102 protein-coding genes, 5 tRNA genes and 3 pseudogenes (1 of these 110 running past the window's edge) are annotated in these 110,834 nt (G+C 72.7%); 52 read left to right on the forward strand and 58 right to left on the reverse strand.

Annotation, left to right across the window (positions count from 1 at the left end; translation table 11 throughout):
* The 4 genes from AB0K65_RS17065 to AB0K65_RS17080 all read right to left on the reverse strand — a co-directional run.
* Positions 1 to 1,261, reverse strand: a 1,261-nt coding sequence (locus AB0K65_RS17065) for an ABC transporter ATP-binding protein (protein ID WP_365717169.1), incomplete at its 3' end; no start/stop codon positions are given.
* Positions 1,261 to 2,994: an ABC transporter ATP-binding protein gene (locus AB0K65_RS17070; RefSeq protein WP_365717171.1), complete on the reverse strand. Its 1,734-nt coding sequence runs from the start codon at positions 2,992 to 2,994 to the stop codon at positions 1,261 to 1,263. The genes AB0K65_RS17065 and AB0K65_RS17070, both read right to left, overlap by 1 nt.
* A gap of 180 nt (positions 2,995 to 3,174) precedes the next feature.
* Positions 3,175 to 4,614 carry an FGGY family carbohydrate kinase gene (locus AB0K65_RS17075; RefSeq protein ID WP_365717173.1) on the reverse strand — a complete coding sequence of 480 codons (1,440 nt, stop codon included), beginning with the start codon at positions 4,612 to 4,614 and terminating at the stop codon, positions 3,175 to 3,177.
* An 83-nt stretch (positions 4,615 to 4,697) separates the two neighbouring features.
* Positions 4,698 to 5,012: a YtxH domain-containing protein gene (locus AB0K65_RS17080; RefSeq protein WP_365717175.1), complete on the reverse strand. Its 315-nt coding sequence runs from the start codon at positions 5,010 to 5,012 to the stop codon at positions 4,698 to 4,700.
* Positions 5,013 to 5,181: 169 nt separating this feature from the next.
* Here AB0K65_RS17080 and AB0K65_RS17085 point away from each other — a divergent pair.
* From AB0K65_RS17085 to AB0K65_RS17095, 3 genes are all read left to right on the forward strand, one after another.
* Positions 5,182 to 5,254: transfer RNA gene (locus tag AB0K65_RS17085), tRNA-Asn, on the forward strand.
* A gap of 5 nt (positions 5,255 to 5,259) precedes the next feature.
* Positions 5,260 to 5,332: transfer RNA gene (locus tag AB0K65_RS17090), tRNA-Asn, on the forward strand.
* Positions 5,333 to 5,499: 167 nt separating this feature from the next.
* A tRNA-Ile gene (locus AB0K65_RS17095) sits at positions 5,500 to 5,573 on the forward strand.
* A 126-nt stretch (positions 5,574 to 5,699) separates the two neighbouring features.
* Here the strand turns inward: AB0K65_RS17095 and AB0K65_RS17100 are convergent.
* Positions 5,700 to 6,116 carry an organic hydroperoxide resistance protein gene (locus AB0K65_RS17100; RefSeq protein WP_365717177.1) on the reverse strand — a complete coding sequence of 139 codons (417 nt, stop codon included), beginning with the start codon at positions 6,114 to 6,116 and terminating at the stop codon, positions 5,700 to 5,702.
* A 99-nt stretch (positions 6,117 to 6,215) separates the two neighbouring features.
* Here AB0K65_RS17100 and AB0K65_RS17105 point away from each other — a divergent pair, with 99 nt between their 5' ends.
* From AB0K65_RS17105 to AB0K65_RS17120, 4 genes are all read left to right on the forward strand, one after another.
* The gene (locus AB0K65_RS17105; RefSeq protein WP_365717179.1) at positions 6,216 to 6,695 is read left to right on the forward strand and encodes a MarR family transcriptional regulator; all 480 of its coding nucleotides are present in this window, start codon (positions 6,216 to 6,218) and stop codon (positions 6,693 to 6,695) included.
* Positions 6,696 to 6,767: 72 nt separating this feature from the next.
* Positions 6,768 to 7,214 carry a GNAT family N-acetyltransferase gene (locus AB0K65_RS17110; RefSeq protein ID WP_365717181.1) on the forward strand — a complete coding sequence of 149 codons (447 nt, stop codon included), beginning with the start codon at positions 6,768 to 6,770 and terminating at the stop codon, positions 7,212 to 7,214.
* Positions 7,211 to 8,461 (forward strand): MFS transporter, encoded by a 1,251-nt coding sequence (locus AB0K65_RS17115; protein WP_365717183.1) that lies wholly within the window; start codon positions 7,211 to 7,213, stop codon positions 8,459 to 8,461. Before AB0K65_RS17110 ends, AB0K65_RS17115 begins: the two co-directional genes overlap by 4 nt.
* Before the next feature lie 126 nt (positions 8,462 to 8,587).
* Positions 8,588 to 12,253 (forward strand): S8 family serine peptidase, encoded by a 3,666-nt coding sequence (locus AB0K65_RS17120; protein WP_365717185.1) that lies wholly within the window; start codon positions 8,588 to 8,590, stop codon positions 12,251 to 12,253.
* Between the two features lie 104 nt (positions 12,254 to 12,357).
* Here AB0K65_RS17120 and AB0K65_RS17125 read toward each other — a convergent pair whose 3' ends face one another.
* The 6 genes from AB0K65_RS17125 to AB0K65_RS17150 form a co-directional block, all read right to left on the reverse strand.
* The gene (locus AB0K65_RS17125; RefSeq protein WP_365717187.1) at positions 12,358 to 13,875 is read right to left on the reverse strand and encodes a carboxyl transferase domain-containing protein; all 1,518 of its coding nucleotides are present in this window, start codon (positions 13,873 to 13,875) and stop codon (positions 12,358 to 12,360) included.
* Positions 13,868 to 15,331 carry an acyl-CoA synthetase gene (locus tag AB0K65_RS17130; RefSeq protein WP_365717189.1) on the reverse strand — a complete coding sequence of 488 codons (1,464 nt, stop codon included), beginning with the start codon at positions 15,329 to 15,331 and terminating at the stop codon, positions 13,868 to 13,870. Before AB0K65_RS17130 ends, AB0K65_RS17125 begins: the two co-directional genes overlap by 8 nt.
* 50 nt (positions 15,332 to 15,381) lie before the next feature.
* The gene (locus tag AB0K65_RS17135; RefSeq protein ID WP_365717191.1) at positions 15,382 to 16,623 is read right to left on the reverse strand and encodes an MFS transporter; all 1,242 of its coding nucleotides are present in this window, start codon (positions 16,621 to 16,623) and stop codon (positions 15,382 to 15,384) included.
* Between the two features lie 75 nt (positions 16,624 to 16,698).
* Entirely contained in the window at positions 16,699 to 18,222 is a 1,524-nt protein-coding gene (locus AB0K65_RS17140; RefSeq protein ID WP_365717193.1) for a GAF domain-containing protein, read from the reverse strand.
* Between the two features lie 45 nt (positions 18,223 to 18,267).
* The gene (locus AB0K65_RS17145) at positions 18,268 to 19,320 is read right to left on the reverse strand and encodes a rod shape-determining protein (protein ID WP_365717195.1); all 1,053 of its coding nucleotides are present in this window, start codon (positions 19,318 to 19,320) and stop codon (positions 18,268 to 18,270) included.
* A 143-nt stretch (positions 19,321 to 19,463) separates the two neighbouring features.
* Positions 19,464 to 20,039 (reverse strand): hypothetical protein, encoded by a 576-nt coding sequence (locus AB0K65_RS17150; protein WP_365717197.1) that lies wholly within the window; start codon positions 20,037 to 20,039, stop codon positions 19,464 to 19,466.
* A gap of 122 nt (positions 20,040 to 20,161) precedes the next feature.
* Between AB0K65_RS17150 and AB0K65_RS17155 the strand changes: the two genes are divergently transcribed.
* A complete protein-coding gene (locus AB0K65_RS17155) occupies positions 20,162 to 20,956 on the forward strand; it encodes a hypothetical protein (protein ID WP_365717199.1) in 795 nt (264 codons plus the stop codon).
* Between the two features lie 101 nt (positions 20,957 to 21,057).
* Here the strand turns inward: AB0K65_RS17155 and AB0K65_RS17160 are convergent, their stop codons facing one another.
* The gene (locus AB0K65_RS17160; protein ID WP_365717201.1) at positions 21,058 to 21,489 is read right to left on the reverse strand and encodes a MarR family transcriptional regulator; all 432 of its coding nucleotides are present in this window, start codon (positions 21,487 to 21,489) and stop codon (positions 21,058 to 21,060) included.
* A 122-nt stretch (positions 21,490 to 21,611) separates the two neighbouring features.
* Between AB0K65_RS17160 and AB0K65_RS17165 the strand changes: the two genes are divergently transcribed.
* Together AB0K65_RS17165 and AB0K65_RS17170 are read left to right on the forward strand one after the other, a co-directional pair.
* Positions 21,612 to 22,631, forward strand: a complete 1,020-nt coding sequence (locus AB0K65_RS17165; RefSeq protein WP_365717204.1) for an NADP-dependent oxidoreductase — start codon at positions 21,612 to 21,614, stop codon at positions 22,629 to 22,631.
* 63 nt (positions 22,632 to 22,694) lie between these two features.
* Positions 22,695 to 23,117 (forward strand): organic hydroperoxide resistance protein, encoded by a 423-nt coding sequence (locus AB0K65_RS17170; protein WP_365717206.1) that lies wholly within the window; start codon positions 22,695 to 22,697, stop codon positions 23,115 to 23,117.
* 132 nt (positions 23,118 to 23,249) lie between these two features.
* On the opposite strand, the gene AB0K65_RS17175 is transcribed toward AB0K65_RS17170, so the two are convergent.
* Positions 23,250 to 25,784 (reverse strand): M14 family zinc carboxypeptidase, encoded by a 2,535-nt coding sequence (locus AB0K65_RS17175; protein WP_365717208.1) that lies wholly within the window; start codon positions 25,782 to 25,784, stop codon positions 23,250 to 23,252.
* Positions 25,785 to 25,885: 101 nt separating this feature from the next.
* Here AB0K65_RS17175 and AB0K65_RS17180 point away from each other — a divergent pair, with 101 nt between their 5' ends.
* Together AB0K65_RS17180 and AB0K65_RS17185 are read left to right on the forward strand one after the other, a co-directional pair.
* Positions 25,886 to 26,725, forward strand: coding sequence for an EI24 domain-containing protein (locus tag AB0K65_RS17180; RefSeq protein WP_365717210.1), 840 nt, complete (start codon positions 25,886 to 25,888; stop codon positions 26,723 to 26,725).
* Positions 26,726 to 26,739: 14 nt separating this feature from the next.
* Complete coding sequence (locus AB0K65_RS17185; protein WP_365717212.1) at positions 26,740 to 27,573, forward strand: pectate lyase; 834 nt, start codon at positions 26,740 to 26,742, stop codon at positions 27,571 to 27,573.
* A gap of 111 nt (positions 27,574 to 27,684) precedes the next feature.
* Here the strand turns inward: AB0K65_RS17185 and AB0K65_RS17190 are convergent, their stop codons facing one another.
* The 3 genes from AB0K65_RS17190 to AB0K65_RS17200 form a co-directional block, all read right to left on the reverse strand.
* Positions 27,685 to 28,401 carry a carbon-nitrogen hydrolase family protein gene (locus AB0K65_RS17190; protein WP_365717214.1) on the reverse strand — a complete coding sequence of 239 codons (717 nt, stop codon included), beginning with the start codon at positions 28,399 to 28,401 and terminating at the stop codon, positions 27,685 to 27,687.
* Positions 28,402 to 28,441: 40 nt separating this feature from the next.
* The gene (locus AB0K65_RS17195) at positions 28,442 to 29,716 is read right to left on the reverse strand and encodes a pyroglutamyl peptidase (protein ID WP_365717216.1); all 1,275 of its coding nucleotides are present in this window, start codon (positions 29,714 to 29,716) and stop codon (positions 28,442 to 28,444) included.
* A 94-nt stretch (positions 29,717 to 29,810) separates the two neighbouring features.
* Positions 29,811 to 30,404, reverse strand: coding sequence for a TetR/AcrR family transcriptional regulator (locus AB0K65_RS17200; RefSeq protein WP_365717218.1), 594 nt, complete (start codon positions 30,402 to 30,404; stop codon positions 29,811 to 29,813).
* A gap of 157 nt (positions 30,405 to 30,561) precedes the next feature.
* Here AB0K65_RS17200 and AB0K65_RS17205 point away from each other — a divergent pair, with 157 nt between their 5' ends.
* Positions 30,562 to 33,003, forward strand: a complete 2,442-nt coding sequence (locus AB0K65_RS17205) for a glycoside hydrolase family 3 C-terminal domain-containing protein (protein WP_365717424.1) — start codon at positions 30,562 to 30,564, stop codon at positions 33,001 to 33,003.
* 58 nt (positions 33,004 to 33,061) lie between these two features.
* Here the strand turns inward: AB0K65_RS17205 and AB0K65_RS17210 are convergent, their stop codons facing one another.
* Positions 33,062 to 33,991 (reverse strand): aldose epimerase family protein, encoded by a 930-nt coding sequence (locus tag AB0K65_RS17210; protein ID WP_365717220.1) that lies wholly within the window; start codon positions 33,989 to 33,991, stop codon positions 33,062 to 33,064.
* 11 nt (positions 33,992 to 34,002) lie between these two features.
* Positions 34,003 to 34,902, reverse strand: a complete 900-nt coding sequence (locus AB0K65_RS17215) for an SGNH/GDSL hydrolase family protein (protein WP_365717222.1) — start codon at positions 34,900 to 34,902, stop codon at positions 34,003 to 34,005.
* 271 nt (positions 34,903 to 35,173) lie between these two features.
* Between AB0K65_RS17215 and AB0K65_RS17220 the strand changes: the two genes are divergently transcribed.
* Positions 35,174 to 35,668, forward strand: coding sequence for a DUF3145 domain-containing protein (locus tag AB0K65_RS17220; protein WP_365717224.1), 495 nt, complete (start codon positions 35,174 to 35,176; stop codon positions 35,666 to 35,668).
* Between the two features lie 113 nt (positions 35,669 to 35,781).
* On the opposite strand, the gene fabF is transcribed toward AB0K65_RS17220, so the two are convergent.
* The 5 genes from fabF to fasR all read right to left on the reverse strand — a co-directional run bounded on the left by fabF (position 35,782) and on the right by fasR (position 40,668).
* Positions 35,782 to 37,044, reverse strand: coding sequence for a beta-ketoacyl-ACP synthase II (gene fabF, locus AB0K65_RS17225; protein WP_365717226.1), 1,263 nt, complete (start codon positions 37,042 to 37,044; stop codon positions 35,782 to 35,784).
* Between the two features lie 79 nt (positions 37,045 to 37,123).
* Positions 37,124 to 37,372 carry an acyl carrier protein gene (locus AB0K65_RS17230; RefSeq protein WP_215067269.1) on the reverse strand — a complete coding sequence of 83 codons (249 nt, stop codon included), beginning with the start codon at positions 37,370 to 37,372 and terminating at the stop codon, positions 37,124 to 37,126.
* A gap of 56 nt (positions 37,373 to 37,428) precedes the next feature.
* On the reverse strand, positions 37,429 to 38,460 hold the full coding sequence (locus tag AB0K65_RS17235) for a ketoacyl-ACP synthase III (RefSeq protein ID WP_365717229.1): 1,032 nt from the start codon (positions 38,458 to 38,460) through the stop codon (positions 37,429 to 37,431).
* A 16-nt stretch (positions 38,461 to 38,476) separates the two neighbouring features.
* A complete protein-coding gene (locus AB0K65_RS17240) occupies positions 38,477 to 39,397 on the reverse strand; it encodes an ACP S-malonyltransferase (RefSeq protein WP_365717231.1) in 921 nt (306 codons plus the stop codon).
* Between the two features lie 89 nt (positions 39,398 to 39,486).
* Positions 39,487 to 40,668: a fatty acid biosynthesis transcriptional regulator FasR gene (fasR, locus tag AB0K65_RS17245; RefSeq protein ID WP_365717233.1), complete on the reverse strand. Its 1,182-nt coding sequence runs from the start codon at positions 40,666 to 40,668 to the stop codon at positions 39,487 to 39,489.
* 186 nt (positions 40,669 to 40,854) lie between these two features.
* Here fasR and AB0K65_RS17250 point away from each other — a divergent pair, with 186 nt between their 5' ends.
* Complete coding sequence (locus AB0K65_RS17250) at positions 40,855 to 41,511, forward strand: pirin family protein (protein WP_365717426.1); 657 nt, start codon at positions 40,855 to 40,857, stop codon at positions 41,509 to 41,511.
* 31 nt (positions 41,512 to 41,542) lie between these two features.
* Here the strand turns inward: AB0K65_RS17250 and AB0K65_RS17255 are convergent, their stop codons facing one another.
* Complete coding sequence (locus AB0K65_RS17255) at positions 41,543 to 42,721, reverse strand: Ig-like domain-containing protein (protein WP_365717235.1); 1,179 nt, start codon at positions 42,719 to 42,721, stop codon at positions 41,543 to 41,545.
* Positions 42,722 to 42,923: 202 nt separating this feature from the next.
* Between AB0K65_RS17255 and AB0K65_RS17260 the strand changes: the two genes are divergently transcribed.
* The 5 genes from AB0K65_RS17260 (at position 42,924) to AB0K65_RS17280 (ending at position 49,020) form a co-directional block, all read left to right on the forward strand.
* Complete coding sequence (locus AB0K65_RS17260; RefSeq protein ID WP_365717428.1) at positions 42,924 to 44,099, forward strand: peptidoglycan bridge formation glycyltransferase FemA/FemB family protein; 1,176 nt, start codon at positions 42,924 to 42,926, stop codon at positions 44,097 to 44,099.
* Complete coding sequence (gene murJ, locus AB0K65_RS17265) at positions 44,096 to 45,805, forward strand: murein biosynthesis integral membrane protein MurJ (protein ID WP_365717238.1); 1,710 nt, start codon at positions 44,096 to 44,098, stop codon at positions 45,803 to 45,805. Before AB0K65_RS17260 ends, murJ begins: the two co-directional genes overlap by 4 nt.
* Before the next feature lie 382 nt (positions 45,806 to 46,187).
* Entirely contained in the window at positions 46,188 to 46,871 is a 684-nt protein-coding gene (locus AB0K65_RS17270; protein WP_365717240.1) for a response regulator transcription factor, read from the forward strand.
* Between the two features lie 134 nt (positions 46,872 to 47,005).
* Positions 47,006 to 48,406 carry a HAMP domain-containing sensor histidine kinase gene (locus tag AB0K65_RS17275; protein WP_365717430.1) on the forward strand — a complete coding sequence of 467 codons (1,401 nt, stop codon included), beginning with the start codon at positions 47,006 to 47,008 and terminating at the stop codon, positions 48,404 to 48,406.
* A complete protein-coding gene (locus tag AB0K65_RS17280) occupies positions 48,403 to 49,020 on the forward strand; it encodes a hypothetical protein (RefSeq protein ID WP_365717242.1) in 618 nt (205 codons plus the stop codon). The genes AB0K65_RS17275 and AB0K65_RS17280 overlap by 4 nt, the downstream gene beginning before the upstream one ends.
* 151 nt (positions 49,021 to 49,171) lie before the next feature.
* Here the strand turns inward: AB0K65_RS17280 and AB0K65_RS17285 are convergent, their stop codons facing one another.
* Positions 49,172 to 49,990: a serine hydrolase domain-containing protein gene (locus AB0K65_RS17285; protein WP_365717244.1), complete on the reverse strand. Its 819-nt coding sequence runs from the start codon at positions 49,988 to 49,990 to the stop codon at positions 49,172 to 49,174.
* 52 nt (positions 49,991 to 50,042) lie between these two features.
* Between AB0K65_RS17285 and AB0K65_RS17290 the strand changes: the two genes are divergently transcribed.
* Together AB0K65_RS17290 and AB0K65_RS17295 are read left to right on the forward strand one after the other, a co-directional pair.
* Positions 50,043 to 50,456, forward strand: coding sequence for a MerR family transcriptional regulator (locus tag AB0K65_RS17290; RefSeq protein WP_365717246.1), 414 nt, complete (start codon positions 50,043 to 50,045; stop codon positions 50,454 to 50,456).
* A gap of 4 nt (positions 50,457 to 50,460) precedes the next feature.
* Complete coding sequence (locus AB0K65_RS17295; protein WP_365717248.1) at positions 50,461 to 51,471, forward strand: aldo/keto reductase; 1,011 nt, start codon at positions 50,461 to 50,463, stop codon at positions 51,469 to 51,471.
* A gap of 173 nt (positions 51,472 to 51,644) precedes the next feature.
* Here the strand turns inward: AB0K65_RS17295 and AB0K65_RS17300 are convergent, their stop codons facing one another.
* From AB0K65_RS17300 to AB0K65_RS17330, 7 genes are all read right to left on the reverse strand, one after another.
* Entirely contained in the window at positions 51,645 to 52,841 is a 1,197-nt protein-coding gene (locus tag AB0K65_RS17300; protein WP_365717250.1) for an acyltransferase, read from the reverse strand.
* Positions 52,838 to 53,818, reverse strand: coding sequence for an alpha/beta hydrolase (locus AB0K65_RS17305; RefSeq protein WP_365717252.1), 981 nt, complete (start codon positions 53,816 to 53,818; stop codon positions 52,838 to 52,840). The genes AB0K65_RS17300 and AB0K65_RS17305 overlap by 4 nt, the downstream gene beginning before the upstream one ends.
* 281 nt (positions 53,819 to 54,099) lie before the next feature.
* Entirely contained in the window at positions 54,100 to 54,789 is a 690-nt protein-coding gene (locus tag AB0K65_RS17310; RefSeq protein WP_365717254.1) for a response regulator transcription factor, read from the reverse strand.
* Positions 54,786 to 56,018: a sensor histidine kinase gene (locus AB0K65_RS17315; protein WP_365717432.1), complete on the reverse strand. Its 1,233-nt coding sequence runs from the start codon at positions 56,016 to 56,018 to the stop codon at positions 54,786 to 54,788. Before AB0K65_RS17315 ends, AB0K65_RS17310 begins: the two co-directional genes overlap by 4 nt.
* Before the next feature lie 457 nt (positions 56,019 to 56,475).
* Positions 56,476 to 57,327 (reverse strand): DUF4429 domain-containing protein, encoded by an 852-nt coding sequence (locus AB0K65_RS17320; RefSeq protein ID WP_365717256.1) that lies wholly within the window; start codon positions 57,325 to 57,327, stop codon positions 56,476 to 56,478.
* A 75-nt stretch (positions 57,328 to 57,402) separates the two neighbouring features.
* On the reverse strand, positions 57,403 to 58,614 hold the full coding sequence (locus tag AB0K65_RS17325; protein ID WP_365717258.1) for an alpha/beta hydrolase: 1,212 nt from the start codon (positions 58,612 to 58,614) through the stop codon (positions 57,403 to 57,405).
* Positions 58,615 to 58,908: 294 nt separating this feature from the next.
* Positions 58,909 to 59,538 carry a TetR family transcriptional regulator gene (locus AB0K65_RS17330; RefSeq protein WP_365717260.1) on the reverse strand — a complete coding sequence of 210 codons (630 nt, stop codon included), beginning with the start codon at positions 59,536 to 59,538 and terminating at the stop codon, positions 58,909 to 58,911.
* 126 nt (positions 59,539 to 59,664) lie between these two features.
* Here AB0K65_RS17330 and AB0K65_RS17335 point away from each other — a divergent pair, with 126 nt between their 5' ends.
* Both AB0K65_RS17335 and AB0K65_RS17340 read left to right on the forward strand, forming a co-directional pair.
* Complete coding sequence (locus AB0K65_RS17335; RefSeq protein WP_365717262.1) at positions 59,665 to 61,287, forward strand: MFS transporter; 1,623 nt, start codon at positions 59,665 to 59,667, stop codon at positions 61,285 to 61,287.
* 193 nt (positions 61,288 to 61,480) lie between these two features.
* Positions 61,481 to 61,942 (forward strand): peptidase inhibitor family I36 protein, encoded by a 462-nt coding sequence (locus tag AB0K65_RS17340; RefSeq protein ID WP_365717264.1) that lies wholly within the window; start codon positions 61,481 to 61,483, stop codon positions 61,940 to 61,942.
* On the opposite strand, the gene AB0K65_RS17345 is transcribed toward AB0K65_RS17340, so the two are convergent.
* Together AB0K65_RS17345 and aceE are read right to left on the reverse strand one after the other, a co-directional pair.
* The gene (locus AB0K65_RS17345; RefSeq protein ID WP_365717266.1) at positions 61,923 to 62,858 is read right to left on the reverse strand and encodes a potassium channel family protein; all 936 of its coding nucleotides are present in this window, start codon (positions 62,856 to 62,858) and stop codon (positions 61,923 to 61,925) included. The genes AB0K65_RS17340 and AB0K65_RS17345 overlap by 20 nt on opposite strands.
* Positions 62,859 to 62,921: 63 nt before the next feature.
* On the reverse strand, positions 62,922 to 65,654 hold the full coding sequence (gene aceE, locus AB0K65_RS17350) for a pyruvate dehydrogenase (acetyl-transferring), homodimeric type (RefSeq protein WP_365717268.1): 2,733 nt from the start codon (positions 65,652 to 65,654) through the stop codon (positions 62,922 to 62,924).
* A gap of 399 nt (positions 65,655 to 66,053) precedes the next feature.
* On the opposite strand from aceE, the gene AB0K65_RS17355 reads away from it, so the two are divergent.
* From AB0K65_RS17355 to AB0K65_RS17380, 6 genes are all read left to right on the forward strand, one after another.
* On the forward strand, positions 66,054 to 66,476 hold the full coding sequence (locus tag AB0K65_RS17355; RefSeq protein WP_137989507.1) for a DUF3052 domain-containing protein: 423 nt from the start codon (positions 66,054 to 66,056) through the stop codon (positions 66,474 to 66,476).
* Between the two features lie 137 nt (positions 66,477 to 66,613).
* Positions 66,614 to 67,072 carry a peroxiredoxin gene (locus AB0K65_RS17360; RefSeq protein ID WP_365717271.1) on the forward strand — a complete coding sequence of 153 codons (459 nt, stop codon included), beginning with the start codon at positions 66,614 to 66,616 and terminating at the stop codon, positions 67,070 to 67,072.
* A 112-nt stretch (positions 67,073 to 67,184) separates the two neighbouring features.
* The gene (locus AB0K65_RS17365; RefSeq protein ID WP_365717273.1) at positions 67,185 to 67,760 is read left to right on the forward strand and encodes a TerD family protein; all 576 of its coding nucleotides are present in this window, start codon (positions 67,185 to 67,187) and stop codon (positions 67,758 to 67,760) included.
* A gap of 183 nt (positions 67,761 to 67,943) precedes the next feature.
* Positions 67,944 to 68,519 carry a TerD family protein gene (locus tag AB0K65_RS17370; protein WP_365717275.1) on the forward strand — a complete coding sequence of 192 codons (576 nt, stop codon included), beginning with the start codon at positions 67,944 to 67,946 and terminating at the stop codon, positions 68,517 to 68,519.
* Positions 68,520 to 68,548: 29 nt separating this feature from the next.
* Complete coding sequence (locus AB0K65_RS17375) at positions 68,549 to 69,694, forward strand: DUF475 domain-containing protein (protein WP_365717278.1); 1,146 nt, start codon at positions 68,549 to 68,551, stop codon at positions 69,692 to 69,694.
* 146 nt (positions 69,695 to 69,840) lie between these two features.
* Positions 69,841 to 70,578: a Tellurium resistance gene (locus tag AB0K65_RS17380; protein ID WP_365717280.1), complete on the forward strand. Its 738-nt coding sequence runs from the start codon at positions 69,841 to 69,843 to the stop codon at positions 70,576 to 70,578.
* A gap of 64 nt (positions 70,579 to 70,642) precedes the next feature.
* Here the strand turns inward: AB0K65_RS17380 and AB0K65_RS17385 are convergent, their stop codons facing one another.
* Entirely contained in the window at positions 70,643 to 71,551 is a 909-nt protein-coding gene (locus tag AB0K65_RS17385; protein ID WP_365717282.1) for a TerD family protein, read from the reverse strand.
* Positions 71,552 to 71,737: 186 nt separating this feature from the next.
* On the opposite strand from AB0K65_RS17385, the gene AB0K65_RS17390 reads away from it, so the two are divergent.
* The 5 genes from AB0K65_RS17390 to AB0K65_RS17410 all read left to right on the forward strand — a co-directional run bounded on the left by AB0K65_RS17390 (position 71,738) and on the right by AB0K65_RS17410 (position 78,554).
* On the forward strand, positions 71,738 to 73,027 hold the full coding sequence (locus tag AB0K65_RS17390; RefSeq protein WP_365717284.1) for an HpcH/HpaI aldolase/citrate lyase family protein: 1,290 nt from the start codon (positions 71,738 to 71,740) through the stop codon (positions 73,025 to 73,027).
* Positions 73,028 to 73,033: 6 nt separating this feature from the next.
* Positions 73,034 to 75,553: a phosphoribosyltransferase gene (locus tag AB0K65_RS17395; RefSeq protein WP_365717286.1), complete on the forward strand. Its 2,520-nt coding sequence runs from the start codon at positions 73,034 to 73,036 to the stop codon at positions 75,551 to 75,553.
* Between the two features lie 14 nt (positions 75,554 to 75,567).
* Positions 75,568 to 76,458: an HAD family hydrolase gene (locus AB0K65_RS17400; protein WP_365717434.1), complete on the forward strand. Its 891-nt coding sequence runs from the start codon at positions 75,568 to 75,570 to the stop codon at positions 76,456 to 76,458.
* Positions 76,459 to 76,758: 300 nt separating this feature from the next.
* Positions 76,759 to 77,907: a histidine kinase gene (locus AB0K65_RS17405; protein WP_365717288.1), complete on the forward strand. Its 1,149-nt coding sequence runs from the start codon at positions 76,759 to 76,761 to the stop codon at positions 77,905 to 77,907.
* The gene (locus tag AB0K65_RS17410) at positions 77,907 to 78,554 is read left to right on the forward strand and encodes a response regulator transcription factor (RefSeq protein WP_365717436.1); all 648 of its coding nucleotides are present in this window, start codon (positions 77,907 to 77,909) and stop codon (positions 78,552 to 78,554) included. Before AB0K65_RS17405 ends, AB0K65_RS17410 begins: the two co-directional genes overlap by 1 nt.
* Before the next feature lie 84 nt (positions 78,555 to 78,638).
* On the opposite strand, the gene AB0K65_RS17415 is transcribed toward AB0K65_RS17410, so the two are convergent.
* The 3 genes from AB0K65_RS17415 to AB0K65_RS17425 form a co-directional block, all read right to left on the reverse strand.
* Positions 78,639 to 78,857, reverse strand: a complete 219-nt coding sequence (locus tag AB0K65_RS17415; protein WP_365717290.1) for a zinc ribbon domain-containing protein — start codon at positions 78,855 to 78,857, stop codon at positions 78,639 to 78,641.
* A 9-nt stretch (positions 78,858 to 78,866) separates the two neighbouring features.
* On the reverse strand, positions 78,867 to 80,198 hold the full coding sequence (locus tag AB0K65_RS17420) for a hypothetical protein (RefSeq protein ID WP_365717437.1): 1,332 nt from the start codon (positions 80,196 to 80,198) through the stop codon (positions 78,867 to 78,869).
* Between the two features lie 131 nt (positions 80,199 to 80,329).
* A complete protein-coding gene (locus tag AB0K65_RS17425; RefSeq protein WP_365717292.1) occupies positions 80,330 to 81,097 on the reverse strand; it encodes a DUF4097 family beta strand repeat-containing protein in 768 nt (255 codons plus the stop codon).
* A 167-nt stretch (positions 81,098 to 81,264) separates the two neighbouring features.
* Between AB0K65_RS17425 and AB0K65_RS17430 the strand changes: the two genes are divergently transcribed.
* Positions 81,265 to 81,339 (forward strand) — tRNA-Val (locus AB0K65_RS17430).
* Positions 81,340 to 82,272: 933 nt separating this feature from the next.
* On the opposite strand, the gene AB0K65_RS17435 is transcribed toward AB0K65_RS17430, so the two are convergent.
* The 3 genes from AB0K65_RS17435 to AB0K65_RS17445 form a co-directional block, all read right to left on the reverse strand.
* On the reverse strand, positions 82,273 to 82,566 hold the full coding sequence (locus tag AB0K65_RS17435; RefSeq protein WP_365717294.1) for a hypothetical protein: 294 nt from the start codon (positions 82,564 to 82,566) through the stop codon (positions 82,273 to 82,275).
* A gap of 145 nt (positions 82,567 to 82,711) precedes the next feature.
* Entirely contained in the window at positions 82,712 to 82,996 is a 285-nt protein-coding gene (locus tag AB0K65_RS17440; protein WP_365717296.1) for a hypothetical protein, read from the reverse strand.
* Between the two features lie 179 nt (positions 82,997 to 83,175).
* Positions 83,176 to 83,529 (reverse strand): hypothetical protein, encoded by a 354-nt coding sequence (locus AB0K65_RS17445; protein WP_365717298.1) that lies wholly within the window; start codon positions 83,527 to 83,529, stop codon positions 83,176 to 83,178.
* A 195-nt stretch (positions 83,530 to 83,724) separates the two neighbouring features.
* Here AB0K65_RS17445 and AB0K65_RS17450 point away from each other — a divergent pair, with 195 nt between their 5' ends.
* Positions 83,725 to 84,270, forward strand: a complete 546-nt coding sequence (locus AB0K65_RS17450) for a flavoprotein (protein ID WP_365717300.1) — start codon at positions 83,725 to 83,727, stop codon at positions 84,268 to 84,270.
* 27 nt (positions 84,271 to 84,297) lie between these two features.
* Here AB0K65_RS17450 and AB0K65_RS17455 read toward each other — a convergent pair whose 3' ends face one another.
* Positions 84,298 to 85,404 carry a hypothetical protein gene (locus tag AB0K65_RS17455; RefSeq protein WP_365717302.1) on the reverse strand — a complete coding sequence of 369 codons (1,107 nt, stop codon included), beginning with the start codon at positions 85,402 to 85,404 and terminating at the stop codon, positions 84,298 to 84,300.
* Between AB0K65_RS17455 and AB0K65_RS17460 the strand changes: the two are divergent.
* Positions 85,403 to 85,735 (forward strand): annotated as a pseudogene (locus AB0K65_RS17460) (hypothetical protein); the annotation flags it as partial. The gene AB0K65_RS17455 and the pseudogene AB0K65_RS17460 sit on opposite strands and share 2 nt — an antisense overlap.
* Positions 85,736 to 85,881: 146 nt before the next feature.
* The gene (locus AB0K65_RS17465; RefSeq protein WP_365717304.1) at positions 85,882 to 86,238 is read left to right on the forward strand and encodes a hypothetical protein; all 357 of its coding nucleotides are present in this window, start codon (positions 85,882 to 85,884) and stop codon (positions 86,236 to 86,238) included.
* Between the two features lie 58 nt (positions 86,239 to 86,296).
* Here the strand turns inward: AB0K65_RS17465 and AB0K65_RS17470 are convergent, their stop codons facing one another.
* On the reverse strand, positions 86,297 to 87,055 hold the full coding sequence (locus AB0K65_RS17470) for a GntR family transcriptional regulator (protein ID WP_365717306.1): 759 nt from the start codon (positions 87,053 to 87,055) through the stop codon (positions 86,297 to 86,299).
* A 202-nt stretch (positions 87,056 to 87,257) separates the two neighbouring features.
* Between AB0K65_RS17470 and AB0K65_RS17475 the strand changes: the two genes are divergently transcribed.
* Positions 87,258 to 87,488 carry a hypothetical protein gene (locus AB0K65_RS17475; protein WP_365717308.1) on the forward strand — a complete coding sequence of 77 codons (231 nt, stop codon included), beginning with the start codon at positions 87,258 to 87,260 and terminating at the stop codon, positions 87,486 to 87,488.
* Between the two features lie 151 nt (positions 87,489 to 87,639).
* Positions 87,640 to 87,849 (forward strand): annotated as a pseudogene (locus AB0K65_RS17480) (DUF2277 domain-containing protein); the annotation flags it as partial.
* A 157-nt stretch (positions 87,850 to 88,006) separates the two neighbouring features.
* Here AB0K65_RS17480 and AB0K65_RS17485 read toward each other — a convergent pair.
* From AB0K65_RS17485 to AB0K65_RS17500, 4 genes are all read right to left on the reverse strand, one after another.
* The gene (locus tag AB0K65_RS17485; protein ID WP_365717439.1) at positions 88,007 to 88,618 is read right to left on the reverse strand and encodes a VTT domain-containing protein; all 612 of its coding nucleotides are present in this window, start codon (positions 88,616 to 88,618) and stop codon (positions 88,007 to 88,009) included.
* Between the two features lie 160 nt (positions 88,619 to 88,778).
* Positions 88,779 to 89,237, reverse strand: a complete 459-nt coding sequence (locus AB0K65_RS17490; protein WP_365717310.1) for a DoxX family protein — start codon at positions 89,235 to 89,237, stop codon at positions 88,779 to 88,781.
* Between the two features lie 137 nt (positions 89,238 to 89,374).
* Positions 89,375 to 91,231, reverse strand: coding sequence for an alkaline phosphatase D family protein (locus tag AB0K65_RS17495; RefSeq protein WP_365717312.1), 1,857 nt, complete (start codon positions 91,229 to 91,231; stop codon positions 89,375 to 89,377).
* A 94-nt stretch (positions 91,232 to 91,325) separates the two neighbouring features.
* On the reverse strand, positions 91,326 to 91,988 hold the full coding sequence (locus tag AB0K65_RS17500; protein WP_365717314.1) for an HNH endonuclease family protein: 663 nt from the start codon (positions 91,986 to 91,988) through the stop codon (positions 91,326 to 91,328).
* A gap of 196 nt (positions 91,989 to 92,184) precedes the next feature.
* Between AB0K65_RS17500 and AB0K65_RS17505 the strand changes: the two genes are divergently transcribed.
* Positions 92,185 to 92,931, forward strand: a complete 747-nt coding sequence (locus AB0K65_RS17505) for an ABC transporter permease (protein ID WP_365717316.1) — start codon at positions 92,185 to 92,187, stop codon at positions 92,929 to 92,931.
* Positions 92,932 to 93,197: 266 nt separating this feature from the next.
* On the opposite strand, the gene AB0K65_RS17510 is transcribed toward AB0K65_RS17505, so the two are convergent.
* Both AB0K65_RS17510 and AB0K65_RS17515 read right to left on the reverse strand, forming a co-directional pair.
* Positions 93,198 to 93,866: an HAD-IA family hydrolase gene (locus AB0K65_RS17510; protein WP_365717318.1), complete on the reverse strand. Its 669-nt coding sequence runs from the start codon at positions 93,864 to 93,866 to the stop codon at positions 93,198 to 93,200.
* A gap of 136 nt (positions 93,867 to 94,002) precedes the next feature.
* Complete coding sequence (locus AB0K65_RS17515) at positions 94,003 to 94,776, reverse strand: peptidoglycan-binding domain-containing protein (protein WP_365717320.1); 774 nt, start codon at positions 94,774 to 94,776, stop codon at positions 94,003 to 94,005.
* Positions 94,777 to 95,292: 516 nt separating this feature from the next.
* Here AB0K65_RS17515 and AB0K65_RS17520 point away from each other — a divergent pair.
* Positions 95,293 to 97,347 (forward strand): MFS transporter, encoded by a 2,055-nt coding sequence (locus AB0K65_RS17520; RefSeq protein WP_365717322.1) that lies wholly within the window; start codon positions 95,293 to 95,295, stop codon positions 97,345 to 97,347.
* A gap of 172 nt (positions 97,348 to 97,519) precedes the next feature.
* On the opposite strand, the gene AB0K65_RS17525 is transcribed toward AB0K65_RS17520, so the two are convergent.
* Both AB0K65_RS17525 and AB0K65_RS17530 read right to left on the reverse strand, forming a co-directional pair.
* A complete protein-coding gene (locus AB0K65_RS17525) occupies positions 97,520 to 98,008 on the reverse strand; it encodes a GNAT family N-acetyltransferase (protein ID WP_365717324.1) in 489 nt (162 codons plus the stop codon).
* Between the two features lie 135 nt (positions 98,009 to 98,143).
* Entirely contained in the window at positions 98,144 to 98,476 is a 333-nt protein-coding gene (locus tag AB0K65_RS17530; RefSeq protein WP_365717326.1) for an antibiotic biosynthesis monooxygenase, read from the reverse strand.
* On the opposite strand from AB0K65_RS17530, the gene AB0K65_RS17535 reads away from it, so the two are divergent.
* The 3 genes from AB0K65_RS17535 (at position 98,477) to AB0K65_RS17545 (ending at position 101,759) form a co-directional block, all read left to right on the forward strand.
* Positions 98,477 to 100,225, forward strand: coding sequence for a recombinase family protein (locus AB0K65_RS17535; RefSeq protein WP_365717328.1), 1,749 nt, complete (start codon positions 98,477 to 98,479; stop codon positions 100,223 to 100,225).
* Between the two features lie 1,010 nt (positions 100,226 to 101,235).
* Positions 101,236 to 101,309 (forward strand) — tRNA-Leu (locus AB0K65_RS17540).
* A 111-nt stretch (positions 101,310 to 101,420) separates the two neighbouring features.
* Positions 101,421 to 101,759: an HNH endonuclease signature motif containing protein gene (locus AB0K65_RS17545; RefSeq protein ID WP_365717330.1), complete on the forward strand. Its 339-nt coding sequence runs from the start codon at positions 101,421 to 101,423 to the stop codon at positions 101,757 to 101,759.
* On the opposite strand, the gene AB0K65_RS17550 is transcribed toward AB0K65_RS17545, so the two are convergent.
* Positions 101,756 to 102,001, reverse strand: coding sequence for an acyl carrier protein (locus AB0K65_RS17550; protein ID WP_365717332.1), 246 nt, complete (start codon positions 101,999 to 102,001; stop codon positions 101,756 to 101,758). The genes AB0K65_RS17545 and AB0K65_RS17550 overlap by 4 nt on opposite strands.
* Positions 102,002 to 102,849: 848 nt before the next feature.
* Between AB0K65_RS17550 and AB0K65_RS17555 the strand changes: the two are divergent.
* Both AB0K65_RS17555 and AB0K65_RS17560 read left to right on the forward strand, forming a co-directional pair.
* Positions 102,850 to 103,122, forward strand: a pseudogene (locus AB0K65_RS17555) (major capsid protein); the annotation flags it as partial.
* A 64-nt stretch (positions 103,123 to 103,186) separates the two neighbouring features.
* The gene (locus AB0K65_RS17560) at positions 103,187 to 103,801 is read left to right on the forward strand and encodes a major capsid protein (RefSeq protein ID WP_365717334.1); all 615 of its coding nucleotides are present in this window, start codon (positions 103,187 to 103,189) and stop codon (positions 103,799 to 103,801) included.
* 83 nt (positions 103,802 to 103,884) lie between these two features.
* On the opposite strand, the gene AB0K65_RS17565 is transcribed toward AB0K65_RS17560, so the two are convergent.
* Genes AB0K65_RS17565 through AB0K65_RS17575 form a run of 3 tightly spaced genes read right to left on the reverse strand, consistent with a single transcriptional unit; the run spans position 103,885 to position 105,489 of the window.
* Positions 103,885 to 104,733: a helix-turn-helix transcriptional regulator gene (locus tag AB0K65_RS17565; RefSeq protein ID WP_365717336.1), complete on the reverse strand. Its 849-nt coding sequence runs from the start codon at positions 104,731 to 104,733 to the stop codon at positions 103,885 to 103,887.
* Between the two features lie 14 nt (positions 104,734 to 104,747).
* The gene (locus AB0K65_RS17570; protein WP_365717338.1) at positions 104,748 to 105,263 is read right to left on the reverse strand and encodes a DUF6879 family protein; all 516 of its coding nucleotides are present in this window, start codon (positions 105,261 to 105,263) and stop codon (positions 104,748 to 104,750) included.
* The gene (locus tag AB0K65_RS17575; RefSeq protein ID WP_365717340.1) at positions 105,235 to 105,489 is read right to left on the reverse strand and encodes a hypothetical protein; all 255 of its coding nucleotides are present in this window, start codon (positions 105,487 to 105,489) and stop codon (positions 105,235 to 105,237) included. Before AB0K65_RS17575 ends, AB0K65_RS17570 begins: the two co-directional genes overlap by 29 nt.
* 186 nt (positions 105,490 to 105,675) lie before the next feature.
* On the opposite strand from AB0K65_RS17575, the gene AB0K65_RS17580 reads away from it, so the two are divergent.
* The 3 genes from AB0K65_RS17580 (at position 105,676) to AB0K65_RS17590 (ending at position 107,352) form a co-directional block, all read left to right on the forward strand.
* Positions 105,676 to 105,867, forward strand: a complete 192-nt coding sequence (locus AB0K65_RS17580; protein WP_365717342.1) for a hypothetical protein — start codon at positions 105,676 to 105,678, stop codon at positions 105,865 to 105,867.
* Positions 105,855 to 106,061, forward strand: coding sequence for a hypothetical protein (locus AB0K65_RS17585; RefSeq protein ID WP_365717344.1), 207 nt, complete (start codon positions 105,855 to 105,857; stop codon positions 106,059 to 106,061). The genes AB0K65_RS17580 and AB0K65_RS17585 overlap by 13 nt, the downstream gene beginning before the upstream one ends.
* A gap of 115 nt (positions 106,062 to 106,176) precedes the next feature.
* A complete protein-coding gene (locus tag AB0K65_RS17590) occupies positions 106,177 to 107,352 on the forward strand; it encodes a serpin family protein (RefSeq protein ID WP_365717346.1) in 1,176 nt (391 codons plus the stop codon).
* A gap of 130 nt (positions 107,353 to 107,482) precedes the next feature.
* On the opposite strand, the gene AB0K65_RS17595 is transcribed toward AB0K65_RS17590, so the two are convergent.
* The 3 genes from AB0K65_RS17595 to AB0K65_RS17605 all read right to left on the reverse strand — a co-directional run bounded on the left by AB0K65_RS17595 (position 107,483) and on the right by AB0K65_RS17605 (position 109,842).
* Entirely contained in the window at positions 107,483 to 108,151 is a 669-nt protein-coding gene (locus AB0K65_RS17595; RefSeq protein ID WP_365717348.1) for an O-methyltransferase, read from the reverse strand.
* Entirely contained in the window at positions 108,148 to 108,333 is a 186-nt protein-coding gene (locus tag AB0K65_RS17600; protein WP_365717350.1) for a hypothetical protein, read from the reverse strand. Before AB0K65_RS17600 ends, AB0K65_RS17595 begins: the two co-directional genes overlap by 4 nt.
* 261 nt (positions 108,334 to 108,594) lie before the next feature.
* Positions 108,595 to 109,842, reverse strand: coding sequence for a cytochrome P450 (locus AB0K65_RS17605; protein WP_365717352.1), 1,248 nt, complete (start codon positions 109,840 to 109,842; stop codon positions 108,595 to 108,597).
* Between the two features lie 253 nt (positions 109,843 to 110,095).
* Here AB0K65_RS17605 and AB0K65_RS17610 point away from each other — a divergent pair, with 253 nt between their 5' ends.
* Positions 110,096 to 110,834, forward strand: the 5' portion of a protein-coding gene (locus AB0K65_RS17610) for a steroid 3-ketoacyl-CoA thiolase (protein WP_365717354.1). It continues 431 nt past the right edge of the window; 739 of the gene's 1,170 nt are visible here — the first part of the coding sequence; the start codon lies at positions 110,096 to 110,098; its stop codon lies off the right edge, out of view.

Below are 110,834 nucleotides of genomic sequence, written 5' to 3' on the forward strand. Positions count from 1 at the left end.
CCACCGTCAGCGACAGGCCCTCGATGAGCGGCTTGTCCGGCTCGTAGCGGAAGGAGACCTCCTCCAGGGCGACCTTGCCCTTGACGCCGGACGGCTGCTCGCCGACCGGGGAGTCCGGCGCCTGCTCCTGCGCGTCGAGGAGCTCGAAGATCCGCTCGGCCGACGCGACACCCGACTGGACCAGGTTCGCCATCGACGCGACCTGCGTCAGCGGCATCGAGAACTGCCGCGAGTACTGGATGAACGCCTGGACGTCACCGATCGACAGCGTGCCCGACGCCACCCGCAGACCGCCGACCACGGCCACCAGCACGTAGTTGATGTTCGAGATGAAGAACATGACCGGCTGCATGACGCCGCTGTTGAACTGGGCCTTGAAGCCCGCTTCGTACAGCGCCTCGTTCTGCTCGCGGAAACCGGCGGCCGACTCGTCCTGCCGCCCGAAGACCTTCACCAGCGCGTGACCGGTGTACATCTCCTCCACATGGGCGTTGAGCTTGCCCGTGGACTTCCACTGCTGGACGAAGTGCGGCTGCGAGCGCTTGCCGATCCTGGTCGCGACGACCACCGACACCGGGACCGTCACCAGCGCCACCAGGGCGAGCAAGGGAGAGATCCAGAACATCATCACGAGCACGCCGACGATGGTCAGCAGCGAGTTGATCAGCTGTCCCATCGACTGCTGGAGCGTCTGGGAGATGTTGTCGATGTCGTTGGTCGCGCGGCTGAGGACCTCGCCCCGCTTGGCCTTGTCGAAGTACGACAGCGGCAGCCGCGACAGCTTCGCCTGCACGTCCTCCCGCATCCGGTACACCGTCCGGTTGATCACCTTGATCGACATGCGGGTGGAGACCAGCATCAGCAGCCCGGCCGCGACGTAGATCCCCAGCGCCCACAGCAGCACGGCGCCGACCGCCGAGAAGTCGATTCCCTGCCCGGGGGTGAAGTCGACCCCGGACAGCATGTCGGCCATCCCGTCGTCCCCCCTGGCCCGCAGTGCCTCGATCGCCTGCGCCTTGGTGGTGCCGTCGGGCGTCTGCCGCCCGACCACGCCCGCGAAGATCAGGTCGGTGGCCTTGCCGAGGATCAACGGCCCGACCACCGAGCCCGCCACGCTCAGCACGCCGGCGACGAGCATCAGCCACAGGGCGCCCCGCTCGGGCGCCAGGGACCTCAGGAGCCGCTTGCCCGACCCCTTGAAGTCCATGGACCGCTGGTCGGGGCCGCCGCCCGCCATCATCCGTCCGCCAGGACCGGCCATCAGGCTGCCTCCGCCTCGGTCAGCTGGGAGAGCACGATCTCCCGGTACGTCTCATTGCCGGCCATCAGTTCGTGATGGCGTCCGGTGCCCACGACCCGTCCCTCGTCGAGCACCACGATCCGGTCGGCGTCCCGGATGGTCGACACCCGCTGGGCGACGATCACGACGGTCGATTCCGCCGTCTCCTCGGCCAGCGCCGCCCGCAGCCGGGCGTCCGTCTCGTAGTCCAGCGCCGAGAAGGAGTCGTCGAAGAGATAGATCTCCGGCCGCTGCACCAGCGTCCGCGCGATCGCCAGCCGCTGCCGCTGGCCACCGGACACGTTGGTGCCGCCCTGCGCGATCGGCGCGTCCAGGCCGGCGTCCAGCGTCCTCACGAACTCCGCCGCCTGGGCGACCTCCAGGGCGTGCCACAGCTCCTCGTCGGTCGCGTCGGGGTTTCCGTACCGCAGGTTGGTCGCCACCGTCCCGGAGAAGAGGTACGGCTTCTGCGGCACGAGGCCGACCGTCCGGGACATGAGGCCGGTGTCGAGCGTGCGGACGTCCACCCCGTCGACGAGGACCTCGCCGCCGGTTACGTCGAACAGCCGCGGGACCAGGCCCAGCAGGGTCGACTTGCCGCTGCCGGTCGAGCCGATGATCGCGGTCGTCTCGCCCGGACGGGCGACCAGCTCGACCTCCCTGAGGACCGACTCCTCGGCCCCCGGATAGCGGAAGTCCGCGCTCCGGACCTCCAGGTGACCCCTGCGGCGCAGTTCGCGCACCGGTTCGACGGGCGGGACGACGCTGCTCTCGGTGGCGAGCACCTCCTCGATGCGCTCGGCGCACACCTCGGCCCGCGGCACCATCATGAACATGAAGGTGGCCATCATCACGGCCATCACGATCTGCATCAGATAGGCGAGGAACGCGGTCAGCGCGCCGATCCGCATGTCTCCGCCGTCGATGCGCTGCGCGCCGAACCAGACCACCGCGACGCTGGAGACGTTCACGACCGTCATCACGGTCGGGAACATCAGGGCCATCAGACGGCCGGTGGCCATCGACACGTCGGTCAGCTCGGTGTTCGACCCCTCGAACCGCTCGCGCTCGTAGTCGTCCTTGACGAACGCGCGGATCACCCGGTTGCCGGTGATCTGCTCGCGCAGCACCCGGTTCACCGTGTCGAGCCGCACCTGCATCGTCCGGAACAGCGGCCGCATGCGCCTCACGATGAGCGACACCGCGATCCCGAGGACCGGCACGACCGCGAGCAGCACCGCCGACAGCGGCACGTCCTGCCCCAGCGCCATGACGATGCCGCCGACGCACATGATGGGCGCGGAGACCATCAGGGTGAATCCCATCAGGACGAGCATCTGGACCTGCTGGACGTCATTGGTGGTGCGGGTGATCAGCGACGGCGCGCCGAACTGTCCGACCTCGCGGGCCGAGAAGGACTGCACGCGGTCGAAGACCGCCGCGCGCACGTCGCGGCCGAGGGCGGAGGCGGTCCGTGCTCCGTGGTACACCGCTCCGATGTTGCAGACGACCTGCAGGACGGAGACCGCGATCATCAGGGCGCCGAAGCGCAGGATGTAGCCGGTGTCCCCGTCGACGACACCGTTGTCGATGATGTCGGCGTTGAGGGTCGGCAGGTAGAGGGAGGCGCAGGTCTGCAGCAGCTGCAGGAGCACCAGCAGGGCGATGGGCTTCTTGTACGGTCCGAGGTGGGTTCGGAGGAGTCTTATGAGCACGGATTCACTATCGCCCGAGCCCGCTCGACGTTACGACTCGTTTTGACGCGTGTTCCGGGCCGGCGCGCGTTCTCGAACCGGCACGTGCCGCGGCGCCGGAGCGTGCCGCCTGTGCCGCCGTGTCCCGTGCGCACGGCGCGTGCCGCCTGTGCCGCCGCGTCCCGTGCGCACGGCGGGTGGTCAGGAGCCGAACGCCCCCGGGTGGATCTGGTCCCGGGTCGCCGCGTACTGCTGGCGCACCGCCTGGCCCACCGGCAGCTCCTCTCCCGGCTCGAAGACCTGGGCGGCGGCCCCCTGCCAGGCCGGGGGAGCGGACGGCGAGAGCGTGCCGCGGGCCACCCCGAGCGCCCAGGCGGCCTGCCGGGCCGCGCCGAGCGCCGTGTAGTCGGCCGGCTGGGGGACGACCACCTGGGCTCCGAAGACGGCGGGCGCGAGCGCCTGGACGGCCGGCAGCTCGGCCGCCGCGCCGAGCAGGAACACGCGGCGGACCTCCACGCCCCGTCCGCGCAGCACGTCCATGGCGTCGGCGAGCGAGCAGAGCATGCCCTCGAAGGCCGCCCGCGCGAGGTGTTCGGGCTTCATGGACTCGCGGCGCAGCCCGCTGAGCGTGCCGGCGGTGTGCGGCAGCCGGGGGGTGCGCTCGCCCTCCAGGTACGGCAGCAGGACCAGGCCGGAGGCGCCGGGCGTCGACTTCAGGGCGAGGGCCGACAGCTCCTCCAGGCTGTCCACGCCGAGCATCTCGGCGCTGCCGCGCAGCGCCCGCACGGCGTTGGAGGTGTGGACGACGGGCAGGTGCATGCCGGTGGCGTCGGCGAAGGACGTGATCATGCCGTGCGGGTCGGCGAGCGCCTGGTGGTGCACGGCCATCACGGAGCCCGACGCGCCGAGGGAGACGACCGCGTCCCCGGTCGCCACGCCGAGCCCGAAGGCGGCGGCCATCGTCTCGCCCGTGCCGGCGGAGATTAGCAGGCCCTCGGGGGTGGTTCCGGCGGCCTCGGCGGGGCCGAGCACCTCGGGCAGCACGGCCTGGTGGCCGAGCGCCAGGTCGACGAGGTCGGGGCGGTAGGAGCCGGTGGCCGCCGACCAGTAGCCGGTCGCCGACGCGGCGCCGCGGTCGGTGGTGCGCCGCAGGGGCCGGCCGAGGAGCTGCCAGACCAGCCAGTCGTGCGGCTGCATGATCATCGCGACGCGCCGGGCGTTCTCGGGCTCGGTGCGGGCCAGCCAGCGGAGCTTGGCGACGGGCAGACCGGCCTGCGGGACGGAGCCGACGGCGTCGGCCCAGGCCTGCCGTCCGCCGAAGGCCTCGACGAGATCGGCGGCGGCCACCTGCGCCCGGCGGTCGTTGCCGACCATCGCGGCGCGCACCAGGCCACCCTGCGCGTCGAGCGGTACGAGCCCGTGCTGCTGGGCGGAGACGCCGATCGCCTGGACGCCTTCGAGCAGCCCGCCGGCGGCGGCCTCGCCGAGCGAGAGCAGCCAGCTCTGCGGGTCGACGTCGGCGGCCTTCGGCTCGCCCGGATGCGGGGCGTACCCCTGCCGCAGCACGGCGCCCGTGTCCGCGTCGCAGACGACGATGCGGGTGAACTCAGCAGAACTGTCCAGACCGGCGACTATCCCCATACGGGAGATTCTGCCGCACGCGCGACGGGAGGGGGAGCGAGCGGGGGGCGGGACGCGCTCACGGGCGGCCCGCCCCCTCGCCCTCAGGTGTTGCTCGTACCCCAGTCGTCCTCGGCGATGTTGCTCCTGACCTGGCCGTTGTGGCCGCGCAGGGCGTGCACCCGGTCGGCGACCGACGGGGGCAGCTTGTCGCCGACCTTGTCGCTCACGACGTGCAACGCCTTGCCCGCGACCTCGCGCCCGGTCTGGGCGGCGGACTCGGCGGCGTTGCGCACGGCCGGGTTCTGGGAGAAGTCCCGGGCGGACTTCTTCAGCTTCTCGTAGCGCTCACGTCCGGCTCGTGTGCCGATGACGTATCCGAGGGCCACTCCCACCACGAACGTCAGCTTGTACCGCACGGCGGCACCACCCTTCCCTGGAGCTTCCCTGATGCCTCACTGGTGCCCACGAGCGGCCGTGGCATACCGATTGGCGGAGCACCCCCCTGCTTGCGCTAATGTATGTGTCGCAGCGAACGAGCGCCGCTCGGGACACCCGAGGTGGGTACGTTCGGTGCAAACGCAGCAATCCCCTGTAGCTCAATTGGCAGAGCAGCCGGCTGTTAACCGGCAGGTTACTGGTTCGAGTCCAGTCGGGGGAGCGCGATCCCCTGTAGCTCAATTGGCAGAGCATTCGGCTGTTAACCGGAGGGTTGCTGGTTCGAGTCCAGCCGGGGGAGCGAAGAGAAAGAGGACCCTTCAGGGTCCTCTTTCTCGTTTCCGGGAACCACGTCGTGGCGGCGGAAGTCCTCATGGTCGTGCGTTGCCGACCATCCACAGCGAGAGATCGTATGAGCGGCTATGCTGCGGCAGACGGCGCGCACACATGTACGCGCCACACCGTTAAGGGGCGGTAGCTCAGCCGGTTAGAGCAGCGGACTCATAATCCGTCGGCCGTGGGTTCGAGTCCCACCCGCCCCACTCGGGGTCGCGCATGCAGGAACGTTTCCATCCTGTCCGGCGACCACAATGCCCCCGGCGTGACGTACGACACGTACGACACGCCGGGGGTTTCTCGTGCCGTCGCCCGGACGGCCGGGGCGGGGACTACTCGATGACGAGCTCCACCGCGATGTTGCCCCGCGTGGCCTTGGAGTACGGGCAGAACGCGTGGGTCTTCTCCAGCAGCTCGCGGCCCGGCTCGCCCTGGAGGTGGTCGGGGAACTCGGCGCGCATGACGACCGCGAGGCCGAAGCCGCTGTCGGCCTCGTCCTTGCCGATGCTGACCTCGGCGGTCACCGAGACGTCCGCGATGTCGATCTTCTCCTGGCGGGCGATCACGCCCATGGCGCTCGCGAAGCAGGCCGCGTAACCGGCGGCGAAGAGCTGCTCCGGGTTGGTGCCCTGGCCGTTGCCGCCGAGGGCCTGCGGGTGGGCGAGGGGGAGGTCGATGTGGCCGTCGGAGCTGATGGCGCGGCCCTCGCGGCCGTTGGCGGTGGCGACAGCGGTGTAGATCGCGTTCATGAGTCCTCTTCCGTTCGGTGCGGTCTCCAGAGACAGTAGCGTGCAATTCAGTTGTGCACAACTCAATCGCTCGCGAGGGGTGTCCCGTACCCTGGAGCCATGGAGACGCTCGACACGACCCCGGACGAGGACTTCCTCCGGCTCGACCACCAGATCTGCTTCTCGCTGCACGCGGCGACCCGCGCCTTCAACGGCGTCTACCGCGGCGCCCTCAAGGAGCTCGGGCTCACCTATCCCCAGTACCTGGTCCTCCTCGTGCTCTGGGAGCACGGCGAGCTGCCGGTCAAGCGGATCGGCGAGCATCTGCGTCTCGACTCGGGGACCCTCTCCCCGCTGCTCAAGCGGCTGGAGGCGGCCGGCTACGTCGAGCGCCGGCGCAGCGTCGAGGACGAGCGCTCCGTCACCGCGCGGGTCACCGACACCGGCGCCGCGCTGCGGGAGAAGGCGCTCGGCGTGCCGCGGCGGATCGCCTCCGCGACGGGGCTGACGCTGGAGGAGATCCGCGGCCTGCGCGACCAGCTCACCGCGCTGGCCGCCCGGCTCGACCGTGTCGACCCGGACGCATTCGGCTGCGAGTAGCGCATCGGAAGGGGGCGCCGGAATCCGTCACCTGTAAGGGCCGGGAACGGCACCCGTCCCTATACTCACTCCATGCCCGCCGTCACCCTCCGCCGCGCCATCGCCGATGACTCCAGGCGGCTCAGCCACCTCGTCCGCACGTCGGCCGCCTACCGCGGCGACTACTCCGCCATGGTCGCCGGCTATGTCGTCGGGGGGACCTACATCGAGTCCCACCCCGTCTTCGTCGCCGTCGACGAGACGCGGCGGATACTCGGGTTCTACGCCCTCCTGCTCGACGAGGCCGAGCTCGACCTCGCCTTCGTCGCCGACGAGGCGCAGGGGCGCGGCATCGGCCGGATGCTGATGGAGCACATGACGCGGCAGGCCGGCGACGCCGGGCTCGACTCCGTGCGGGTGGTCGCGCATCCGCCCGCCGAGGACTTCTACCTCCGCACCGGCGCCCGCCGCACCGGGACCGTGCGGCCCGCCGGGCACGTCCACTGGGCCCGCCCCGAGCTGCGGTACGACGTCGCGTGACCGCCACCCAGGAGGAAGGCCGCCGCCGGCTCCTCGCCGACCTCACCCCGCTGCGGATCTCCCCGCACTACCGCCGCCTGTGGTTCGGCAACACCATCTCCTGGGTCGGTCAGGGTATGACCGCCCTCGCGGTCTCGCTCCAGGTGTACGACATCACCCGCTCGCCGTTCTCCGTCGGCCTCGTGGGGCTCTGCTCCCTCGTCCCCCTGATCGTCTTCGGCCTGTACGGCGGCGCCATCGCCGACACCGTCGACCGCCGCAAGCTCGGCCTGTTCAGCGCCACCGGCTCCGCCGTGCTGTCCGCCGCGCTCGCCGCGTCCGCCTTCGCCGGGCTCCACGACGTGCGGTTCCTCTACGCGATCGTGGCCCTCCAGTCCGTCTGCGCCGCCCTGAACTCGCCCGCCCGGACGTCGATGATCCCCCGGCTGCTGCCGCCCGATCAGCTGCGCGCGGCCAACGCGCTGAACTCCATGACGATGACGTTCGGCACGCTCGTCGGTCCGAGCCTCGGCGGCCTCATCGTCGGCGTCGGCGGCTACCAGACCGCCTACCTCGTCGACGCCGTCGCCTTCTCCGCCGCGCTGTACGCGATGTGGCGCCTGCCCGCCATGCTCCCCGACCGGACCGGCGCCAAGAGGGCCTCCGTCCTCGACGGGCTGCGCTTCCTCGCCACCCGCCCCAACCTGCGGATGACGTTCTTCTCGGACTTCTGCGCGATGATCCTCGCCCATCCGCGCGCGCTGTTCCCCGTCGTCGCCGTGGTCTGGTACGACGGCGACGCGCGCACCACCGGACTGCTCGCCGCCGCCCCCGCGGCCGGCGCGCTCCTCGGCGGGGTCCTCTCCGGCTGGCAGGGCCGCATCCACCACCACGGCCAGGCCATCCTGCTCGCCGTCGCCTGCTGGGGCACCGCCATCGCCGTCTTCGGGCTCACCCGGAACCTCTGGCTCGGACTTCTGCTCCTCGCCCTCGCCGGCTACTCCGACACCGTCTCCATGATCTTCCGCAACACGATGATGCAGGTCGCCGCCCCCGACGAGATGCGGGGCAGGCTCCAGGGCGTCTTCATCGTCGTCGTGGCGGGCGGTCCGCGGCTCGGCGACTTCCTCGCCGGCTCGGTCGCCGACCTCACCTCACCCGCGGTCGCGATCACCGGCGGGGGTATCGCCTGTGTTCTCGCCGTTGCCGTGCTTGCCCTGTACGGGCGGGGATTCCGCCGGTATGACGCGCGGAATCCGGCGGCCTGACCTGGCGGTTGACCGCCACGGCACATAGCCGCCAGGCCGTTGTGGTCTCAACTACCGCTGTTCCGCCGAGACTCGTCGCGTCACCCGGACCCACCCCTTCCCCCGGGTGCGCGAGGAGTTGCGTCGATGACCGGATCATCCGCCAGAGGGAGAGCGGGGCTGCTCGCCGCCGGCCTCTCCCTCGTGCTGCTCTCGGCCGGGCAGACCGCCGCAGCCGGTAACACCGCCGCCCCCGTGCCCGACACCTTCTCCGGAGCCCGGGGCGGCGGCTCCACCGTCACGCTGATCACCGGCGACCGCGTCACCGTCACCGACCTCGGCGGCGGAGAGAAGACGGTCACCGTCGACCGTGCCCGGGGCGCCACCGGAGCCGTCCGCAGCCGGATCACGGACGGCCGGGTCACCGTCATTCCCGACGAGGCGCGCCCCTACCTCGACTCCGGCGTCCTGGACCGGCGGCTCTTCGACGTCAGCGGCCTCATCGAGCAGGGCATCACCGACGCGCTCCCGCTGATCGTCACGTACGGCAAGGGCGCTCGCGCGGCCGCCCCGCGCGGCGCCGAGACGGTCCGCGCCCTGCCCAGCATCGGCGGCGCGGCCGTGGAGGCGAAGGACCCGGCCGCCTTCTGGCGCGGCTTCACCGGGCCCGCCGCCCGCTCCGCCGGCCTGGCCAAGGTCTGGCTCGACGGGCGGGTCGAGGCCGCCATGGCCGACTCCAACGCCCAGATCGGATCGGCCCATGCCTGGGAGGCGGGGTACACCGGCAAGGGCGTCAAGGTGGCGGTCCTCGACACCGGCGCCGACCTGACCCACCCCGACCTCGCCGGCCGCGTCGCCGAGTCCAGGAGCTTCATCGAGGGCCAGGAGGTGGCCGACCGCGGCGGCCACGGCACCCACGTCGCCTCCACCGTCGGCGGCAGCGGAGCGGGCTCCGACGGCAGGGAGAAGGGCGTCGCCCCCGGCGCGACCCTCGCCGTCGGCAAGGTCCTCAGCGACGAGGGCTCCGGCACCGAGTCGCAGATCATCGCCGGCATGGAGTGGGCCGCCAAGGACATCGACGCGAAGATCGTGTCGATGAGCCTCGGCTCCCCCGAGGCGAGCGACGGCACCGACCCGATGGCGCAGGCGGTCGACTCCCTCTCCGCCGAGACCGGCGCGCTCTTCGTCATCGCCGCCGGCAACTCCGGCGCCGCCGGCTCCATCGGGTCGCCCGGGGCCGCCGACTCCGCGCTGACCATCGGCGCCGTCGACGCGGCCGACGCCCCCGCCTACTTCACCAGCCAAGGGCCCCGCCACGGCGACCAGGCGCTCAAGCCCGACCTGTCGGCGCCCGGCGTGGACATCCTCGCCGCCCGCTCGCAGCTCACCGAGGGCAGCGGGCTCTACACGTCCATGAGCGGTACCTCGATGGCCACCCCGCACGTCGCGGGAGTCGCCGCGCTCCTCGCGGAGCAGCACCCCGACTGGACCGGCGCCCAGCTCAAGGACGCCCTGATGTCCTCGTCGAAGACGCTCGCCGACTCCCCGTACGCGCTCGGCGCGGGCCGGGTCGACGTGGGCGCCGCCGTCGCCGCGCGGGTGACCGCGACCGGCTCCGCCGGCCTCGGCTTCGTCTCCTGGCCCTACGAGGAGAGCAAGCCGGTCACCCGGACCGTCACCTACACCAACTCCTCCGACGAGCCGGTCGCCCTGGACCTCGCCGTCGAGGGCCTTCCGGCCGGAGTCGCCACCCTCGCCGACTCCGCCCTCACCGTCCCCGCGCACGGCACCGCCCGGACCACCGTCACCGGGGACGGCACCAAGGCGCCCGTCGGCCAGTCCTTCGGCCGGATCACCGCCTCCGCCGGCGGCGTGCCTGTCGCGCACACCGCGCTCGGCCTGGTCAAGGAGGGGGAGCGCTACACCCTGACCGTCCACGTCAAGGACCGCGACGGCGCCCCCGCCCCCGCCCGCCTGGGCGTCCAGCGCCTCGCCGAGGGCCACGACCCGTTCCCGGAGACGGTCGGCGAGTCCGGCACCCTGCGGCTGCGCCTGCAGCCCGGTACGTACACCGTCGACACCTTCCTCGACGTCCGCGGCGCCAAGGGCGGGGACTCCCTCGGGCTCGGCTTCCTCACCGAGCCGGAGATCGTCCTCGACCGGGACCGTGAGATCACCCTCGACGGACGGCGGCTGCGCGAGATACGCGCCGAGGTCGAGAAGCGGACCGAGACCCGTCAGCTCCTCATGGAGTTCGACCGGGACGCGAACGGCGCCTCGTACGGCGGGGCCGTCCAGGTGCCGCCGATGTACGACTCGGTCTTCGCGGCTCCCACCCGCAAGCCCGCCACCGGCACCTTCGAGTACCGGACCGTGTGGCGTCTCGGCAAGCCGCTCCTGGAGGCGAGCGCCGGCGGGCAGCGGCTCTCCGACGCCACTCCGCAGGCCGGCACCGCGCTGCTCGAGGGCGGGCACCGCCTCGGGGTCGTCGACGCGGGCACCGGCACCGCCGCCGAGTACGCCGGGAAGAACGTCCGGGGCAAGGCCGTCCTCGTCCGCAGGGCACCCGGCGCCGACACGGCGCGGATCGCCCAGAACGCGCAGGACGCCGGCGCCCGGGCTCTGTTCGTCACCGACGACGCGCCCGGACGGCTGATGTCCTGGTTCGGCACGGCCGACTACCAGGACCGTCCGCTGGCCGTCGCCACCGTCGATTCCGCCGACGCGGCCCGGATCCGCGCCGCCGCGGCGCGCGGCGGCCGGCTCGACCTGACCGGCACCCCCTTCACCCCGTACACCTACGACCTCTCCGAGGGACACCCGGGCGCGATCGGCACGGACCTCGTCTTCCGGCCCGGCAGGAACGAACTGGCCACCGTGCGCTCGGCGTTCCACATGCCCACGGGCGGAAAGGAGGCCGGCGGCGAGTTCCGCTACTCGATCACCGACACCTTCCCGATCGGCTTCGGCTTCAAGGAGCGGATCGCGTTCCCGGCGGAGCGCGTCGAGTACGTCTCCACCGGCAGTGGCCAAGGCTGGCACGAGTCGGTCGACCTCGGGGACTCGCTGGAGCAGCGCGGCGGCGTCAACTCCTACCGGGGCGGCGGCCACCACGCGCTCGACTGGTTCGAGCCGGTCTGGCACGCGTGGCTCGGCACCGGTCTCGGCTGGGGGCAGGAGCGCCGCGGCGACTCCCTGAGCTCCAACACCCCCGGCTGGGGCGACTCCGGGCCCGATCACACCGGCTTCGGTAACGTGTGGGGCGACGACTCGATGACCCAGTTCACCGAGGTGTACGTGGACGGGGTCCGGGTCGACCGCAGGACGAGCTCCGCCGCGTACGCCTGGGACGCCCCGGCCGAGGAGGCGGAGTACAGGGTCGTCACCGACACCACCCTCGACCCGGCGCGCTGGCGGCTCGCCACCCGCGGGCACGCCGAGTGGACCTTCCGGTCCGCCGAGACCCCGGCCGACCGCGTCACCCGCCTGCCGCTGATCAACCTCGGCTTCGACGTCGACACCGACCTCGGCGGCGATGTCCGAGGCGGGCAGCGGTTGCCGGTGCGGATCTTCGCCGAGTACGTCGAGGGCGCGTCGGGCACGGGCCGGATCGGCGGCGGGACGCTGGAGGTCTCCTACGACGAGGGCACGACCTGGACGAAGGTCGCGCTGAAGCCCTCGGCGCGGGGCGGCTGGGCCGGTGACGTGCGGGTGCCCCACAGGGCGTCGTCCGTGTCGCTGCGCGGCGGCGCGAGCGACGACCGCGGCGGCGCGGTGCAGCAGGAGATCATCCGGGCGGTGGGGGTGCGGTAACCCCGTCGGCCGGGCGGGTGCCCGGCGGGACACGACCAGGGCCCGGAACGGCCGGCGGCCGTTCCGGGCCCTTCGTGCGCGCGGTTCGTCACCCTTCGCGCGGGTCACCCGCTCTGCGGGGTGACGATCCCGCGCACCACGCCGAGGGCGACCAGGTCCTGGGGGCGCAGGCGCAGTTGGTCGGCGGTGGCCGGAATCCGGGCGGGCGGCCGCTTGAGGATCGCCGCGGCGAGTTCGGGCGCGATGACGGAGAAGTAGCCGTCGGGAGTGGTCCAGGTGTTCCCGGCGGCGGCCAGGGCGAGCGCGCCGCCGGAGCCGCCCTCGCCGATCAGGAGCGAGGTCACCGGGACACCGGCCGCCGCGATCGCGGCGAACGCCTCGGCGATGGCCGGGCCCGCCCCCGCCCGTTCGGCCGCGGCGTCGTTGGCGGCGCCGGGCGTGTCGATCAGGGTCAGGACGGGGATGCCGAGCCGGTCGGCGAGGCGGACGAGCCGGGCCGCCGTCCGGAATCCCGCGGGCCGGGTCGCGGAGCCGTCCTGCGCCGCGTACGCGACGACCCGGCCGGCGTGGACCCCGAACCCGCACTCCACCCCGGGGTCGACCCCGCCGGCCCGGTCACCGCGCACGGCCGCCCGTTCCTCGAAGTACGCGTCCAGGTAGTCCCCGGCGCGCGGCCGCCGCGGGTCGCGTGCCCTGCTGACGGCGGCCCATCCCGTCCCTGGCGGCCCGACGGCGGCAAGCGCACGCGGTACGGGGGCGGGCCGTGGCTCCGGGCCCGGCGCGCCGCTCAGCAGGCGCACCCAGCGGGAGAGGGCGTCGCGCAGCTCCTGCGGCGGGACGATCGCGTCGACGTGGCCGTGCTCCCACTGCTCCTCGGCGGTGTAGGCCGCCGGATCGGCGTCCGGCGGGCGGACCCGGGAGCCGGCGAAGGCCACCTGGGCGGCGGGAAGGGCGAGGACGACGTCCGCCCCGGCGCCGACCGTGGCCCAGCCGCCGCCCGTGGACGGGTCGCGGAGCACCGCCACGTGGGGGACGCCGGCCGCCCGCAGGCGCACCGTCGCGGCCGCCACGCGCTGGAGCTGGGTGAGGGCGACCATGCCCTCCTGCATCCGGCTGCCACCGGTCGCGACCAGCGTCACCAGGGGTATCCGCCGCTCCCGGGCCGTCTCGTACGCGGCGACGAGCCGGTCACCGGCCGCCCGCCCGAGCGAGCCCCCCAGGAACCCGAACTCGAACGCCACCAGGACGACCGGGCGCCCGCCGACCGCCGCCACGCCGTGCAGCACGGACTCGTCCTCACCGGTTTGCTCGGCGGCCCGGGCGCGCGAGGCGTCGTAACCCGCCCAGCCGAGCGGCCCGTCGGACCGGGGCCTGTCCGGGCCGGGGCCGCCGGTTGTCCGGTCGCCCGGGGCCGGGCCGCCCGGGGCGGCCGCGGTTCGCCCGTCCAGAGATCGCCCTCCCGGGTCGGAGCCGTCGCCGTCCGCGGCTTGTGCGACCGGGGCGGGGACGACCGGATCGGCCGGCGGCCGTCCCTCCGGGGCCGGGCCGCCCGGGGCGGCCGCCGGAGTGAAGTCGTCCGCCACCAGCGCGATCACCTCGCGCGCCGTGAGCCGCTCAGTCATCGAGCGTCGCCGCCCCCGGGAGCGCCTTCTTCAGGACCTTGCCCATGTCGTTGCGCGGCAGGCCCGCCAGGAAGCGCACCGTCCGGGGGCGCTTGTGCGGAGCGAGGAGGGCCGCCACATGGGCGGACAGGGCGTCGGCGGCCGGGGGACGCCCGGGATCGGCCGGGACGACCCACGCCACGATCCGCTCGCCCAGGTCCGGGTCGGGTTCGCCGGTGACCGCGGCCTCGCGGACGTCCGGGTGGTCGAGGAGCGCGTTCTCTATCTCGCCCGCGCCGATCTTGTAGCCGCCGCTCTTGATCAGGTCCGTCGCCTTGCGGCCCACGATCCGTACGGCCCCGTCGGGGTCCCGGAGCGCCATGTCCCCGGTGCGGAACCAGTCACCGTCGAAGGCGGCCGCCGTGGCGTCGGGCCGGTTCAGGTACGCGCTGAAGAGGTTCGGGCCCCTGACCTGGATCTCGCCGACGCTCTCCCCGTCCAGTGCCCCGATCTCCGTCCCGTCCTCCTCCACCAGCCGCAGCTCCACGCCGCGCAGCGGCAGCCCCACGGAGCCGGGGCGCGGGTCGGAGCCCACCCGCACGCTCGTCAGCATGAGCGTCTCGGTCATCCCGTACCGCTCCACCACCTGGCGGCCCGTGGCCGCCCCGAGGCGCGCGTGGTCGTGCACCGGGAGCGCCGCCGAGCCCGATACCAGCAGCCGCGCCCCGGCCAGCGCCCGGACCAAAGCGGGGTCGGAGCCCACCGCGTCGGCCAGCCGGTGGTACATCGTCGGCACCCCGAAGAGCATCGTGCCGCCCTCGCCGAGCGCCCCGGCGACGCCTTCCACCGAGAACGTGCCCAGATGCCGTACGGAACCGCCGCGCCGCAGCGGGCCGAGGATCCCCAGGATCAGCCCGTGGACGTGGAACAGCGGCAGCGCGTGGACGAGGACGTCGTCCGCCGTCCACGCCCACGCCTCCTCCAGGGCGTCCAGGGAGGCGGCGATCGCGCGCCGGGAGAGCACGACGCCCTTGGGGGGCCCGGTGGTGCCGGAGGTGTAGACGATCAGGGCGGGCGACTCGGCGGCGTCGGGTTCCGCCACCACCGGACCCCGTGCCCGGACGTCCACGTCGACCCGCTCCAGCGACGCCAGACCCGCCGGGAGGTCGTCCGCCGCGCCCGCGAGGACCAGGCCGGGCGTGCTGTCGCCGACGATGTGGGCCAGCTCCCGCTCGCCGGTGCGCGGATTGAGCGGGACGGCCGGCACTCCGGCGAGCAGCGCCGCCACCACGGCGACCGCGGTGCCGGCCGTGGGCGTGGCCCAGACCGCCACCCGGGCCGCGTCCTTCAGCCGGGGGGCCAGCGCGCCCGCGGCGGCGGCCAGTTCGGCGTATGTCAGGGTGTCGGCGCCGAAGCGCAGGGCGGGCCGGTCACCGCCGGCCGGGCCGGCCGCAAGGGCCGGGAAGAGCGCGCTCATCGGTCGTTCTCCTCGCGTCGCGGGATGCCGAGAGGCATTCTGCCCGCGCGTCAGGGGCGGGGCGCTGCGACCTTGCTCACCCCGGGCGGCTGGTCCTCGGCCCCGTCCCGCGCCGGCCGGATGGCCCGCATCCGCCCGTACGCGTACACGCAGCCCGCCAGCGCCAGGTCGGACAGGAGCATGAAGCCGATGGAGTACGAGTCCTTGGCGCTGTAGATCGCGCCCATGACCAGGGGCGGGACGAAGCCGCCGAGGCCGCCCATCGCGCCGACGATGCCGGTCACGCTGCCGACCTGCGGCTGCGGGGTGACCTGGGAGACCAGCGCGAAGACGGATCCGCTGGCGGTGCCGAGCCCGGCGGCCATGCAGAGCAGCGCGATCGTGCCGACCGGATCCAGAGGAGGGTCGAACGCCTGGACGATCGCGAGGAGCGCGACGAGGCCGAGGGCGCCCGAGGTGACGAGGGCCGGGTGGACCCGGTCGGAGAACCAGCCCCCCAGCGGCCGAAAGACGACCGTCACCAGCGCGAATCCGGCCGCCTTGGTGCCGGCGTCGGTGGGGTCGAGCGCGTACCAGGTCTTCAGGTACGTGGGCAGGTACACGCCGAAGGCGACGATGCCGCCGAACCCGATCGCGTACAGCGCCGACAGCTCCCATGTCACCCGCAGCCGCCCCGCCCGGCCGAGCCGGGTGGCGAGGGAGGCGGTGGGGACGGGCCGGTCGGGGCGGTCGGTGACGAGGAAGAACGCCAGGACGGCGTAGCCGGCGAGGGCGACCGCGACGACGAGGAACGGCAGGTCCTCGCCGTGCTTGGCGATGCGCGGGGTGAAGTAGCCGGACAGCGCGACCCCGCCCATGCCCATGCCGAAGACACCGAGGGCCAGCCCCCGCTTGGCGGGCGGGAACCAGGAGTTGACCAGGGGGATGCCGATGGCGAACGTCGTTCCGCCCAGACCCAGGAGGAAGCCGACGGCGAGCATCGCGCCGTACGAGTTCTTCGCCGGGATCAACAGCAGGACGGGCACGATCGTGAACGCCGAGACGAGCGGGAACATCAGCTTCGCGCCGTACTTGTCGGTGAGCGCGCCGACCGGGATCCGGCCGACCGATCCGACGAGCACGGGAACGGCCACCAGCAAGGACTGCTGGACGGAGCTGAGGGCGAGCCGGTCGCCGTACCAGCTGCCGAGCGGCGCGATCAGGGCCCACGCCCAGAAGGTGAGCGTGAAGCCGATCGTGGCCAGCACCAGGTTCCGGTAGGCGGCCGGGGAGGGCTTCGCGTCGGTTTCCACCCCACCAGTCAAGGTCGCACCGCTCCGGCGGTCGCGCCGGGCTGCGCCGTCCGGGGGGCGGTCGGGGCACCCGGATCAGGGCCAGCGCACCGTCGTCGGCGGATCCGCGTCGTCCGTGACGGTCAGGCGCGGGCCCTCCGGCGCCGCCGCGACCTCCACCGTGAGCGCCGTGACGCCCGGCCGGCGGTGGGCCGCCGCCAGCGCCCCGCGCAGGGCGGCGAGGAGCCGGTCGCCGTCCGCGCCGTCGACGAGCGTGTCGACGGCGCCGGAGAAGTGGACCGAGGGCTGGAAGCCCAGCAGGACCGCCGCGCCGCCCGTCTCCCGCAGCACCCGCCCGCGGAAGGAGGTCGGAGCGTCCGCCGGGGGCTGCTGGAGGGCGAAGATCGTCGTCCGCACCTCCTGGATCGTCGAGTCCAGCTCGTCGACGGCCCGACCCAGCAGCGTGTTCTCATCGGAGGACTCCGCCGCCCGCCGCCGGGTCGACTCCAGCATCATCTCCGTCGCGAAGAGCCGCTGGACCACGAGGTCGTGCAGGTCACGCGCGATCCGGTCCCGGTCCTCGTACACGGCGAGCCGTTCGCGGTTGTGCCGCGCGTCGGCGAGGACCAGGGCGAGCGCCGCCTGGGAGGCGAACTGCGAGGCCAGCAGCCGTTCCACGGCCGTGTAGGGACGTCCGCCGCGCCGCCGGGGCAGAGCGAGGGTGCCGATGAGCCGGCCGCCGCTCTGCAGCGGCAGCATCATCGAGGGCCCGAAGCGCGACCGCACGTGCGTGGTCATACGCGGATCGGTCGCGGAGTCCTCCACGAACACCGCCTCACCGCCGAGGAGCTGGGTGAGGACGCCGGAACCGGGAGCGATCGTGGTGCCCACCAGGTCCCCGGGATCGCCGTCCGTCGAGGCCGCCACGATCTCCATGCCGCCCTCCTCGGTGGGCTGGAGGACGACCCCGGCGGAGGCTCCCGCGAGAAGCCGGGCCTGCTCGGCGACGGTCGTCAGCGCGCCCTCGGCCGGCTCCCCGGTGAGCAGGGCCGTCGTCACCGCCGCCGCGCCCTCGATCCAGCGCTCGCGCTGCCGGGCGGTCTCGTACAGCCGGGCGTTGCCGATGGCGATCCCCGCCTGGGAGGCGAGGACCCGCAGCAGCGCCAGGTCATCGTCCGTGAACGGGCCGCCCCGCTTCTCGGTCAGGTAGAGGTTGCCGAACACCTCGGTGTGCACCCGGATCGGGACGCCGAGGAAGGAGCGCATCGCGGGATGCCCCTCGGGGACCCCGCCGGAGCGCGGATGGGCCGTCAGATCGTCGAGCCTCAGCGGGCGGGGATCCCGGAGCAGCAGGCCGACGACACCGGCGTCTCCGTCGGGGAGGGGCCCGATCCGCTGCCGTTCGGCCTCCGTGAGACCGGCCGTGAACAGGTCGGTGAGCCGCCGGCGCTCGGGATCGACCACCCCGAGCGCACCGTAGCGCGCCCCGGTCAGCTCGGCCGCGGAGTCCACGATGTGCTGGAGCGTGGCCCGCAGTTCGAGGTCGGTGCCGACGCTGAGGACCGCTTCGAGCAGCGCCGGCAGGCGGGGGACCGGTTCGTTCGCGTCCATGATCGACATGGGTTCATTGTCGTACAAGCGGGAGAAAAAGGAATGTCGGGCCGGTCATTCCACCTCGGCCAGCGGGTCCGCCCGCTCCAGGACCATCGGCTGGATCTTGCCCTCCAGCATCGCGCCGAGTCCGAGGATCGAGCAGACGTCGGGCCGTTCGGCGATGTGCACCGGCATGCCGGTCGCCTCGCGCAGCATCTCGTCGAGACCGGGGAGCAGCGCGCTGCCGCCGACCATCATGATCCCGCGTTCGGCGAGGTCGGCCACCAGGTCGGGCGGGCACTCGCGAAGGATCTTGCCGATGCCGTCCAGGACGGCGGTCAGCGGGGTGTGGATGGCGTCCCGCACGGCGGCGGTGTCGACGGTCACCGAGCGGGCCAGGCCGGTCGCCACGTCCCGGCCGTGGATCTCGGTGGAGGTCGGCCCCTGGAGGGTCAGGCCGTTGCCCCGGAGCGCGAGCTGCAGCGGACGCACGGACTGGCTGGGCAGCATCAGTTCGTGCTGGTGGCGCAGGTGCTGGATGACGGCGTGGTCGATGGCGTCGCCGCCGACGGGGATGCGCTGGGCCGTGACGATCGAGCCCAGCGAGAGCACCGCGACCTGGGTGGTCGCCGCGCCGCACACCATGATCATGGTGGCGGTCGGCTGCTCGACGGGGAGTCCGCAGCCCACCGCCGCCGCGATCAGCGTGTCGACCAGCTCCACCCGCCGCGCCCCGAGGCCGACCAGGGTCTCCACCGCGGCGCGCTGGGCGAGCGGGTCGCTGTCGTGCGGGGTGCAGGCGGCGGCCCGCAGCCGGGGCTTGCGGCGCAGCTGGCGGCGGAGCTTCTCGCCGAGGAGGTGGCGCAGCATCCGCTGGGCCATCTCGATGTCGACGACGGTGCCGCCGGAGACGGGCCGGACGACCCGGATGTAGTCGGGCGTGCGACCGGTCATCTTCTCGGCCAGCGCGCCGACGGCGATCAGCGCGCCGGTACGGGTGTTCACGGCGGCGACGCTGGGCTCGTCGACGACGAGGCCGGCGCCCTTGACGAAGACCCGGGTGCGGGCCGCCCCCAGGTCGACGGCGACATGGCAACGGCGCAGCTGCTCAAGGCTGACGGTCACGGCAGATCCTCCGGAGTGCGGTGCTGGCACGGAGCGAGGTGTACGCGGTGGTGCTTCGGCGTCCTGTTCGCATCGTGCGTTTCCGCCGGGCGGGGCGCGCGCTGGGCTGAGCCGCCCGGGGGGCGCCCTGCGCCGACGGAAGGTCAGAGGAGGCGTTGCAGCAGGCCCCATGTGAACTCGCCGGCCCGCGCGGTCCCGTCGGGGAGGGTGAAGTCGAGCCGCAGGCGCGTGGGCGCGCTGCCCTCGCGCACCCGGGCCGGCGGAAAGGCGTTCCCGACCTCGCTCAGCGTGCAGCCCCACGGCCGCAGATCGGCCTCCGTGCGCAGCTCCGGGGAGGGCGCGCCCGGCGCCCTGACCAGGCCCCGGCCCCACACGTCCGGTGCGGTGCGACGGCCGAGCGGGCCGACCATGACCTCCCAGCGCAGCTCCGGCCAGAGCGGCAGGGGCCACCGCAGGACCTCGGAGGAGTACTCCTCGACGGCCCGGCGGGTCTCGGGCTCGCCGAGCGCCGAGCGGTAGCGGTGCAGTTCGCCCGGTCCGCGCCGGGCGTGGGCCCACGCCTGCCACCGCCGGTTCGCCTCGCGCATCTCGGTCCGGCTCGCGCCCAGGACGCGCATGGCGTCCTCGGCCAGCTCCGGCTGGTGGTCGGCCATCCGGCGCAGCAGGACCAGCTGGAATTCCCGGGGCCCGAAGGACCCGGCCGGCGGGGACGGCTTCATGTGCCCATCCTGCCCGAAGCGGGAGATTGGTGACGGCACGCCCTGGACCTGCGGTTTCCTCACAGGATCCTCACGTTCACGGGTACCTGTGCGGTGCGGGGGGCACATAGCCTGCGGGCGCCATGGACTACTGCCACCGGTGCCGAAGGCATCTCAACGGCGCCCTCGCCTGTGCCGGGTGCGGGACCCCCGTCGAGGAGCTGAGGTACGACACCCCCCGCGCCACCGACGACGCGCCCGAGGCCGAGCACGTCTACGAACTGGACGTGGTCGAGCCGCCGCGCCCCGACCCGGGGAGCCGCCGAGCCGGGCGCCGGGGTGCCGGAGCGGCCGGGCGGGCGCCCTCGCGCAGGGGGCGGCGGGCGCGCGGCCGCCGGGGCCGCAACGTCCTGGTGGGCACGCTCGGCATCGTCCTGGCGGCCGGAACGCTGAGCCTGGCCAAGCTGGCACTGGAGCCGCCCGGTGACGACGGCGCGGCCGTCGCCGTCGAGGAGGAGGAGCTCGTCGCGACGTCGCTGCCTCCGGTGCCCTCGCACAGCACGGGTCCCTCGGAGGGGCCGAGCTCGGTCGACCTGCCGGCCTCGGTGTCCGCGACGGCCTCGCGGGTGTCGGCGGCGGGCGGTCCGTCCGGCGGTTCCTCCGACGGCGCGTCCGGGGGGACGGGGGAGGGGGCCGAGGGGACGGGCGGCTCCCAGGGCGCCGAGGGGGGCCCGACGGGCCCGCCGGGCGACGCCACGCCGTCCGGTCCGCCGTCCTCGTCCGCCCCGGCCGACGAGCCGTCCCCGGGGGAGAGCTCGCCGACCCCCGGCACCACGCCCACCGGGCCTCCCGGCCCCGGCGCGCCGACGGCGACCGCCCCGCCCCCGTCGCCCCCGGCTCCCACCAAGTCGACCTGTGTCCTCTTCTGGTGCTGGTAGCGGCCGGCCGGGCGGCGGGAGGGTCCCCCGCCTCGCCGGGAGCGCCCGGTCGGTGCCGGTAGCGGCCGGCCCGGCGTCCTGACGGCGGCGGCGCGTGTTCCCTACTCCGCGTCCTGGCCCAGCATTCTCTTCAGCAGGTCCCTCAGCAGGGCGCGCTCGGCCTCGGTGAGCTGCCCGAGCGGCTCCCGGGCGAAGTCCAGGGACTCCCGGAGCCTGCCCGCCGTCTCCACCCCCGCCGGGGTGGGCGCGGCCAGCTTGACCCTGCGGTCCGCCGGGTCGGGGCGCCGCTCGACCAGGCCGCGCGACTCCAGCCGGTCGACGATCCCGGTGACGTTCGACGGCTCGCACCTGAGCTTCTGCGCGATCCTGCGCATCGGGACGGGCTCCAGGGAGAGCAGCCCGAGGACCCGGGCCTGCGCCCCGGTGAGGGAGTGCTGCGCGGCCGCCTGCTCGTACTCCGCGTAGTACCGCGAGACGACGGCGCCGATCAGTTCGACGACTTCGCGGGTAACGGGATCTGTGGGTGAGGCCATGAGGGTCATCGTACCCAGATACTTGACAACATGAAATATCCAGGAGCATGGTTGTTTGAGGTTGTGAAGTATCCGCAGCCTGAAGTTTTCTCGATGTGAAGCTTTTCCAGGAGGCCGTGCAGATGTCCGTACTTCCCGCGTCCAGCCGTGAGTGGCACCTCGTCGCCCGCCCGCACGGCTGGCCCACCCCCGCCGACTTCGCCCTCCGCGAGGTCCCTGTCGGCGAGCCCGGCGAAGGCCGCGTGCTCGTGCGCAACCTGCACTTCTCCGTCGACCCGTACATGCGCGGCCGGATGAACGACGTGAAGTCGTACGTCCCCCCGTTCAAGCTCGACCACCCCATGGACGGCGGCGCGGTGGGCGAGGTCATCGCCTCGAACGCCGAGGGCTTCGCCGTCGGCGACCACGTCCTGCACGGCCTCGGCTGGCGCGAGTACGCCGAGGTCCCGGCCCGGCACGCCACCCGGGTCGACCCCGACCTCGCCCCCCTCTCCGCCTACCTCGGCGTGCTCGGCATGACCGGCCTGACGGCCTACGCCGGGCTCTTCGAGGTCGCCTCCTTCAAGGAGGGCGACGCCGTCTTCGTCTCCGGTGCGGCCGGCGCCGTCGGCAGCCAGGTCGGCCAGATGGCGAAGCTCAGGGGCGCCTCCCGGGTGATCGGCTCCGCCGGCTCGGACGAGAAGGTCAAGCTCCTCGTCGAGGAGTACGGCTTCGACGCCGCCTTCAACTACAAGAACGGCCCGGTCAGGGACCAGCTCCGCGAGGCCGCACCCGACGGCATCGACGTCTACTTCGACAACGTCGGCGGGGACCACCTCGAAGCCGCGATCTCCTCGCTCAACGTGCACGGCCGCGCCACCATCTGCGGCATGATCGCGCAGTACAACGACACCGAGCCGGTGCCCGGGCCGCGCAACATGGCGATGATCATCGGCAAGCGGCTGCGCCTCCAGGGCGTCCTCGTCGGCGACCACTACGACCTCCAGGAGCAGTTCGTCCAGGAGGTGGGCGGATGGCTGCGCTCCGGCGAGCTGAAGTACCGCGAGACCTTCGTCGAGGGCATCGAGAACGGCACGGAGGCCTTCCTCGGCCTGCTCCGCGGCGACAACACCGGGAAGATGATCGTCTCGGTGACCGGCTAGTCTCTCCTCAGCCGTCGCGATCGTGGGCGCGAGTCGCGGCGAACCGTCAGAAGGAAGAGACAGATGTCCATCCAGCAGTCCGAGGTCCTGTACACCGCTGTCGCCACCGCCGAGAACGGGCGCGACGGCCGTGTCGTCACCGACGACGGCCAGCTCGACGTCGTCGTCAACCCGCCCAAGGCCATGGGCGGCTCCGGCGCCGGCACCAACCCCGAGCAGCTCTTCGCCGCCGGGTACAGCGCCTGCTTCCAGGGTGCGCTGGGTGTCGTGGCCCGCAACGAGAAGGCCGACATATCCGGCTCGACGGTCACCGCCGAGGTCGGCATCGGCAAGAACGACGACGGCTTCGGCATCATCGTCAAGATCTCGGCGACCATCCCGAACGTGGACGTCGAGACCGCGAAGAGCCTGCTCGAGAAGGCCCACCAGGTGTGCCCGTACTCCAAGGCCACCCGCGGCAACATCACGGTCGAACTGGCCGTCTGAGTTGCGCGTAAGCTGGTGAGAGGCCGCACCCCGACCGACCGGGGTGCGGCCTCTTCGCTGTCCGTTCCGCCGCGGCCAGGCCCGCTATGCCAGGCCCGCCATGCCCGCGCCCGCGCCGTGGCCGGCTCCCGTCTAGCGGCTCAGCAGCGCCCGCCCCACCTGGGCGAACACGCCCTTCGGATGGTCGCGGAAGAGCGGGTCCGTGCCGAACAGCACCACCGGCGCGCCGTGCGCGGCCGTGCCGCCGACCACCGACGCCCGGCCCGCCGCGTCGGCCGGCCCGCCCCGGCCGTCGGTCCGGGCGCCCCGCCAGTGGCCCGAGACGAGCGGAGCGTCCGTGCCGTACAGCTGTTCGGCCCGCACCCCCGCGCCCAGCCCCGTGAACCACACCGGGGAGTAGACGAAGCTGTACCCCGGCGCCCCGCCGGTGATCGCCCCGCCCGCGTTGCGCACCCGCACCACTCCGTTGGCGTCCCCGTCGCCCTCCACGGCCGTGACCTCCAGGAAGCCCGCCGCCGCGTTGAACGCCGCGCCCTCCGGGCCCACCGCCACCACGCCCGCGCCGCCCGCCCGCAGCGCCTCCCGTGCCGCCGGGGTCAGCTCCCCGTACTCCAGGCCCCGCGACACGAAGAGGACGTCGGCCGTCGACCAGTCGAAGCCCTCGTTGAGCGTCCGTGCGGACACGGGCACCACCTCGAAGCCCATCCCCCGCAGCGCGGCCAGCTCTCCGGCCGTCGCCGAGGCCGCGACCCGGGTCCGCTCCAGCGGCGCCCCGCCCCGTTGTCCCGTGGCGCGGAACACCACCCCGAACCGGTCCGCCAGCTCCCGTGCGACCCGCCGCGCCGACCCGGGCACGAGTGCCGAGCCGTCCGCCGTCCGCCGTACCGTCACCCCGCGCGCCAGCAGCGCGTTGACCGCGGCCAGCTCCCCGGGGTCGTCGAGCCGCAGCAGCAGGTCCCCGGACGGCGCGACCGACCCGGTGGGGGCCGCGGCGCGCACCGGGCGCACCACGAGGGGCAGCGGGCCTTCGGTGACCTTCCGCACCGTCGCCCCCCACAGCAGCCCCAGGCTCCACCCCGAGATGTCGTACATCGCCGACACGTCCGCGCTGATGTCCCGGCCCTCGGCCAGGATCACGTTCGCCATGCCGCGCTTCGGCTGGCGCATGTCCACCACGTACGAGCCGTCGACGGCCCGACCGACCCGCACGTCGTTGGCGATCAGATGGTCGACCAGCCGCGCGGCCGCCACCGAGGAGCGCTGCGAGCGGCCCGCCGGGATCACGTACCCGCGCGGGAACGTGGTCGTGTACACATCCTCCGGTCCGATCCCCGGCACGCCCGGCACCGTCTCCGGCGACACCGGCCGCTGCGCCTCGCCCGCCGCGCCCCGACGGAACGTCTCGATCTGGTCGGCGATCACGGAGGACCGGTTCCGGTACGTGTAGTCGAGCGTGGCCCGCATCGCCGCACCCGCGATGTCGACGTTGACGGCCGACCTGCGGCGCAGTTCGGCCACCGGCAGCGACTCGTAGGCAGCGTTGTTCACCGTCATGGGGAACTCGACGGTGTGCGAGGCGACGGTCCCCTGGAACGGCATGTACTGCGGGGTGAAGATCGGAGGCCAGTCGTCCCAGCCCTCCGGCCAGTCCCGGAAGGGGATGACCGCCGGCTCGACACCGTCCTTCGCCGCCGTGTAGCCGAGCCCGTTCACGGCCTTCTCCATGCCGAGCGCGTTGGCGTAGGCGTTCTTCAGGAAGAGGTCGTACTCGTAGTTCTCGCCGTGCGGCGGAGTCGTCGGCTCGATCAGCGTGCCGTTGACGTACCCGTGCAGATCGAGCATCACGGCCGGCTGCCGTTCGACGGCGATCCGCCGCATCGCACGCGTCTCGGGCTGCGAGGCGGTGACGAAGTCCCGGTTGAGGTCGAAGCCGTTGCCGTTGGCACGGGTGCCGGCGATCCGGCCGTCCGGGTTGGCGGTCACGTTCAGATGGACGCGGGTCGTCGCCAGCAGACCGGCGGTCTCGCGGTCGGTGGCGCGGGCCAGCTCCTCGATCAGCTCCAGGGCGGCGTCCGTGCCCTCCCACTCGTTGCCGTGGATGTTGTTGTTGATGAAGACCGGGGTCTTGTACGCGGCCTTGATCCGCGGGTCCTTCGCGGCCGCGGCGGGGGCGTTCTCGATCCGTTCGCGCATCCGCTCCTGCTCGCGCGCCTGCGCGGCGGACTCGGGGGCGGTGACGGTGACCAGATACAGCTCGTGGCCGCGGGCCGAGCGTCCGGCGACCTCCACGCTCACCCGGTCGCCCAGCCGCTGCAGCGCGTTGAGCCGCGGCGCGAGCGCGTGGTAGGGAGCCAGACCCAGCTTGATCGACGCGTCGGCCGGGTCGACGGGCGGGGCGGCCAGGACGGTACGGCGCGGGTACCCGCCCTCCCGCCGCGGGGATGCCCCCGGAACCGCGGCTGGCTCGCCGGTCGGAGCCCAGGCGCCCAGGCGCGCGGCCGACGGGCCGGACGGCACGGGCGCGGCCTGCTCCCGGCCCGCCCCCTCCCGCACCGGGCGGGGGTCGTGGGGTCCGGGCGGTGCGGCGCTCGCGGGCAAGGAGCCGAGGAGAAGCGCGCCCAGGGCGGTACAGGCGGCGGTGATCAGGGCGGGTCCGGGTTTCGCCATACGTACGCAACCTCCGTGGGTGATCAGTACGCAAGGGGTCTATCCTGTCGTGCCCCGGACAACAAGAGGGCCTTTTCCGCCCGCCCGATAGGGTGATCCGCATGCGTGATTTCGGGGCCGGGTTCGGCTATCTGCTGCAGGGTCAGAAGTGGGTCGGCCGGCACGGGCGGTGGCTCGGGTTCGGCCTGCTGCCCGGGCTCGTCACCCTCCTGCTGTACGTGGGCGCCCTGGTCGGCCTCGGGTACGGCGCCGACGACCTGGCGACGTGGGCGACGCCGTTCGCCGCCGACTGGACCGCGCCGTGGCAGGGCCTGGTCCGCGGCTTCCTCACCGCCCTCGTCTTCGTCTTCGGACTCTTCCTCGCCGTCGTCACCTTCACCGCCGTGACGCTCCTGATCGGCCAGCCGTTCTACGAGTCGCTGTCCGAGCAGGTCGACCGCACCGAGGGCGGCGACGTCCCCGAGTCCGGCCTGCCGCTCTGGCGCGAGCTGTGGATCTCGGCGCGCGACAGCGTGCGGATCCTGCTCCGGGTGGCGCTCTACGGCGTGCTGCTCTTCGCCGCCGGCTTCATCCCCGTGGTGGGGCAGACGGTGGTCCCGGCGCTCGGCTTCTGCGTCTCCGGCTTCTTCCTCGCCCACGAGCTGACGTCGGTCGCCCTGCAGCGCCGGAGCGTCGGGCAGAAGGAGCGGCTGCGGATGCTGCGCGGCCGCCGGATGCTGACCCTCGGCTTCGGCGTCCCGCTGGCCCTCGCCTTCGTCATCCCCTTCCTCGCGGTGTTCCTGATGCCCGGCGCGGTCGCCGGGGCCACCCTGATGGCCCGCGAGCTGACGGGGGAGCCGGCCGGGGACGACCGGGGCGACGGACATCCGGCGGGCGGGCCGGCCGGCGGCAACCTTTCCTCCTTCGGTGGCGACAAGGAGACGCAGCACCTCCCCCACTGAAGGAAGAGACAGGTATGACCCCACGCACCACGGAACAGCGCGTACGCCACCGCCGGCGGGCGGGGCGCCGCCGCGCCCTGATCGGCGGGCTGACCGCGCTCGGCGTCACCGGCGCGGCCCTCGTGACCAACGGCCTGCTCGCCCCGGCGGGCGCGGCGACGGCGTGGCCCCAGGCCAAGGGCACCAAGCCGGTCCCGCGCACCATCGAGGTCTCGGGCCCCTACGACGGGGGCTACCAGCGGTTCCACGGCACCGGTGAGCTGGGCTCGGGCGGCCAGGACGAGGACCAGGGCCCTCTCTTCGTCCTGAAGGACGGCGCCACCCTGAAGAACGTGATCATCGGCTCCCCGGCCGCCGACGGCGTGCACTGCCTGGGCAGCTGCACCCTGCAGAACGTCTGGTGGGAGGACGTCGGCGAGGACGCCGCCACCTTCAAGGGCACGTCGTCCTCGGCGGTCTACACGGTGTACGGCGGCGGCGCGCGGAAGGCCTCCGACAAGGTCTTCCAGTTCAACGGCGCCGGCAAGCTGGTCGTCACCAGGTTCCAGGTGTCGGAGTTCGGCAAGCTGGTCCGCTCCTGCGGCAACTGCGCGAAGCAGTACAAGCGCACGATCATCGTCAACGACGTGGACATCACCGCGCCGGGAACGTCGATCGTCGGAGTCAACGCCAACTACGGCGACACCGCGGCCCTCCGGTCGATCCGCATCCACGGTGACACCAAGAAGAAGATCAAACCCTGCACGCGCTTCACCGGCAACGACACCGGCAAGGAGCCGACCGGGATCGGCACCGGCCCCGACGGCGTGACCTGCCGCTACACGGCGGCCGACCTCTCCTACGAGTGACGGGGAGCGGGTCCTCGCCGGCGGCGGCCGACGGGGGCCCGCCCACCGCAAGCCTCCCGCGCCGAGGCGCCGATCGTTCCCGGGCCCGCCCCCCTGGGCCCTGAGGCGCCGTCAGACGCCGACCTCGACGAGGGCGTACCCCGGATCGGCCGTCCCCGCGTCGGCGATCCGCTCGCCGTCCGGACCCCAGGCGCCGCTCGCGCCCCCGCACTCGCCCGTCTCGTTCCGGCCCAGGACGTTGGACAGTACGACGTCGAGACCGAAGTCCCGGGCCCGTACGGGATAGACCTTCTCGAAGGAGTCGTTGTCGAGGGTGAGCACCGAGCTGGCCAGATAGACCCGGCAGCCGTCGGCGGCGGCACGCTCGGCCACCTCGGGGAAGCGGTTGTCGTAGCAGGTGGCCAGGGCGAACCGGACCCCGTCCAGGGCGAACCGGCCGTCCCGCTCGCCCGCGGCGAAGACCTCCCGCTCCAAGCCGTACAGCCGCCGCTTGTCGTAGCGGGTGAGCAGGCCGCCGTCGGGGCCGAGGACGAGCGAGGTGATACCGGGCCGGCCGTCCGCCGTCCGCACCGGCCCGTTGACGACGGCCGCCGCCGCGGCGGAGCGGCAGGCATCCCGTAGCGGGACGAGGCGCTCGTCGTCCTCGGCGAGGCGGAGCCCCGCGTCGCGGTGGACGAGCGTCGGCTCGTAGCCGGTCAGGGCCAGCTCGGGGAAGACCACGAGCCGCGCGCCGTCGGCGCCGGCCGACCGGATCAGCTCCGCCATGGTGCGGACGTTCGCCTCGATGTCCCCCGCGACCGGGGTGAACTGCGCTGCTGCCACGATCATGCCGCCATCATCCCCGCCGTCACGGCCCGGCGGAAGCCCGTCAGGACGAGGCGGCGGCCACGCCGATGATCGCCCGCACCTGCGCGACGATGGCCGCCCGTTCGCGCTCGAACTCCGGGTCGGTGACCGCGCCCGTCGCCGGGTCCGTGTTGCCCGCGCCGAACCGGAGGACCGGGGTGTGGACATGGCCGCCGGGCAGCGCCGCCAGGCCCAGCCGGTCGCGCAGCAGGGTGGCCCGGTAGGCGATCTCGTTGGAGAGGTAGTCCCCGCCTCCGCCGGCCCGGGCGGTGGAGCCCGCCGTCGGCCCGTCGGGGCGGGTCACCGGCCCGGCCGACCCGGCCGGGACCTCGGTCACCGCCGTGTTGTCGTACACCGGGAAGGGGCCGGTCTCCGCCGCGACGATCGCGCGGTGGGGAAGGGTGGTCGTCGTCCACTGCGGCTGTGTGGCGGGGTCGGCGACCGGGACCGTCCCCGTGCGGGAGAGGTTCTCGTTGTCGGGGAAGCCGCCCCGCCAGGCGCCGTTGTACCGCTCGATGTCGAAGCGGCCCACCCGGCCCTGGCTCACGGTGGTGAACAGGTCCACGCGCGGCAGCGTGTCGCGGAGCGCCCGTTCCACCGTGCCGTCGGCGAAGTCGGCCCAGCGGACCGGGAAGACGGCCGTCTCCACCCGCGCGCGACCGCCGTCCGCGGTGCGGATCCAGGTGCCGTCCAGCGCCAGTGCCGTCGCGCCCGAGGGGTTGCCGATCCGTACGTCCCGGTCCAGCGTGAACGGGTCGAAGCCGGTCAGGAGGACCTTCCTGAAGCCCTTGCCCGCGGGGTGGTGGATCGAGTCCTGGCCGCGCGAGGAGCGTTCGAGCCGGTCGATGAGCCGGGCCCTCGCGGCGTCCCCTACGGCGAAGTCCGGCTGCCAGGAGCGCAGTTCGCGGATCATGCCGAGCCGCGCCCAGTACAGCGGCCGGTCGTCGCCCCGGCCGAGGTCCCCGATGGCCGGCCCCCGGCCCTGGGCGCGGTCGACCGCGCGCCGCCACAGCCGCGCGCCCTGGCGTTCGACGGTCCGCTCGGCCTCCCGGTAGGAGCCCGCGCCCGCCAGCGCGCGGGCGAACTCGGGGGCCACGGTGTCGAATCCGCTGCGCCGCAGGATCTCGCGGGGGACCGCCCGGTCCAGCCGGGCGTCCTCGACCGCGCCGCCCGGGCCGCCGGCACCGCCGCCCGGGCCGGCGTCCGTCGTGGCCGCGGCGGGTGGCGGGACGAGGGCGAGGGCGAGGGTGACGGTGGCGACGGCGAGTCCGAGCGGGGCGGTACGTATGCGGGGCACGGTCGAGCCTTCCTGCGGGGCCGGTGACGGGCCCGGGAAGTATCGCGCCCCTCCCGCAACTCCCGCTACGGCGCCCCCGCTCGGCCCGCCCGCGTCAACGCCGCCCGGCCTCGTCCTCGTCGGGCCCGGCGCCCCGCAGCAGCGCCAGGAAGTCGCGGAAGGCACCCGGCATGTCCACCGCGGCCGGGTCGAGGAGCCACTGGTACTGCAGGCCGTCCATCACCGCCGTGAGCAGGGGCGCGGCGCGCTCCGGGGTCAGGCCGCCGGGCAGCCGCTCGCCGAACTCCAGGCGCAGGACCTTGGCCATCTCCCCGCGGACCTGGGTGTACCGCTCGGTGAAGAACTCCCGCGCCGGGTGGCCGTCGGTCACGCTCTCGCCGAGCAGCGCGGAGAAGGTCTGCACGATCCCGGGGCGCATCGCGTTGTACTCCACCAGCGAGTCGAGCAGGTCGATCCGCCAGCCCTCCCGGTCCCGGCCGCCGCTCGTGTCCCACCGGTCGCGCTCCTCCAGGACCGCGACGAGCAGCGCCTCCTTCGTCGGGAAGTAGTGCAGCAGCCCTTGCTGGGTCAGGCCGACGCGCTCGGCGACGGAGCCCAGCGAGGCCCCGCGGTAGCCGCGCTCGGCGATCACCTCGAGGGTCGCGCGCACGATGTCCGCACGCCGCTCCTCGCTCCTGGCCCGCACCATCGCCCGGCTCCCTTCGCCTCCGCACGAACGCTCCCCGTTCGAGAGGACCGTACGGCATCTTAAGATAACGAAGAGATAACGTAACCTACCGTTCTACAGGTATGCGGGCCACCATGGCCGCCACAGCACTTCAACGAGGAGGAACGCCGTGGCAGACATCAGTGCGCAGGCCGGCGGGGACGAGGCCCGCGAGCGAGCCGTCGAGGCGGCGCTCGCCCGGCTCGACCTGGACACCAAGGCCCGGCTGCTCGCCGGGCAGGACATGTGGTCGCTTCCGGCCCTGCCCGGGATCGGGCTCGCGTCCCTGGTCATGTCCGACGGCCCGATCGGCGTCCGCGGCGTCCGCTGGACCGCCGACGACCCCTCGGTCGCCCTGCCGTCCCCGACCGCGCTCGCCTCCTCCTGGGACCCCTCCCTCGCCCGCCGGGCCGGTCGTCTCCTCGCCCAGGAAGCCCGCCGCAAGGGCGTCCACGTCCTCCTCGCCCCCACGGTCAACCTGCACCGCTCACCGCTCGGCGGCCGCCACTTCGAGGCGTACAGCGAGGACCCGTACCTCACCGGCGAGATCGGCACCGGCTACGTCCAGGGCGTCCAGGACGGAGGCGTCGGCACCACCGTCAAGCACTTCGTCGCCAACGACGCCGAGACCGACCGCTTCACCGTCGACAACACGATCGCCGCACGCCCCCTGCGCGAGCTCTACCTCGCCCCCTTCGAGGCCATCGTCAAGAACGCCCGCCCCTGGGGCATCATGACCGCGTACAACCAGGTCAACGGCGTCACGATGACCGAGCACCACCACCTCGTGAACGAGGTCCTGCGCGGTGAGTGGGGCTTCGACGGCTGCAACGTCTCCGACTGGATGGCCGCCCGCTCGACCAGGCGCGGCATCGAGGGCGGCCTCGACCTCGCCATGCCCGGCCCGCACACCGTCTACGGCGAGGCGCTCGCCGCCGCCGTCCGCGCCGGTGAGGTCGAGGAGGCGGCCGTCGACCGGGCGGTACGGAACGTCCTGCGGCTCGCCGCCCGTGTCGGCGCCCTCGCAGGCGCCCCGCCGGTCGTCACCGAAGCCCCGGAGAGCGTCGACGGCGACGCGCTCGCCCGCGAGGTCGCCCACCGGGGCTTCGTCCTCGTCCGCAACGAGGCCGGCGCCCTCCCGCTCGCCACGGGCCGCACGGTCGCCCTCTCCGGCGCCGCCGCCCGCGACGCCCGGATCCTCGGCGGCGGCTCCGCCCAGGTCTTCCCCGCCCACGTCGTCTCCCCGCTCGACGGCCTCACCGCCGCCCTGCCCGAAGGCTCCCTGACCTTCCGCGTCGGCGCCGATCCGAGCGACGAACTGTCCCCCGCCGAACAGGGCTTCACCCTCCGCGCGATCTGCCGCGACGCCGGGGGCGCCGTCCTCGGCGAGGGCACCCTGCCCAACGGCCAGGTCCAGTGGATCGGCGACGACCTCCCGGCCGGCGTCACCCACGAGGCCCTCGCCTCCATCGAGGTCGTCGGCGCGTTCACCCCGCGCGAGAGCGGCGAGCACTCCTTCGGCACGCGCGGCCTCGGCGCCTTCACCCTCACCGTCGCCGGCGAGACCGTCTTCGACGGCGTCCAGACGATGGGGCCGGAGACCGACCCCTTCGAGGCGTTCTTCGGCGCCCCCGTCGAGCGCGCCAGAGTCGCGCTCACCGCGGGCCGGACCGTCGAGGTCTCGCTCCTGCACCCGCTGGACAAGCAGTTCGCCGCCCCCCTGCCGGCCGTGATGTTCTCCCTCGTCCACGTCGGTCCGCGCCGCGACCCCGACGAACTGATCGCCGAAGCCGTCGAGGCCGCCCGCGCCGCCGACACCGCCGTCGTGGTCGTCGCCACCACCGAGCGCGTCGAGTCCGAGGGCTTCGACCGCAAGGACCTGGCCCTCCCGGGCCGCCAGGACGACCTCGTACGCGCCGTGGCCGCCGCCAACCCCCGCACGGTCGTCGTCGTCAACGCCGGCTCCCCGGTGGAGATGCCGTGGCGCGAGGAGGTCGCCGCCGTCATCCTCGGCTGGTTCCCCGGCCAGGAGGGCGGCGGCGCGCTCGCCGACGTCCTGACCGGCGCCGCCGAGCCGGGCGGACGCCTGCCCACCACCTGGCCCGCCGCCCTCGTCGGCACCCCGGTCACCACGACCGCGCCGACCGACGGCCGACTCGACTACGAAGAGGGCGTGTTCATCGGCTATCGCGCCTGGGACAAGGCCGGCGCCACCCCCGCGTACCCCTTCGGCCACGGCCTCGGCTACACGACCTGGTCCTACGACTCCCTGGAGGTGACCCCGGCCGGCGCCACCGTCCGGATCACCAACACCGGCACCCGCACCGGCCGCGAGGTCGTCCAGATCTACCTCGCGCCGTCCTCCGACACCGCCGAGCGGCCGGCCCGCTGGCTGGCCGGCTTCGCGAGCGTCGAGGCCGCCCCGGGCGCGTCCCTCGACGTCGAGATCCCGCTGCCCCGCCGCGCCTTCGAGATCTGGGACGAGGAGAAGCACGCCTGGACGCTCGTCCCCGGCGCCTACGAGGTCAGGGCCGCGCGCTCCCTGACCGACACCCGCCTGACCGCCACGCTGGAGGTCTGACCCCCTGTCGGGGCACTCGACGAGTCCCGGGGCGGAACCTGACGGCCGCCCCGGGGCTTCAGCGCGTCGAGAAGAGGTACCCCGTCTCCGAGGCGTACAGCTCGCCCGGACGCAGCACCGAGGAGGGGAACTCCGGCCGGTTAGGCGAGTCGGGGAACCGCTGCGTCTCCAGCGCGATCCCCGGATACGCCTCCGACGCGTACACCTGGAGCCCCGGCTCGCTCGTCACCACCGTCACCACCCGGCCGGTCGCGGGCGCGTACAGCTCGCACGCGTCCGAAGCGCCCGCGTCGAGCACGAAGTTGTCGTCGATCCCGACCCCGGCCCGCCGCGGCGCTCGGAAGTCGAGCCGGGTGCCGCCGACCGGGGCGATCTCCCCGGTCGGCACGCCCGTCGCGTCCAACGGAGTGAAGTGCCCCGCCGAGACCCGCAGTTCCTGCTCACCGCCCAGCGCCCAGTACGAGTGGTTCGTCAGCGCCACCACCGTCGGGGCGTCCGTCCGCGCCCGGTAGGAGATGCGCAGACCGCCCTCCTCGTCGAGCGCGTACGTGACCGAGACGTCGAGCCGGCCGGGGAAGCCCTCCTCGCCGTCCGGGCTCACCCGCGACAGCCTGACGCCGTCCTCGACCTCGCGCGCGTCCCACACGTGCTTGTCGAAACCGCGCTCACCGCCGTGGAGGCTGTTCGGACCGCCGTTGCGGGCCAGCCGGTGCGTGCGGCCGTCCAGAGTGAAGACGCCGCCCGCGATCCGGTTGGCGTAACGCCCCACGAGGGCACCGAAGTACGGCTCCGGCCGCTTCAGGTAGCCCCCCAGGTCCGGGAAACCGAGGACCGTCTCACCCGGCGTGCCGTCCCGGTCGGGCGTCCGGACCGACTGCACGATGCCGCCGTACGTCAGCACCCTCACCCGCACGGCGCCCCGCTCGAGTGTCCAGCGCCGCACGTCCGTGCCGTCGACCGAACCGAAGGGCTCACTCGTGATCCTCATGATCCGGAACCCTACGCGGGCGGCTCGGGCGCCGTCACCTGCCGGTGCGCGATCTCCGCGAGCCGCGCCTGGCCGTCCCTGCTCGGGTGGAACCAGTCCCAGGGGCTGAGCTGCGCCCCGCCGAAGCGGAAGTCGAAGACCGCCCCGCCGTCGTACCGGCAGCGCGCGTCCCGGGCGCAGACCTCCTTCAGGACCGTGTTGTACGCCACCACCCGGTCCCGCACCAGCGCGCGGCGCCGCTCGGCCGCCGGGCTCGCGTCCAGCGGGTCGGCCAGCATCGAGGCGCAGATCCCCAGCTTCCACACCTCACGGCCCATGGGGCTGACCCGCCCGGTGGACCACAGCCGCCGCAGGTCGGGCACGCTCGACACGTACACCTGCGCCTTCGGCGCCCCTGCCCGCAGAGTGGTCAGCGCCGACGCGAAGGAGGTCCGGAACTCCTCGACCGGCGTCATCAGTTCCGTACGGTCCCGGCAGGCGTCGTTGGCGCCCATCATGACCGTCACCAGCTCCGGCGCGGAGGCGGCGGCCCGCTCCATCTGCCCCGGCAGCTCCGCCATCCGCGCGCCGGTCCGCGCCAGGTTCCAGCTGTGGCGGGCCGCCCGCTCGGGGCCGAGCAGCCGCAGCGCCAGGCTGTTGACCGCGGCGTCCGTGCCGGTCGCCCAGGATGCCTCCGGGCAGTCGGCCAGGACCGTACAGGCGTCGAAGGCACGGGTGATCGAGTCGCCGACGGCCGCCAGGGAGGCGGGGGAGCGGTCCCAGACGACCGCGGGCCTCGGCTTCGGTTTCGCCTTCGGGGCCGGCGCGGCGGCCCCGGTCCCGGCCGTGTCACAGCCCGCCACCGCGCCCGCGCAGAGCAGGACCGCGGCCGCGGAGGCGAGTGCGGTACGAAAACGCTGCCGGCCGCGCATGATCCGAGCCCTCCTCCGGCTTCCGTTCGACGTCCTGGCGGGTGAAAGCTTGGTGTCCAGCCGCCTTCGGACCGACCGTACGTCACCCCAAGGGCGGTGCGGCACGGTAGCTTTTCCCCCGTCGAACCAGAGGCACCTTTGCCGACCGGCTCCGGTAAATTACATCACGTCACATGCTGTCCCTTTTTCGGGGGTTTGCGAAGTTTCACCCCCGATGCTGTTTACTGAGGCCGCTGGGAAAGGCGAACCTCGTCCCACACTGGAGGTCCCGGTGACGACACGTGGAGTCCTGTACGTTCACTCCGCCCCGCGCGCGCTGTGCCCGCACGTCGAATGGGCGGTGGCGGGCGTCCTCGGTGCGAGAGTCCAGCTCGACTGGATCCGCCAGCCGGCGTCCCCCGGCACCTGGAGAGCCGAGTTCTCCTGGCAGGGCCAGACCGGCACCGCCTCCAAACTCGCCTCGGCGCTGCGCGGCTGGCAGATGCTCCGCTTCGAGGTCACCGCCGAGCCCTGCCCCACGGCCGAGGGCGAGCGCTACAGCGCCACCCCCGAGCTGGGCATCTTCCACGCCGTCACCGGCATGCACGGCGACATCCTCATCCCGGAGGACCGGCTGCGCGCCGCCCTGGCCCGTTCGGCGCAGGGTGAGACGCAGCTGGAGGCGGAGATCGCCAAGCTGCTCGGCAAGCCCTGGGACGACGAACTGGAACCCTTCCGCTACGCGGGCGAGGGTGCCCCGGTCCGCTGGCTCCACCAGGTCGTCTGACGACGCCTGCCCCCTTTCGGCCTGCCGCTGTGCGACGCCCTGCCCGGCGACCCGGCGGACACGGCGAAGGCCCACCCCGGCGTACGGGGTGGGCCTTCCTTCGTGACGTCGGGTCAGACCGTGCGGAACGCCAGCACCACGTTGTGGCCGCCGAAGCCGAACGAGTTGTTGATCGCGGCGATCGTGCCCTGCGGCAGGTCGCGCGGCTCGTCGCGGACGATGTCCGCGTCGACGCTCTCGTCCAGGTCGTCGACGTTGATCGTCGGCGGGGCGACCCGGTGGTGCAGCGCCAGGACCGTGGCGACGGTCTCGATGCCGCCCGCGCCACCCAGCAGGTGACCCGTCATCGACTTCGTCGCGGAGATCGCGACGTGGTCCAGGTCGTCGCCCAGGACCTGCCGCAGCGCCTTGATCTCGGCGACGTCGCCCTGCGGCGTCGACGTGGCGTGGGCGTTGAGGTGGACGACCTCGGACGGCTTGAGGTCCGTCGTGTCCAGCAGGTTCCGCATCGCGGCGGCGATGCCCCGGCCGGTCGGCTCGGGCTGCGCGATGTGGTGGCTGTCGGCCGACAGGCCCTGGCCCAGCACCTCGCAGTAGATCCGCGCGCCGCGCGCCTTCGCGTGCTCCTCGGACTCGAGGATCACCACACCGGCACCCTCGCCGAGGACGAAGCCGTCCCGGGCCGTGTCGTACGGACGCGAGGCCTTGGTGGGCTCGTCGTTGTTCTTGGACATCGCCATCATGTTGGCGAAGGCCGCGATCGGAAGCGGGTGGATGGCCGCCTCCGTGCCGCCGGCCACGACCACGTCGGCCCGGCCGGTACGGATCATCTCGACGGCGTAGCCGATCGCCTCGGCGCCCGACGCACACGCGGAGACCGGGGTGTGCACGCCCGCCTGGGCGTTCACCTCCAGACCGACGTTGGCGGAGGGGCCGTTCGGCATCAGCATGGGCACGGTGTGCGGGGAGACGCGGCGGACGCCCTTCTCCTTCAGCACGTCGTACTGGTCGAGCAGCGTCGTGACACCGCCGATGCCGGAGGCGATGACGGAGCCGAGCCGCTCGGGCGCGATCTTCTCGTCCTCGCCGGCCGGAGCGGTGTAGCCCGCGTCGGCCCACGCCTCGCGGGCCGCGATCAGCGCGAACTGCGCCGAGCGGTCCAGCTTGCGGGCCAGCGGGCGGGGAAGGACCTCACCCGGGTCGACCGCGGCGGGCGCCGCGATCTGGACGGGCAGGTCGGCGAAACGGTCACCCTCGAGGGGCTTGACGCCGGAGCGTCCCGCGATCAGACCTTCCCAGGTCGATGCGGAGTCGCCACCCAGCGGTGTTGTTGCGCCGAGACCGGTGACGACCACGGTGCGATTGGTCGAGCTCACAGGAATTCTTTCTCCACGTGTGTGATGGTCGAATGACGGCGCCACCGCCGGGTGGCAGACCGAGTCAGCAGGGGCCGAATCAGCCCTGGTGCTTCAGGATGTAGTCGGTCGCGTCGCCGACCGTCTTGAGGTTCTTGACGTCCTCGTCGGGGATCTTGACGTCGAAGCGCTCTTCGGCGGCGACGACGACCTCGACCATGGACAGCGAGTCGACGTCCAGGTCGTCGGTGAAGGACTTGTCCAGCTGGACGTCCTCGGCCGGGATGCCGGCGATCTCGTTCACGATCTCCGCGAGACCTTCGACGATCTCTTCCTGGGTGAAGGCCATGTTGGCGCTCCTTCTGTGAGTGCTGCGGTAAGGGGCTTCCGGGAGATCCGGTGTGCCTAGGGGAGGGTAACGACCGTCGCGGCGTAGACGAGACCCGCCCCGAAGCCGATGACGAGCGCGGTGTCGCCGCTCTTCGCCTTCCCGGTCGCCAGGAGCCGCTCCATCGCGAGCGGAATCGAGGCGGCCGAGGTGTTGCCGGTGGTCTCGACGTCACGGGCGACCGTCACGTGTTCCGGCAGCTTCAGAGTCTTCACCATCGAGTCGATGATCCGCATGTTCGCCTGGTGCGGGATGAAGACGTCCAGGTCGTCCGCCGTGATGCCGGCGGCGTCCAGCGCCTGCTGGGCGACCTTCGCCATCTCGAAGACGGCCCAGCGGAAGACCGCCTGACCCTCCTGCGTGATGGCGGGGAACTTGATCTCGCCCTGCGCGTTCAGGGGCAGCTTCGAGACGTCGCCGCCGTGGAACTCGTTCCACGGCACCGTCTGCTTGATCGTCTCGGACTTGTCGCCCTCCGAACCCCAGACCGAGGGCCCGATGTGCGGCTCGTCCGAGGGGCCGACGACGACCGCTCCGGCGCCGTCGCCGAACAGGAAGGCCGTCGCGCGGTCCTCCAGGTCCGTCAGGTCGCTGAGCCGCTCGACACCGATCACGAGGACGTATTCGGCCGAGCCCTCGACGATCATGCCCTTGGCGAGCGTCAGGCCGTAGCCGAAGCCCGCGCAGCCTGCGGAGATGTCGAAGGCGGCGGGCTTGCCGGCGCCGATCCTGTCGGCGATCTCGGTGGCCACGGCCGGGGTCTGCTTGAAGTGCGAGACCGTCGAGACGATCACCGCGCCGATCTGCTCCGGGGTGATCCCGGCGTCGGCGATGGCCTTGCCCGACGCCTCCACCGACATCGCCGCGACGGTCTCCTCGGGGGAGGCCCAGTGGCGGGTGGAGATACCGGAGCGCGAGCGGATCCACTCGTCGGACGAGTCGATCTTCTCGAGGATCACCTCGTTGGGCACGACCCGGGTGGGGCGGTAACCGCCGACACCCAGGATCCGCGCGTACGGGGCGCCCTTGCTGGGCTTGATCTTCGACATGCTTCTCGGCTCCTTGTCAGGCTGCGCTTGCAGTCTCGGCGATCAGCGTGCGGGCCGCGTCGAGGTCGTCGGGCGTCTTCAGGGCCACCGTGCGGACACCCGGCAGAGCGCGCTTGGCGAGACCGGTCAGCGTGCCGCCGGGGCACACCTCGATCAGCGCGGTGGCGCCCAGAGCCTGGAAGGTCTCCATGCACAGGTCCCAGCGGACCGGGTTGGCGACCTGGCCGACGAGACGCGCGATGACCTCCGCGCCCTCGGTCACGACCCGGCCGTCCTTGTTCGAGACGTAGCGCACGGACGGACCGGCGACGGTCAGCTCCCTGGCCGCCGCCTCCAGCTTCTCGACCGCGGGAGCCATGTGGTGCGTGTGGAACGCGCCGGCGACCTGGAGCGGGACGACCCGGCGGACACCCTCGGGCTTGTCCTCCGCGAGGGCGGCCAGCTGCTCCAGCGTGCCGGCGGCGACGATCTGGCCGGCGCCGTTCACGTTGGCCGGGGTGAGCCCGAGCTTCTCGAGGTGAGGGACGGTCACCTCGGGGTCGCCGCCGAGCAGCGCCGACATGCCGGTGCGGGTGATCGCCGCGGCCTCGGCCATCGCCAGCCCGCGCGTCCGTACGAGACGCAGGGCGGCGGTGTCGTCGAGGACGCCGGCGAACGCGGCGGCGGTGAACTCGCCGACGCTGTGCCCGGCGACCGCGCCGGGGGCGGCGTCGCCGAGCGCGGCGGCGGACAGCAGACCGGCCGCCACCAGGAGCGGCTGGGCCACGGCGGTGTCACGGATCTCGTCCGCGTCCGCCTTCGTGCCGTAGTGGGCGAGGTCGAGTCCGATGGCCTCGGACCAGGCCTCGACGCGGTCGGCGGCGCCGGGCAGTTCGAGCCAGGGGGTCAGGAAGCCGGGCGTCTGAGCGCCTTGGCCGGGAGCGACGAGTACGAGCACCCTCACACTCTCTCTTGGGGACGGTCCCGGGCGCCCGTGGGGACAGGGACGAAGAACCGTCGGGGTAATTGTCGGTGTTCGACAAAAGTCTAGGACTGCGTATCTCCGTCGGCCAAGCGCCCCAGGATGAGCGCGATCCGCAGCGTGAACGCGGAGCGGACATCGGAGGGTGACCAGCCGGTGACGTCGGTCACACGTCGAAGCCGGTAGCGCACGGTGTTGGGGTGCACGAAGAGCATCCGCGCCGCGCCTTCCAGGCTGCTCGCCTGCTCCAGATAGACGCTCAGCGTCTCCAGGAGCGCCGACCCGGCTTCCTCCAGCGGTCTGTAGATCTCCTCCACCAGCTGGTCGCGAGCCGAGGGGTCCGAGGCGATCGCGCGCTCCGGAAGGAGATCGTCCGCCAAGACCGGCCGCGGCGCGTCCTGCCACGCCGTACAGGCCTTCAGACCGGCGGCGGCCGCCTGGGCGGACCGGGTCGCGGCCAGCAGGTCGGGGACGACGGGGCCCGCGACGACCGGCCCCGCCGCATACGGCCCGATCAGCGCCTTGGCGACCTGGAGAGGGTTGTCGTTGCCCCCGGCGATGACCACGAGCCGGTCGCCGAGGACGCCGGTGAGCACCTGGAGCTTGGCGTGCCGGGCGGCCCGGCGGATCGCCTCGACGGTCAGCTCGCTGTCGCCGTCGGGGGCGGTGCCGAGGACGACGCAGACATGCTCGGGGGAGTTCCAGCCGAGCGCCGCGGCGCGGGAGACGGCGCCCTCGTCGGCCTCCCCGGAGAGGACCGCGTTGACGACGAGGGATTCGAGGCGCGCGTCCCAGGCGCCGCGTGCCTCGGCGGCCTGGGCGTAGACCTGCGCGGTCGCGAAGGCGATCTCACGGGCGTAGACGAGGAGCGCCTCCCGCAGGACGGACTCGTCGCCGGGGGCGGCGACCTCCTCGATCGCGGTCTCCATCACCTCGATCGTGGTGCGCACCATTTCGACGGTCTGGCGCAGGGTGATGGCGCGGGTCAGTTCGCGAGGGGCGGTGCCGAAGACGTCGGTGGAGATCGCCTGCGGGGTCTCGGGGTGCCGGAACCACTCGGTGAACGCGGCGATACCGGCCTGGGCGACCAGCCCGATCCACGACCGGTTCTCGGGCGGCATCGCCCGGTACCACGGCAGCGTCTCGTCCATGCGCGCGATGGCGTTGGCGGCCAGCCGGCCGGAGGACTGTTCGAGGCGCTTGAGGGTGGCGGGGTGCGGATGAGCGACGTTCGTGGGTTCAGGCACGGACTAAGGGTGCCTTATCGGGACGGCCGGGTGCGGGGTCGGGTGCGTTTCCGCCCGGACCGCCCCACCCGCCGGGCGCCGGCGAGCGGTGCGCCCGCGGGACCGGCGGTACGGGCCGCCCCGGCGGCCGTCCCCATGGGAACGCCCGCCCCGCGCGCGGCCCGCCGGGCTACCGTCTGTTCCGTGATGACGATTCAGCGCGCCGGGGCGCGGTACCCCGGGGGAGATCCGGACGCCGGGATCGAGACCCGCCACGCCTTCTCCTTCGGGCCGCACTACGACCCCGACAACATCCGCTTCGGCGCGATCCTCGCCTGCAACGAGGAGCGGCTCGCGCCCGGCGCCGGGTTCGCCGAGCATCCCCACAGCCACACCGAGATCGTCACCTGGGTCGTGGAGGGCGAGCTGACCCACCACGACTCGGCCGGGCACACCACCGTCGTCCGCGCCGGAGACGTCCAGCGGCTCAGCTCCGCCGCGGGTGTGCGCCACGAGGAACGCAACGACGCCGACGTCCCGCTGGTCTTCGTCCAGATGTGGCTGGCGCCCCGGGAGCCGGGCGGCGACCCCTCGTACGAGATCGTCCGGGGCATCGCCGACTCGACCCCGTACGCCCTCCCGCAGGCCGCCGCGATGCTCCACGTCCGGCGCCTGGCGGCGGGCGAGCGCACCGCCGTCCCCGACGCCGACCTCGTCTACGCGCACGTGGTCCGTGGCGAGGTCCACCTCGGCGGCGAGGACCTCACCCCCGGAGACGCGGCCCGTCTCACCGGCACCCGGGACCTCGCGCTGCTCGCCACCTCCGACGCCGAGGTGCTGCTCTGGGAGTTGCGCGCACGCTGACGGACGGCGCGCGGGCGGAGGCGCCCCTGCCTCAGCCGCCGACCGCGCTCTTCGCCTTCCACCGCTCCCAGCTCACGTTCCACACGCCGTAGCCGTTCCCCTCGGCGACCGTGCCCTTCGTCTCCGCCCCGCGGATCTCGAAGGGGTCGCCCGCGCGGACCTGCCCGTAGAACCACGCGGCGTCGGCGTCGCTCATGCCGATGCAGCCGGAACTCCTGTTGGCCCTGCCGAAATGGGCCGCGTTCCAGGGCGCCGCGTGCGCGTACATGCCCGACCAGGTCAGCCGCATCGAGTAGTCGACCATCTTGTCGTAGGCGTCGCCGAGGCCGACCGTCTCGGAGTTCATGTTGATCGTGCCCTCCTTCGCCATCAGCACCGCCGTGCCCCGCCAGGACCGCTTGTCGCCGCCCGGCGTGCCCCCGGAGACCGGGATCGTGCGCACGGTCCGGCCGTCCCGCTCCAGGGTGAGCTTCTTGCCGTCCAGGTCGACCCGCACCACCTGCGCCGCGCCGCCGACCGTGAAGCCCGTCCGGTAGTCCCGTACGAACCAGCCCCCGCCCGAGTCCGTCCCGTCGAGGGTCGCGTCGAGCGTGACCTTCGTCCCCGCCTTCCAGTACTCCTTCGGCCGCCAGTCCACCCGGTCCTTGCCCGACCAGTCCTTCAGCCAGCCCCACGACCCGACGGTGCCGTTCGAGGTGGTGACCCTGAGCTGCTTCTCCACCTCGGCCTTCCGCGTCACCGGCCGGTCGAAGACGATCGACAGCGGCTGGCCGACGCCGACCGTGGAGTTCTTCCCCGGGGCCAGCGTCACCTTGTTGACCAGCGCCGCCTCGGCCGTGGAGAAGGCCGAACGGGTCGTCGTCTCCTTCCCCCCGGCGCCCCGGGCCGTCACCTCCACGCGGTACGACGTCCCCGGGACCGCCTTGCGGTCGGAGACCCAGGACGCGCCGCCCGCGCCGGTACGGCCCGCCAGCACACCGCCCTCGGCGTCGACGACCTTCACCGCCGTCAGCGTCCCGCCCGTGGCGGTCACCGTCACGGTCCGGCCGGCCGCGGGGCTCACGACGGTCACCTTCGCCGGGTCCCCGGCGGGCTTGGCGTCCCCGGCCGGCCCGGCGTCACGGGCGGCGCCGACCGCCCCCGCCGTACACGCGGTGAGGGAGCCGCAGAGGGCTGCGGCCACGAGTATGCGGATGCGTGCGGACGTCACGGAAGCCTCCGGGAAAGGTGTGGGATGCCCGGACTCTAGGCCGCCCGAAGCACCTCGGACGCCGTGTGACAAGGGCTGGTGAGGAACGGTCATCGTCCGGTCACACGCGACGCGCGGCACGGTCAAGGACGGCTGTGAGCATCCTGTGCGCCCCACGACCGAGGGGCGGAACCAGGAGGCTTCCGTTGTGTCAGCTCTGCTCGTGACGGCCGCACCCCACCCCACGGCCGCAGTCCGCCCCACCACGCGCGTGGAGACCCTCACCTCCGAGGAGTACCGCGCCTTCCTCACCCGGACCGGCGCCGGCGCCGGCTTCCTCCAGCTGCCCTCCTGGGCCGGGGTCAAGGACGGCTGGAACCACCGACTCCTCGGCTGGGGACCCGAGAACGGGAACCTCACCGGAGTCGCCCTCGTCCTCCTGCGCACCTTCCCCGGCACCCGGAAGTCCTTCGCCTACCTCCCCGAAGGACCGGTCGCCGACTGGTCCGACCCCGACATCGACGGCTGGCTCACCCCGCTGCTCCGCCACCTGCGGGCCCTCGGGGCCTTCGCCGTACGCATCGGGCCCTCGCCCTGCTTCCGCCGCTGGAACGCCGCCACCCTCAAGGCACACACCGGCCCGGGCCGGCGCCTCGCCGACGTCCTCGCCGACGAGGTCGACCCGCTCGGCACCGCCGTCGCCGAACGGCTCCGCTCCCGCGGCTGGCGCCGCTGCGGCGAAGACTCCACCGGCACGTCCGACGGCGCCGACGCCCAGCCCCGCCACGTCTATCAGGTGCCGCTCGCCGGCCGGACCTCCGACGACCTGTGGAAGGGCCTCAACCAGGAGTGGCGGCGCAACATCCGCAAGGCCCGCGCCTCGGGCGTCGAGGTCGTCGTCGGCTCCGCCGCCGACCTCCCCGACTTCTACCGGCTGCTGCGGATCACCGAGGAGCGCGACGGCTTCCGGCTCGGCCGCTCCCTCGCCTACTACGAGCGCCAGTACGCGGCCCTCAACGCCGAGGAACCGGGGCGGATGAAGCTCTACCTCGCCCGCCACCAGGGCGAGATCCTCGCCGCCCACACCATGATCACCGTCGGGCGGCGGGTCTGGTACCAGACCGGCGCCTCCGCCGACCACCGCCGCGAGGTCCGCCCCTCCAACGCGCTCCAGTGGCGCATGCTGCTGGACGCCCACGCGCTCGGCGCCGACGTCTACGACATGCGCGGGATACCCTCCACCCTTGATCCGGACGTCCGCGCCCACGGGCTGCTGCGCTGGAAGCTCGGCACGGGCGGGCAGGCCGTCGAGACGTCGGGGGAGTGGGAGACACCGTTGAGCGGCACGACCAACCACACGCTGTACCGGGCGTTCCACGCCTACCTGGCCCGCCGATGACGACCGCGCTCGCCGCCGAGCACGCCGCCGTCCCCGCCGCGAAGCCGCGGACCTCCGTGCTGCGCGGCGGCCTGCTCATGGCCGGCGGTTCGCTCGTCTCCCGCGCCACCGGATTCGTCCGCTCCGCCGTGGTCGCCGCGGCCCTCGGCATCGGCCCGGTCGCCGACGGGTACGCCGTCGGCAACTCGGTCCCCACCATCGTCTACATGCTGCTGCTCGGCGGGGCGCTCAACGCCGTCTTCGTACCGGAACTGGTCAAGGCGGCCAAGGAGCACGAGGACGGCGGTGTCGCCTACACCGACCGGCTGCTCACGGTCTGCCTCCTGGGGCTGCTGGTCCTCACGGCGGGCGCGGTGCTCGCGGCGCCGGCGATCGTCGGCCTGTACACCGACTACACCGGTGAGCGGCTGTCGACGACGGTCGCCTTCGCCCGCTACTGCCTGCCGCAGATCTTCTTCCTCGGGCTCTTCACCCTCCTCGGCCAGGTCCTGAACGCGCGCGGCCGGTTCGGCGCGATGATGTGGACCCCGGTCCTCAACAACCTCGTCGTCATCGCCGTGTTCGGCCTCTACCTGACCACGGTGGCGACCGGCGGAGGGGCCCTCACCGCCGGCGAGACGGCCCTCCTCGGCTGGGGCACCACGGCGGGGATCGCCCTCCAGGCCCTCGCGCTCCTCCCCTCCCTGCGGTCGGCCGGCTTCCGCTGGCGCCCGCGCCTCGACTGGCGCGGCAGCGGACTCACCGCACCGCTGCGGTCGGCCGGCTGGCTGGTCCTGCTGGTCCTCACCAACCAGGGGGCGTACTGGGTGACCACCCGTCTCGCCACGGCCGCGGGGCTGCGGGCGGCGGAGCAGGGGATCGACGGGGGCGTCGGCTTCGCCGCGTACAACAACGCCTATCTGCTGTGGGCCGTGCCGCACGGCATCGTGACCGTCTCGCTGATGACCGCCCTGCTGCCCCGGATGAGCGGCGCGGCGGCCGACGGCGATCTGGCGGGGGTCCGCCGGGACGTCTCGTACGCCCTGCGGACGAGTTCGGCGGTGGTCGTACCGGCGGCGTGCGCGCTGTTCGCGCTGGCGGTGCCGGCGATGGGCCTGGTCTTCGAGTACGGCAGGACCGACGCACAGGACGTCCGGCGGATGTCCTGGATCCTGATGGCCTTCGCCACCGGTCTCGTCGCGCTGTCGGGCCAGTACGTCTGCACCCGCGCCTTCTACGCCCTGCGCGACACCCGCACCCCGTTCCTGCTGAACCTGGCGATCGCGGGGCTCAACGCGGGCCTCTCCTGGGCCGCGTACGCCGCCCTCCCGGCCTCCTGGGCGGTGGCGGGCATGGCGGGCGCCTACTCCGTGGCGCTCTGGGCGGGCTGGGCCCTCACGGCCCGCGTCCTCCACCGTCGGCTCCGGCCGGCGCCGGGAGCCGTGCCCGCGGAGGCCGTCGCGGCAAGCTCGTCCCGTCCGGGACCCGCGGGCGGGGCGAGGGGAGCGCTCGGGCGGCTGCTGCTCGCCGCGGTGCCGGCGGCCGGGCTCGGACTGTTCGTCGCCGACGCGGCCGCGCCCGCCGGGGCGCCGGTGGCGGCCTGCGCCGGCGCCCTCGCGATCCTCGCCGTCTTCGCCCTGCTGGCCCGCCCCCTGCGGCTCGCCGAGGTCCAGGCCCTGCTGACCGGCGCGGCGAGCCGCGTGCGCGGTCTCACCCGCCGCACTTGACGCACCGGCAGCCGGGCGGACCGGGTACTTCCGGGCGGTCCCGGTACTCCCCGGCGTACTCGCCGCACCGGGCAGCCCGCCCCGCCGCACCCGGCACTCCGGGCGGACCCGGGCACCGAGGGCTGAGCCGCCCCCGGGCTGAGCCCCCCGGGCGGAGCCGCCCACCTGGCGCTCCCGCCCCACGGGCCCCGATCGCCCCGGCACTCCGGGCCGGAGCCGGCACCCGCCCCACCCGCCTCGGCCCGTGCCGACCGCCTCGGCGCCCGTGACCCCGTCGTCCGCCCCACCGACGCCCCCGCCCCACCCGCACCGGCCCCCCGCCTCCCGGTCCGTCCGCCCCCGTCGTCCGCTCCGCCCACGACCCCTTGGGATACTCGACGTCATGCCTCGCGTGCTCCTCATAGAAGACGACCCCTCCGTCCGCGAAGGGGTCGAACTCGGCCTGCGCCGCCGGGGCCACGAGGTGCGGACCGCCGCCACCGGGGAGGCGGGACTCGCCGCGCTCGGCGAGTTCCGGCCCGATCTGCTCCTGCTCGACCTCATGCTCCCCGGCATGAACGGCGTCCAGGTCTGCCGCCGGGTGCGGGAGAACAGCCAGTTGCCGATCATCATGCTCACCGCCCGCGGCGACGACTTCGACGTGGTCATCGGGCTGGAGGCCGGCGCCGACGACTACATCGTCAAGCCCGCCCGTACCGAGGTCATCGAGGCCCGCATACGAGCGGTCCTGCGGCGGATCGAGGAGCCCGGCGCCGGCCGCGCCGCCGTCGAGTTCCACGGCGGACTCGCCGTCGACCGCGCGGGACTCACCGTCGCCAAGAACGGCGAACGCGTCGCCCTCGCCCCGTCCGAGCTGAAGCTGCTCCTCCACCTGACCGCCGCCCCCGAACAGGTCTTCAGCCGCCAGCAGCTCCTCGAACACGTTTGGGAGCACAGCTACCACGGCGACGCCCGCCTGGTCGACGCCTGCGTCCGCCGGCTGCGCAACAAGATCGAGGACACCCCCGGCACCCCCCGCTACATCCAGACCCTGCGCGGCTTCGGCTACCGCTTCGGACCGCTGTGAAGGCCTGCGTGAGCGGGGAGCCGCTGCCCGACGAGGCGGCGGACGAGGCCCTCGCCGCCGCGCCCCGGCCCCGCCCGCGGCGCAAGGCCCGCGGCCGCCGCCCCCACCCCTTCGGGCTCCGCACCCGCCTCGTCATCGCCTTCCTCCTCGTCGCCGCCGCGGGCTGCGGCACCACCGCCGCGCTCACCTACCACGCCGCTCGCGACGCGATCCTCGAACAGACCCAGGACACCGCCGTATCCGCCTTCCGCGAGCAGGTCGACGCGCTCTACGTCACCCTGCCCGTCGAGGCCGCCGACCTCCGCGACTCCCTCCAGACCATCGCCCGCCAGGGCAAACCGCGCGCCTGGCACGTCTACGCCGAGTACGGCAGCGTCCGCGTCTCCTCCGCCGACCGCCCCGTCTCCTCCGTCATCACCCCCGAACTGCGGGCCCGCGCCCACTCCCGGGACGCCACCGCGCACGGCAGCTTCCAGCGTGTCGTCAAGAACGGCAGGCCGTACCTGACCATCGCCGTGCCCGCCGTCTTCCGGACCGACGCCACGAAGGGCGAGGCCCAGCCCACCGGCCTCGTCGTCTACGCCGTCATGGACCTCGACGAGGAGGAGGCCAACATCCAGGCCCTCGTCACCGCCGCACGCGACGGAGCCCTCCCCGCCCTCGCCGTCGCCCTCATCCCCGCCCTCCTGGCCGCCCGCGGCGTCCTGCGCCCCGTCCGCGAACTGCGTCGCGCCGCCCACAGCATGGGTCGCGGCCGGCTCGACACCCGGATCCACGCCAAGGGCAGCGACGAACTCGCCGACCTGGCCCGCACCTTCAACGAGTCCGCGGCGGAGCTCGAACGCTCCGTCGCCGAACTCCGCCGCGCCGAGGCGCGCGCCCGCCGCTTCGCCTCCGACGTCTCCCACGAGCTGCGCACGCCGCTGGCCGGGATGCTCGCCGTCACCGAGGTCCTCGACGAGGACGCCGACGCGGGGACCCTCGACAGCGACACCGCCCGCGCCGTACGGCTGATCAGCGCCGAGACCGGCCGGCTCGCCGTTCTCGTCGAGGACCTGATGGAGATCTCGCGGTTCGACGCGCGCGCCGCCGAACTCCACACGGACGAGGTCGACGCGGCGGACTGCGTCCGCAAGACGCTGCAGAACCGGCACTGGACCGACCCGGAGGCCGTCGTCCCGTACCTCGACGGGGGGATCAGGGTCCGGCTCGATCCGCGCCGCTTCGACGTCGTCGTCGCCAACCTCGTCGGCAACGCGCTGCGGCACGGCGGGACGCCGGTCACGGTCCGGGTGTACGCGGAGGGGGACCGGTTCGTGACGGAGGTCGCCGACCGGGGGCCGGGCATCCACCCGGACGTCCTGCCGCACGTCTTCGACCGCTTCTACAAGGCCGACCCGGCGCGCACCCGCTCGGCGGGCAGCGGGCTCGGCCTCGCGATCACCCTGGAGAACGTACGGCTCCACGGGGGCACCGTGGAGGCCGCCGACCATCCCGGGGGCGGGGCCGTCTTCACGGTCAGGATGCCACTGTGACCCGCCGGACCGCCGCCGCGCTGACGGCCCTCCTCGCCGTGCCGCTCGCCGCCTGCGGAGTCCGGGGGAGCGAGGTCGTGGAGGCGGGCGGTGCGGCGACGGTCGCCGTCCAACCCCTTCCCGAGAGCCGGGCGGTGCTCTACTTCCGCGGCCCCGACGGCCGGCTGATGCCGGTGGCCCGCGCGCTCGTGCGGCCCGACGAGAACGGCGATCTCCCCCAGGGCGAATCGGGGGGCCCGGCGGTCCCGTTCCACGACTTCGGCCCGGACTACGAGGCCTCCCGGAAGGACCCGGGCGGCACCAGGATGGTCGCCGACAAGATCCTGGCCGCCCTCCTCGCCGGCCCCGGCCCCGAGGAGACCCGGGCAGGGCTCACCACCGCCCTGCCCCGCGGCGACGCCTCCCTGCGCGTCGAGCCGGTCACCTCCGGCACCGCGCGGGAAGGCCGCGCGCCCTACCGGCTGCGGGCCTCCTTCGCCGTCACCGGCCTGCCGGCCGGGGCGCTCGACCAACTGGTGTGCACGGCCGCGTTCGCCCTCGACGCGGGCGGCCGGGCCGACGTGACCGTCACCGGCCCCGACGGCAGCCTGCCCGCGCGGACCTGCGAAGGCTGAGCCGAGGCGGTCGGTCGGTCCGTCGGTCAGGAGCCTGACGGTCGTGCCGGTCTGCCGGTCGTGGGGTGGGTCGGCCGTGCCGGTCTGCCGGTCGGTCGTGATCCGCCTGGCGGCCGTGCCGGGCGCACCGGTCGCGGGCAGCCGTACGACGTCAGGCCGCGCGCAGCTCGGCCAGCACCGCGTCGGTGAACGCAGGCCACGCCTCCACCGCCCACGGACCGAAGGCCCGGTCCGTCAGCGCCACGCACGCGACCCGCGCGTCCGGGTCGATCCACAGGAACGTGCCCGACTGACCGAAGTGCCCGAACGTACGCGGAGAGGACGAGGCCCCCGTCCAGTGCGGCGACTTCCCGTCGCGGATCTCGAAGCCGAGGCCCCAGTCGTTGGGCCGCTGATGCCCGTACCCGGGCAGGATGCCCGTCAGGCCGGGGTGCGTCACCGTCATCGCGTCCAGCACCGTGCGGGCGTCGAGGAGCCGGGGCGCCTGCACCTCCGCCGCGAACCGCACCAGGTCGTCGACCGTCGACACGCCGTCCTTGGCGGGCGAACCGTCCAGCGTCGTCGACGCCATGCCGAGCGGCTCCAGGACCGCCTGGTGCAGATACTCGGCGAACGGGATGTCCGTGGCCTTGGCGACGTGGTCGCCGAGCACCTCGAATCCCGTGTTGGAGTAGATCCGGCGCGCACCCGGCGCCGCCATGGTCCGCGGCTCGTCGAAGGCAAGACCGGAGGTGTGGGCCAGCAGATGCCGCACGGTCGCACCCTCGGGCCCGGCCGGCTCGTCGAGGTCGATCGCACCCTCCTCGTACGCGACGAGGACGGCGTACGCCGCGAGCGGCTTGGTCACGGAGGCGAGCGGGAACCGCCGGCCGGTGGGACCGTGCGCCCCGGCCAGGGTGCCGTCCGCGCGGACGACGGCGGCGGCAGCGGTGGGGACGGGCCAGTTCTCGGTCAACGCCAGGCTCTGCATGCAGCCGAGCCTACTTGCTTGGAGTGCACTCCAAGGTTCTAGCGTGGGGGCCATGAGCGTGATCGCCCGCACGACCTCGCAGGACCCCGCGTTTCCCCGGCCCGAGGGCCAGGACCGCTACACCATCAGCGAGGTGGCCTCCTGGACCGGGCTGTCGGCCCACACCCTCCGCTGGTACGAGCGGATCGGGCTGATGCCGCACGTCGACCGTTCGCACACCGGTCAGCGCCGCTTCACCAACCGCGACCTGCGCTGGCTCACCTTCGTCGGCAAGCTCCGGCTGACCGGGATGCCGGTGGCCTCCATGGTCCGATACGCGGAGCTGGTCCGGGAGGGCGATCACACCTTCGCCGAGCGGCGCGAGCTGCTGGAGACCACCCGACGGGACGTGCTGTCCCGGATCGCGGAGCTCCAGGACACCCTCGCCGTTCTGGACATCAAGATCAGTCACTACGGGGAGGCATGACCCGATGAGCAGGATTTCCACGGTCCGGCTGGGCACGGACGGACCCGAGACCGGTGTCCAGGGCTTCGGTGCCATGGGCATCAGCGAGTTCTACGGCGACACGGACGAGGCCGCAGCACGCGACACCCTCGACGCGGCCCTGGAGGCCGGCGTCACCCTGATCGACACGGCGGACGTGTACGGGCAGGGCGCCAACGAGGAGTTCCTGGCGCCGTTCGTCGCCGCGCACCGCGACGAGATCGTCCTCGCCACCAAGTTCGCCATCGAGCGCCGCGCCGACGACCCGCACTACCGGGGGATCAACAACGACCCGGCGTACATCAGGAAGTCGGCCGAGGCCAGCCTGCGCCGTCTCGGCGTCGAGACCATCGACCTCTACTACATGCACCGGCGGGACCCGGCCGTCCCGCTCGCCGACTCGGTCGGCGCGATGGCGGAGCTGGTACGCGAGGGCAAGGTGCGGCACCTCGGGCTGAGCGAGGTCACCGGCGCGGAGCTGCGCGAGGCGCACGCCGTGCACCCGATCGCCGCCCTCCAGTCGGAGTGGTCCCTCTTCTCCCGGGACGTGGAGCGCAGCGCGGTCGGCGCGGCGGCGGAGCTGGGCGTGGCGCTCGTCCCCTACTCCCCGCTCGGCCGGGGCTTCCTCACCGGGGCGTTCGTGGACGCGTCCAAGGACCTGTCGGAGGGCGACTACCGCAAGTACCAGCCCCGGTTCTCGGGCGAGAACGCGGAGCGCAACGCGGCCCTCCTGGAGCCGGTCCTGAAGATCGCGGCGGCGCACGGGGCGACGGCGGCGCAGATCGCGCTGGCGTGGGTGCAGCAGCGGGCCTCGGTGCACGGCCTGACCGTCGTGCCGATCCCGGGCACCCGCAAGCGCGCCCGACTGGAGGAGAACGCGGCGGCCACCCGCATCACGCTGACGGAGGCGGAACTCGCGGAACTGGAGCCGATCGCGGCGAGGGTGGCGGGTGACCGGTACCCGGATATGAGCTCCACGGCGGCGGCCCGGGAGTAGGGACGGCGACGGCGCGGTCCCGCGCCGGGCCCGCTGTCGGTCCTGGCGCGGAGCCACGGAGGGCAGGAGAGCGGCGGGTGCGGAGCCGGTGGCGGCGTGGGAGCGGGAGCCGGGGCGCGGGCGCGGGCCCGACCCGGCCCCGCCCCCGGGGCGCCTGACCCGCCGGGTCCCGGTCAGGCCAGGCCGAGGGCGAAGGCCGCGAAGCCGGCCGCGAGGAGCCCGGCCGCCGCGCGGCGGGCCGTGCCGGTCCGTTCCCACGGGGACTCGAAGCCGCGCGCGTACCGCCCGACCAGGACGAGCAGAGCGGCGAAGAGCGGCATCCAGGCCAGCCGGGCGAGGATCCAGCCGACACTGTCCGGCGCCCCCACGAGCCCGGCGACCTCGCCCGCGTACGAGGCGGGGATCGCGGCGGCGAGCATCGCCGTCTGGTGCCAGCACAGGATCGTCATCGCCGACAGGTTGACCACGACGACCGGCGCCCACAGAGCGGGCCGCGTCAGCAGTTTCCCGATCCGGTCCCGCAGCAGGATCGCCGCGCCGCTCTGGGTGGCGGCGAGGGCGAGGACGAGCAGGGACGGCGGGTGGGAGTTGGTGCGGGCTTCGCCGGGGACGCCGACCATGGAGGCGGGATAGCCGAAGGCGAGCAGCAGGGCGGCGAAGAGCGCCGCGCCGCCGACGAGCAGCCCCCACGCGTGACGCCGGGCGAGCCGGCCCTCGGCCCAGGAGACGCCGAGCTGGTAGGCGAAGAGCCAGCCGGGAAGGATGGTGAGGACGCCGAGCCAGGACGGCACGGCCTCGGCGTACGGTCCGTAGCGCAGGAAGTCGACCACGGCGACGGAGCCGAGCAGCGGGACGGCGGCCCAGGCGCCCATGCGCCGGGCGGCGCGGAGGCACAGCGGGGTGAGGGCGGTGACGACGGTGTAGACCCCGACGAACCACAAGGGCTGGACGACCAGTGTGGACGCCGTCCGCAGGGTGTCACCGGGCACGCCGAACCCGTAGTGGAGCAGGGGGAGCAGGACGGCCCAGACGGCGGTGACGCCGAGGACGGGACGCCCGAGCCGGGCGAGGCGCTGCCGGAGCCAGTCGCCGGTGGAGCCCTTCCGCTTCCGGTACGACAGGGCCGAGGCGTAGCCGCCGACCAGGAAGAAGATCCCCAGCATCTGGAGGATCCAGCTGACGGGCGCGAGCGCGCCGAACGCGGACAGCGGGCTGGCGTTGTGCAGGGCCCCGTCCGAGGACAGGGTGAAACCGCCGAGGAGCCAGTGCCCGGTCGGCACGGCGAGCAGCGCGAGGGCGCGCAGGCCGTCGACGGCGCGGTCGCGGTGGGCGGGGGTCCGGTGCTCGATGCGCTGGGCGAGCCTGTTCATGAGACGTCCCCCTGGGCGATGGCGGCGAAGGTACGGAGCGAGCGGGTCCCGGGGGCGAAGTAACCGCCGTGACCGTGCGCGTCCTCGGCGGGGACGCGACGGGCGCCGAAGGCGGGGTCGGCGGGGTCCGCGCCGTGGCCGAGCCCCGCGAACCGCACGTAGGGGACCTTGTCGATCCAGTCGGAGGGGTCCTTGGCGGCCCAGACCCGGGCGTCGGTCCGCAGCTCGGAGACGTTGTCGGCGCGCATGCCGGGGGAACCGAGGACGACGAGGTCCTTGGCCTTCAGTCCAGGGGCGGCGAGGCCGCAGACGACGGAGCCGTAGCTGTGGCAGAAGACGGCCGGCTCGGCGGCGCCGACCGCGTCGAGCCCGTCGGCGAGCCGGGTGAGCCGCACGGCCCCGGCCTCGGCGAGGTCGCCGGTGGCGGCGTCCAGACCGACGCCGACGGGGGTGGTGTAACCGGCCCAGGCGATGACGGCCGTGTCGCCGCCGGTGGCGCGGTGGAGGGCGCCGGCCATGTCGGTGAGGGGAGCGAGGTTCCCGGCGTCGACGTCGGATCCCGGCACGACGACGGCGACGTGCGCGGCGGTGCGCAGGTCCCCCCGCACGACGGCGACCTGCCCCCGCCCCCGGGGGTCGTAGGCGAGGACCTGCTGCCCGGCGTAGCGGGGGCCCGCGGTGCGGGCGTTGGCCTCGTACCGCAGGGCGAGGGGGGCGCCGTCGAGGTTCCCCACGACGGAGGGGTGCGAGGCGGCGAGCTCCCGCTGCCGGGCGGGACTCAGCCCCGCGAAGAACGCGGCGGCCCGCGCGGCCGTCATCCCCTCCGGATCGGGCAGGCCGGCCGCCCGCCACGCCTCCACCCCGACCGGACCCCCGGTCACGGCCTGCTGCGCCCCGGCGGACGCCCACCCCGCCGTCCCGGCCACCACCGTGATGGTGAGCGCGACGGCCACCAGGGTCCTCTTGTAGCGGCGCATATGGCTGCCCTCCCTCTTCCGGTCTCTCGTGCGTGGCGAGAGGAAGGTAGGAAGAAGGTGGGTGACACCACGTCACCCCGGAGCGCCAACTCCGCCCTGGCACCGGGGTAGGGGGTGGACGAGGCGTCGGCCCCCCTGCGCGGGTGGGGCTTTCCCCCGGGGGAAAACCCGCGAGGGGAGGAGGCGGGAGGGCCGGTGCGGGCCGCTGGTGCGTCACCCCGCGGTCGCGCCGCGCGCCGACGTGCCGCGAAGGGCCGGGGCGGGGCACCCGGCCGCGTGGTTCAGCGGCCCCCGTCTCCCGGCGCCACCAGCCCCGACTCGTACGCGAAGATCACCGCCTGCGCCCGGTCCCGCAGGTCCAGCTTCGCCAGCACCCGGCCGATGTGCGTCTTCACCGTCTGCTCCGCGAGCACCAGCCGGTCCGCGATCTCCTGGTTCGACAGGCCCCGGGCGATCAGCCCCAGCACCTCCGTCTCCCGCGGCGTCAGCCCGTTGAGCCGCAGGGCCGCCCGGTCCCCCCGCGGCGCCGGCCGCGACGCGGCGAAGTCGGCGATCAGACGGCGCGTCACCGACGGCGCCAGCAGCGCCTCGCCCCCCGCCACCACCCGTACCGCCGCGATCAGGTCGGCCGGCGGCGCGTCCTTCAGCAGGAAGCCCGAGGCCCCCGCGCGCAGCGCCTCGTAGACGTAGTCGTCCACGTCGAACGTCGTCAGCATCAGGACCTTCGGACGGTGCACCACCCCCGCCGGCGGCGACAGGATCTCCCGCGCCGCCGCCAGTCCGTCCATCTCCGGCATCCGCACGTCCATCAGCACCACGTCCGGACGCGTCGACCGGGCGACCTCCACCCCCGCCCGCCCGTCCGGAGCCTCGCCCACCACGTCGATGTCGGCCTGCGCCGCGAGCAGCGCGGCGAACCCCGCGCGCACCATGGCCTGGTCGTCGACGATGATCACGCGGATGGGGGTCACGGAAGTCCGTCCTTCGTACGCAGCGGGAGCCGGGCCGCGACCCGGAAGCCGCCGTCCGGCAGCGGCCCGGTGTCCAGCGTGCCGCCGGTCAACCGTACGCGTTCCCGCATGCCCACCAGCCCGTGGCCCGTCCCCGGGCCGCCCTCCAGCGGCGCGGTGCGCCCGGCCCCTGGGCCGTTGACGACCAGGACGCTCAGCCAGCCGTCCTTCGCGCTCACCGAGACCCGGGTCCGGGCCCCCGGCGCGTGCCGTACGACGTTCGCGAGCGCCTCCTGCACGATCCGGTACGCGGACAGGTCCACCGCCTGCGGGACGCCGAGGTCCCCGAGGTCCGCCGCCAGCGACAACTCGGCCGGCAGCCCCGCCCGTACCGTCGCCTCGATCAGCTGCTGCACCCGGTCCAGGCCCGGCTGCGGGGCCCGTTCGCCCTCCGCGCCCTCGTTGCGGAGCACCACGAGGAGGCGCCGCATCTCGGCGAGCGACTCCCTCGCGCTCGCCGCGATGGAGGTGAACTCCTCCCGCGCCGCGTCGGGCAGGCCGGGGATGCGGTACGGCGCCGAGTCCGCCTGGACCGTGATCACCGACATGTGGTGGGCGACGACGTCGTGCAGCTCCCGTGCGATCCGGGCCCGTTCCTCCAGAACCGTGGTGCGCGCCCGTTCCTCTGCGGTGCGGCGCTCGGCGTCACCGCGCTCACGCAACGTCGCCGTGACGAGCAGGACGACACCGCTCAGGACGAAGAGGAGGACGTGGGTACCGTCGCCGCGCCGCTGCGAGATCAGCTCGAAAGCGAAGCCGACGGCGCCGGTCACCAGCCACACTCCGAGCAGCGCGCGACGCGACTCGCGCAGTCCGAGCGCGATCATCAGGGCGAGGTAGCCGACGACGGCCATCGGGGTCCACGGCCAGGCCCGCCCGTCGACCCCGTCGGCGCCGAGCAGGACCAGCGCGCCGGCGACGTCGGCGATGCCGATGATCCACCACGCCTGGAGGGGGCGGGTCACGGCGAGCAGCAGCGGGGCGGTCTGGGCGGTGGCGAGGGCGCCGGCGAGGGCGCCGTTGACCTGGTAGTCCTGGACGAGGACCGTGATGGTGACGGGGAGCAGCGAGGCGACGAAGGCCAGGGCCACTCCGTAGGGGAGGAGCCTCAGCCAGCGTTTCCGGGCGTGGGCGAGGAGGGGGGCGCCGGGCCGTGTCGGCGTCGCCAGGGCGACTCCGAAGGCCTGCATCACGCTCCGGGCGGGAGCGGTGAGCCGCGCGGCGCGAGCGGGGAACCCGGCGGCGGGGGCGGAGGCCGGTGCCGGGGTCTCGGGGCGCTCGGGGTCCCGGGGGGTCTCTGGGGCGGGGATCTCGGTACTCATGGCCCGCTCAGGTTAGGCAGGCTCGTCGCCGCGGGGCGTCATACCGAGGAGTCGTCCACCGCCCCTACCGAGGTATGACCCGCCCGGCCCGACGAGCCCGCCCGGACCACCGGGACCAGCCCGGCCCGGACCAGCCTGCCCGGACCAGCCCGCCCGGAGCACCCCGACCAGCCGGCCCCGCGCTCGGCCTAGGCCCGCCAGGCCCGCTGGCCAGGCCCGCCAGGCCCCCTGGCCTTCGGGGGCCGGGTCTCCGTACCGGCACGCCCGCCTCGGTACCCGCCCGCTCCGCCCCGCTCCGGCGCGATACGGTCCGGGCCCCGCCCCCTCACAGCTGCGCCAGCAGCTCCGTCTTCTTCGCCGTGAACTCCTCGTCCGTGACCAGCCCCGCCCGGTGCAGCTCCCCGAGGTGCCGGATCCGCTCCGCCACCCCCGCCGGGTCGAACCGTTCCGCCCCCAGTGGCGCCGCCACCCGTCCCGCGCCCCGGATCGCCGCGAGGACCGACGCGGCGAACGGCAGGGACTCGTGGACCAGGCCGTACCCGAGGCCGAAGACGACCGCCGCGGGGTCCCGGTCCACCTGCGCGTGCACCGGCTCGCCGCCCCGGGGCAGCAGCCGCAGGTAGCCGTCGAAGACGTCCGGCGAGCGCCACTCGACCCCGCCGAGATCCGATACCGAGAACGTCTGGTCCCCGGCTTTCCACTTCTCGGAGGACGCGCCCGTGCCGAACCAGCGGAACGTCACTTCCGAGGTGCCGTCGAAGCCGGCCCTCCCGTCGAAGGCCTTGAAGGACTGCGGTCCCTCCGGCGCCGCCACCAGGAAGCCGTCCGTCGACCCCGCGTCCCGCGGCAGCAGAGGTCGCAGCTCGTCCGCGTAGTACTCCGCCAAGGTCTCGCGCTCGGCCGGCAGCACCAGCCGGTAGGGGTCGCGCCCCTCCTTCAGCTGTCCCGCAGCCGCCTCCATCAGCGGATCGGCGCCCGGTCGCGGCACCGCGTGCAGCACGACGGTGCCCCGCTTGCCCGGGGACAGCGTCATGGACGCCAACGCCTCGTGCGGGATGCGTCGTTCGCGCAGCGCCTGGAACAGTTTCGGTGTGCGGATCCCCCGTTCGAAGCGGATGACGACGGCGTCGCTCTCGAACTCCCAGGTGGCATGAATTCCGGCCAGCACATCACCCATGTGCCTCATCGTATGTGCCGGGCGCCCACGCGTCGCCCCTCGGTGAAGGGCCGGTCCGGACGCGCTCTACGCGCGTCAGGCCCCTTCGGCACCGGAGATTCCACTGAGGCAAGCGCTGTCGGCGCTCGCGCAGGTCAGTGCGTGGTACGAACCGACCCCTATCGCGGCGAAGTTGTCGAGGCTGGCGGTGCCCGGCTCGAAATAGCCCGCGTGGCCGACGGCACCGGCCGCCGAGAGCAGCCGCGCCCCGAACTCCGGCGCCACCGGGTCCGCCCCGTGGCCGACTCCGCCGAACTCGAGGTGCGGCACGTCCTGGATCCAGTCGTCCGTGTCCCGCATGGCCCACACCCGGGCCCGGGTGGCCAGCTCGGCCGCACGGTGCACCCGCATGCCGGGGCTGCCGGCCACGGCCACGTCCGTCACCCGGGAGGGCAGCCGGGGCGCGGCGACCCCGCACAGCACGGAGCCGTAGCTGTGGCAGAAGAGGCTGACGCGCGAGGTGCCGGGCAGGGCGGAGGTCATGTCCACCAGACGTACGGCCCCGGTCTCCGCGAGCCGTCCGATGGCCGCGTCGATGCCGACCCCGACGGGTGCGGTGTAGTCGGCCCAGGCGATGACGGCGGTACGGGTGTGGGGCGCGGCCCGGCGTTCTGCGGCGTACAACGACTCGGCCATCCCGGCGGGGGCCGAGTACTTGCCGTGCGTCTTCTGGAAGGTGAGGAGATTGGTGTCGACCCCGGGCACGATCACCGAGACCCGCTGGGCCCGGTCCAGATCGCCGAGCACTTCGGCCGTGCGGCCGGAGCCGGTCGGGTCGAAGGACAGGATCTGCCGGCCGGGCCGCATGAGGGAGGCGAACCGGTGCACGCGCCGCAGGGTCTCGTGGCGCCCCGCCGCGGTAAGCCGGGCGTCTTTGACCCTCTCCTGCTCGGCGCTGTGCGCGCGGGCGAGGGCGAGCCGGTTGGCACGGTAGCGGAGCGTCACGGGAGTGCCGTTGAGGTTGCCGACGACATAGGGGTGGGCGTCGGCGAGCCGGACGCTCTGGGCCGGCCCGATCGAGGCGAAGAACGCGGCGATCGTACGGGCGGGGGAGGCCGGGTCGGGCAGGGCCCGCGGGCCGATCCGGTCGCGCGCCCACGCGGCGAGCGCGCTGTCCCGAGGCTGCGCCGGCCCGCGTTGATCACGGAGGGTCGTCCAGCCGGTGGTCGCCAGGAGGACGAACACGACGGCCAGCGCGAGCAGCATGCGCCACACGGAGAGGGTGGGGGAGGAATCGAAGGAAGTCACCGCGGCCCACCCTAGGAGACACGGCCACGGCGCCGCGCCGTCGGTGACGGGGATCACATCGACGGCCGGATGTGTGGTAACGCTCCGCGTGTGCGGCGGTACGCCGTGCGTGCGTCCGTACGCCTGACGCACGCCGTGTGCCGTGTGCGGACACACCGGTCCCGGGCGCGCCCGGTTGCCCTGCGCCGACGAGCCCGCGTCGGGTGAGGGCGGTCGGCGCGACGGGCGCGAGCCGGCGTCACGTGGCACGGCCGCCGTCCGTCGCGCCGGTCGCCCTCGGTCGTGTCGGTCGCGTCAGTCGCGCCAGTGCGGCTCGAGCGCCGGACCCAGGTGGTCCAGGTACCGCTCGGTCAGGGCACGGATCGCCTCCAGCGTCGGGTCCGTGCTCCGGCCCCACAGCTGTCCCGTCACCCGCATGACCCCGCTGAACGCCGCCACCGCGATGCGCGGCCGCGGGTCCTCGTCCACGTCCAGGCCCTCCCGCTCGGCGATCAGCCGGGCGATGGCGTCCTCCATCTCCGTGGAGCGGCGCAGATGGGTGGCGAGCAGCGCGGGTGTCGACTCGATCATCTGGAAGGTCCGCAGGTACAGCTCCACGGGCACGACCTCCATGATCGCCTCCCCGATGGTGTCCCAGGAGGCGAGCACGGCGTTGCGCATCGCGTCGAGCGGGCCCTCGTCGTCCGGCCGCTCGGCCAGCGCCCGGACGAACCGCTCCTCCACCATCTGCTGGACGGCGAAGGCCACCTCCTCCTTGGAGGCGAAGTAGCGGAAGAAGGTGCGCTGGGAGACCTCCACGGTGTCCACGATCTCGTCGACGGTGGTCTGCTCGTACCCCTGCGTCGTGAACAGCTCGAGGGCCACCCGGAGCAGCGCGTCGCGCGTGCGCTGCTTCTTCCGCTCCCGCAGCCCGGAAACCGTCACCGCCTGGTCCTCTTTCCGCCACTTTTCGACGCTGTGTGCAGCTCAGGGTACCTGTGAGCTACGTGACAGTTACCGACGCGTGAATCGCTTTGTCAATTGTCAGTGGCTGACATTATCCTCCTCCGTATGACTAGTCAGACCACCGTGGAAAAGGCCCCGCAGGGTCAGGGGGGCGCCGGGGAGCCTTCGCCGGCCCCGGCGAAGGGACTGCGAGGCCACCCCTGGCTGACCCTGTTCGCCGTCGCCATCGGCGTGATGATGGTGGCGCTCGACGGCACGATCGTCGCCATCGCCAACCCCGCCATCCAGAAGGACCTCGGCGCGTCGCTCGCCGACGTCCAGTGGATCACCAACGGATACCTGCTCGCGCTCGCCGTCGCCCTGATCACGGCCGGAAAGCTCGGTGACCGTTTCGGCCACCGCCAGACCTTCCTCATCGGCATCGCGGGCTTCGCCGCCGCTTCCGGCGCGATCGGCCTGTCCGACTCGATCGCGCTCGTGATCGCCTTCCGCGTCCTGCAGGGCCTCTTCGGCGCCCTGCTGATGCCGGCCGCGCTCGGCCTGCTCCGCGCCACCTTCCCCGCCGAGAAGCTGAACATGGCCATCGGCATCTGGGGCATGGTCATCGGCGCCTCCACCGCCGGCGGCCCGATCGTCGGCGGACTGCTCGTCGAGCACGTCAGCTGGCAGTCCGTCTTCTTCATCAACGTGCCGGTCGGCGTCCTCGCGCTCGCCTTCGGTCTGGTGATCCTCCGCGACCACCGTGCGGCGAACGCCCCGCGCTCCTTCGACATCGTCGGCATCCTGCTGCTCTCCGCGGCGATGGGCTCCCTCATCTGGGGCATCATCAAGGCCGGTGAGTCCTGGGGCTGGGCGAGCGGCAACACCTGGGGCTTCCTGGGCGGCGCCGTGCTGCTCTTCGCGCTCTTCGCCCTCTGGGAGACCAAGGTCAAGGAGCCGCTCATCCCGCTGGCGATGTTCCGCTCCGTCCCGCTGTCGGCCGGTGTGGTCCTGATGGTCCTGATGGCCTTCGCCTTCATGGGCGGCCTCTTCTTCGTGACCTTCTACCTCCAGGGCGTCAAGGGCCTCAGCCCCGTCGACAGCGGTCTGCACCTGCTGCCGCTGACCGCGATGATGATCGTCTCCTCGCCGCTGGCCGGCGCGCTGATCACCAAGTTCGGCCCGCGGATCCCGCTGGTCGGCGGCATGGTCTGCACGGCCGCCGCGATGTTCGGCATGATCACCCTCACCGAGGGGACGGGCACGTTCGCCATGTCCCTCTGGTTCGCCCTCCTCGGCCTGGGCCTCGCCCCGGTCATGGTCGGCGCGACCGAGGTCATCGTCGGCAACGCCCCGCTGGAGCTGTCCGGCGTGGCCGGCGGTCTCCAGCAGGCCGCCATGCAGGTCGGCGGCGCGCTCGGTACGGCCGTGCTCGGCGCGGTCATGTCCTCCAAGGTCTCCAGCGCGTTCGAGGAGAACTGGAAGGAGGCGGGCATCCCCGTCCCGGCCGACCCGAAGCTGGAGCAGGCCGCCGAGTTCGGCATGGTCCCGCCGGAGCTGGCCAAGGCGCCGGGGGTGACTCCCGACCTGTTCGAGACGATCGGCGGTGTCATCCACGACACCTTCATGGAGGGCATGGGACTGGCCTTCACCGTCGCCGGCGTCGTCGCCGTCGTCGCGGCGCTGGTCGCCACCCTGACCAAGCGCGGCGAGAACGCCGAGGCGGGCGCGGGCGCGGCCCACATCTGACCCCTGCGGCCGCCGGGCCGACCGATGAGTGAACGACCGCGTCCCGCGCGGTGACCGAGCAGCCCCGCCGGATCCGTCCGGCGGGGCTGTCACCTATCCGGGTGAACCGAGGGGAACCCCCCTTCCGGACGGAGGGTGCGATGGTCCACAGTTTCGACTACAGAGAGTGACGACAAACGGGGGGTTCACCGACATGCGTACGAAGACCGTTCTGACGACCGCCGCCCTGGCAGCCTGCCTGCTCGCCGCCGGGGCCGTGCCCGCCGCCACCGCCGGGACCACCACGACGACGGGGACGGTGGCGGCGGCCTCGGTGGGCACGGCCGCGGCGGGTGCGGGCCCGGCCCGCGGCGCGGTCGCTCCGGGGCCCCGGCTCGGCCCCTGCGCTCCTGGCCAGCTGTGCCTCTGGCCCAAGGCCGACTTCAAGGGCAGGGCGCTGGCCCACGAGCTGTCCGACACCGACATCGAGAGCTGCGTCCCGCTGCCCGCCGGCGCCACGGCCCAGGCCCTCGCCAACCGCACGGGACGGCCCGTGACGGTCTACCAGTCGGCCGAGTGCGCGGAGACCGGGGAGTTCGAGACCTATCCGGGCCGCGGGGTCTGGGTGCCGCAGGTCCCCTACCAGGTCAGAGCCTTCAAGATCTGGGAGCGCTAGCCGACCCGGCCGCCCCGGGCCGGGGAGCGGGGGCCGCCACGGGGCCGGGCTCGGGCACGGCGGGCATGGCGGCGGGCTCGGGCACGGCGGGCATGGCGGCGGGCTCGGGCATGGCGGCGGGCTCGGGCACGAGGACGGTCGCGTGCAGCGGCGTCGGTTCGGCGCGGGGCGTCGGCTCGACGCCGGACGCGGCGAGGCGGGCCACCTCCGCCCGCAGCTCCTTCACCTCGTGCGTCAGGGCTTCGAGCAGCTCCGTCTGCCGCCGCTCGGCGGCGTCGTCCCGGTCGAAACGGGAGATGAACCAGGCGGCGATGTTGGCGGTGACCACACCCAGCAGGGCGATCCCCGACAGCATCAGACCCACCGCCAGGACGCGCCCCAGACCGGTGGTCGGAGCGTGGTCGCCGTAGCCGACGGTCGTCATCGTCGTGAACGACCACCACACCGCGTCGCCCAGCGTCTTGATGTTCCCGTCGGGGGCCGTGCGCTCGACATGCAGCACGGCCAGGGAGCCGAACATCATCAGCCCGACCACCGCGCCCGCCACATAGACGGTGAGCGTGATCTGCGGCGCCATCCGGGCCCGCCGGCCCACGAGGAGGAGAGTGGAGACCAACCGCAGCAGCCGCAGCGGCTGCACCAGCGGCAGGAGGACCGCCAGCAGATCGAGGGGGTGGCGGCATACGAACAGCCACTTGGCCGGTGCCAGGGCGAACCGCACGACGTAGTCCACGGCGAACGCGACCCAGACGGCCCACTCGACGTGCCCGCACAGCCGGTGCACCCACGGGTCGGCGTCGGGCGTCACGATCGGCACGGCGTAGGCGACACCGAAGGCCACGGCGAGCCCCAGCAGCGGAGTCCGGGTGCGCGCTTCCCAGCGCAGCTGTGGGGTGGGTTCCTTCATGGCAGGCATCGTAGGGAACGCCGAAGGGCGGCGGGACCGCCGGTCCCACCGCCCCTCACCCGAAGGCGCGCGTCAGGCGTCGCCGCCGGCGGCGCCCGGGTCGGCCGCCGCGACGTCGAGCAGCTGATAGCGGTCGACGGCCTGCTTCAGGACCGACCGGTCGACCTTGCCCTCGCGGGCCAGCTCGGTGAGGACGGCCAGCACGATCGACTGGGCGTCGATGTGGAAGAAGCGCCGGGCGGCACCCCGCGTATCGGCGAAGCCGAAGCCGTCCGCGCCGAGCGACGTGTAGGTGCCGGGCACCCAGCGGGCGATCTGGTCCGGAACCGAACGCATCCAGTCGGAGACGGCCACGAACGGCCCCTGCGAGCCGGACAGCTTCCGCGTCACGTACGGGACGCGCTGCTCCTCCTCGGGGTGCAGGAGGTTGTGCCGGTCCACCTCCACGGCTTCCCGGCGCAGCTCGTTCCACGACGTCGCCGACCAGACGTCCGCCTTGACGTTCCACTCCTCGGCGAGGATCCGCTGCGCCTCGATCGCCCACGGCACCGCGACACCCGAGGCCATGATCTGCGCCGGCAGCTCGCCGGCCTCGCCCGCCTTGAAGCGGTAGATGCCCTTGAGGATGCCCTCGGCGTCCACGTTCTCGGGCTCCGCGGGGTGCTGGATCGGCTCGTTGTAGACGGTCAGGTAGTAGAAGACGTCCTCGGCGTCGGGCCCGTACATCCTCTTCAGGCCGTCCTGGACGATGTGCGCGATCTCGAAGCCGAAGGCCGGGTCGTAGGAGACGCAGCCGGGGTTGGTCGAGGCGAGCAGCTGGGAGTGGCCGTCCGCGTGCTGGAGGCCCTCACCGGTCAGCGTCGTCCGGCCGGCGGTGGCGCCCAGCACGAAGCCGCGGGCCAGCTGGTCGGCCATCTGCCAGAACTGGTCACCGGTCCGCTGGAAGCCGAACATCGAGTAGAAGACGTAGACCGGGATCAGCGGCTCGCCATGGGTGGCGTAGGCCGAACCCGCCGCGATCAGCGAGGCCGTGCAGCCGGCCTCGGAGATGCCGTCGTGCAGCATCTGGCCCGTCGGCGACTCCTTGTACGCGAGCAGCAGCTCGCGGTCCACGGCCTCGTACTGCTGCCCCAGCGGGTTGTAGATCTTGGCGCTCGGGAAGAACGAGTCCATGCCGAAGGTGCGGTACTCGTCCGGGGCGATCAGCACGAACCGCTTGCCGATCTCCTTGTCCCGCATGAGGTCCTTGAGCAGCCGGACGAACGCCATCGTGGTCGCGATCGACTGCTGGCCGGAGCCCTTCTTCACCGCGGCGTACGTCTTGTCCTCGGGAAGGTTCAGCGGCTGCGCGCGCACGACACGGGTCGGCACGTAGCCGCCGAGCGCCTTGCGGCGGTCGTGCATGTACTGGATCTCCTCGGACTTCCGCCCGGGGTGGTAGTACGGCGGCGCGCCGCCCTCCAGCTGCTGGTCCGTGATCGGGATGTGCAGCCGGTCGCGGAAGCGCTTGAGGTCGTCGACCGTCAGCTTCTTCATCTGGTGGGTCGCGTTGCGGCCCTCGAAGTTCGGGCCCAGCGTCCAGCCCTTGACGGTCTGCGCCAGGACCACGGTCGGCTGGCCCTTGTGCGCCTTGGCCGCCGCGAAGGCGGCGAAGATCTTCTTGTGGTCGTGACCGCCGCGGCCCAGGTGCAGGATCTGCTGGTCGGTCATGTTCTCGACCATCGAGCGGAGTCGCTGGTCGTCGCCGAAGAAGTGGTCGCGGATGTAGGCGCCGGTCTCGGTCGCGTACGTCTGGAACTGGCCGTCCGGCGTCGAGTTCAGCTTGTTGACCAGGATGCCGTCCCGGTCCTGGGCGAGCAGCGGGTCCCAGGAGCGGTCCCAGACCAGCTTGATGACGTTCCAGCCGGCGCCGCGGAACTGCGACTCCAGCTCCTGGATGATCTTGCCGTTGCCGCGCACCGGGCCGTCGAGCCGCTGCAGGTTGCAGTTGACGACGAAGGTCAGGTTGTCCAGGCCCTCGCGGGCGGCGATGGACAGCTGGCCCAGGGACTCCGGCTCGTCCATCTCGCCGTCGCCGAGGAAGGCCCAGACGTGCGACTTGGAGGTGTCGGCGATGCCGCGCGCCTCCATGTAGCGGTTCATCCGGGCCTGGTAGATCGCGCCGAGGGGGCCGAGGCCCATCGAGACGGTCGGGAACTCCCAGAAGTCCGGCATCAGACGCGGGTGCGGGTAGGACGACAGTCCGTTCGGGGCCTTCGACTTCTCCTGGCGGAACGCGTCGAGCTGCGCCTCGCTCAGCCGGTCGAGCAGATAGGCGCGGGCGTAGATGCCGGGGGAGGCGTGCCCCTGGAAGAAGATCTGGTCGCCGCCGTCGCCCTCGTCCTTGCCCCGGAAGAAGTGGTTGAAGCCGACGTCGTAGAGCGAGGCGGAGGAGGCGAACGTCGCGATGTGGCCGCCGACCCCGATGCCCGGCCGCTGGGCGCGCGAGACCATCACGGCCGCGTTCCAGCGGGTCGCGTTGAGGACCTTGCGCTCGATCTCCTCGTTGCCCGGGAAGAACGGCTCGTCGCGGGTGGCGATGGTGTTGACGTAGTCCGTGCTGCGCATCTCGGGCACGGCCACGCGCTTCTCGCGGGCTCGCTCGATCAGGCGGAGCATGAGGTAGCGGGCCCGCTCACGGCCCCGCTCGTCGACTGCGGCATCGAGGGAATCGAGCCATTCCTGGGTCTCCTCCGGATCGAAGTCCGGGACCTGGCTGGGAAGGCCGCCAATGATGATCGGATTGCGATCGGATCCGGAAGCCACGCTGTTCCTTCGCTGTTCGGTGGAGCCCACAGGAGGCAGGGGTGTCCATCGTGTACCCCGTCAGTGTCAAACGTCATCTCTACCGCGGGGTAACCCCCGAGGGGCGCCTGGTCGGGTCAAATCGCAACCTTACGCCCATCCCGCGCATGCGTTTCGTCCGCACGTTCGGCAGACTGAAACCGCGGAAGACCATAAACCGGTACGAAGCGTGTGTCCTCTATTACGGAGCGGAGTGGTTTCGGCTCGGAGGTTTCGGCGAGACGGCCCCAAACGTCACCGTTTCGGCGGTCTCGGCGGCCGGGTACTTGCGCGATCCGCCCAGCCCGTGTGGACTACGGCCAGCGCCGCGCGTACGCGCGTGGCCGAAGCATTTTCCGATACATGATCAGGAGGCAAGCCGTGAGCGCGACCGCGGACCACGCGGAGGAGCGGACCAACCCGGCAGCGAGGCTGGGGTTCGAGCCCGGACAGGTGGTCCAGGAGATCGGTTACGACGACGACGTCGACTTCGATCTCCGCGAAGGCATCGAGTCCATCATCGGGTCGGACCTCGCTGACGAGGACTACGACGACGTCGCCGACGCCGTCGTGCTCTGGTTCCGCGACGAGGACGGAGACCTGACGGACTCCCTGGTCGATGCCATCGGCCTGCTGGAGGACGGCGGGGTCGTTTGGCTCCTGACTCCGAAGACGGGCCGAGACGGCTACGTCGAGCCGAGCGACATCAGCGATGCCGCGCAGACCGCCGGCTTCTCCCAGACCAAGAGCATCAGCGTCGCCAAGGACTGGTCGGGCAGCCGACTGGTGGCACCCAAGCGCTGACCACAAGCAGCAGGAGCCCCCGCCGACCCCCGTCGGCGGGGGCTCTGTGCGTGGCCCCTCGAAGGGCCGTCCTAAGCTGTTCTCACCTGTTCGGTCCAATGAGGTCCACACAAGGTCCAGCGGAAGGACGCGTACGCATGGCGATCGAGGTCGGCACCAAGGCCCCGGAGTTCGAGCTCAAGGACAACCACGGCCGCACCGTGAGGCTCTCCGACTTCACGGGGGAGAAGAACGTGGTGCTGCTCTTCTACCCGTTCGCCTTCACCGGAGTCTGCACCGGCGAACTGTGCGAGCTGCGCGACAACCTGCCGAAGTTCGTCAACGACGACACGCAGCTCCTCGCCGTCTCCAACGACTCCATCCACACGCTGCGCGTCTTCGCCGACCAGGAGGGCCTCGACTACCCCCTGCTCTCCGACTTCTGGAAGCACGGCGAGGCCTCGCGCGCCTACGGCGTCTTCGACGAGGAGAAGGGCTGCGCCGTGCGCGGCACCTTCATCATCGACAAGGAGGGGGTCGTCCGCTGGAGCGTCGTCAACGCCCTCCCGGACGCCCGCGACCTCAACGACTACCTCAAGGCGCTCGACACTCTGTGAACATCGGGGTCAATCGTCTGTCTCGGCCGGGAACCCGTCACTAGGATCCAGTCGTTGATCCGATGCCAACGCACGACGGGGGCGCTGCCCCTGGAAACCAATGGAGGGACTCGTGGGAGTCAGCCTCAGCAAGGGCGGCAACGTCTCGCTGACCAAGGAGGCCCCTGGCCTGACCGCCGTCATCGTCGGTCTGGGCTGGGACGTCCGCACCACCACCGGGACGGACTTCGACCTCGACGCCAGCGCCATTCTGGTCAGCGCGGAGGGCAAGGTCCGCAACGACCAGGACTTCGTGTTCTTCAACAACCTGAAGAGCGCCGACGGCTCGGTCGAGCACACCGGTGACAACCTCACCGGCGAGGGCGAGGGCGACGACGAGCAGGTCAAGGTCAACCTGGCCACCGTGCCCGCCGACGTCGCCAAGGTCGTCTTCCCGGTGTCGATCTACGACGCCGAGAACCGCCAGCAGTCCTTCGGCCAGGTCCGCAACGCGTTCATCCGCGTCGTGAACCAGGCCGGCGGCGCCGAGATCGCGCGGTACGACCTGTCCGAGGACGCGTCGACCGAGACCGCCATGGTCTTCGGCGAGCTGTACCGCAACGGCGCGGAGTGGAAGTTCCGCGCGGTCGGTCAGGGGTATGCCTCGGGTCTGCGCGGCATCGCGCAGGACTTCGGCGTCAACGTCTGAGTCACGCGACACTGATCCGTCCGGCGCCGCACCTCTCGTGCGGCGCCGGACGTGCCTCACCACCAGCCTCATCAGCACCACAGGCGTCACAGGCATCACAAGCACCACCGGAGCGGGCGACGGCGCCACGGCGGTCGACAGCACCGGCAGCAGCAGCGGTACTCACCGGGGAGGAACCACATCATGGGCGTCACGCTCGCCAAGGGAGGCAACGTCTCCCTCTCCAAGGCCGCACCCAATCTCACCCAGGTGCTGGTCGGCCTCGGCTGGGACGCGCGCTCCACCACCGGAGCCGCCTTCGACCTCGACGCCAGCGCCCTGCTGTGCCAGTCGGGACGGGTGCTCGGCGACGAGTACTTCGTCTTCTACAACAACCTCACGAGCCCCGAGGGCTCCGTCGAACACACCGGGGACAACCTCACCGGCGAGGGTGACGGCGACGACGAGTCGCTCATCGTCGACCTGGTCAAGGTCCCGGCCCACTGCGACAAGATCATCTTCCCCGTCTCCATCCACGAGGCCGACAACCGCGGCCAGACCTTCGGCCAGGTCAGCAACGCCTTCATCCGTGTGGTGAACCAGGCGGACGGCCAGGAACTGGCCCGTTACGACCTCTCCGAGGACGCCTCCACCGAGACCGCGATGATCTTCGGAGAGCTGTACCGGTACGGGGGTGAATGGAAGTTCCGGGCGGTGGGGCAGGGGTACGCGTCCGGACTCCGGGGCATCGCTCTAGACTTCGGGGTCAACGTTTCGTAAAGCCGCGTACTTACACGATGGGGTAGACAGTGGTACTGAAAACCTTCGGCTGGTCGTTCGCCATCACGGCGCTCGGACTGGTCGCAGCGGTGCTCTACGGGGGGTGGGAAGCGTTCGGGATCGTCGCGATCCTGTGCATCCTCGAGATCTCGCTTTCCTTCGACAACGCGGTGGTCAACGCCGGGATCCTGAAGAAGATGAATGCCTTCTGGCAGAAGATCTTCCTCACCATCGGCGTGCTCATCGCCGTCTTCGGCATGCGGCTGGTCTTCCCCGTCGTGATCGTCGCGATCAGCGCCAAGATCGGCCCCATCGAGGCCGTCGATCTCGCCCTCAACGACGCCGAGCGCTATGAGCAGCTCGTCACCGACGCCCACCCGTCGATCGCGGCCTTCGGCGGCATGTTCCTGCTGATGATCTTCCTCGACTTCATCTTCGAGGACCGTGACATCAAGTGGCTCGGCTGGCTGGAGCGCCCGCTCGCCAAGCTCGGCAAGGTCGACATGCTGTCGGTCTGCATCGCCCTGATCGTCCTGGCGATCAGCGCCATGACCTTCGCGACCCAGGCCCACCAGCACGGCGGCACGCACGTCGACAAGGCGGCGACCGTCCTGCTGTCCGGCGTCTTCGGCCTCATCACGTACCTCGTCGTCGGCGGTCTCTCGGGGTACTTCGAGAACAAGCTGGAGGAGGAAGAGGAGCGCGAGCACGAGGCCGAGGAAGAGGCCAAGCGCAGCGGCAAGAAGGTCGGCGTCGTGCAGCTCGCCGGCAAGGCGGCCTTCTTCATGTTCCTCTACCTCGAGGTCCTCGACGCGTCGTTCTCCTTCGACGGTGTCATCGGCGCCTTCGCCATCACCAACGACATCGTCCTGATGGCGCTCGGTCTCGGCGTCGGCGCCATGTACGTCCGTTCGCTGACGGTCTACCTCGTCCGCCAGGGCACCCTCGACGACTACGTCTACCTGGAGCACGGCGCGCACTACGCCATCGGCGCGCTCGCCGTGATCCTCATGATCTCCATCCGCTACCAGATCCCCGAGGTGGTCACCGGCCTCATCGGTGTCGCCCTCATCGGCTGGTCCTTCTGGTCCTCCGTCCGCCGCAACAGGGCACTCGCGGCAGCCGGGGGAAAAGCTGACTCCTCGGGCAAGACCGAGGTGTCATCCGGGGTGTGACACCCCCGTCATCGAGGAACGCTTCACCGAGGGGCGGCCGGTGCACCCGGCCGCCCCTCGGCGTGCGGGCGACCCCGTACGGACGGACACGCGCGCGCGGGCACGCGCGGGCGGACATCTCGGCAACGCGTGGGGGGTGGGGAGGCATGGCCTTCTGGGACGGCCTGTTTCCAGGCAGGACGGCGCAGTTCGACTCGGGCAGCGCCTCGACCAACTCGATCGACCTGACCAAACGGCGACCGTCGGTCTCGCTCACCAAACAGGGAGCCGCGACCGGCAATCTGCGCGTCAACCTCTCCTGGCGGATGCGCACCTCGGACATACAGGGCCGCTCCCGGCAGAGCGGCCGGCTGCTGCGCCACCCCTCCCAGCTCTTCAAGCCGGAGGTCGTCCAGGCGCACACCCAGGGAGTCGTCAACGTCGACCTGGACCTGGGATGCATGTACGAGCTGACGGACGGCAGCAAGGGCGTGGTGCAGCCGCTCGGCGGCTTCTTCGGCGCCCTGAACGCCCCGCCCTACGTGAACCTGAGCGGTGACGACCGGTTCGGCGGATCGTCGGGCGAGACGATCTTCGTCAATCTCGACCACAAGGACACGATCAAGCGCCTGCTGTTCTTCGTGTACATCTACGACCAGACGCCGGCCTTCGACCGCACCCACGCCAAGGTGACGCTCTACCCGAGCAACGGCCCGCGGATCGAGATCGAGCTGGAGGAGCGCGCTCCGCAGGCCCGCTCCTGCGCCGTCTTCACCGTCGAGAAGGTGAAGGACGAACTGATCGTCCGCCGCGAGGTGAAGTTCGTCTACGGCTTCCAGGCGGAGCTCGACCGGCTGTACGGGTGGGGCCTGCAGTGGGGGCGCGGCTACAAGACGAAGACCTGAGGTGACCCCGACACGCTCGGGCGCCCGCCCGTGGGCGCGCTCACGAACGCGCCCCCGTACGTACTCAGGGGCGGACGAACTGCGGGCCCATCGGAGGCAGCCGGAAGTTCGGGTCCGGAGCGGGCGCGGCCGCCGCGGCGGGCTGGGGGTAGCCGTAGCCCGGCTGCGCCGAGGACGGCTGGGGCGAGGGATATGGCTGCGGGTAGCCGTACGCGGGCTGCGGATAGCCGTAGGCCGGGGGAGTGGTCGGCTGCGGCGGTACGACGGGGGGCCCGGCCGGCGGAGCAGGAGCCGTCACGGGAGGGTGGACCACCGTCGCGTCCAGGTCGAGGTCCAGGTCCGGGTCCGGTCCGAGGTCCAGGTCAGGGGCGGCGGGGGTGTCCCGCGCGCCCTGGCCGTCCGTGGCCCCGCCCTGGCCCGCCTCGTCCGCGGCCTCGTCCACCGAGATGCCGAAGTCGGTGGCGAGACCGACGAGCCCGGTCGGGTAGCCCTGTCCCACGGCACGGAACTTCCAGGCGTCCCCGCGCCGGTACAGCTCGCCGCAGATGATCGCCGTCTCCTCGCCGGTCTCCGCCGTCACGTCGAACACGGCCAGCGGGTCCCGGTCCGGCGCGCCCGCGTCGTACAGCAGGATCCGCAGGTCACGGACGCTCCGGAAGGTGTCACCGTCCGAGGAGGCCGCGATCACCACCTGGTCGACGGACGGGTCGAGTCGGCCGAGATCGGCCTCGACCGTGTCGGTCAGGCCTTCGGCCACCCGCTTCTTCGGCAGCCGCCGCACCAGGCCCGAGGGGTGGCGCGGCTGGTTGTAGAAGACGAAGTCCTCGTCGGAGCGCACGCGCCCGTCGGTGCCGAGCAGCAGGGCCGAGGCGTCCACGTCGGGGACCCCGGGGCCCGGGGTCCAGCGGAGCACGGCCCGTACGGCCGCGGTGTCGAGAGGGACGTTCGAGCCCTTCAGCATCGCGTGCGTCATGACGGCCATCCTGCCTGCTGGGCCGACTCCCGGACAACGCGGGGGGCACGGCGAGCCGGGCGAGACCGATCGGATGCGGACGAGTTACCTGGATTTCATACGGGAAGGGAACTACGGACACCCGCACCTACGTACTATTACCGGCCACATGTCATCAGGGCCCGCAAAGGCAGTCGGGGGAGTTACATGCGTCATTTCGGGCACATCCCGTCCGCTTCGCGGGCCGGGCTGTTCCACCAGGAGCCGGCCGAGTTCACGGCCGACTCGCCCGCGAGCGTGCTCGCGGTGGCCTTGGGAGCCACGCTCTACAGCCCGGCCACCCGGCCCCGGCTCGCCGACGACGTGCGCAAACAGGCCGCCCGCGGGGTCGTCTCCATGGTGCTGTGCCTGGAGGATTCCATCGCCGACGCCGACGTGGAGGCCGCCGAGACGAACCTGGTCCGCCAGTTCGCCGACCTCGCCTCGGGCGGCGCACCCGCGGCCACCAGCGCGGACGTGCTCGCGAGGGCCGGTGCGGGCACCGGCCCGGACGCGCTCGGGAGAGCCGGCGCGGACCCCCGCGCCCCCGGCGCGGGCGAGGACCCCGAAGGCGCGGCCGCGGAAGTGCCGCTGCTCTTCATCCGGGTCCGCGAGCCCCGCCAGATCACCGACCTGGTCGCGCGCCTCGGCGAGAACGTCCGCCTGCTCTCCGGCTTCGTACTGCCCAAGTTCGACGAGTGCCGCGGCCGCGCCTTCCTGGAGGCCCTCACCGCCGCCGAGACGGCCTGCGGACGGCGACTTTTCGCCATGCCGGTCCTGGAGTCCCCCGAGCTGCTCCACCTCGAGACCCGGGCCGCGACCCTCGCCGGCATCGCCTCGATCGTCGACAAGCACCGCGACCGGGTCCTCGCCCTCCGGCTCGGCGTCACCGACTTCTGCTCCGCGTACGGACTGCGCCGCTCGCCCGACATGACGGCGTACGACGTCCAGCTCGTCGCCCACGTCATCGCCGACGTCGTCAACGTCCTCGGCCGCTCCGACGGCAGCGGCTTCACCATCACCGGACCCGTCTGGGAGTACTTCCGGCTCGGCGAACGCATGTTCAAGCCGCAGCTGCGCCGCAGCCCCTTCCTGGAGGGCAGCGCGGAGGACCTGCGTACGGCCCTCATCGAGCACGACCTCGACGGGCTGCTGCGCGAGATCGAACTCGACCGGGCCAACGGCCTGCTCGGCAAGACCTGCATCCACCCCACCCACGTGGTGCCCGTGCACGCGCTCTCCGTCGTCAGCCACGAGGAGTTCAGCGACGCCCAGGACATCCTGCGCCCCGAGCGGGGCGGGGGCGGAGTGATGCGCTCCGCGTACACGAACAAGATGAACGAAGTGAAGCCGCATCGCGCGTGGGCCGAACGCACCCTCCTGCGCGCCGAGGTCTTCGGCGTCGCACGCGAGGACGTCGGCTTCGTGGATCTGCTGACCGCCGGACTGGCCGGCTGACGAAGGGTGATTGACGACGTGGTGTGGTCGGGAACATGGGTCGCCGAGCGACTCGGTGTCGAACTGGTCGGCGACGAGAAGCTCCCGGGCCTGTTGGGCCTCGCACTGCGCCGCAACCCCAAGAGGGCGCACCTGCTCGTCTCCCACGTGCTGGGCAAGCACATACCCCAGCGCCCCACGGTCGTGTACGGCTCCGGCTTCGCCCTCGGCGAGCGCGTACGCGACCTGCTGGGCGGCGAGGAGGCCGGGCGGGCCGTCGTCGTCGGCTACGCCGAGACGGCGACCGCCCTCGGCCACGCGGTCGCCGACGGCCTCGGGTCCGCGCCCTACCTGCACTCCACCCGGCGCCCGGTGGAGGGCGTGGCACGGGCCGGCGGCTTCGAGGAGTCCCACTCGCACGCCACCTCGCACCTGCTGCTCCCGGAGGACCCGAAGCTGCTGGCGGGCGAGGGGCCCCTCGTCCTCGTCGACGACGAGTTCTCCACCGGCAACACCGTCCTCAACACCATCCGGGACCTGCACGAGCGCTACCCCCGCGACCGGTACGTGGTCGTCGCCCTCGTCGACATGCGCTCGCCCGCCGATCACGGCCGCCTGGAGGCCTTCGCGCGGGAGATCGGCGCCCGCGTCGACCTCGTGGCCGGCGCGGCGGGCACGGTACGGCTCCCGGACGGCGTCCTGGAGAAGGGCCAGGCCCTGGTGGCGCAGTACGAGACCGCGCCGGCCCCCGCCCCCCTGCCGCCCGCCGGCAGCCGCCCCGTACGGGTCGAGCTCGGCTGGCCCGACGGCGTCCCGGACGGAGGCCGCCACGGCTTCACCGTCTCGCACGCCCTGGCGCTGACGGACGCCCTGCCGGCCATGGCGGACCGCCTGGCCACCGCCCTCGACGAGGCGCCCGGCCGCGGCTCCTCCGGGTCCTCCTCCGCCGGCCCTTCCGCCGCCGGCCCGTCCGCCGACGGCCCCGCGCCCCGACCCGCCTCCGGCCGTCGTGTCCTCGTCCTCGGCTTCGAGGAGCTGATGTACGCGCCGCTGCGCCTGGCCGTCGCGCTGGAGCGCGCCGGACACGACGTCGCGTACTCCACCACCACCCGCTCGCCCGTCCTGGCCGTCGACGACCCCGGCTACGCCATACGCACCCGCCTCGTCTTCCCCGCCCACGACGCGCCCGCCGACGGACCCGGCCCGCGCTACGCCTACAACGTCGCGGGCGCCGGCTTCGACGCCGTCGTCGCCGTGGTCGACTCCGCCGCCGACACCCCCGAGCTGCACGCCCCGGACGGCCTTCTGGCGCAGCTCGCCGCGCACATCCCGCACGTGGTGCTCGCCGTCGTACCGACCTACCAGCCCACCGCTTCCCCCGAAAGGGCGTCCATGCTGCCCGAGCCCCTCCGCGGCCCCGCCTTCTCCTCGTACGCGCCGGAGGAGGTCGGCTGGCTGCTCCAGGACCTCTCGGACGTCGAACTGGAGGCCCCGACCGAGGAGCGCGAGGAGGCCATCCAGAGCGGCGGCGCCCACTACGCCGAGTCGCTGCCGGTCGAATACCAGCCCAGCGCGCAGTACCAGGAGCTGTTCCACGCCGCCCTGGAGACCTCCGCGGCCCGCATCGCCCGCGCCGTCGGCGCCGTCACCGAGACCGTCCTCGCCGAACGGTCCGGCCGGGGCAGCGGCACGCCCGTGCTCGTCTCCCTCGCCCGCGCCGGGACCCCCGTCGGCGTCCTGATGCGCCGCTGGGCACAGGCCCGCCACGGCCTCGACCTCCCGCACTACGCCGTCTCCATCGTGCGCGGGCGCGGCATCGACGCCAACGCCCTGCGCTGGCTCGCCGCCCACCACGACCCCGCCGACGTCGTCTTCGTCGACGGCTGGACCGGCAAGGGCGCCATCACCCGCGAACTCGCCGAGGCGCTCGAGGACTTCCCCGGTTTCGACCCGGAGATCGCCGTCCTCGCCGACCCCGGCTCCTGCGTCCGCACCTACGGCACCCGCGAGGACTTCCTCATCCCCTCCGCCTGCCTCAACTCCACCGTCTCCGGCCTGATATCGCGCACGGTCCTGCGCGCCGACCTGGTCGGCCCCGACGACTTCCACGGCGGGAAGTTCTACCGCGAGCTGGCCGGCGCCGACGTGTCCCGCGACTTCCTCGACGCCGTCGCCGCCCGCTTCGACGAGGTCGTCGACGCCGTCGACACCGACGTCAAGGAACTGCTCGCCGCCGACCGGACCCCCACCTGGGAGGGCTGGGCGGCCGTCGAGCGGATCAGCGAGGAGTACGGCATCCACGACGTCAACCTGGTCAAGCCGGGCGTCGGCGAGACCACCCGGGTCCTGCTGCGCCGCGTTCCCTGGAAGATCCTCGCCCAGCGCGGCGCGGGCGCCGACCTCGCCCACGTACGCCTCCTCGCCGAACAGCGCGGGGTGCCCGTCGAGGAGGTCGACGGCCTCCCGTACACCTGCGTCGGCCTCATCCACCCCCAGTACACGCGCGGCGCCACGGGCGCCGACGGGAAGGCGGTGGTCTCCCAGTGAGTACCGACACCGTGATGGTCGCCAGCGACCTCGACCGTACGCTGATCTACTCCGCCGCCGCCCTCGCCCTCGGCATGCCCGACGCACAGGCGCCCCGGCTGCTCAGCATCGAGGTCCACGAGTCCAAGCCGCTGTCGTACCTCACCGAGGACGCGGCCGTGCTGCTGGCGGAGGTGTCCGCGGAATCCGTCTTCGTCCCCACCACGACCCGGACCCGCAAGCAGTACCAGCGCATCCAACTGCCCGGCCCCGCACCGAAGTACGCCATCTGCGCCAACGGCGGGCACCTCCTGGTGGACGGCGTCACCGACCGCGACTGGCACGACGGCGTCCTGCGGCGGCTCGCCGACGAGTGCGCTCCGCTCGCCGAGATCCGCGCTTACTTCACCGCCACCACCGACCTGTCCTGGGTGCGCAAGCACCGGGTCGCCGAGGACCTCTTCGCATACCTCGTCGTGGAGCGCGAGCGGCTGCCGGAGGAGTGGCTGAAGCGGTTCGGCGACTGGGCCGACGACCGTGGCTGGACCGTCTCCCTCCAGGGCCGCAAGGTGTACGCCGTACCGAAGCCGCTCACCAAGAGCGCGGCGATGCGCGAGGTCGCCCGCCGCACCGGGGCCGGTCTCACCCTGGCCGCCGGGGACTCCCTCCTCGACGCCGACCTGCTGCTCGCCGCCGACCGCGCCTGGCGCCCCGGCCACGGCGAACTCGCCGACAGCGGCTGGACCGCGCCACACCTCGACGTCCTCGCCGAACGGGGCGTCGCGGCGGGCGAGGAGATCCTGCGCCGCTTCCTGTCCACGATCCGCACCCACCGCGCGACACCCTCCCCCCTCGACGCGGCGGCCCTCCCCCTCGGCGGAGCGCCCGCCGCCGGGGGGCCGACCGCCCTGCCCGACCCGGCCTGAGGTTTCCCGGCACAGACTGGGCATCACCGGCCGGGTCTGAGGTCTGTCCGGAGCGGCGTCAGCGTCGCGAGCCGGTCGTGGGGTCCCTCGTCGGGGAGGGGAGGGTCAACGGCCCGGCCTGAGGCTTCCCGTGCGGAGCGCGGGTCTCCGGCCGGACACGAGGTTCCCGGGAGTGGAGCGCGGGTCTCCGGCCGGGCGTGAGGCCTCCCCGGCCTCCCCGGCCTCCCCGGCCTCCGCGCCGCCGACGGTGCGGTTTTCCGCAGTGCGGGAGGCCGCCGGCTCCGGCTAGCGTGGCCGGTCATGGGGAACCTGGGGGGACATCTCACGCACCGGCTCCTGACGGCCGTCGGCCTCGCCCTCGGGGCCGGCACCGCGGTCGCCGGGCTGCTCGGCGCCGTCGCCGGCGGGCTCGTCCTGCTGCCGGTGCTCGCCTGGCCGCGAGGGCGCGCCGCCGCCCAGCGGCGGCTGACCGCCGCCGCCCGCCCCCTGGCCCATCTGGAGCGGTGGCGGCTCGACCGGCTCCTCGGCGCGCGCCTGCCCGGCTCCCGGCCGGACGGCGCGGCCCTGCGCCACCTGGCCGCCCGCTGGCCCCTCGGCCTCCTCGGCGGGGTCGTGCTGGCCTGCGCCGCGTACGGCCTCGGCCTCGGCACCTTCGGCCTCTTCGGCTGGCTGATCACCGACATCGACTACCCGGGCCTCGTCGCCCTCGCCGGCCTCGGCGGGCTGTTCCTGCTCTTCCTCGCCGACCAGGGCGCCACGGGGGTGGCCTCGCTGGAAGCCCGGCTGGCCCACCACTTCCTCGGGCCCCGCCACGCCGACGCGCTGGAGGCCAGGATCGCCCAGCTCGCCGCCAGCCGGGCCGAGGTCATGGACGTCGTCCACGACGAGCGCCGCCGTATCGAGCGCGACCTCCACGACGGCGTACAGCAGCGGCTCGTCGCCCTCGGCATGCTCCTCGGACGGGCCCGCCGCAGCAAGGACCCCGCACAGGCCGCCGAACTGCTGCTCCAGGCCCACGAGGAGAGCCGGCGGGCATTGGCCGACCTCCGCGAGGTGGCCTGGCGGGTCTACCCGACGGTCCTGGACGAGGCGGGCCTGCGGGCCGCCCTGGAGGCGCTCGCCGAGCGCGGCCCGCTGCCGGTCGGGCTCGTCTACGACGCGCCCGGGCCCCTGCCGAGGGCGGTGGAGACGGTCGCGTACTTCGTCGTCTCGGAAGCGGCCACCAACGTGGTCAAGCATGCGGGAGCGAGTCGCATGGACGTTCGGGTGACCCTGGAGAACGGAGTGTTGGACGTGCGCGTGCGCGACGACGGGACGGGCGGCGCTGACGCCGCCGGCAGCGGTCTGACCGGCCTCGCGAGCCGGGCGGCCGCACTGGACGGACGGCTCGCGGTGGACAGCCCGGTGGGCGGGCCGACGGTCGTACGGGCGGAGCTGCCGTGCGGGTGATGCTCGCCGAGGACTCGACCCTGCTGAGGGAGGGGCTCGTACGGCTCCTGGCCGAGGAGGGCCACGAGGTGACGGCCGCCGTCGGCAACGCCGTCGAACTGCTCGCCGCGGTGGCGGGCGACCCGCCGGACGTGGTCGTCGCGGACGTCCGGATGCCGCCCACGCACACCGACGAGGGGCTGCGCGCCGCCCTGGAGATCCGCCGGACGTGGCCTCGGATCGGAGTGCTCGTCCTCTCGCAGTACGTGGAGCGGCGGTACGCGACCGAGCTGCTGACCGGCGAGCCCGAGGGGCCGGGAGCCGTCGGCTATCTGCTCAAGGACCGGGTGGCGCAGGTCGACGAGTTCCTGGAGGCACTGGGACGCGTGGGGGAGGGCCGCACCGCGTTCGACCCCGAGGTCGTCCGCCGCCTTCTGGTCCGCTCCTCCCACACGGATCCGCTGTCCCGGCTGACACCCCGGGAGGGGGAGGTCCTGGCGGCGATGGCGCAGGGGCACACGAACGCGGCGATCGCCGCCCGGCTGCACGTCTCGCAGAGCGCGGTGGAGAAACACATCAACGCGATCTTCGACAAGCTGGAGCTGACGGGCCGGGGAGAGGGCTACAGCCGCAGGGTCCTGGCTGTGCTGCGCTACCTCGGCAGCTGAGCCGGCGGCCCGTCTCCGGCCGCGGTCCCCGGCCGGAGACGGAGGACCGCCGGCGGGGCCGCCGCAGCCCCGCCGGCGGACGGGTCAGCCGCAGCAGCCGCCACCGCAGCACCCGCCACCGCCACCGGAGGCCGGCGCGGGGCCACCACCGGTCGCCGTACCACCCACGGCGACGGCGGAGAGCAGCTTGACGGTGTCGTCGTGCCCCTCGGGGCAGGCGGCGGGGGCGGAGGACTCGGCCATGGGGCGGCTGAGTTCGAAGGTGTCGCCGCAGGTCCGGCAGCGGTATTCGTAACGAGGCATACGGACAGGCTAACGGCCGCCGCTGCCGCCCCCGCCCCGTTCCTCCCGGATGAGCTCGACGACCCGCGCGGCGGTGGCGCGGACGGCCTCCAGCTCGGTGAGGAAGTGCCAGTAGTCGGGGTGGCGGCCGCTGTCGAGGGCGGCGACCGCCCGGTCGAGACGGGCGACGCCGTCGTCGAGAGGCCGGGCGTGCCGGGGGTCGGGAGTGGTGCGGCCGGCCATGGCGAGCCGCTGCGCGTCCCGCACGGCGAAGCGGGCGCGGTCGATCTCGTGCTGCGGGTCCTGGGCGACGGCGTCGAGACGGCGCAGCCGGTCGCCGGCGGCGGAGACGGCCTCGTCGGTGTGGTCGAGCAGGGCACGGGCGGTGGCCAGCAGACTCGTCGCGTCGGGCCAGCGCTGCTCGGCACGGGCCGCGGCGGCCTCCTTCAGCCGCTCCTCGGCCTGCCGGACGCTCTCGGCGGCCTGGTCGGGGACGTACTGCAGGTCCTGCCAGCAGGCGGCGGAGAAACGCCGACGGAGCTCGGAGAGGACGGGCTCGACAGCGCCGGCCCGGGTGGTCAGCGCCTGCGCGCGCGTCCGCAGGGAGACCAGGCGCTTGTCGGTCTCGGCGGCGCGCTCGGGCAGCCGCTCGGCCTCGGAGCGCACGGCCTCCGCGTCCCGCAGGAGGCTGTCGGCGCGCTGGAGGGTCGCGGGGACGCCGTGGCGGCCGGCGCCTTCGTTCAGCTTCGTGAGATCGGGGCCCAGCGCGGCGAGCCGCGCCGCGAGGTCGTCGGCGCGCAGACCCGCCTCCCGCGCCGCGTCGAGAGCGTCGCTCGCGGCGCGCAGCGCCTGCCGGGCCCGCTCGACGGCGGGAGCGAGCCGGGCGAGCTGGGTCTCCGCCTTGTCGAGCAGCGGCCCGAGCCCCTGCTCGAACCGGTCCAGCTCTCCCTTGACCCCGACGAGCTCGTCCCTGGCCCGCGTCAGCTCGGTCATGGCCCGCACGGCGGTGGCCGAGTCCAGCTCGTCCCGGTCGAGATCGTGGGCGTCGACGGCGGCGATGTACGCGTGACTGACCTCGTCGATCCGCCGCCCGAGATCGGCGAAGCCGTCGACGGCGCGGCGGGCTGCGGGGGAGTCGTCGACGGCACTGATCGTCTCGATGGAGATCCGCAGGTCGCGCTGGGCGGTGTCCAGCTCGTAGAACGCGGCCGCGGCGGCGTCCTTGGCGGCCTGCGCCTCGGCGCGCTGGCTCTCGCCCCGCCCGCCGAACCAGCGCCGGGTGCCACCACCGGCGAAGGCGGCGGGAAGAAGGGCGAGCCCGAGAAGCGGAAGCGCGAACGCGAACCCCAGGCCGCCGGGGATCCGCGGAGACGCCGAACCGGCCGCCCCGCCCCTCGCGTGAGTCGCCGCCACGTACCTCTCCCGTGCTGTGATCGCCGCGCTGCCCGGTCCGGTTCATTCTCCCACCAGGTAGTGACGAACACACGAGGCCTTTAGTTCGCGCTCCGCACCACGACTTCTCCGTTGTCACTGCGCGCGGTCACGACGTGCCCGGATCCCTTCGCGGTCGGGACGTCGACACGGACCTCGCCGTTGTCGCTGCGCGCGTCGACGTCGTATGTCCCCCGCGGCAGGGTGATGTCGATCTCCCCGTTGTCGCTGCCGGCCTCCACGCTGCTCGGCACCGCGCGGAGCGCGAGCCGTACGGCCCCGTTGTCGGAACGGGCGACGATCCGCTGCGAGGTGGTGTCGCCCTCGACGACGACCTCGCCGTTGCCACTGGACAGATCGAGCGCGCCGGAGGCGTCGCGTACCAGGACGGCGCCGTTGTCGGCCCGCACCGTCACGGGGGTGTCGAACCCGTCGGCCGTCACCTTCCCGTTGTCGTCCTCCACGACGAGGGCCACTCCACGGGGCACCTGGACGCGGTGCACGGAGTCGCAGTCACTGGCGAGCGCGTCGCACTCGACCCGCAGCGTCAGCCGCCCACCCTCCATCCGCCACACCGGCTCGGGCCCGGACCCCATGAACACCCACCCGTCGACCTGCCGGCTGACCCGCACGTCCTCGATGTCGGCGGGCACGAGCTCCAGCTCGGTGTCGTCGGCGTCGATCGTCAGCGTCCCCCCGGAGAACGCGAACCTCTTCGCCTCCACGGGCGCCCCCTCGACATCCGCGTCGCCACAACCGGTGACCCCGAGAGCGATGACGACGGCCCCGCCGACGGCGAGGAGCGTACGGATACGGCGACGAGCGACCATGACGAACCATCCCCCAGGTAACGCGCTGACTGTCCCCCCACGGTACGAACCCCCACCCCACCCCCGCGATCCGGCGACCCACCGCCCCGGGGGTGGGGCTACCCCCCGGGCCATCACGGGTTTGCGGGACCCACCCGTGGGCCATGTACGCTGTTGCCTCATTCCACGGGTGCGTAGCTCAGGGGTAGAGCGCTGCTCTTACAAAGCAGATGTCGGCGGTTCGAAACCGTCCGCGCCCACCAGCACAAAGGCCCCTCGCCGATCATGGCGAGGGGCCTTTGACGTTTACTTCTGACAGCAGTGGGGGCGGTCGATCAGGACCGGGGCGGCTCATGAGCAGCCGGTCCGAGTGCTTCGCGCTGGGTGTCCTGGACGGCGTGCGTGTAGACAGTGCGCGGTCGGCGCTGGCAGGTGATCTCTTGGCCATCGACGAAGCCCGACCGTCGGTTAGGCCCCGGACGCATCTCCGGGCCGCCCCCGGACAGGTCGGGGATGCAGCCATTCCCTTCAGAGCTGGAACCCCCGGAAGCCGACCGCGCGTTGGAGAGCTTAGGCGTCGGCACTGACAACGTCCTGTCCCGTGGTTGGCCGTTCGGCGCGGCCGTACCGCGGCCGTGCAGGTCACGAGCTCAATGACCCCGAGCACCCCGTCTCCGTGATGGCCGGCAGGGACTCGGTCGGGGGAGCCCCGGACTTTCGGCGGCGACGACCGCGCACCGGGGGTACAGGAACCCGTCGGACGACCGCGGGAACGGGCTGCCCCTTTCGGACGTCAGGTCCCCGGCAGAGTGCCGAACTACTCCTGATCCAGGCGGTGGAGCGCCTCGGCGTGACGTTCCGCGAAGCCGGCGATGTCGGAGACGGGGCGGCGGCTCAGCCCCTCGGCGAGGCGGTGGCAGGTCTCGTCGGTGGCTTCGCCGTTCAGGGCGGCTGTCAGTGCCCAGAGGTCCGCCTATGTCATTCTCGCGGGCGCAGGATGTCAGGCCGGTCCGACAGTCGAGGGGTGCGGATCTGCGTGGTCGTACCGGATGCCGAGGCGGTCATCGGCGGTGGGCGCTCCGCGCCTCGCGGTCGGGGGTGCGCACAGCGGGGCGAAGGCCCAGGCAGCCGGTGCCGGATCGGGTGCCTGGGCCTGGGGTGCGGGGGAAGTGACGTACCGGCGCGCCGGGGCGGCCCTACCGGACGACGACGTTGTGCGCCGGGATGATCGTCGGCTGTACGTCGGCGTGGCCGAGGTCCGCGAGGATCGGGCCGAAGGCCTTCGCGTGGGTTTCGAGGGCCTCCGGGCTCTCCCAGACCTCGGTGACGCGGAAGCCTCCGTCGACCGGGCCCGCCGCGTGGGAGATGAGGCCCGGGTTCGGGAGGTCGGCGAACCGGGTGAAGCCCTGTCCGTCGGTCACGCGTGCGATGACGGTGTCGTAGAGCTCCTGCCCGGCGTCAGGGAAGTCGAAGGTGACGATGATGGCCATGTGGGTGCCCCTGTCTCGGTCCGCCGCGGGGTTGCGGCAACGACCGCGACCCTAGCTCTACGTGACCGGAGACGTGCGCAGAGCGACGAAAGATCCCTCGACAGGTGACACGGCCAGGGCGCGGGTCACCGGGGCCGCCGCCTCTTCACGAGCCGGCCAGGACCTCCCCGGCCATGACCTGGGGAGGGTGGGGGAGCAGGGACGCCAGGTTGTCCCGCACGAAGTCCGCCGCCCTCGCGATCGATTCCTCGGCGCCGGCCCGGTCCTCGAAGACGCTGGTCGAGACCATGACCCCGTCGCCGGCGTCGACCCAGTAGTACGCCACGAACCCGGGAACCTGCCGCATGAGCGGCACGAACCCCTCCTTCACGCGGCGTCCCGCCTCGGCCGGATCCGTCACCCCTTCGTACCGCCGGACTGCTGCGTACATCACCGAGCTCCTCGTGGAGGGGGAAGGGTCCTTGTTCTGCTGTGACGTCGTACCTCCCGCATCGACCGTGCGGCGCGCGCGGCGCGCGGCCGTCACCTGAAGGGCCGTGCAGGGTGATCCGAACGGCGCCTTGGGGGAGGGACGCGCGGACCGGTGCGAGGGCGCTCGGCGGGGGGCGGTCAGCTGTCCAGGAAGACGACCGAGCGCAGCTTCAGGCGGTCCGTGGCCGGGTTGCCGTGGGGGCGGAGGGTCCAGGCGTCGCCGGTGCAGTCGGGCTCGGTGAAGACCAGGGCGAAGGCGTCGGTGTCGTTGTGCGGGGCGAAGGCGGGGGCGGAGGCGTCGTGGTCCGCGGCCTCGGGGAGGGTGATGCAGACGTCGCTCTCCGGGTCGTGGAGCGTGATCGTCCGGGCATCGCCGTTCAGGCCGAGGTACCTGTAGCCGAAGTCGCCGGTGGCCGCGTGGGCGGGCGTGGCGAGCACGGCGGTCAGGGCGAGGGCGCCGCAAGCGGACGCGAGGGTGTGGCGAAGACGCATGGTGGGGCTCGTTCCCGGGGGCGGTAAGGAAAGGTCTCCCCGACCTTTACCGCCCTTCGCGCGAGGCCAGTCGACGGGTCTTCGGTGAAAGCTTTCCTCCTCACTCGTCAGGACCATCCCGAGATGCCCGCGCCTCCCGCGCACCGGCCGCACATCGTCCGGCGCCGGCGGATCGGAGTGTGATCGGATAGGCGTATGAGCACTCGGACCCTGTACCTGTTCAGCAGCGCCGCGCCACCCGTGTTCGACATCGCCCGTGTGGTCGAGGACGCACAGGCCGACGGCTGGGATGTGTGTCTCGGGCTGACACCCACCGCCGCCCGGTGGCTCGGGCCCTCCCTCGACGGGCTCGCGGCGCTCACCGGGCATCCGGTGCGCTGGGACTACAGGTTGCCCGGCGAGCCGGAGGTCTGGCCGCAGCCGGATGCCGTGCTGGCCGCGCCGCTGACGTTCGGCACGTTCAATCGGTGGGCGCTGGGGATCACCGACACGTACGTTGTGGGGGTGATGGCGGAGGGGATCGGCAAGCGGATCCCGATGGTGGCGATGCCGTGCGTCAACGCGGCGTACGTTCAGCATCCGCAGTTCGAGCGGTCGGTGGCGACGCTGCGCGGCGCCGGCGTGACGGTGCTGTACGGGGAGGACGGATTCCTGCCCCATCACCCCGGTCAGGGCGACCCGGCGGCTTACCCGTGGCGGGTGGCGCTGGACGCGGTGCGCGACCTGCCGTCCCGCGTCTGACCCGGCTGCCGCCCGCGCCCGCCCCGGCTACCTGATGCCGTCCGCGTCGTTGACGTGGACGACGGGCGGGGCCTTCGGGGCGTGGGGGCCGTCGAGGGTGAGGAAGGCGGCACGGGTGCGGTTGTTCCGGCGGGTACACGCTTCGTAGACCACGCGCTGCCGGGGGTTGGCCGCCGTGTGGTGGTAGGCGTGCTTCCCCACCAGGTCGCAGTTCCGGTAGGTGACCACGCCCGGGTTCGTGTACTCGTGAGCGACGAGCGAGGGCGAGTGCGGCTGGAAGCCCAGCGCCGTGTCGGAGCAGCCGTCGAAGACCGTCTGGCCGGCCCACCTCGACTCGATGACCTTGGACGTCGCGTGCCGCAGCTCGAAGCGGACGGCGCGGACGTTGAGGTGCTGCACCGAGTCGTGGTGGCCGGCGGTCGGGAAGTGGAAGAAGCGGGAGGTGCCGCCGTCGGGGCGCCGGCCCTTGATGACGAAGGAACCGCTCTCGACGCTGATGAAACCGCCCTTGTCGGCGCGGACGAAGTCGCCGTGGTCGTACTCGATCTTGCAGCCGGTGAACCAGTAGTTGAGGAACTGGTCCTGCTGCGGCCGGCTCGGGGTCATGCCGATGCGGAGGAAGGCGTCGGCGTAGGCGCCGTTGACGTGGCAGTTCGTCCAGAACATCTCGGAGTTCGTGTTGCTGGCCTGGGGCCCGTCCAGGCCTATGCCCCGTTGCCAGGTGCCGCGCCACTCGCAGTTCGTCCATCCCCAGTCCTGGCAGGCGCCCGTCGACGACGAGTACAGGTACGACGCCTTCGGGTTGGTCGAACGGAAGCTGACGTCGTACCAGCGCACGCCCATCCACCGGTCCTTGTTGACCAGCAGCGGCTCCGGCCCGGTCATGACGATCTCCGACGCCCGTTTGCCGATGCCCCGCACCGTCAGGCCCTGTGCGCGGCCCGCGACGGGGCGCATGATGCTGCCCGACACCGTGTACACGCCCGCCAGGAGGATGTCGGTCGTCGCGACCGGCACCCCGCCGCCGGCATCGCGGACGAGCCGCTTGTCGACGTCGGCGAACAGCTTCCTGAAGGCGTCCGTCGCGTCCTTGCCGGGGGCGGCGCCGTAGTCCTCGGGGCGAACCGTGACCATGTCCCCCACCTCCTCCTCGCCGGGATCTACCCGCCGTGCGGGGGCCGCAGCCGCGTGGGGGACGGCGCACGGGGTCACTCGCGCGGCGCGGGAGGCGTCGGGGCGGCGGCCGGGTGCCCGGCCCGAGCGCCGCGGTGGACTCGGCGGATGGCCACGGACACCCCGCCCATCACCGTGCTCGGATCCGCCCCGCCGTACCCGCGTGCCGGAAACCCCTGTTCCGGCTACCTTCGTCGAAGGCGGCGGCGCACGGGTGTGGGTGGACGCCGGGAGCGGGGCGCTCGGGGAACAGCAGCGGTACGTCGGGCTCGGGGAGGCCGACGCCGTCTGGATCTCGCATCTGCACGCCGACCGCGCCGGCCTGCTCACCGCGTACTACGGGCTCCTCGACGCCGGCATCCGGCGGGAGTCGCCCTGCCCCTCTACGGGCCGCCGGGGACCACCGACCGGCCGGCCGGATTCCTCACCGACGGGGCGGTGCGCAGTCCCGTCGAGTCCGCCTTCGCGGTGGAGGAACTGTACGACGGACACGAGGCGCGCGTCGGCGGTCCAGTGCTGCGGAGCGGGGCCGTCGAGCACGGGTTGCCCGCCTTCGCGCTGCGCGTCGAGGACGGGGAGGGACGGAGCCTCGCGTACTCCGGCGACTGCGAGCCGTGCCCCGCGCTCGTCGAGATCGCCCGTGACTGCGGGCTGTTCGTCTGCGAGGCCGACGGCGAGGGGAGCGGTCACCACTCCGCGGCGCAGGCCGGCCGGTCCGCGGCCGAGGCCGGGGCGGAACGACGGGTGGTCACCCATGCGGGCCCGGGGACGGCGCCGGAACAGGCGGTGCGGTGAGCGGCAGAGCGCTTCCGCGGGGGCGTGGGGTACGCGGCGCCCGGCAGCGTCCTCGCCGTCACGCGTCGAAGTCGTACTCCAGGACGTACGACGCCGAGTCCAGCGTCATCTCGTTGAGTTCGACCGCGACGCCCTTGTCCGTGAACGCCGTACGGCTGATGAGGATGACCGGCGTGCCGAAGCCGAGTGCCAGCCGCGCCGACTCGTCGGCCGTGGGCATCCGGCAGCGGATCTCCTCGCGGAAGCGGACCGGCTGGTGGCCCAGCTCGGCGAGCCGGGCGTAGGTGCCGCCGGGGCCGGTGTCCGGGGTGGTGATCGGGGTGCCCTGGGTGAGGGCGGCCGGGAGGTACGACACCGAGAGCAGCACCGGCTTGTCGTCCAGGACGAAGCGGCGGCTGCGCACGCACACCGGCGCGTCCGGCGGGAGCTCCAGCGCCGCCGCCACCCTGGAGCCCGCCGTGGCCTCGTCCACCTCGATCTGGTCCACCTCCAGCGCCCGGTCCTCGATGTCCGCCGACCAGACCGAGCGGCCCGTGCTCCAGTGCTCGCGTGCGAGGCGGGGGATGCCGCGGCGGCGCAGCGGGCGGAAGGTCCGGACGAAGACGCCGGCGCCCTTGCGGGCCTCGGCGAGTCCCTCGTTGCGCAGGACGGAGAGGGCCTGCCGGGCGGTCATACGGGCGACCTCGTAGGTCGTCATGAGGTCGTTCTCGCCGGGGAGCCGGTCGCCGGGGGCGAAGGCGCCTGACTGGATGGCGGTCCTCAACTCGTCGGCGATCCGTTGGTACTTGGGCCGACGACCGCTGTTCCGGTCAGTCATGGGTGGGCCTCTCCCTTCGTCTGCGGGACACCCTACGGCGCACTCCCGAGCGGTGGTGCACGCCTGCGGGCCGACGTGAGCGGCCGATCCATCCATCGGGGGACATCTCTAGAGATACGTTGACAGGGAAGGGGCGCACGGCTTCTCTGGGGTGTATCTCTAGAGAGCTGGGACGGACAGGATTCCGGGACGGAGGCGATTCGTGCAGCCCTTGCCACTGCCCGAGGCCGGTGACCTCGTACGCGACGCCGCCACCGGGCGGGTCGGGTTCTATCTGGACAGCGTCGCGGGACGGTGCCTGATCCGGCCCGTCGACGGCGGCCGCGCCTGGGAGGCGGAGCCCGCGGACGTGCAGCCCGCGACACCCCTGAGGGAGCTGCGGGCCCGGGCCGCGGAGATCAACGCCAGGAGCAGGCGCGCCCTCGGAGGCTGAGCGTTCACGGAAGGCCGGCCGCGCGGTCGCCGCGCGGGCCCTCGCTCGTCGCCGAGCCGGTCCGGGCGGTGGTCGAGCCGTCGCCTACCGTTGTCAGTCGGTGGTCGAGCCGTCGCCGACCGTTGTCAGTGGGGCGCGTCACACTGGAGGCATGTGCCGCAGCATCAAGACCCTCCGACCGCCCGTCCTGCCCGAAGAGGCCACCGAGGACGACATCCACGCCGCCGCCCTGCAGTACGTCCGCAAGGTCTCCGGCTTCCGCGCGCCCGCCGCGCACAACCGGGAGGTGTTCGACCGGGCCGTGGAGGAGATCGCCCAGGCCACCGCACGGCTCCTCGACGGGCTGGAGGTCCGGGGCGGCCACAGACCGGCCCGAGAGACGCACGCCGGGACCGACGGGCAGGGTGAGCAGCACCGGACGCATGCCGAACACGACGGACACGACGGGCACGACGGGCATCGGCCCGCCAGGCGCGACGGGCGGCGTGAGCGCGGAAGCCAGGGCGCGAAGGGCCCGGTCAAGAAGCAGGAGCGGGAGCCGCAGCCGGACGCCGTATGACGTAGGCCGCCAGCGTTCCCGCGAGGAAGAGCGCGAGGACCGAGACCCCCGCGCTGAACCAGGTCGCGCCCAGCCACTGCCCGCCCAGCCAGCCCAGGCCCACGCTGTAGCCCGCCCAGGCCACCCCCGCCAGCGCCGACCACGGCAGGAACTCCTCGATCCGGCGCTTCGCCGCGCCCGCTCCGAGGGAGACCACCGACCGGCCGGCCGGGGCGAACCGCGCGATCACGACGAGCAGTCCGCCGCCCCGCGCCAGCGTCGCGCCGAGACGTTCCTGCGCCAGGGTCAGCCGTCGCGAGCGGGCGATGGCCCGGTCGAGCCGGGCCCCGCCCCGCCAGGCCAGGCGGTACGCCGCGAAGTCGCCGAGGACGGAGGCCGTGGCCGCGCAGAGGAGCAGCGGCAGTACGGAAGGGACGTCCGGGGACGCGGCCGTGGCCGTCGCGGCCGCCGTGGCGGCCGTGATCACCAGGATCCCGCTCGGCAGCACGGGCAGGAAGACGTCGAGAAGTACCGACGTCACCACCGCCGCGTAGATCCACGGGCCCGCGGTCAGCGACCGCAGTGACCCCATGCTGTCGAACACGTTCACAGGGTCAGAGCGTACGCGGGGCCGCCGGAGCGGTGGGGGACGGGGTGGGGGCGCGGTGGAGGAGGGGTGACGGACCTTCGTACGCCACGGGGGCCGGAAACCGCCGTCGCGGCTTCCGGCCCCCGTGAGCGAGCGGACGGGGTCATGCCGCCGCCGGTGCGCGCTTCTCCTCGGGGCGGGCCGGCTCGGCACCCCGCGCGCCGAACAGCCGGTCGAGGGCCAGGGCGCCGGGGCCGGTGAAGACCAGCAGCAGGAAGGCCCAGCAGAAGAGCGCCGCGCCCTCGCCGCTGTTCTGCAGCGGGAAGAGCGCCTCGGGCTGGTGGACGGTGAAGTACGCGTACGCCATCGAGCCGGAGGCGACGAACGCGGCGCTGCGCGTGCCCACTCCGGCCAGGACCAGGACACCGGCGACGAGCTGGATCGCGGCCGCGTACCAGCCCGGCCAGGCGCCGGCCTCGACGGTGCCGCCGCCCATCGCGCCGCCGAGGACGCCGAAGAGCGAGGCGGCGCCGTGGCTGGCGAAGAGCAGGCCGACGACGATGCGGAACAGCCCGAGCGCGTACGGCTGGGCCTGGTGCAGGCGGTTGACGGGACGGGGCATGGGGACGGACTCCTTCGGTCGGGTCCGTTCGCGGGGAACGGAACGCGGGGGGCGGAACCGATGAGGCCGTCAGGTTAGGCACCCCTCAGTAATACTTGCAAGTTCAACATTCGACCGGTCCGCATCTGTGGCGAGCCTCACCCGGCGTCGTCGCGCCGACGCCCCACGTCCCGCCGGTCCGCGCCGCCGCCCTCGTGGAGGACCCGCTCGTCGACCGTCACCAGTCGTTCCGCCTCGCGCGCTTGACGCAAGGTCAGGTGGGCCCGGCGGCCGCGGAGCGTCAGTGTCATCAGCTGGTTCCCGAACCACGGACCCCCGGTCTTGCGCCAGCCGACCACCGGCCGGCCCACCCGGCCGTGCCGGGCGAGCGCCCGCCCCAGGGCCCGGCCCAGCCGGCTCCAGCCGAAGCGGAAGCCGAGCCGGATGGAGGCGGGGACCGCGTTGTGCAGCGGCGAGCAGGTCAGTTGCGCCACGTGCGCCACCGGAGTCTCACCGGGGACTCTCCCGTCCGCCCACCTGGGCTCCGCCACGTACGCGTGGTGCACGTCTCCGGACAGCACGCACACGGTCGCGGGGGCCCCGGGGCCGCCGGCCGCCTCCGCGATCAGCCTCGTCAGCGACTCGAAGGACGCGGGGAACGCCGCCCAGTGCTCCAGGTCGGCTCCCCGGCGCACCCGCTCCCCGAGGCGTGCCCAGCGGCCGCGGGGTCCGCCCCGTTCGCCCCGGCACAGCGCCGCGTTCCAGGCCTCGGCGTCGTGGACGAGCGGCGGCAGCAGCCAGGGAAGGGAGGTACCGATGAGGAGGTGGTCGTACGAGCCCCGGTCGGCGAGCGCCTGCTCGCGTACCCAGCCCGCCTCGGCCGGGTCGAGCATCGCCCGGGCGTCCTCCTTCAGGACGCGGGCCGCCCTGGTGTCGACCATCAGCAGCCGGGTCCGGCCGAAGTCCCGCCGGTAGCTCCAGCGCACGCACGCCGGATCGCCGTCCGCCTCGGCCGCGAACCGCCGCAGCCGCTCCGTACCGTCGGGCACGGCGCACACCTCGGCGTACAGGGGATCCGCCGCCAGCTCGGCGGGGGAGAGATTGCCGAGATGCTGGTACACCCAGTACGACATCAGCCCGCTCAGGATCCGCTCGCGCCACCAGGGCGTGGCCCGCATCCCCGCCAGCCAGGCCGCGCTGGTGTTCCAGTCGTCGATGACGTCGTGATCGTCGAAGATCATGCAGCTGGGCACGGTGGACAGCAGCCAGCGGACCTCGGGCTCGCGCCACGACTCGTCGTAGAGCCAGGTGTACTCCTCGTAGTCCCCGACCTCGGAGCCCGGCGCGTCGCGCGGATCACGGCGCGAGGCGAGGCGGCGGCGGGTGGCCTCGGAGGTCTCGTCGGCGTACACCTGGTCGCCCAGGAGTACCAGCACGTCGGGGCGCTCGACGGCGGCACCGGAGCCCTCGTCCGGTCCGGTGGTCTCGGCCGTTCCGGCGGCATCCGCCGTGCCGGTGCTGTCCGCCGCCGCCGCGGCGAGGGCGGTCGCCAGGGTGTCGAGGGCGTCCGGGCCTACGGGGTCGTGGCCGCTCGCGGGCTTCGCCGCCCAGCGGCAGGAGCCGAAGGCGACCCGCAGCTCCTCCTCCCGTCCCGGAGCGAAGGTGCGGATGGTGCTCCGCGGGAAGGGCGAGTCGGGCAGCGGCCAGACGCGTCGGCCGTCCAGCAGCACCTCGTACGGTGTCGCCTTGCCCGGTGTCAGGCCGGTCACCGGGATGAGGGCGTAGTGGTGACCGGCGATCTGGAACGTACGCGCACGGCCGCCGGCCCCGTCCGCGCACCGGATCTCCGCCGCGCTGGGGCGGTCCGCCTCGACCCACACCGTCGCGCTGTCGCCCGTCACGCCGTCGACGTACCGCAGCACGGGTCCGAGCCTGAGCGCCGCGCCGGGTCCTGGCGCCTCGTTGAGTCCGAGTCCGAATCCGAGTCCGGGCCCGGGCCCGAGTCCGACGTCCATCGTTGATTCCCCTCCGTCGTTCCGCCGTACGGTACGGAACGACGGAGGGAGCAGGAAGCTTTCCCCGCGCGTCGTCAGCGGCCGCCGGGGATGGTCAGCAGCCGTTGAGGACGGACTGGAGGGTGCTCTTCTCCGCGGAGTCGACGCTCAGCTTCCAGTGGTACTTCACGTGGACCCACATGCGGGCGTACGTACAGCGGTACCCGGTGAGCGACGGCATCCACTCCGCCGGGTCCAGGTCGCCCTTGGCCTGGTTGACGTTGTCCGTGACGGCGATGAGCTGCGGACGGGTGAGGTCGTTGGCGAACGCCTGGCGCTGGGTGGTGGTCCAGGAGTTGGCGCCCGAGCGCCAGGCCTCGGAGAGCGCCACGACGTGGTCGATGTCGAGGTCGGACGCGGCGGTCCAGGTGGCGCCGTCGTACGCGGAGTACCAGGTGCCGCTGACGGCGGCGCAGCTCGAGTCCTGGACGACGTTGACGCCGTCACGCTTGAGGACGACCTCGCGGGTGTTGCAGGCGCCCGACTGGGTGCTCCAGTGGGGGAAGAGATCCCGGCTGTAGCCGGTGGAGGAACCTTCCGCCTTCACCGTGAGCGAGGCGAGGTACGTACGGGCGGTGGCGGCGCTGACCGGAGTGGGCGGCGCGGCCTGGGCGGCGGGGGCGGCCGCGAGGAGGCCGGTGGCGGTGAGGGCGGCGGTGGCGGTGAGGGCGCCCGCGCGACGGACGGATCGACGCGCGTAGACACTGGCGGCGAGCATGTGAACTCCCTTGGGTTGGGGGACCTTGGCCGTGCCGTCCGTCCGGCGGGCGCCGGGCGGCCCGGTCATCGTGGGGGCGCCGGGTTTCGGTAGGGGGTGCGCCAGGTAACAGGGTGACGACATGAGCACGTCACATCAAGAGGTGGGAAGGGTGTGACGGAGCGACAGATTCCTTTTCTCCGCCTAGGGTTGCCGCGTGCTTCTGGACGTCAATGTCACCTTCGGGGTGGTTCTCGCCCTTCTGCTCGCCGCGGCCGCGGGGGTGGTCGCCGTCGCGCGGCTGGGGCGGGCGCGGGACAGCCTGATCGCCGGAGCGCGGGCGGCCGTCCAGCTGGTGGCCGTCTCGCTGGTGATCGGCTGGGTGATGCGCCACGTGCCGCTGCTGCTGGGTTTCCTGCTGCTGATGTTCGCGGTCGCGGTGTGGACGTCCGGCCGGCGGATCGTTCCCGCGCCGGGGCGCGGCTGGTGGTGGACCGGCGCTCCGATCGCGGCGGGCGTCGTGCCCGTCGTGGCGGCGCTGGTGGCGACCGGACTCGTGCCGGTGCGGGGCATCGCGCTCATCCCGGTGACCGGGATCCTCATCGGCGGGGCGCTGACGGCCACGGTGCTCGGAGGGCGGCGCGCGCTGGACGAACTGGAGACGCGGCGGAGCGAGGTGGAGGCCGGCCTGGCTCTGGGCCTCCTCCTGCGCGAAGCCCGCCTGGAGGTGGCGAGGAAGGCGGCCTCGGACGCGCTGCTGCCGGGGCTCGACCAGACCAGGACGGTGGGTTTGGTGACCCTGCCGGGCGCGTTCGTCGGCATGCTCCTCGGCGGCGCGTCACCGTGGGAGGCGGGAGCGGTGCAGCTGTTCGTCCTGGTCGCCCTGATGGTGGTCCAGGCGGTGGCGGTCGCGGTGGTGCTGGAACTCGTCGCGCGGGGGAGGCTGGCGCGGGCGCCGCGGTGACACGGTGACGCGGGGGTTCTTGAGGTGCGTCGGCCGCCGGGGCGCCGAGCGGGTCGGGCGCGGGGCCGAGGCGGGGGCGCCGCGGTGACACGGTGGCGCGGGGATGCCGTGCGGTGGCGGTGCGGGGGAGGCCGACGAGGTCGGGCGTCCGGACTCCGGCGGGGCGGGACGTCGGGACGTCGCCCCCCGGGCGTAGGACTCCGGGGGGGCGGGGCATCGAGGCCCGACCGCGGCCGGGCGCCGGGACTCCCGCCCCGGCCAGGGCGTTACGCCAGGACCGTCAGCTCGATCGTGCCGTCCGCCGCCGGAGTGACCCGCAGGGCCGTCAGGTCCTCGACGTGTACGTCCGGGGCGAAGGCCGCCGCGCGCGGCCCCACGCCCACGACCCGCATGCCCGCCGCCCGGCCCGCCTGGATACCGGCCTCGGAGTCCTCGAAGACGACGCAGTCCGCCGGGTCGAAGCCCAGCTCGGCCGCGCCCTTGAGGAAGCCCTCCGGGTCCGGCTTGCTGGCGCCGACGCACTCCGCGGTGACGCGCACGTCCGGCATCCGCAGCGCCGCCGCGCCCATCCGCGCCCGGGCGAGGGCGGCGTCGGCCGAGGTCACCAGGGCGTGCGGCAGGGAGGCGATGACGTCCATGAAGGCGGGGGCGCCCGGGACCGGCACGACACCGTCCAGGTCGGCGGTCTCCTCGGCCAGCATCACCCGGTTGTCCGCGTGGTTCTCCTCCATGGGCCGGTCGGGGAGGAGGACGGCCATGGTCGCGTACCCCTGGCGGCCGTGGACGACCTTGAGCGCCTGCTCGGGGTCGAGACCGTGGCGGACGGCCCAGCGGCGCCAGCAGCGCTCCACGACGGCGTCGGAGTTGACGAGCGTGCCGTCCATGTCGAGGAGGAGGGCGCGGGCGGTGAGCGTTGCCGGGGTGACGGCGGCCATGAACGGTCTCCAAAAGGGGTGGGAGGAGAACGAAGTGGACCCGCTCACCGGTCAGGGAGTGCGAGCGGGGCCACTTTGTTCCTCCACGATACAAAACGGGGGGCCGTCACGCCAAACTCGTCCCGGATGGCGGACCTCACCCGTCGGTCTCCGCCTCCAGCGCACGGCGCGTGTGCGGACCGTAGACGCCCGGCGGATCCTCGCGGATGTACTTGTACGACTGGTAGCGCGCGACCGCCTCCTCGACGTCGTCGTCGTACCGGCCGTCCGCCCGGCCGTCGTACGCCCACACCTGGCGCAGCCGTCGCTGCAGCTCCTTGACCTCGCTGCCGTAGTCCCCGGGGCGCAGGGTCGGTTCCTCGGCGGTCTGCGTCGGGGCCACGGCCGGGGCGGAGGGGCTCCGGCTCGCGGACGGCGACGGCGGGCCGGCCGGCGAGGAGGAGGTCGCCGGGCCGCCCGAGGGCGAGGCGGAGGGGCTCGCCGTACGGGCGGACGGCGAGGCGGAGGCGGAGGGGGTGGCCGAGGGTGAGGAGGTGGCGGAGGCCGACGCCGAGGGTGAGGGGGTCGGGGACTCCGAGACGGCGACGTTCTCGGACGGGCTCGTGGTGACCGTGGGCACCGCCGCCCGGTCGTCGGTCTCCTGTCCGCCGTCGAGCAGCCCCGCAGCGAGGGCCGCCGTGCCGATCACCGCCACGGCTACGGCCGCCGCCAGCGCCACGAGCGCGCCGCGTCGGCGGGTGGCGGGCCGTTCCTCCCCAAGCTCGCGTGGGTGGCTCCCGGTGAAGTCCGGGTCGCCGACGACTCCGCGCAGGAGCAGCGGCATCGTCTCGGAGGGGGCGCCGGCCCGAGGCGCGCCGGCCGTGAAGGGCGCGGCCGTGAAGGGTGCGGGTGTGGGAGCCGGTCCCGTCACGGGCAGAGGCGCCGTCTCCTCCACCGACGACGGCCCCGACGCCCCCGACGGCGTCGACTCGGGCGCCGACAGTGGCGCCGGTGACGGTGAGTCCGGCTGCGGGTGCGGGTGCGGTTGCGGCTGTGCTCGCGGCGGCCTCGGCCCCGGCGGCTCGTCTCCCCCCGACGACACCGGTCCCGCGCCGCCCGGCCCCGGTACCTCAAGTGGCGGTACGGGAGCCCCTCCGTACGCCTCCGTCGGCGGTTCCAGCGTCACGTACGGCCGAATCCGCAGCGGGTCGAAATCCTCCGCCGCCGCTATCTCCGCCCGGACACAGGCGCAGCCCGGTCTCTGTACGCCACAGTCTGGACAGACGTGTCCGCTCACAGTGGGTCCCCTCCCCATTCCGATGCGAGCGATTATGCAGGCCGCCCCTCGCGGTACAGGAACAGCCGTTCCCTTCGGCGGGCCATAACGGGACATAACGATCAGGATGGGGGGTACGCAATCCGCGGAGGAGACCCGAGGAGAGTGCCCATGGCCCAGGAAGTACGCACGCCGGACGTCGGCGGGGGCCCCGAGCCCGGGGAGGGGCAGAGCCACCGGACCGTCATCGTCGCGATCGGCGCGCTGCTGCTCGGCATGCTGCTCGCCGCGCTCGACCAGACCATCGTCTCCACGGCCCTGCCGACGATCGTCAGCGAACTCGGCGGCATGGAGCACCTGTCGTGGGTCGTCACCGCCTACATGCTGGCGTCGACGGCGGCCACCCCCCTGTGGGGCAAGCTCGGCGACCAGTACGGCCGCAAGAAGCTCTTCCAGGCCGCGATCGTCATCTTCCTGCTGGGCTCCGTCCTCTGCGGCATCGCCCAGAACATGCCGCAGCTCATCGCCTTCCGCGCCGTCCAGGGACTCGGCGGCGGCGGCCTCATGGTCCTGTCCATGGCCATCGTCGGAGACCTCGTCTCACCACGGGAACGCGGGAAGTACCAGGGCCTGTTCGGTGCCGTGTTCGGCGCCACGAGCGTCCTCGGCCCGCTGCTCGGCGGGCTGTTCACCGAGCACCTGTCCTGGCGATGGGTCTTCTACATCAACGTGCCGATCGGCATCGTCGCCCTCTTCGTGATCGCCGCCGTGCTGCACATCCCGGCCCGGGGCACCCGGCACACGATCGACTACCTCGGCACCCTCCTCATCGCCTCCGTGGCGACCTGCCTGGTCCTGGTCGCCTCCCTCGGCGGCACCACCTGGGAATGGGGATCCCCGCAGATCATCGGCCTCGCGGTCCTCGGAGCCGTACTCCTCGTCTGCTTCGTGCGGGTCGAGAAGCGCGCCGTCGAGCCCGTCCTGCCCCTGAAGCTGTTCCGGATCAGGACCTTCACCCTCGTCTCGGTGATCAGCTTCATCATCGGCTTCGCGATGTTCGGCGCGATGACGTACCTGCCGACCTTCCTCCAGGTCGTCCAGGGCGTCACACCGACGATGTCCGGGGTGCACATGCTGCCGATGGTCCTCGGCATGCTCCTGACGTCGACCGCCTCCGGCCAGATCGTCTCCCGCACCGGCCGCTGGAAGGTCTTCCCCCTCGCCGGGACCGCCGTCACCGCCGTCGGGCTGCTCCTCCTGCACCGGCTGACCGAGACCAGCTCCACCTGGGAGATGAGCCTCACGTTCTTCGTCTTCGGCGCCGGACTCGGCCTGGTCATGCAGGTCCTGGTGCTCGTCGTCCAGAACGCCGTCTCCTACGAGGACCTGGGCGTCGCCACCTCCGGCGCCACCTTCTTCCGCTCCATCGGGGCCTCCTTCGGCGTCGCCGTCTTCGGCACCCTCTTCACCAACCGGCTCACCCACAAGCTCGGCGACGCCCTCGCCGGCCAGGACGTGCCGCCCGGCGTCGATCCGGGGCAGCTGGCCGCCGACCCGCGCACCATTGCCGCCCTCCCGCCCGGGCTGCGCCCGGAGGTCCTGCACGCGTACGCCACCTCGATCACCGACGTGTTCGTCTACGCCGCCCCCGTCGTCCTCATCGCCTTCGTGGTCGCCTGGTTCCTCAAGGAGGACAAGCTGCGCGGCTCGGTCACCGCCCCCGACACGAGTCAGACGCTCGCCTCCAACCCGGTGGAGCGCTCCTCGTACGACGAGTGCGCCCGCGCGTTGTCGGTGCTCGGCTCCCGGGAGGGGCGCAAGGCGATCTACGTGAAGATCACCGCGAAGGCCGGGCTCGATCTGCTGCCCGCCGCGAGCTGGCTGCTGCTGCGCATCCGCCGTCACGGCACCGTCGAACCGGCCCGGCTCGCCGAGACCACCCCCGTACCGCTGCGGGCCATCACCGAGGCGGCCCGGCAGGTCGAGGAGCGGCGGCTCGCCCGCCGGGAGGGGGTGCAGTTGATCCTCACCGACGAGGGGGTCGCGACCACCGCCAGGCTGGCCACGGCGCGCGAGGAGTCGCTGGCGGAGCTGCTCGGGGACTGGTGGGGGCCGGATCGGCCCACGGATCTGGTGAAGCTGGTGGAGGAACTGACGGCCGAGCTGAGCGGCTCGGACGCGGAACGTCCCCAGTCGCCGGAGCCGCCTCGCGACCACCACGCCTGACGTCGCCGTCGCCGGGTGCCTCGGAGCGGGCCGCTCGCCGCCGCCATGAGCCTGCCGTGGCCGTCGCCGGGATCCTGGAGTGCGCCGCTCGCTGCCGGCGCCCGGCTCGCGTCGCCGGCGTGTGCTGACGTCGCCGTCGCCTGCGGCCATGGCCCACGGCCTGTCGCCGCCGTCAGGCCGTGGGTGCCAGGGCCTTGCCGTACCAGACGTCCATGTACGGGCCTTCGCAGTACGCCGGTATCTCCGCGTACCCGTGGCGGACGTAGAGGGTGCGGGCCTCGATCAGGTCGAGGCGGGTGTTGAGGACCATCCGGCGCGCGCCGAGCGCCCGAGCGGCGTCCTCCAGGCCGTCCATCAGGAGGCTCGCGCCGCCGTTGCCCCGGAAGGCGGGCCGGATGTAGACGCGGGTCAGCTCGGCCCGCTCGTCGTCGAGCATCAGGACGCCGCCGCAGGCCGCCGGCTCGCCGCGGAACGCGCCGACGAGGAACCGGCCGGTCGGCGGAGTCAGCGACTCCACGCCGTCGCCGGTCAGGCCCTCGTCGATCTCCGCCTCGGTCGCGGGCCGCTTCCAGTAGCGGCTCGCGACCTCGGCGTAGTAGTCGCGGCGCAGGGCGGTGGCGGCCGGGGTGTCGACGCGCTCGGGGGAGAAGCTCCAGCTCATGCGCGCCATTGTGGGGCGCGCACGGCCACGGGCGCCTCTCCGTATCGGCTCGGCGCCGGGAGCGACGAACGCCGGGGGCGCGGGACCCCGCCGCACTCGCCCGACCGTTCGCGTCCCGCCGGGCCGGCCCCGGGGTTACTTGGGGGAGGCCTGCTGGACGACCTCGAACGACCACAGGGTGGACCCGGTCGCCGCCGGCCTCGGCCGCTCCGCGCCGCCCTCGCCCCCCGGGGCGCCCTGGTGGGCGGCCTTCATGGAACCGTTCATCCAGTTCTGGAAGTCCTCCTCACTGCGCCAACGGGTGTAGACGAGGTACTGGTCCGTACCCTCCAGGGGGCGCAGCAGCTCGAACCACTCGAATCCGTCCGACCCCTCCACGGCCCCGGCCCGCGCGGCGAAGCGCTGCTCCAGCACCTCGCGCTGCTCGGCCGGCACGGTCAGGACGTTGATCTTTACCACACTAGGCACATGACACCTCTCAGGAAGCACAGGCCGGGCGCTGCGCCGAGCCTTGATCACGTCCGTGCAGTCTCGTACATCCGCCAGTCAAAGCGGCGTGAGGACGACTCGCAGGCGTCGCCCGTGGCGCAGCGCGAACGGTGTGCCTCGCTGATCGCGTCGAAGGGGTGGAGCGACGCGGGCCACTTCGAGGACGTGGGCAAGTCGGGGTGGGACCCGAGCATCCACCGCCCGGGGTTCGAAGAGATGATGACGGCCGTGCGCGGCGGGCACGTGGACGCCGTGGTCGTCTTCTCGCTGTCCCGCCTGACGCGTCGGGGCGCGCTGGAAGCGATGCGCATCATCGAGGAGCTGGAGACGCACGGCGTCCGGCTGGTCAGTGTCGAAGAGCCGTACCTCGACACGTCCACGCCGGTGGGTGTCGGCATCCTCGCCATCATCGCGGGCCTGGCACAGCAGGAGTCCGACATGAAGTCGGCCTACGTCTCCGCCACCAAGGACACGCTGCGGCGGGCCGGTAGCCATGTCTCTGGCGTCGCTCCGTACGGCTTCACGGCGGAGAGGGCGACCAGCGGCAAGCTGTCCGTCGTCCGACTCGTCCCGGACCCGGTGGAAGCCCCGCACGTCCGCGACATGGCCAAGTGGGCGGCGGAAGGCATCTCCGCCTCGCAGATCGCCAAGCGACTGAACGAGGACGGCGTGCCCACGAAGGCGGTATCCCTGGGGGAGTCGGGAGCCAAGCGCCTTGCTTCACGCCGTGCGCGCGGAGTCTCGGAAGCTGTCGAACGCCCCGCGTGGGTGTCGTCCACTGTCCTGCGCATCCTGCGGGACCCGCGCCTTGCGGGGTACGCGATCGAGTGGCAGGGACGGGTGCAGGCGACCAAGGACGCCGACGGCAACCCCGTCCCCGGCAAGACGGGGAAGCGCGTCATCCTGCGAGACGACGAAGGACAGCCCGTCCAGTCACACGAAGGGCTGATCCCAGCGGATGAGTGGTGGAAGCTCCAGGACGTGCTGGACGGTCGGACGCAGGTGGTCGTACGAGCGGGCCGACGCGTCCCGACCCTGCTGGCCGGGCACGGACTGCTGTTCTGCGACGTCTGCGGTTCCGTGATGGTGACCGACCGACGAGCCGGGAAGCTCTACTACAAGTGCAACCGGGCCGGGGGAGTCGTCGCGGGCCACGGCGGTCTCGTCATCGGCCAGGACGCGGCGGACAGCGAGACCGCTGGCCGGGTGTGGGCACGTCTCATGGCCGTGGACCCCGATGACCCGGAAGACCTTGAGTGGCTGGCCGAGGCGTCACGGCGCTTCGCCCGCCAACAGGACACGTCCCAGCGAGACGCGGAACGCGCGGCGGTCCGAGCCGAGTTGGAGCACGTAAGGGAGTCGCGCCGCATCCTCCACGGGGACCGGCTGGCCGGCGTCTACGCCGACGAGACCGGTGCGCAGATGTTCAGGGAGTCCATGGCGCGGTTGGCTGCCCATGAGGAGCGGACGGCCGAACGGCTGGCGGAACTGGAGGCGACCGGCAGCCGAAGCATCCAGATCCCCAACGAGTGGACGAGCGTGGACGGAGATCCCATCGGTGAGGGATCGACATGGGCGGCGTGGGACCTGGAGAAGAAGCGGGAGTTCCTGGCGCTCTTCATCGACTCCGTGAGGATCGCCAAGTCCGTCGGCAGGGGCCGGAACGCGAACACTCGGGACCGCGTGATCGTGCGGTGGGCTGAGTCGCCGGACCCTGCGGGCGACTGAACCGCCTGACAGATCTTGTATCGGCCCGTTGCCGGGGATTTCCGGTGGCGGGCCGTTCGGCGTTTCAGAGCCCCACCGCCTTGCTGCCCCCAGCGGGGCCGACCAGCGGGCGGAGCCATGACGGTATGACGGTTCAGAGTGTTTTTTCGTATGCACAAGAAAAAATAAGGAGAAAACCAAACCGTCCGCCGAAACGCCATCCCGTCATGCTCGGCCCTCGGGAATCCGGTGGTCCCCACACCACAGTGAGGGACCGAGCGGCACGGCTCGCAGCCGGACAGACGGCGCGGGAATCCGTTGGTCCCCACAACACAGTGAGGGACCGCACGGAGCCACCGAGCACGCCGCACGGCGGGTGCCGGGAATCTGCTGGTCCCCACAACACAGTGAGGGCGGGACTACCGCGCACCCACCCAAGGGGGATCTCGGCGGACCGAGTGCCCGCCCTCACATCAGCTCTGCCCGTGCACCACGCACCCCGCCGTTACGGGGGTGGCCGCAGGGGTCGTGAGGCAGAGCGCGGGGGACCGCATCGCCCATGAGTAACCGGCTCGTCCGCGAGTCGCCGAAAGGGGTTGTAAGCGCGTGCGGTCCCCCACCGTGTCCGGACCGGCTCCGCCGGCGAGGACGACCAAGCCCACCTGACCCAATCGGTAGAGGTGCGCGGTACCGGTCCCGGCTCGGGGATATCGGCCGCAGAGTTCCGGGTTCGAGTCCCGGGGTGGGCACTGGTTACGGCTGCGGGAGCACGGGGCTGCCGAGAGGCGGGGTAAGTGCGGAGATACCTGCGGCTGCCTGGTCCACGGTCGGGGCCACAGGGGTGAGACCGACGGCCCAATTCCAATTGTCGGCCGCACCGATGGCACCGGAGAGGTCCGGGTCATCTGCGGCGTGGGCGGGAGCGGCGAGAGCGATCCCCGAGAGGGCGAGTGCTGCGGCAGTAACGATCTTCTTCATGACTTGCTGAACGAATGCCCCGGGGTGGGGAAACGGTCCCTCACTCCATCGGAGCCCGCCTAGCCCAATGGCAAGAGGCGTCGCGCTTAGACCGCGAAGGTTCCCGGTTCGAGTCCGGGGGTGGGCACGCAGAGAACGACGACCAGGCCGACAACGGGTGACCTGATGAGCAACGTGACGGGGCCCACGGGCCCAGTGCTAATGGGCATCAGGATGCCCGACGACATAGAGGGGCGCCATGCACTGTATCGACTGCACGGAGCCGGCGACCCATCGGGGCCGCTGCGAGACCCACCACGGGGCGTACGAGGGACGTCCGACTGTCCGCACCCGCCGCGCACGGAGCCGACGACGTGCGGCCCGGAACGATGCTGCTGCACGACTTCGCCGGATCATCGAGCGGAAGGGGCACGCGTGGTGTGACTGGTGCCTAGACGACTTCCCCGCGGCAGACGTGGACGTGGACCATGTGCGGCCCCTCTCGATGGGAGGGGCCGACACGGACGGCAACGTTCAGGTGCTGTGCCGGGGGTGTCACCAGCTCAAGACGAGCACGGAGTTCGGGGGCGCGGCCTAGGCGTTGGCGGGGGCGTTCGCCACCGCGCGGGCCAAGTCCTCAACGGTGCGGATGCTCTCGGGAGACACCTCGATGTCTACGCCGAACGCTTCCCCCAGCTTGCCCGCAACCTCCGTGAGTGCGAGCTCATCGACCCCCAGCTCATCGAGACTGGTGCCGGGGTGGATGGGCTGCGACGAGTACTGCCCACTGAGGATGTCGTGGACCTTCTTGTATGCCTGGTCATAAGTGATCTCTGCCATGGCTGGCAGCGTAGGGCTTCGAGACTTCCGCTCACCATGCACGCCGACGCCGTCACCTGATCGAGTGAGGAACGGACGTGTCGGTGCGTGTGGCCTAGTGCTGTGCCCACCACGTTCCCGCTGCCCCGCCGGCGGTGGTGATCAGGGCGACGAGCCAACCGGGTACGCGCTGCACAATCAAGTGCAGCCCGCCAACACGGAGTTCGAGCGCGGGACGCGTCTCGGTCTTCGGGTTCATGTCTTCAGTGAAGCACTAACCCACCCCCGCTTGTCACACGCCATATGTGTATAAAGCCGCGCCTGTCAATTTGACGTTCTGGACATGTCCGCGCCGCAAATTGGAGGTCCCTCATGCCTCGACGACCCCGTCCCCCTTGCTCGGTACCCGGGTGCCCCGAGCTGACCGCCCGTGGTGGCCGCTGTGCCGCACACGAGCGTGAGGCGAACGCGCTACGGGAAACACCGGGGACGAGCGCGTACGGGCGACGGTGGCCGAACATCCGGCGCCGCTACCTCTACGCCCACCCGTGGTGCGTGCTGTGCACGAAGCCGGCGACGGTGGCTGACCACTTCCCGGAGTCGCGTCGCTCGCTGGTGGCGCGTGGCGTGACCGATCCGGACGCGTGGCATCGGCTGCGTCCGCTGCGCACGTCGTGCCACAACCGCGAGACCGCGCGGCATCAGCCCGGCGGATGGGCTGCCGAGCGTGTCCGTCCTCGCTTGCCCGAGCCCCCGACCAGGGGGTGACCCCCTCCCCGAGCCGTGAAAGCACGGCAGGGAGGCAAAAAACTCGCATGGCTCATCAGAGCGTTTCGGTGGAGAGCCATGCGCTGATCAATTAATCAACTATGGAAGGAATTTCCTTGACTCTCACTCTTGCCGAATCGGCCAAGATCACCCTTGACCAGCTTCAGCGCGGCGTAATCGAGACGTTTGTTCAAGAGTCGCCGATTCTCGACCGGCTTCCCCTTGTTCAGGTGGAGGGAAGCGCGTTCAAGTACAACGAGGAGTCCAGCCTTCCCGGCGTGGCCTTCCGTGCGATCAACGAGGCGTATCCGGAGAGCACCGGCACGCTGAACCAGCGCGTCGAGACTCTGGCCATCCTGGGAGGTGACGCCGACGTGGACAAGTTCATCGTCCAGACGCGGGGGAACCTCAACGATCAGCGTGCGATTCAGACCCCATATGAAGGTCAAGGTCGCCTCGATTCACTTCGCCGACCAGTTCTTCAACGGCGACGTCGAGGTCAACCCGAAGGGGTTCGACGGTCTTCGCAAGCGGCTGATCGGGCGCCAGGTCATCGACGCCGGAGGGAAGGGCGCCGTTGCCCACGGTCATGACTTCTTCTATCTGCTCGACACTCTGACGAATCAGGTGCGTGGCATCGACGGAAAGAACGGCGCGCTCTATATGAACGCCGCGCTGCGCGCCAAGATCGCATCCGGTTTCCGGCGGCTCGGCGGCAGTGAACTGCTGACCGTGGACATAGCCGGTAAGCCCACGGTCATGTGGAACGGCATCCCGCTGCTGGATGCCGGCCAGCGTCTCGACGGTACGGACGTTCTGCCCCTGTCGACCGGGACTGGTGGTGCGGAGACCGGTGACATCTACGCAGTTCGTTTCGGTGCGACCGAGGCGGACGCTGGTGTCTCTGGACTCACCAACGGTGGCGTTCAGGTCACCGAACTGGGCGAGTCCCACGACAAGCCGGTCTACCGAATTCGCATCGACTTCTACTGTGGCATCGCGCTCTTCGGCGGTAAGGCAGCCGCACGCCTTACCGGCGTACTGAATGGCTGATGCCGCCATACGGCCCCTGTGTCTCTCTCCTTGGCCGGAGAGGGCGCAGGGGCCTTTTGGCGTTTCCGCAGCAATCCGGACGGTCAGTCGAGCGACGACAAGGCGGACGTCACGAGCGTGCGTGCGGCGGCTCCCCGTGCCGATCCTTGCGACAGTCGGTCGAAGGCTCGTGCGTACAGATCGACTTGGCTTGGCTGCGTCAGTGTGGACGCGGCATCCAGGGTGTCCGCGTGCACCCTCGTGTCGTCGAAGATGGTGAAGGTCGGCATGGGCCAAACAGCCCGCTGCGACGAGAACGGGACGATGCCCACGGCCACGTTGTGGAGGTCCATGACCGCCAGGAGGTGACCGAGCTGTGCCGCCATCGTCTCGACGGTACACAGCCGGTAGCGCAGGACCGATTCCTCCAGGACGAACGAGAACCGGTGCGCCGCGTTGTTCAGTACCGCATTCCGTCTCATGCGGACCTTGACTGCCTCTGTCACGTCGTCCGGTGTTCCCCGGAAGTCCGCGATGGACGACAGGAGCGCGGTCGCGTACCCGGGTGTCTGGAGGAAGCCGGGGATCACGTCGGAGACGTAGACGCGGAAGAGGTGCGTGCGCCGGTACAGGCTCTCCGTGGATTCCTGCACGTGCCGTAGGCCGCCACGCTGGAGGCGTTTCCATTGGATGTGGGCGTCCGCGGATTGTCTGTTCGCTGCGATGAGGTCCGGTGCCTGGTCGTCGGCTCCGCACGCCCGGCACCATGCTCGGAGGTCGGCGTCGGATGGGGGCGTCTTGGCGTTGCCGATGCGCGACACCTTCGAGTCCGACCAGCGGAGCCTGACGGCCAGCTCCCGCCCGCTGATTCCGGCGTCCCTGCGCAGCTCGCGCAGCCGGCCCGCGAGTGCTTCACGGGCTTGCTGGACGCTCGATGAGGGGTGTGGGGGCATGGAGCTGGCTGTCCTCAGATCGCGTACAGGTGGTGCGGGACGGCCCGGTCCCAGACGGCCTCGAAGGCCGAGGCGCAGAGCTTCACCGTCGCCGTGTCATCGGTGATCTCGTCTTCGACCACCGCGCCGTCGCCGGAGAAGTGATGCACGCGCAGGAGTTCGCCGTCGAAGAGCCAGAAGTCATTGCCAGGGAGGGCGATGTCCGTGGCCCGGCGGCGCGGCAACCAACGGACGTCCTCGCCAGCCGTGACGTTGGCCTGGGTGACGTAGTGCTCCCACCGGATGTACTCCGTCACGGGCTCGGACACGATCCGGGCGCGCCGGATCGACACTCCTCGCGCCACGGTATCCGTGATCAACTGGTCGTACGGGTGCCACCAGGACGCGCGGTCGTCCCAGTCGATGCGCTCGCCCCGCTTCCACGCTTCGAACCTGTCAGTGGGCGCGTATGAGTCACGCATCTCCAGGTGCACGGCGGACCGCTCGCACCGGCCCAACAGCTCAGCGAAGCTGGGCACGCTCGACGGCATCGCACGCCTCCCGGATCATCGGAATCATGCGGGCCGGAAGCCTGACGATCGCCTCGCTGTCGGGAACCGGTCCGTTCGCGGGGCTGCTCGCCTCGCATTGGGCCCGAGTCTCGCTGTCCGGCTTCCAGCCTTGCAACAAGATCTCCTGAGCTTCCGTGTCCGCCCACACCGTCGGGCAGTGATCGCGGTCGGTGTTCGGGTCGATGCCTACGAACTCTACGGCCATGGCTGACTCCCTGGTCCAGGTGATTGCGTGGGCTTGCATGAACCATGCCGACCTGCGTAGGGGGCGTCAACGCGCTAATGAGACAGGTGATTTGGCATGCAAACTCATGCAATTTCGTGGAGCTTCCGTCGGGCGTCTTCCTAGCGTCCTCGGCAAGGAACGCAGACAGACCGAGGGGACGACGACATGCCCGGCAAGGCTCAGGAGCGCGAAACGGACGCACGGCAGTGGGAGTACACGACCTACGCCCCTTCCTGCGAGGTTTGCCCTGCATGCAACAAGCCGATCGCGTCGCTCGAACGTTGTCGCCGGGGAACGCTGCGCGAGCCGTCCAAGCCCGACAAGGCCGTCTACCAGCACGTGAAGTGCCCGAAGTGATCGGCCCGGACGACATCGGCCGGCGGGTGGAGGGCAGCGCCGGAAGGGTGGGCATCCTGCGTGACGTGATCCGGGACTACGAGGACCCCGCCGAGCTGCCCAGGGAGCGCCGGAAGCGCCCTATGGCATTCCTGTGGTCCGAGCACGGCGGGCGGGAGTGGCTGGTCCCGCCCGACCATGTGCGGCGAGCGTAGTGGAGCATGAGCCAACGGCTTCTAGGCTGGCGGGCCGTAGGGGCGCTCGTCCGAGGTTTTATGTGAGTGGCTTGACCCATTCATTGATCTTCACGATGCTCATGAAGGGCAGGATATGACCGGTACGGAACTGGCGGCGCACACGGGAGCCGTGCGGGCGCTCGCCGCGCGGTGGCTGCCCTGCTTCGGCGACGGGGACTTCGTCTGCTCGCCCGCCGGGTTGTGGCTGGCCCTCGGGGCGGTGGCCTCCGGGGCGCGGGGCGGGACCGCCGAGGAGCTGCGGAACGTGCTCGGGGTCGACGGGGAGGCGGCGGCCGGCGCCGTGACGGCCGGCGGGCGGTGGCTGCGGCGGACGGAGGGGGTGGCCGTCGCGACCGGGGTGTGGAGCGGGGTCCCGGTGCTCGACGGCTTCCGGCAGGGGCTGCCCGATGTGGGGTTCGGGCCGCTGGCCGGGGCCGGCGGCGCGCAGCGGGAGATCGACTCCTGGGTGGAGGAGTCGACGGGCGGACGGATCGACCGGCTGCCGCTCGCCCTCGACGGCTCCGAGGACCTGGTACTCGTCAACGCCCTCGCACTGAAGGCGTCCTGGCTCGGCGCGTTCCCCGCCGCGGGGACGCGGGACAAGCCGTTCACGGACCGGAACGGCGACTCCGCCCTCGTACCGACCATGCACCGGCGGATTCCCGCCACCTGGGCGTGGCGGGTGGGCGGGGCGACCGTCGTCGAACTGCCCTGCCAGGGAGCCGGATCGGCCGGGCCGGCGGGGGCGGCTGGGGGAGACGAAGGACGCGCGGGGGCCGAGGGCAGTGCCGTGCGGGTGCGGTTCGTCCTCGGGGCGGAGGGGGACGACCCCGCCGGGGCGCCGGCCGCCGCCTGGGCCGAGGCCGGGCGGCGCGAGGCGCTGCGGGCCGACGGCGTCGAACTGGCCCTGCCTCGCTTCTCGTTGCGCGCGCGGACCGATGTGTACGGGCAGCTGCCCGCCCTCGGCGTCTCCCGGGCCGTCCGGCCCGGCGCCGACTTCTCCGGCCTCTCGCCCGAGGAGCTCTGCATCTCCAAGGTCGTCCAGGAAGCGCTCGTGGAGGTCGCCGAACAGGGCGTGGAGGCCGCCGCCGTCACCACCGTCGCGATGACCCGCAGTGGCGCTCCGCCCCGGCCGAAGGTGATCGAGGAGATCGCCTTCGACCGTCCCTTCGGCGTGGTCGTCCTCGACGCCTCGGGGGAGGTGCCGCTCTTCGTCGGCCGGCAGTCGAGCGCGCCCCGGTCCCCGGCCCGTGCCGGGGGGAGCGCCTAGCTCTCCGGGGCCGACGCGTGCGGGGCGGCCGGCCCTTCCGGCCCCCGGATCCCTGCTCGCGGGGCCTGCCCTTCCGGCCCCCGGACCCCTGCTCGCGCGGGTGGGAGCGCCCGGCGCTTCCCCCGAGGTGTCAGCTCACCACCCGCGCCACCAGCAGGCCGTCGTACCCCTTCGTTCCCACGGTCTGGAGGGCCGTGGCGTCCAGGCGGGGCTCGCGCGCGACCAGGTCGAACATGGCGCGGGTGCCCGTGACCGCCGGGTCGTCCGGGCGCTCGTGCGCGACCTTGCCGCCCCGCACCACGTTGTCGACGATGATCAGCGTGCCGGGGCGGGAGAGCCTCAGCGCCCAGGAGACGTAGTGCGGGTTGTTCACCTTGTCGGCGTCGACGAAGACCAGGTCGAACGGGCCGGCGCCCTCCGCCTCCAGGCGGGGGAGGGTGTCCAGGGCGGCGCCGGTGCGGACCTCGACGATCTTGTCGAGGCCGGCGCGGGCGACGTTGGCGCGGGCCACCTCGGCGTGGGCGGGGTCGTACTCCAGGGTGATCAGCCTGCCGTCGGCGGGCAGGGCGCGGGCCAGCCAGATCGTGCTGTAGCCGCCGAGGGTGCCGATCTCCAGGACCGACCGCGCACCCGTCGCCGTGGCGAGCAGGTTGAGCAGCTTGCCCTGGTTGGGGGCGACGGCGATCTCGGGCAGTCCCGCGTCCGTCGAGGCGGCGAGCGCGGCGTCGAGCGCCTCGTCGGCCGGCAGGAGCAGGTCGGTGACGTAGTGGTCGACAGCGGTCCATTGATCATGGGTCATACGGTCGAACGTACCCCGGTGCCCCGGCGTCGTACGCGTACCGCCACCGTCGTCGCGATGCCCGCCGCCAGGACGCCGCAGACCGTCAGGAGCCACACCGGGATGCCGCCGCCGACGGTGAGCAGCCGGTCGGTGTTGTGGACGATCCGCCGGTAGGGGGTGCCGGCGACCGCCCTCAGCACGTGGTCCGCGTCGATGCGCGCGGGTTCGGGGAACTCCTGGTCCAGTGCGGTGAGAGAGACCTCCCGCCCGCCGGTGAGCCCGGCGACGGCGCCCTCCGGCCGGACCGGGCCCGCGAACCGCGACGGCGACCGGCCGGTCTCCGGTTCGAGAGAGGCGGGGGCCGGCGTAGGGGGGATGGACCCCCGCCTCTCACGTCAGCCGGCCACGCGGGCCCGCGGCTTCGTGGCTCGGCGGGCCACGCGGGCCCGCGGCGCCGTGACTCAGCCGGCCACGCGGACGCGCAGCTCCTTGATGCCGTTCAGCCAGGCCGCCCGCAGCCGGCGCGGCTCGCCCGCCGGCGTCAGGTCGGGCAGCTCGTCCGCCAGGGCGTTGAAGATCAGCTCGATCTCCTTGATGGCGAGGGACTTGCCGAGGCAGAAGTGCGGGCCCCCGCCGCCGAAGCCGAGGTGGGGGTTGGGGTCGCGGGTGATGTCGAAGGCCTCGGGGTCGTCGAAGACGTCCGGGTCGTTGTTGGCGGAGGAGTAGAAGAGCCCCAGCCGGTCGCCCTTGCGGATCTTCTGCCCGCCCAGCTCGGTGTCCTGCGTGGCCGTGCGCTGGAAGGAGACCACCGGGGTCGCCCAGCGCACGATCTCCTCGGCGGCGGTCGCCGGCCGTTCACGCCGGAAGAGTTCCCACTGGTCGGGGTGGGTGAGGAAGGCGTGCATGCCGTGACTGATGGCGTTCCGGGTGGTCTCGTTGCCGGCCACGGCCAGCAGCAGGACGAAGAAGCCGAACTCGTCCGACGAGAGGTTGCCCTGGCCCTCGGCGGCGACGAGCTGCGTCACGATGTCCTTGGCGGGACACTCCTTCCGGGCCGCGGCGAGGTTCATCGCGTATCCGATGAGTTCCATGGCGGCCTCGGCGCCGATCTCCTCGGTGATGGCGTACTCGGGGTCGTCGTAGGCGACCATCTTGTTCGACCAGTCGAAGATCCGGGAGCGGTCCTCCTGGGGGACGCCGATGAGTTCGGCGATCGCCTGGAGCGGGAGTTCGACGGCGACCTGGGTGACGAAGTCGAAGGTGCCGTCCGCGCCGGCGTTGCGCTTCGCCTCCTCCACGATCGTCCGCGCGCGGGTCCGCAGCGCCACCTCCAGCGCCCGGATCGCGCGCGGGGTGAAGCCGCGCTGGACGATCTGGCGGACCCGGGTGTGCTCCGGCGGGTCCATATTGAGCATGATCAGCTTCTGGACCTCGATCTGGTCCCGGGTGATGTGCTCGTTGAAGCGGATGACGGCCGTGTTCTCGGTGGAGGAGAACAGCTCGGGCCGGGTGGAGACGTACTTGACGTCGGCGTGGCGGGTGACGGCCCAGTAGCCCTCGTCGTCGAAACCCGTGACGCCCCTCGGCTGAGGGCACCACCACACCGGAGCGGTCTGCCGCAGCCGGGCGAACTCCGGGAAGGGGATGCGGGCCTGGAGCAGGTCGGGATCGGTGGCGTCGAACCCTTCGGGGAGGTGAGGGCAGGGCATCGGCAACACACTCCATGTCTGAGACGCGTTCGTCTGACGGTCCATCAGAAGTTGTCGGAAAGGTAGTAACGAGTTCTACAAGTGGCAAGGGCCACGGTGGGAAGTGTTGCGGAGAAAGGGTGCAGCCGGTAGGTGCACGGCCCTTGCGTACCGGCGGTAGCAGTCATAAGACTGCACTCAGAACTAGAACGCGTACTAGTTCCCTGGGGCGGAGTGCCGGGACACCCCGCCGGGGCGAGGAGAGGACGAGCTCATGGCCGCGGAACCCGTCATCGTCGAAGCCGTACGCACCCCCATCGGCAAGCGCGGAGGCGCGCTCGCCAATCTGCACCCCGCCTACCTCCTGGGCGAGACCTACCGCGAACTCCTGGGCCGTACCGGCATCCACGCCGACTGCGTCGAGCAGATCGTCGGAGGTACGGTCACCCACGCCGGCGAGCAGTCCATGAATCCGGCGCGCAACGCCTGGCTCGCCATGGGGCTGCCCTACGAGACCGCCGCCACCACCGTCGACTGTCAGTGCGGCTCCTCGCAGCAGGCGAGCCACATGGTCGCCAACATGATCTCCTCCGGGGTCGTCGACATCGGCATCAGCTGTGGCGTGGAGGCCATGTCCCGCGTCCCCCTCGGCTCCGGATCCAAGCACGGGCCGGGAAAGCCCTGGCCCGACGAGTGGCACGTCGACCTGCCCAACCAGTTCGAGGCCGCCGAGCGTATCGCCCGCAAGCGAGGGCTCACCCGTGAACGGGTCGACGCGCTCGGGCTGCTGTCCCAGGAGCGGGCGGCGATCGCCTGGTCCGAGGAGCGCTTCAAGCGCGAGACCTTCGCCGTCCAGGTCCCCACCACGGAGGAGGAGCAGGCGGCCGGGCAGGGCATGTGGCGGCTCGTCGACCGCGACGAGGGGCTGCGCGACACCAGCACGGAGGCCCTCGCCGGGCTCAAGCCGGTCATGCCGACCGCCGTCCACACCGCGGGGAACTCCTCCCAGATCT

It is taken from the genome of Streptomyces sp. NPDC053755 (assembly GCF_040677675.1).
Taxonomy (GTDB): Bacteria; Actinomycetota; Actinomycetes; order Streptomycetales; family Streptomycetaceae; genus Streptomyces.

Excerpts from the sequence above, each read along its gene's own strand:
- AB0K65_RS17075 (WP_365717173.1), bottom strand. The coding sequence starts at position 4,614 with ATGGGGATAGTCGCCGGTCTGGACAGTTCTGCTGAGTTCACCCGCATC.
- AB0K65_RS17100 (WP_365717177.1), bottom strand. The coding sequence starts at position 6,116 with ATGAACGCGATCTACACCGCTGTCGCCACCGCCAACGGCCGCGAGGGC.
- AB0K65_RS17105 (WP_365717179.1), top strand. The coding sequence starts at position 6,216 with ATGGAGACGCTCGACACGACCCCGGACGAGGACTTCCTCCGGCTCGAC.
- AB0K65_RS17110 (WP_365717181.1), top strand. The coding sequence starts at position 6,768 with ATGCCCGCCGTCACCCTCCGCCGCGCCATCGCCGATGACTCCAGGCGG.
- AB0K65_RS17120 (WP_365717185.1), top strand. The coding sequence starts at position 8,588 with ATGACCGGATCATCCGCCAGAGGGAGAGCGGGGCTGCTCGCCGCCGGC.
- AB0K65_RS17125 (WP_365717187.1), bottom strand. The coding sequence starts at position 13,875 with ATGACTGAGCGGCTCACGGCGCGCGAGGTGATCGCGCTGGTGGCGGAC.
- AB0K65_RS17130 (WP_365717189.1), bottom strand. The coding sequence starts at position 15,331 with ATGAGCGCGCTCTTCCCGGCCCTTGCGGCCGGCCCGGCCGGCGGTGAC.
- AB0K65_RS17140 (WP_365717193.1), bottom strand. The coding sequence starts at position 18,222 with ATGTCGATCATGGACGCGAACGAACCGGTCCCCCGCCTGCCGGCGCTG.
- AB0K65_RS17150 (WP_365717197.1), bottom strand. The coding sequence starts at position 20,039 with ATGAAGCCGTCCCCGCCGGCCGGGTCCTTCGGGCCCCGGGAATTCCAG.
- AB0K65_RS17155 (WP_365717199.1), top strand. The coding sequence starts at position 20,162 with ATGGACTACTGCCACCGGTGCCGAAGGCATCTCAACGGCGCCCTCGCC.
- AB0K65_RS17160 (WP_365717201.1), bottom strand. The coding sequence starts at position 21,489 with ATGGCCTCACCCACAGATCCCGTTACCCGCGAAGTCGTCGAACTGATC.
- AB0K65_RS17165 (WP_365717204.1), top strand. The coding sequence starts at position 21,612 with ATGTCCGTACTTCCCGCGTCCAGCCGTGAGTGGCACCTCGTCGCCCGC.
- AB0K65_RS17170 (WP_365717206.1), top strand. The coding sequence starts at position 22,695 with ATGTCCATCCAGCAGTCCGAGGTCCTGTACACCGCTGTCGCCACCGCC.
- AB0K65_RS17175 (WP_365717208.1), bottom strand. The coding sequence starts at position 25,784 with ATGGCGAAACCCGGACCCGCCCTGATCACCGCCGCCTGTACCGCCCTG.
- AB0K65_RS17180 (WP_365717210.1), top strand. The coding sequence starts at position 25,886 with ATGCGTGATTTCGGGGCCGGGTTCGGCTATCTGCTGCAGGGTCAGAAG.
- AB0K65_RS17185 (WP_365717212.1), top strand. The coding sequence starts at position 26,740 with ATGACCCCACGCACCACGGAACAGCGCGTACGCCACCGCCGGCGGGCG.
- AB0K65_RS17190 (WP_365717214.1), bottom strand. The coding sequence starts at position 28,401 with ATGATCGTGGCAGCAGCGCAGTTCACCCCGGTCGCGGGGGACATCGAG.
- AB0K65_RS17200 (WP_365717218.1), bottom strand. The coding sequence starts at position 30,404 with ATGGTGCGGGCCAGGAGCGAGGAGCGGCGTGCGGACATCGTGCGCGCG.
- AB0K65_RS17210 (WP_365717220.1), bottom strand. The coding sequence starts at position 33,991 with ATGAGGATCACGAGTGAGCCCTTCGGTTCGGTCGACGGCACGGACGTG.
- AB0K65_RS17215 (WP_365717222.1), bottom strand. The coding sequence starts at position 34,902 with ATGCGCGGCCGGCAGCGTTTTCGTACCGCACTCGCCTCCGCGGCCGCG.
- AB0K65_RS17230 (WP_215067269.1), bottom strand. The coding sequence starts at position 37,372 with ATGGCCTTCACCCAGGAAGAGATCGTCGAAGGTCTCGCGGAGATCGTG.
- AB0K65_RS17235 (WP_365717229.1), bottom strand. The coding sequence starts at position 38,460 with ATGTCGAAGATCAAGCCCAGCAAGGGCGCCCCGTACGCGCGGATCCTG.
- AB0K65_RS17250 (WP_365717426.1), top strand. The coding sequence starts at position 40,855 with ATGACGATTCAGCGCGCCGGGGCGCGGTACCCCGGGGGAGATCCGGAC.
- murJ (WP_365717238.1), top strand. The coding sequence starts at position 44,096 with ATGACGACCGCGCTCGCCGCCGAGCACGCCGCCGTCCCCGCCGCGAAG.
- AB0K65_RS17270 (WP_365717240.1), top strand. The coding sequence starts at position 46,188 with ATGCCTCGCGTGCTCCTCATAGAAGACGACCCCTCCGTCCGCGAAGGG.
- AB0K65_RS17285 (WP_365717244.1), bottom strand. The coding sequence starts at position 49,990 with ATGCAGAGCCTGGCGTTGACCGAGAACTGGCCCGTCCCCACCGCTGCC.
- AB0K65_RS17290 (WP_365717246.1), top strand. The coding sequence starts at position 50,043 with ATGAGCGTGATCGCCCGCACGACCTCGCAGGACCCCGCGTTTCCCCGG.
- AB0K65_RS17295 (WP_365717248.1), top strand. The coding sequence starts at position 50,461 with ATGAGCAGGATTTCCACGGTCCGGCTGGGCACGGACGGACCCGAGACC.
- AB0K65_RS17300 (WP_365717250.1), bottom strand. The coding sequence starts at position 52,841 with ATGAACAGGCTCGCCCAGCGCATCGAGCACCGGACCCCCGCCCACCGC.
- AB0K65_RS17305 (WP_365717252.1), bottom strand. The coding sequence starts at position 53,818 with ATGCGCCGCTACAAGAGGACCCTGGTGGCCGTCGCGCTCACCATCACG.
- AB0K65_RS17315 (WP_365717432.1), bottom strand. The coding sequence starts at position 56,018 with ATGCAGGCCTTCGGAGTCGCCCTGGCGACGCCGACACGGCCCGGCGCC.
- AB0K65_RS17320 (WP_365717256.1), bottom strand. The coding sequence starts at position 57,327 with ATGGGTGATGTGCTGGCCGGAATTCATGCCACCTGGGAGTTCGAGAGC.
- AB0K65_RS17335 (WP_365717262.1), top strand. The coding sequence starts at position 59,665 with ATGACTAGTCAGACCACCGTGGAAAAGGCCCCGCAGGGTCAGGGGGGC.
- AB0K65_RS17340 (WP_365717264.1), top strand. The coding sequence starts at position 61,481 with ATGCGTACGAAGACCGTTCTGACGACCGCCGCCCTGGCAGCCTGCCTG.
- AB0K65_RS17345 (WP_365717266.1), bottom strand. The coding sequence starts at position 62,858 with ATGCCTGCCATGAAGGAACCCACCCCACAGCTGCGCTGGGAAGCGCGC.
- AB0K65_RS17360 (WP_365717271.1), top strand. The coding sequence starts at position 66,614 with ATGGCGATCGAGGTCGGCACCAAGGCCCCGGAGTTCGAGCTCAAGGAC.
- AB0K65_RS17370 (WP_365717275.1), top strand. The coding sequence starts at position 67,944 with ATGGGCGTCACGCTCGCCAAGGGAGGCAACGTCTCCCTCTCCAAGGCC.
- AB0K65_RS17380 (WP_365717280.1), top strand. The coding sequence starts at position 69,841 with ATGGCCTTCTGGGACGGCCTGTTTCCAGGCAGGACGGCGCAGTTCGAC.
- AB0K65_RS17385 (WP_365717282.1), bottom strand. The coding sequence starts at position 71,551 with ATGACGCACGCGATGCTGAAGGGCTCGAACGTCCCTCTCGACACCGCG.
- AB0K65_RS17390 (WP_365717284.1), top strand. The coding sequence starts at position 71,738 with ATGCGTCATTTCGGGCACATCCCGTCCGCTTCGCGGGCCGGGCTGTTC.
- AB0K65_RS17400 (WP_365717434.1), top strand. The coding sequence starts at position 75,568 with ATGGTCGCCAGCGACCTCGACCGTACGCTGATCTACTCCGCCGCCGCC.
- AB0K65_RS17405 (WP_365717288.1), top strand. The coding sequence starts at position 76,759 with ATGGGGAACCTGGGGGGACATCTCACGCACCGGCTCCTGACGGCCGTC.
- AB0K65_RS17410 (WP_365717436.1), top strand. The coding sequence starts at position 77,907 with ATGCTCGCCGAGGACTCGACCCTGCTGAGGGAGGGGCTCGTACGGCTC.
- AB0K65_RS17415 (WP_365717290.1), bottom strand. The coding sequence starts at position 78,857 with ATGCCTCGTTACGAATACCGCTGCCGGACCTGCGGCGACACCTTCGAA.
- AB0K65_RS17425 (WP_365717292.1), bottom strand. The coding sequence starts at position 81,097 with ATGGTCGCTCGTCGCCGTATCCGTACGCTCCTCGCCGTCGGCGGGGCC.
- AB0K65_RS17435 (WP_365717294.1), bottom strand. The coding sequence starts at position 82,566 with ATGGCCATCATCGTCACCTTCGACTTCCCTGACGCCGGGCAGGAGCTC.
- AB0K65_RS17440 (WP_365717296.1), bottom strand. The coding sequence starts at position 82,996 with ATGTACGCAGCAGTCCGGCGGTACGAAGGGGTGACGGATCCGGCCGAG.
- AB0K65_RS17445 (WP_365717298.1), bottom strand. The coding sequence starts at position 83,529 with ATGCGTCTTCGCCACACCCTCGCGTCCGCTTGCGGCGCCCTCGCCCTG.
- AB0K65_RS17450 (WP_365717300.1), top strand. The coding sequence starts at position 83,725 with ATGAGCACTCGGACCCTGTACCTGTTCAGCAGCGCCGCGCCACCCGTG.
- AB0K65_RS17455 (WP_365717302.1), bottom strand. The coding sequence starts at position 85,404 with ATGGTCACGGTTCGCCCCGAGGACTACGGCGCCGCCCCCGGCAAGGAC.
- AB0K65_RS17470 (WP_365717306.1), bottom strand. The coding sequence starts at position 87,055 with ATGACTGACCGGAACAGCGGTCGTCGGCCCAAGTACCAACGGATCGCC.
- AB0K65_RS17485 (WP_365717439.1), bottom strand. The coding sequence starts at position 88,618 with ATGGGGTCACTGCGGTCGCTGACCGCGGGCCCGTGGATCTACGCGGCG.
- AB0K65_RS17490 (WP_365717310.1), bottom strand. The coding sequence starts at position 89,237 with ATGCCCCGTCCCGTCAACCGCCTGCACCAGGCCCAGCCGTACGCGCTC.
- AB0K65_RS17495 (WP_365717312.1), bottom strand. The coding sequence starts at position 91,231 with ATGGACGTCGGACTCGGGCCCGGGCCCGGACTCGGATTCGGACTCGGA.
- AB0K65_RS17500 (WP_365717314.1), bottom strand. The coding sequence starts at position 91,988 with ATGCTCGCCGCCAGTGTCTACGCGCGTCGATCCGTCCGTCGCGCGGGC.
- AB0K65_RS17510 (WP_365717318.1), bottom strand. The coding sequence starts at position 93,866 with ATGGCCGCCGTCACCCCGGCAACGCTCACCGCCCGCGCCCTCCTCCTC.
- AB0K65_RS17520 (WP_365717322.1), top strand. The coding sequence starts at position 95,293 with ATGGCCCAGGAAGTACGCACGCCGGACGTCGGCGGGGGCCCCGAGCCC.
- AB0K65_RS17525 (WP_365717324.1), bottom strand. The coding sequence starts at position 98,008 with ATGAGCTGGAGCTTCTCCCCCGAGCGCGTCGACACCCCGGCCGCCACC.
- AB0K65_RS17535 (WP_365717328.1), top strand. The coding sequence starts at position 98,477 with ATGACACCTCTCAGGAAGCACAGGCCGGGCGCTGCGCCGAGCCTTGAT.
- AB0K65_RS17545 (WP_365717330.1), top strand. The coding sequence starts at position 101,421 with ATGCACTGTATCGACTGCACGGAGCCGGCGACCCATCGGGGCCGCTGC.
- AB0K65_RS17550 (WP_365717332.1), bottom strand. The coding sequence starts at position 102,001 with ATGGCAGAGATCACTTATGACCAGGCATACAAGAAGGTCCACGACATC.
- AB0K65_RS17560 (WP_365717334.1), top strand. The coding sequence starts at position 103,187 with ATGAAGGTCAAGGTCGCCTCGATTCACTTCGCCGACCAGTTCTTCAAC.
- AB0K65_RS17565 (WP_365717336.1), bottom strand. The coding sequence starts at position 104,733 with ATGCCCCCACACCCCTCATCGAGCGTCCAGCAAGCCCGTGAAGCACTC.
- AB0K65_RS17570 (WP_365717338.1), bottom strand. The coding sequence starts at position 105,263 with ATGCCGTCGAGCGTGCCCAGCTTCGCTGAGCTGTTGGGCCGGTGCGAG.
- AB0K65_RS17575 (WP_365717340.1), bottom strand. The coding sequence starts at position 105,489 with ATGGCCGTAGAGTTCGTAGGCATCGACCCGAACACCGACCGCGATCAC.
- AB0K65_RS17580 (WP_365717342.1), top strand. The coding sequence starts at position 105,676 with ATGCCCGGCAAGGCTCAGGAGCGCGAAACGGACGCACGGCAGTGGGAG.
- AB0K65_RS17590 (WP_365717346.1), top strand. The coding sequence starts at position 106,177 with ATGACCGGTACGGAACTGGCGGCGCACACGGGAGCCGTGCGGGCGCTC.
- AB0K65_RS17595 (WP_365717348.1), bottom strand. The coding sequence starts at position 108,151 with ATGACCCATGATCAATGGACCGCTGTCGACCACTACGTCACCGACCTG.
- AB0K65_RS17605 (WP_365717352.1), bottom strand. The coding sequence starts at position 109,842 with ATGCCCTGCCCTCACCTCCCCGAAGGGTTCGACGCCACCGATCCCGAC.